At 69.0% G+C, this 111,594-nt stretch carries 103 protein-coding genes and 1 pseudogene; 51 read left to right on the forward strand and 53 right to left on the reverse strand.

Features of this window, described 5'->3' with window-relative positions:
• From C1I89_RS13700 to C1I89_RS13740, 9 genes are all read right to left on the reverse strand, one after another.
• On the reverse strand, positions 1-513 hold a 513-nt coding region (locus C1I89_RS13700; RefSeq protein WP_146196914.1), incomplete at its 3' end, for an E3 binding domain-containing protein.
• Positions 514-535: 22 nt separating this feature from the next.
• Positions 536-1,027 (reverse strand): VOC family protein, encoded by a 492-nt coding sequence (locus C1I89_RS13705; RefSeq protein ID WP_102773315.1) that lies wholly within the window; start codon positions 1,025-1,027, stop codon positions 536-538.
• Positions 1,024-3,207: an alpha-ketoacid dehydrogenase subunit alpha/beta gene (locus C1I89_RS13710; protein WP_102773316.1), complete on the reverse strand. Its 2,184-nt coding sequence runs from the start codon at positions 3,205-3,207 to the stop codon at positions 1,024-1,026. Before C1I89_RS13710 ends, C1I89_RS13705 begins: the two co-directional genes overlap by 4 nt.
• A 36-nt stretch (positions 3,208-3,243) precedes the next feature.
• Positions 3,244-4,032 (reverse strand): SDR family NAD(P)-dependent oxidoreductase, encoded by a 789-nt coding sequence (locus tag C1I89_RS13715; protein ID WP_102773535.1) that lies wholly within the window; start codon positions 4,030-4,032, stop codon positions 3,244-3,246.
• A 35-nt stretch (positions 4,033-4,067) separates the two neighbouring features.
• Positions 4,068-4,787 carry an ABC transporter ATP-binding protein gene (locus C1I89_RS13720; RefSeq protein WP_102773317.1) on the reverse strand — a complete coding sequence of 240 codons (720 nt, stop codon included), beginning with the start codon at positions 4,785-4,787 and terminating at the stop codon, positions 4,068-4,070.
• The gene (locus C1I89_RS13725) at positions 4,784-5,536 is read right to left on the reverse strand and encodes an ABC transporter ATP-binding protein (protein ID WP_102773318.1); all 753 of its coding nucleotides are present in this window, start codon (positions 5,534-5,536) and stop codon (positions 4,784-4,786) included. The genes C1I89_RS13720 and C1I89_RS13725 overlap by 4 nt, the downstream gene beginning before the upstream one ends.
• Complete coding sequence (locus C1I89_RS13730; RefSeq protein WP_102773319.1) at positions 5,533-6,801, reverse strand: branched-chain amino acid ABC transporter permease; 1,269 nt, start codon at positions 6,799-6,801, stop codon at positions 5,533-5,535. The genes C1I89_RS13725 and C1I89_RS13730 overlap by 4 nt, the downstream gene beginning before the upstream one ends.
• Positions 6,798-7,739, reverse strand: coding sequence for a branched-chain amino acid ABC transporter permease (locus tag C1I89_RS13735; RefSeq protein ID WP_102773320.1), 942 nt, complete (start codon positions 7,737-7,739; stop codon positions 6,798-6,800). Before C1I89_RS13735 ends, C1I89_RS13730 begins: the two co-directional genes overlap by 4 nt.
• Positions 7,740-7,852: 113 nt before the next feature.
• On the reverse strand, positions 7,853-9,088 hold the full coding sequence (locus tag C1I89_RS13740; protein ID WP_102773321.1) for a branched-chain amino acid ABC transporter substrate-binding protein: 1,236 nt from the start codon (positions 9,086-9,088) through the stop codon (positions 7,853-7,855).
• Between the two features lie 242 nt (positions 9,089-9,330).
• On the opposite strand from C1I89_RS13740, the gene C1I89_RS13745 reads away from it, so the two are divergent.
• Together C1I89_RS13745 and C1I89_RS13750 are read left to right on the forward strand one after the other, a co-directional pair.
• On the forward strand, positions 9,331-10,068 hold the full coding sequence (locus C1I89_RS13745; RefSeq protein WP_102773322.1) for an SDR family NAD(P)-dependent oxidoreductase: 738 nt from the start codon (positions 9,331-9,333) through the stop codon (positions 10,066-10,068).
• A gap of 34 nt (positions 10,069-10,102) precedes the next feature.
• Positions 10,103-10,849 carry a FadR/GntR family transcriptional regulator gene (locus C1I89_RS13750; RefSeq protein WP_102773323.1) on the forward strand — a complete coding sequence of 249 codons (747 nt, stop codon included), beginning with the start codon at positions 10,103-10,105 and terminating at the stop codon, positions 10,847-10,849.
• Between the two features lie 6 nt (positions 10,850-10,855).
• Here the strand turns inward: C1I89_RS13750 and C1I89_RS13755 are convergent, their stop codons facing one another.
• From C1I89_RS13755 to C1I89_RS13780, 6 genes are all read right to left on the reverse strand, one after another.
• The gene (locus C1I89_RS13755; RefSeq protein WP_102773324.1) at positions 10,856-12,193 is read right to left on the reverse strand and encodes an NAD(P)H-dependent oxidoreductase; all 1,338 of its coding nucleotides are present in this window, start codon (positions 12,191-12,193) and stop codon (positions 10,856-10,858) included.
• Between the two features lie 82 nt (positions 12,194-12,275).
• Positions 12,276-12,836 (reverse strand): 5'-3'-deoxyribonucleotidase, encoded by a 561-nt coding sequence (locus C1I89_RS13760; protein ID WP_102773325.1) that lies wholly within the window; start codon positions 12,834-12,836, stop codon positions 12,276-12,278.
• Between the two features lie 36 nt (positions 12,837-12,872).
• Complete coding sequence (gene thpR, locus C1I89_RS13765; protein WP_102773326.1) at positions 12,873-13,403, reverse strand: RNA 2',3'-cyclic phosphodiesterase; 531 nt, start codon at positions 13,401-13,403, stop codon at positions 12,873-12,875.
• Between the two features lie 30 nt (positions 13,404-13,433).
• Positions 13,434-14,147, reverse strand: a complete 714-nt coding sequence (gene cheD, locus C1I89_RS13770) for a chemoreceptor glutamine deamidase CheD (RefSeq protein ID WP_102773327.1) — start codon at positions 14,145-14,147, stop codon at positions 13,434-13,436.
• A 252-nt stretch (positions 14,148-14,399) separates the two neighbouring features.
• Positions 14,400-15,308, reverse strand: a complete 909-nt coding sequence (locus C1I89_RS13775) for a cell division protein FtsX (protein WP_102773328.1) — start codon at positions 15,306-15,308, stop codon at positions 14,400-14,402.
• Positions 15,305-15,991, reverse strand: a complete 687-nt coding sequence (locus C1I89_RS13780) for a cell division ATP-binding protein FtsE (RefSeq protein WP_102773329.1) — start codon at positions 15,989-15,991, stop codon at positions 15,305-15,307. The genes C1I89_RS13775 and C1I89_RS13780 overlap by 4 nt, the downstream gene beginning before the upstream one ends.
• A gap of 265 nt (positions 15,992-16,256) precedes the next feature.
• Here C1I89_RS13780 and C1I89_RS13785 point away from each other — a divergent pair, with 265 nt between their 5' ends.
• The 9 genes from C1I89_RS13785 to C1I89_RS13825 all read left to right on the forward strand — a co-directional run bounded on the left by C1I89_RS13785 (position 16,257) and on the right by C1I89_RS13825 (position 28,328).
• The gene (locus C1I89_RS13785) at positions 16,257-17,273 is read left to right on the forward strand and encodes an amino acid ABC transporter substrate-binding protein (protein ID WP_102773330.1); all 1,017 of its coding nucleotides are present in this window, start codon (positions 16,257-16,259) and stop codon (positions 17,271-17,273) included.
• Between the two features lie 162 nt (positions 17,274-17,435).
• Positions 17,436-18,626: an amino acid ABC transporter permease gene (locus C1I89_RS13790; protein WP_102773331.1), complete on the forward strand. Its 1,191-nt coding sequence runs from the start codon at positions 17,436-17,438 to the stop codon at positions 18,624-18,626.
• A 1-nt stretch (position 18,627) separates the two neighbouring features.
• Complete coding sequence (locus tag C1I89_RS13795; protein WP_102773332.1) at positions 18,628-19,728, forward strand: amino acid ABC transporter permease; 1,101 nt, start codon at positions 18,628-18,630, stop codon at positions 19,726-19,728.
• A gap of 60 nt (positions 19,729-19,788) precedes the next feature.
• Entirely contained in the window at positions 19,789-20,529 is a 741-nt protein-coding gene (locus tag C1I89_RS13800; protein ID WP_102773333.1) for an amino acid ABC transporter ATP-binding protein, read from the forward strand.
• Between the two features lie 204 nt (positions 20,530-20,733).
• Positions 20,734-22,350, forward strand: coding sequence for an acyl-CoA carboxylase subunit beta (locus C1I89_RS13805; protein WP_102773334.1), 1,617 nt, complete (start codon positions 20,734-20,736; stop codon positions 22,348-22,350).
• Between the two features lie 12 nt (positions 22,351-22,362).
• Entirely contained in the window at positions 22,363-23,532 is a 1,170-nt protein-coding gene (locus tag C1I89_RS13810) for an acyl-CoA dehydrogenase family protein (protein ID WP_102773335.1), read from the forward strand.
• A gap of 18 nt (positions 23,533-23,550) precedes the next feature.
• Entirely contained in the window at positions 23,551-25,515 is a 1,965-nt protein-coding gene (locus C1I89_RS13815) for an acetyl/propionyl/methylcrotonyl-CoA carboxylase subunit alpha (protein WP_102773336.1), read from the forward strand.
• A complete protein-coding gene (locus C1I89_RS13820; RefSeq protein WP_102773337.1) occupies positions 25,512-27,323 on the forward strand; it encodes an acyclic terpene utilization AtuA family protein in 1,812 nt (603 codons plus the stop codon). The genes C1I89_RS13815 and C1I89_RS13820 overlap by 4 nt, the downstream gene beginning before the upstream one ends.
• Positions 27,324-27,353: 30 nt before the next feature.
• A complete protein-coding gene (locus C1I89_RS13825; RefSeq protein ID WP_102773338.1) occupies positions 27,354-28,328 on the forward strand; it encodes a Bug family tripartite tricarboxylate transporter substrate binding protein in 975 nt (324 codons plus the stop codon).
• An 8-nt stretch (positions 28,329-28,336) separates the two neighbouring features.
• Here the strand turns inward: C1I89_RS13825 and C1I89_RS13830 are convergent, their stop codons facing one another.
• Positions 28,337-29,185, reverse strand: coding sequence for a LysR family transcriptional regulator (locus C1I89_RS13830; protein WP_181390947.1), 849 nt, complete (start codon positions 29,183-29,185; stop codon positions 28,337-28,339).
• 95 nt (positions 29,186-29,280) lie between these two features.
• On the opposite strand from C1I89_RS13830, the gene C1I89_RS13835 reads away from it, so the two are divergent.
• The 3 genes from C1I89_RS13835 (at position 29,281) to C1I89_RS13845 (ending at position 32,470) form a co-directional block, all read left to right on the forward strand.
• Positions 29,281-30,501 (forward strand): CaiB/BaiF CoA transferase family protein, encoded by a 1,221-nt coding sequence (locus C1I89_RS13835; RefSeq protein WP_102773339.1) that lies wholly within the window; start codon positions 29,281-29,283, stop codon positions 30,499-30,501.
• A gap of 13 nt (positions 30,502-30,514) precedes the next feature.
• Entirely contained in the window at positions 30,515-31,369 is an 855-nt protein-coding gene (locus C1I89_RS13840; protein WP_102773340.1) for an enoyl-CoA hydratase/isomerase family protein, read from the forward strand.
• Positions 31,370-31,456: 87 nt separating this feature from the next.
• Entirely contained in the window at positions 31,457-32,470 is a 1,014-nt protein-coding gene (locus tag C1I89_RS13845) for a Bug family tripartite tricarboxylate transporter substrate binding protein (protein WP_102773341.1), read from the forward strand.
• Between the two features lie 16 nt (positions 32,471-32,486).
• Here C1I89_RS13845 and C1I89_RS13850 read toward each other — a convergent pair whose 3' ends face one another.
• The 14 genes from C1I89_RS13850 to gtdA all read right to left on the reverse strand — a co-directional run bounded on the left by C1I89_RS13850 (position 32,487) and on the right by gtdA (position 45,895).
• Positions 32,487-33,179 carry an ABC transporter ATP-binding protein gene (locus C1I89_RS13850; protein WP_102773342.1) on the reverse strand — a complete coding sequence of 231 codons (693 nt, stop codon included), beginning with the start codon at positions 33,177-33,179 and terminating at the stop codon, positions 32,487-32,489.
• Positions 33,179-33,931: an ABC transporter ATP-binding protein gene (locus tag C1I89_RS13855; protein WP_102773343.1), complete on the reverse strand. Its 753-nt coding sequence runs from the start codon at positions 33,929-33,931 to the stop codon at positions 33,179-33,181. The genes C1I89_RS13850 and C1I89_RS13855 overlap by 1 nt, the downstream gene beginning before the upstream one ends.
• On the reverse strand, positions 33,924-34,892 hold the full coding sequence (locus C1I89_RS13860) for a branched-chain amino acid ABC transporter permease (protein ID WP_102773344.1): 969 nt from the start codon (positions 34,890-34,892) through the stop codon (positions 33,924-33,926). The genes C1I89_RS13855 and C1I89_RS13860 overlap by 8 nt, the downstream gene beginning before the upstream one ends.
• 11 nt (positions 34,893-34,903) lie before the next feature.
• Positions 34,904-35,818 (reverse strand): branched-chain amino acid ABC transporter permease, encoded by a 915-nt coding sequence (locus C1I89_RS13865; RefSeq protein ID WP_102773345.1) that lies wholly within the window; start codon positions 35,816-35,818, stop codon positions 34,904-34,906.
• Between the two features lie 55 nt (positions 35,819-35,873).
• Positions 35,874-37,049: an ABC transporter substrate-binding protein gene (locus C1I89_RS13870; protein ID WP_102773346.1), complete on the reverse strand. Its 1,176-nt coding sequence runs from the start codon at positions 37,047-37,049 to the stop codon at positions 35,874-35,876.
• Between the two features lie 27 nt (positions 37,050-37,076).
• Positions 37,077-38,300, reverse strand: coding sequence for a 3-hydroxybenzoate 6-monooxygenase (locus tag C1I89_RS13875; protein ID WP_102773347.1), 1,224 nt, complete (start codon positions 38,298-38,300; stop codon positions 37,077-37,079).
• An 18-nt stretch (positions 38,301-38,318) separates the two neighbouring features.
• On the reverse strand, positions 38,319-39,671 hold the full coding sequence (locus C1I89_RS13880; protein WP_102773348.1) for an FAD-dependent oxidoreductase: 1,353 nt from the start codon (positions 39,669-39,671) through the stop codon (positions 38,319-38,321).
• Between the two features lie 39 nt (positions 39,672-39,710).
• Positions 39,711-40,724, reverse strand: a complete 1,014-nt coding sequence (locus tag C1I89_RS13885; RefSeq protein WP_102773349.1) for a Bug family tripartite tricarboxylate transporter substrate binding protein — start codon at positions 40,722-40,724, stop codon at positions 39,711-39,713.
• The gene (locus tag C1I89_RS13890; protein ID WP_102773350.1) at positions 40,717-41,103 is read right to left on the reverse strand and encodes a chorismate mutase; all 387 of its coding nucleotides are present in this window, start codon (positions 41,101-41,103) and stop codon (positions 40,717-40,719) included. The genes C1I89_RS13885 and C1I89_RS13890 overlap by 8 nt, the downstream gene beginning before the upstream one ends.
• Complete coding sequence (maiA, locus tag C1I89_RS13895) at positions 41,100-41,738, reverse strand: maleylacetoacetate isomerase (RefSeq protein ID WP_102773351.1); 639 nt, start codon at positions 41,736-41,738, stop codon at positions 41,100-41,102. Before maiA ends, C1I89_RS13890 begins: the two co-directional genes overlap by 4 nt.
• Positions 41,739-41,790: 52 nt before the next feature.
• On the reverse strand, positions 41,791-42,759 hold the full coding sequence (locus C1I89_RS13900; protein WP_102773352.1) for a tripartite tricarboxylate transporter substrate binding protein: 969 nt from the start codon (positions 42,757-42,759) through the stop codon (positions 41,791-41,793).
• A gap of 49 nt (positions 42,760-42,808) precedes the next feature.
• Positions 42,809-44,068 (reverse strand): flavin-dependent oxidoreductase, encoded by a 1,260-nt coding sequence (locus C1I89_RS13905; protein ID WP_102773353.1) that lies wholly within the window; start codon positions 44,066-44,068, stop codon positions 42,809-42,811.
• A gap of 2 nt (positions 44,069-44,070) precedes the next feature.
• Complete coding sequence (locus tag C1I89_RS13910) at positions 44,071-44,769, reverse strand: fumarylacetoacetate hydrolase family protein (protein WP_102773354.1); 699 nt, start codon at positions 44,767-44,769, stop codon at positions 44,071-44,073.
• A gap of 73 nt (positions 44,770-44,842) precedes the next feature.
• Positions 44,843-45,895 (reverse strand): gentisate 1,2-dioxygenase, encoded by a 1,053-nt coding sequence (gene gtdA / locus C1I89_RS13915; protein ID WP_102773355.1) that lies wholly within the window; start codon positions 45,893-45,895, stop codon positions 44,843-44,845.
• Positions 45,896-46,056: 161 nt separating this feature from the next.
• Between gtdA and C1I89_RS13920 the strand changes: the two genes are divergently transcribed.
• Positions 46,057-46,992, forward strand: coding sequence for a LysR substrate-binding domain-containing protein (locus tag C1I89_RS13920; protein ID WP_102773356.1), 936 nt, complete (start codon positions 46,057-46,059; stop codon positions 46,990-46,992).
• A complete protein-coding gene (locus C1I89_RS13925; RefSeq protein ID WP_102773357.1) occupies positions 46,992-47,537 on the forward strand; it encodes a hypothetical protein in 546 nt (181 codons plus the stop codon). The genes C1I89_RS13920 and C1I89_RS13925 overlap by 1 nt, the downstream gene beginning before the upstream one ends.
• A 243-nt stretch (positions 47,538-47,780) precedes the next feature.
• Here the strand turns inward: C1I89_RS13925 and C1I89_RS13930 are convergent, their stop codons facing one another.
• The 4 genes from C1I89_RS13930 to C1I89_RS13945 form a co-directional block, all read right to left on the reverse strand.
• A complete protein-coding gene (locus tag C1I89_RS13930) occupies positions 47,781-47,936 on the reverse strand; it encodes a helix-turn-helix domain-containing transcriptional regulator (protein WP_210405797.1) in 156 nt (51 codons plus the stop codon).
• 184 nt (positions 47,937-48,120) lie between these two features.
• On the reverse strand, positions 48,121-49,599 hold the full coding sequence (locus tag C1I89_RS13935; RefSeq protein ID WP_102773358.1) for an efflux transporter outer membrane subunit: 1,479 nt from the start codon (positions 49,597-49,599) through the stop codon (positions 48,121-48,123).
• Between the two features lie 21 nt (positions 49,600-49,620).
• Positions 49,621-52,836, reverse strand: coding sequence for an efflux RND transporter permease subunit (locus C1I89_RS13940; RefSeq protein ID WP_102773359.1), 3,216 nt, complete (start codon positions 52,834-52,836; stop codon positions 49,621-49,623).
• Between the two features lie 34 nt (positions 52,837-52,870).
• Positions 52,871-54,070 (reverse strand): efflux RND transporter periplasmic adaptor subunit, encoded by a 1,200-nt coding sequence (locus tag C1I89_RS13945; protein ID WP_102773360.1) that lies wholly within the window; start codon positions 54,068-54,070, stop codon positions 52,871-52,873.
• A 396-nt stretch (positions 54,071-54,466) separates the two neighbouring features.
• On the opposite strand from C1I89_RS13945, the gene C1I89_RS13950 reads away from it, so the two are divergent.
• From C1I89_RS13950 to C1I89_RS13965, 4 genes are all read left to right on the forward strand, one after another.
• A complete protein-coding gene (locus tag C1I89_RS13950) occupies positions 54,467-55,522 on the forward strand; it encodes a LysR family transcriptional regulator (RefSeq protein WP_102773537.1) in 1,056 nt (351 codons plus the stop codon).
• Positions 55,523-55,672: 150 nt separating this feature from the next.
• Complete coding sequence (locus tag C1I89_RS13955) at positions 55,673-56,761, forward strand: AI-2E family transporter (RefSeq protein WP_102773361.1); 1,089 nt, start codon at positions 55,673-55,675, stop codon at positions 56,759-56,761.
• A 94-nt stretch (positions 56,762-56,855) separates the two neighbouring features.
• Positions 56,856-57,632, forward strand: coding sequence for a phytanoyl-CoA dioxygenase family protein (locus C1I89_RS13960; protein ID WP_102773362.1), 777 nt, complete (start codon positions 56,856-56,858; stop codon positions 57,630-57,632).
• Positions 57,633-57,757: 125 nt separating this feature from the next.
• Entirely contained in the window at positions 57,758-58,585 is an 828-nt protein-coding gene (locus C1I89_RS13965; protein ID WP_102773363.1) for an IclR family transcriptional regulator, read from the forward strand.
• A gap of 343 nt (positions 58,586-58,928) precedes the next feature.
• On the opposite strand, the gene dapA is transcribed toward C1I89_RS13965, so the two are convergent.
• The 5 genes from dapA to C1I89_RS13990 are packed head-to-tail and all read right to left on the reverse strand — an operon-like array spanning position 58,929 to position 65,297.
• Positions 58,929-59,837 carry a 4-hydroxy-tetrahydrodipicolinate synthase gene (gene dapA, locus C1I89_RS13970; RefSeq protein WP_102773364.1) on the reverse strand — a complete coding sequence of 303 codons (909 nt, stop codon included), beginning with the start codon at positions 59,835-59,837 and terminating at the stop codon, positions 58,929-58,931.
• 33 nt (positions 59,838-59,870) lie between these two features.
• Entirely contained in the window at positions 59,871-61,646 is a 1,776-nt protein-coding gene (locus C1I89_RS13975) for an ABC transporter permease subunit (protein WP_102773365.1), read from the reverse strand.
• 4 nt (positions 61,647-61,650) lie between these two features.
• Entirely contained in the window at positions 61,651-62,739 is a 1,089-nt protein-coding gene (locus tag C1I89_RS13980; protein ID WP_102773366.1) for an ABC transporter ATP-binding protein, read from the reverse strand.
• A 20-nt stretch (positions 62,740-62,759) separates the two neighbouring features.
• Positions 62,760-63,842, reverse strand: a complete 1,083-nt coding sequence (locus C1I89_RS13985; protein WP_102773367.1) for an ABC transporter substrate-binding protein — start codon at positions 63,840-63,842, stop codon at positions 62,760-62,762.
• Between the two features lie 27 nt (positions 63,843-63,869).
• Entirely contained in the window at positions 63,870-65,297 is a 1,428-nt protein-coding gene (locus C1I89_RS13990; RefSeq protein ID WP_102773368.1) for an FAD-binding oxidoreductase, read from the reverse strand.
• A 271-nt stretch (positions 65,298-65,568) separates the two neighbouring features.
• Between C1I89_RS13990 and C1I89_RS13995 the strand changes: the two genes are divergently transcribed.
• The 4 genes from C1I89_RS13995 (at position 65,569) to C1I89_RS14010 (ending at position 69,191) form a co-directional block, all read left to right on the forward strand.
• On the forward strand, positions 65,569-66,702 hold the full coding sequence (locus C1I89_RS13995) for an alpha-hydroxy acid oxidase (RefSeq protein ID WP_102773369.1): 1,134 nt from the start codon (positions 65,569-65,571) through the stop codon (positions 66,700-66,702).
• A gap of 32 nt (positions 66,703-66,734) precedes the next feature.
• Positions 66,735-67,541 carry a pyrroline-5-carboxylate reductase gene (gene proC / locus C1I89_RS14000; RefSeq protein WP_102773370.1) on the forward strand — a complete coding sequence of 269 codons (807 nt, stop codon included), beginning with the start codon at positions 66,735-66,737 and terminating at the stop codon, positions 67,539-67,541.
• 85 nt (positions 67,542-67,626) lie between these two features.
• A complete protein-coding gene (locus C1I89_RS14005) occupies positions 67,627-68,352 on the forward strand; it encodes a PadR family transcriptional regulator (protein WP_102773371.1) in 726 nt (241 codons plus the stop codon).
• A gap of 23 nt (positions 68,353-68,375) precedes the next feature.
• Positions 68,376-69,191 carry a siderophore-interacting protein gene (locus tag C1I89_RS14010; RefSeq protein WP_102773372.1) on the forward strand — a complete coding sequence of 272 codons (816 nt, stop codon included), beginning with the start codon at positions 68,376-68,378 and terminating at the stop codon, positions 69,189-69,191.
• A 9-nt stretch (positions 69,192-69,200) separates the two neighbouring features.
• Here the strand turns inward: C1I89_RS14010 and C1I89_RS14015 are convergent, their stop codons facing one another.
• Positions 69,201-70,079, reverse strand: a complete 879-nt coding sequence (locus C1I89_RS14015) for a LysR family transcriptional regulator (protein WP_102773373.1) — start codon at positions 70,077-70,079, stop codon at positions 69,201-69,203.
• Between the two features lie 103 nt (positions 70,080-70,182).
• Here C1I89_RS14015 and C1I89_RS14020 point away from each other — a divergent pair, with 103 nt between their 5' ends.
• On the forward strand, positions 70,183-71,043 hold the full coding sequence (locus tag C1I89_RS14020) for an isocitrate lyase/PEP mutase family protein (RefSeq protein WP_102773374.1): 861 nt from the start codon (positions 70,183-70,185) through the stop codon (positions 71,041-71,043).
• 12 nt (positions 71,044-71,055) lie between these two features.
• Here C1I89_RS14020 and C1I89_RS14025 read toward each other — a convergent pair whose 3' ends face one another.
• From C1I89_RS14025 to C1I89_RS14035, 3 genes are all read right to left on the reverse strand, one after another.
• Entirely contained in the window at positions 71,056-73,932 is a 2,877-nt protein-coding gene (locus C1I89_RS14025) for a WG repeat-containing protein (RefSeq protein WP_102773375.1), read from the reverse strand.
• On the reverse strand, positions 73,929-77,096 hold the full coding sequence (locus C1I89_RS14030) for a WG repeat-containing protein (protein ID WP_102773376.1): 3,168 nt from the start codon (positions 77,094-77,096) through the stop codon (positions 73,929-73,931). The genes C1I89_RS14025 and C1I89_RS14030 overlap by 4 nt, the downstream gene beginning before the upstream one ends.
• Positions 77,097-77,223: 127 nt before the next feature.
• Positions 77,224-77,604 carry a cupin domain-containing protein gene (locus C1I89_RS14035; protein WP_102773377.1) on the reverse strand — a complete coding sequence of 127 codons (381 nt, stop codon included), beginning with the start codon at positions 77,602-77,604 and terminating at the stop codon, positions 77,224-77,226.
• A gap of 74 nt (positions 77,605-77,678) precedes the next feature.
• On the opposite strand from C1I89_RS14035, the gene C1I89_RS14040 reads away from it, so the two are divergent.
• From C1I89_RS14040 to C1I89_RS14055, 4 genes are all read left to right on the forward strand, one after another.
• On the forward strand, positions 77,679-77,933 hold the full coding sequence (locus C1I89_RS14040; protein WP_102773378.1) for an Arm DNA-binding domain-containing protein: 255 nt from the start codon (positions 77,679-77,681) through the stop codon (positions 77,931-77,933).
• Positions 77,930-78,478, forward strand: a complete 549-nt coding sequence (locus C1I89_RS14045) for an ureidoglycolate lyase (protein ID WP_102773379.1) — start codon at positions 77,930-77,932, stop codon at positions 78,476-78,478. Before C1I89_RS14040 ends, C1I89_RS14045 begins: the two co-directional genes overlap by 4 nt.
• Before the next feature lie 62 nt (positions 78,479-78,540).
• On the forward strand, positions 78,541-80,007 hold the full coding sequence (locus C1I89_RS14050) for a DUF1254 domain-containing protein (RefSeq protein WP_102773380.1): 1,467 nt from the start codon (positions 78,541-78,543) through the stop codon (positions 80,005-80,007).
• A 4-nt stretch (positions 80,008-80,011) separates the two neighbouring features.
• The gene (locus C1I89_RS14055; RefSeq protein ID WP_102773381.1) at positions 80,012-80,941 is read left to right on the forward strand and encodes a LysR family transcriptional regulator; all 930 of its coding nucleotides are present in this window, start codon (positions 80,012-80,014) and stop codon (positions 80,939-80,941) included.
• A gap of 10 nt (positions 80,942-80,951) precedes the next feature.
• Here the strand turns inward: C1I89_RS14055 and C1I89_RS14060 are convergent, their stop codons facing one another.
• The 5 genes from C1I89_RS14060 to C1I89_RS14080 all read right to left on the reverse strand — a co-directional run bounded on the left by C1I89_RS14060 (position 80,952) and on the right by C1I89_RS14080 (position 85,622).
• On the reverse strand, positions 80,952-81,767 hold the full coding sequence (locus C1I89_RS14060; RefSeq protein WP_102773382.1) for an SDR family oxidoreductase: 816 nt from the start codon (positions 81,765-81,767) through the stop codon (positions 80,952-80,954).
• 20 nt (positions 81,768-81,787) lie between these two features.
• A complete protein-coding gene (locus tag C1I89_RS14065) occupies positions 81,788-82,987 on the reverse strand; it encodes an ABC transporter substrate-binding protein (RefSeq protein ID WP_102773383.1) in 1,200 nt (399 codons plus the stop codon).
• 25 nt (positions 82,988-83,012) lie between these two features.
• The gene (locus tag C1I89_RS14070; protein WP_102773384.1) at positions 83,013-83,948 is read right to left on the reverse strand and encodes a 3-keto-5-aminohexanoate cleavage protein; all 936 of its coding nucleotides are present in this window, start codon (positions 83,946-83,948) and stop codon (positions 83,013-83,015) included.
• 239 nt (positions 83,949-84,187) lie between these two features.
• Positions 84,188-84,469: a peptidylprolyl isomerase gene (locus C1I89_RS14075; protein WP_102773385.1), complete on the reverse strand. Its 282-nt coding sequence runs from the start codon at positions 84,467-84,469 to the stop codon at positions 84,188-84,190.
• 136 nt (positions 84,470-84,605) lie between these two features.
• Positions 84,606-85,622, reverse strand: coding sequence for an amino acid ABC transporter substrate-binding protein (locus C1I89_RS14080; RefSeq protein ID WP_102773386.1), 1,017 nt, complete (start codon positions 85,620-85,622; stop codon positions 84,606-84,608).
• 130 nt (positions 85,623-85,752) lie between these two features.
• Between C1I89_RS14080 and C1I89_RS14085 the strand changes: the two genes are divergently transcribed.
• The gene (locus C1I89_RS14085; protein WP_102773387.1) at positions 85,753-86,595 is read left to right on the forward strand and encodes an AraC family transcriptional regulator; all 843 of its coding nucleotides are present in this window, start codon (positions 85,753-85,755) and stop codon (positions 86,593-86,595) included.
• Positions 86,596-86,670: 75 nt separating this feature from the next.
• The gene (locus C1I89_RS14090) at positions 86,671-87,057 is read left to right on the forward strand and encodes a cupin domain-containing protein (protein ID WP_102773388.1); all 387 of its coding nucleotides are present in this window, start codon (positions 86,671-86,673) and stop codon (positions 87,055-87,057) included.
• 20 nt (positions 87,058-87,077) lie between these two features.
• On the opposite strand, the gene C1I89_RS14095 is transcribed toward C1I89_RS14090, so the two are convergent.
• Positions 87,078-87,962, reverse strand: a complete 885-nt coding sequence (locus C1I89_RS14095) for a LysR family transcriptional regulator (protein WP_102773389.1) — start codon at positions 87,960-87,962, stop codon at positions 87,078-87,080.
• Between the two features lie 103 nt (positions 87,963-88,065).
• Here C1I89_RS14095 and gstA point away from each other — a divergent pair, with 103 nt between their 5' ends.
• Positions 88,066-88,668, forward strand: a complete 603-nt coding sequence (gstA, locus tag C1I89_RS14100) for a glutathione transferase GstA (protein WP_102773390.1) — start codon at positions 88,066-88,068, stop codon at positions 88,666-88,668.
• 1 nt (position 88,669) lies between these two features.
• On the opposite strand, the gene C1I89_RS14105 is transcribed toward gstA, so the two are convergent.
• Positions 88,670-89,287 (reverse strand): ABC transporter ATP-binding protein, encoded by a 618-nt coding sequence (locus tag C1I89_RS14105; protein ID WP_102773391.1) that lies wholly within the window; start codon positions 89,285-89,287, stop codon positions 88,670-88,672.
• A 69-nt stretch (positions 89,288-89,356) separates the two neighbouring features.
• Here C1I89_RS14105 and C1I89_RS14110 point away from each other — a divergent pair, with 69 nt between their 5' ends.
• The 11 genes from C1I89_RS14110 to C1I89_RS14160 all read left to right on the forward strand — a co-directional run bounded on the left by C1I89_RS14110 (position 89,357) and on the right by C1I89_RS14160 (position 101,224).
• On the forward strand, positions 89,357-90,130 hold the full coding sequence (locus C1I89_RS14110; RefSeq protein ID WP_102773392.1) for an aminoglycoside adenylyltransferase family protein: 774 nt from the start codon (positions 89,357-89,359) through the stop codon (positions 90,128-90,130).
• 116 nt (positions 90,131-90,246) lie between these two features.
• Positions 90,247-91,188, forward strand: a complete 942-nt coding sequence (locus C1I89_RS14115; protein WP_102773393.1) for a LysR substrate-binding domain-containing protein — start codon at positions 90,247-90,249, stop codon at positions 91,186-91,188.
• 94 nt (positions 91,189-91,282) lie between these two features.
• Complete coding sequence (locus tag C1I89_RS14120) at positions 91,283-92,449, forward strand: acyl-CoA dehydrogenase family protein (RefSeq protein ID WP_102773394.1); 1,167 nt, start codon at positions 91,283-91,285, stop codon at positions 92,447-92,449.
• Positions 92,450-92,482: 33 nt separating this feature from the next.
• Complete coding sequence (locus C1I89_RS14125; RefSeq protein ID WP_102773395.1) at positions 92,483-93,916, forward strand: aldehyde dehydrogenase family protein; 1,434 nt, start codon at positions 92,483-92,485, stop codon at positions 93,914-93,916.
• Between the two features lie 15 nt (positions 93,917-93,931).
• Entirely contained in the window at positions 93,932-95,104 is a 1,173-nt protein-coding gene (locus C1I89_RS14130; protein WP_102773396.1) for an ATP-grasp domain-containing protein, read from the forward strand.
• A complete protein-coding gene (locus tag C1I89_RS14135) occupies positions 95,094-95,981 on the forward strand; it encodes a succinate--CoA ligase subunit alpha (RefSeq protein ID WP_102773397.1) in 888 nt (295 codons plus the stop codon). Before C1I89_RS14130 ends, C1I89_RS14135 begins: the two co-directional genes overlap by 11 nt.
• Before the next feature lie 21 nt (positions 95,982-96,002).
• The gene (locus C1I89_RS14140; RefSeq protein ID WP_102773398.1) at positions 96,003-97,790 is read left to right on the forward strand and encodes a thiamine pyrophosphate-binding protein; all 1,788 of its coding nucleotides are present in this window, start codon (positions 96,003-96,005) and stop codon (positions 97,788-97,790) included.
• Between the two features lie 112 nt (positions 97,791-97,902).
• Entirely contained in the window at positions 97,903-98,871 is a 969-nt protein-coding gene (locus tag C1I89_RS14145; protein ID WP_168202191.1) for a Bug family tripartite tricarboxylate transporter substrate binding protein, read from the forward strand.
• A 4-nt stretch (positions 98,872-98,875) separates the two neighbouring features.
• A complete protein-coding gene (locus C1I89_RS14150; RefSeq protein WP_108627533.1) occupies positions 98,876-99,949 on the forward strand; it encodes an NAD-dependent epimerase/dehydratase family protein in 1,074 nt (357 codons plus the stop codon).
• Positions 99,946-100,788: a sugar phosphate isomerase/epimerase family protein gene (locus C1I89_RS14155; protein WP_181390948.1), complete on the forward strand. Its 843-nt coding sequence runs from the start codon at positions 99,946-99,948 to the stop codon at positions 100,786-100,788. The genes C1I89_RS14150 and C1I89_RS14155 overlap by 4 nt, the downstream gene beginning before the upstream one ends.
• Positions 100,772-101,224: a carboxymuconolactone decarboxylase family protein gene (locus C1I89_RS14160; RefSeq protein ID WP_102773400.1), complete on the forward strand. Its 453-nt coding sequence runs from the start codon at positions 100,772-100,774 to the stop codon at positions 101,222-101,224. Before C1I89_RS14155 ends, C1I89_RS14160 begins: the two co-directional genes overlap by 17 nt.
• A 16-nt stretch (positions 101,225-101,240) precedes the next feature.
• On the opposite strand, the gene C1I89_RS14165 is transcribed toward C1I89_RS14160, so the two are convergent.
• Positions 101,241-102,140 carry a LysR family transcriptional regulator gene (locus tag C1I89_RS14165; protein ID WP_102773401.1) on the reverse strand — a complete coding sequence of 300 codons (900 nt, stop codon included), beginning with the start codon at positions 102,138-102,140 and terminating at the stop codon, positions 101,241-101,243.
• A 110-nt stretch (positions 102,141-102,250) separates the two neighbouring features.
• Between C1I89_RS14165 and C1I89_RS14170 the strand changes: the two genes are divergently transcribed.
• The 7 genes and pseudogenes from C1I89_RS14170 to C1I89_RS14200 all read left to right on the forward strand — a co-directional run bounded on the left by C1I89_RS14170 (position 102,251) and on the right by C1I89_RS14200 (position 108,167).
• The gene (locus C1I89_RS14170; protein WP_102773402.1) at positions 102,251-103,024 is read left to right on the forward strand and encodes an SDR family oxidoreductase; all 774 of its coding nucleotides are present in this window, start codon (positions 102,251-102,253) and stop codon (positions 103,022-103,024) included.
• 11 nt (positions 103,025-103,035) lie between these two features.
• A complete protein-coding gene (locus C1I89_RS14175; RefSeq protein ID WP_102773403.1) occupies positions 103,036-103,305 on the forward strand; it encodes a hypothetical protein in 270 nt (89 codons plus the stop codon).
• A 3-nt stretch (positions 103,306-103,308) separates the two neighbouring features.
• Positions 103,309-103,863, forward strand: a complete 555-nt coding sequence (locus C1I89_RS14180; protein WP_102773404.1) for a DUF924 family protein — start codon at positions 103,309-103,311, stop codon at positions 103,861-103,863.
• A 43-nt stretch (positions 103,864-103,906) separates the two neighbouring features.
• Complete coding sequence (locus tag C1I89_RS14185; RefSeq protein ID WP_102773405.1) at positions 103,907-104,806, forward strand: LysR substrate-binding domain-containing protein; 900 nt, start codon at positions 103,907-103,909, stop codon at positions 104,804-104,806.
• 114 nt (positions 104,807-104,920) lie between these two features.
• Positions 104,921-106,114 carry a CaiB/BaiF CoA transferase family protein gene (locus tag C1I89_RS14190; RefSeq protein WP_181390949.1) on the forward strand — a complete coding sequence of 398 codons (1,194 nt, stop codon included), beginning with the start codon at positions 104,921-104,923 and terminating at the stop codon, positions 106,112-106,114.
• Positions 106,111-107,058, forward strand: coding sequence for a hydroxymethylglutaryl-CoA lyase (locus C1I89_RS14195; protein ID WP_102773407.1), 948 nt, complete (start codon positions 106,111-106,113; stop codon positions 107,056-107,058). Before C1I89_RS14190 ends, C1I89_RS14195 begins: the two co-directional genes overlap by 4 nt.
• A gap of 43 nt (positions 107,059-107,101) precedes the next feature.
• Positions 107,102-108,167 (forward strand): annotated as a pseudogene (locus tag C1I89_RS14200) (Bug family tripartite tricarboxylate transporter substrate binding protein).
• 555 nt (positions 108,168-108,722) lie between these two features.
• Here the strand turns inward: C1I89_RS14200 and C1I89_RS34490 are convergent.
• Both C1I89_RS34490 and C1I89_RS14210 read right to left on the reverse strand, forming a co-directional pair.
• Positions 108,723-109,319 carry a hypothetical protein gene (locus C1I89_RS34490; protein ID WP_258231426.1) on the reverse strand — a complete coding sequence of 199 codons (597 nt, stop codon included), beginning with the start codon at positions 109,317-109,319 and terminating at the stop codon, positions 108,723-108,725.
• A 188-nt stretch (positions 109,320-109,507) separates the two neighbouring features.
• On the reverse strand, positions 109,508-110,407 hold the full coding sequence (locus C1I89_RS14210; RefSeq protein WP_102773408.1) for an MBL fold metallo-hydrolase: 900 nt from the start codon (positions 110,405-110,407) through the stop codon (positions 109,508-109,510).
• Positions 110,408-110,627: 220 nt separating this feature from the next.
• Here C1I89_RS14210 and C1I89_RS14215 point away from each other — a divergent pair, with 220 nt between their 5' ends.
• Positions 110,628-111,506 carry an RNA polymerase sigma-70 factor gene (locus C1I89_RS14215; RefSeq protein WP_102773409.1) on the forward strand — a complete coding sequence of 293 codons (879 nt, stop codon included), beginning with the start codon at positions 110,628-110,630 and terminating at the stop codon, positions 111,504-111,506.
• Positions 111,507-111,594: the final 88 nt, after the last annotated feature.

Consider the following 111,594-nt stretch of genomic DNA (forward strand, 5'->3'; position numbering starts at 1 on the left):
GGGCGCGGCGGCGGGGGCGCGCTCGCGCGCCGCCTCCACGTCGCGGCGCACGATGCGCCCGCGCGGGCCGGTGCCGGCCACGCTTTGCAGATCGATCCGCCATTGCGCGGCCAGGCGGCGCGCCAGCGGGCTGGCGAACAGGCGCGCGGCCGGGGCCGGCGTTTCGGCGGCAGGCGCGGGCGCCGGCGCCGCGGTGGGGGCGGGCGCGGCGCTGGGGGTCGCCGCCGCACCGGCTTCGGCCAGGACGCGGTCTATGCCCGATGCGTCCTCGCCCTGCGCTAGCAGCACGCCGATCACGGTATTGACCGGCACCGAGGCCGCGCCGGCCTGCACCACGATGCGGCCGAGCACGCCGGCATGCTCGGCGTTGATCTCGACGATGGCCTTCTCGGTTTCGATTTCCGCCAGCGCATCGCCCACGGCGACCGTGTCGCCTTCCTGCTTGAGCCACTGGTGCAGCGTGCCGCCCGAGGTGTCGGCCGCGACGGAGGGGAGTTTGATGAGGTGTGCCACGTTGTTCGTCCCGTTGTTCGTTCTATCGTTCGGCGCCGGCCAGATCGGGCCGGTAGGCGGCCGGATCGTCGTACTCCACCAGCTCCAGCACATTGCCTTCGGGATCGCGGAAGAACGCCAGCCAGGTGCCGGGGCGCACTTCCATCGGCGCCGGCGCGCTGTCGAAGGCCACGCCCCTGGCCTGCAGGTCGCGCACCACGCCGGGCAGGTCGCGCACGATGAAGGTCAGGTAGGTCGCGCCCTGGCGGTCCAGGATGGCGCCGCCGCGCGCGGCGGCTTGCGGCGCGGCGGCCGGCTGCAGCAGCTTGATGCGTTCGCCGTAGGAAGTCTGCAGGCGCGCCACCCCGTAGCCGTGCCGCGTCAGGCCGGTGGCCTGGGCCTTGTCGGCCGGCACGCTCACGCGGTTGACGAGCGTCAGCCCCATGATGTCGGTGTAGAAGGCCTGCAGCGCGTCCAGGTCGGCGCAGCAGATGCCGACTTCCATCGGCACGGTCATGCGCAGGGCGGCGCTCATGCTTTTTCTCCCAGGTCGGCCAGCACGTCCTGCAGGCCGGCCACGACTTCCTCGGTGTCGGCGAACGCCGCGCGTTCGAGCACCTTGGAGATGCTGGGCGAGGCCTCGCCGCCGGTCACGCGCTTGACCGGCTGGTCCAGCCAGTCGAAGTAGCGGCGCTGGATCTCGTCGGCCAGCATGGCGCCGTAGGAGGTGCCGCGGGCGCCCTGCTCCACGATCAGCACGTTGTTGGTTTTCCGGATGCTGGCGCCGATGGTGTCCCAGTCCAGGCTGGCGCGGTCCAGGGTGCGCAGGTCGATGACTTCGGCGTCCACGCCGGCGGCTTCGGCGGCCTTGAGCGCGCGGCCGACCATGGACAGATAGCTCAGGATGGTGACCTTGCCGCCGGCGCGGCGCACGCACGCCTTGCCGAACGGAATCGCGTAGTCCAGGTCGTCGGCCGGCACTTCGCCCGACGAGGCGTAGAGATCCACGTGCTCGATCACCAGCACCGGATCCTTGGAGGCCAGCGCGGTGTTCATCAGGCCGATGTAGTCGAAGGGCGTGGACGGCGCGACGATGCGCCAGCCCGGCGCGGTGGCGAAGATGCCGGCCGGGTCCATCGAGTGCTGCGAGCCGTAGCCCGTGCCCATCGCGACCTTGGTGCGCAGCACGAAGGGCACGTCGATGTCGCCGCCGAACATATGGCGGGCCTTGCCGATCTGGTTGAAGATCTGGTCGGCCGCGACCCACATGAAGTCCGGGTACATGAATTCCACGACGGGCCGGTAGCGGCCGTCCATGGCCAGGCCGCCGCCCAGGCCGGCGAAGGCGTTTTCAGAAATGGGCGTGCCCAGCACGCGGTCGGGGTACTTGTCCTTCAGGCCGCGCGTGGCGCCGTTGGTGCCGCCCTTCAGGCGGTGCACGTCCTCGCCCAGCACCACCACGCCGCCGTCGGTCTCCATGCGGCGATCCAGCACGTCGGCCACGGCGTCGACGAATTTGCGCTCGACGCGCCGGCCGGCGTGGTCGGCGGCTTCCTGGTAGCGCAGGCCGGCCAGCTCGGAGCCATCGCCGCGCAGGCCCACGTCGCGGAAATCCGGGCTGGGCCAGAGGTCGGCGCGCACGCGGCGCTTGCCGCCCTCGGCGGCTTCGGTCAGGCGGCCGGCCACCGCTTTCATGGTGTCCTTGCAGCGCTGGCGCAGCGCGTCGACCTCGGCCTGCGAAATCAGGCCGCGGCCGATCATCTCGGCGGCGACGCGGTCCAGCGGATCGCGGCCGCGCCATTGCGCTTCCTCGTCCTTGCTGCGATAGCCGAAGGCGCTGCCGGGGAAGGGGCCGTTCTGGTGGAAGTAGCGGTACACGTCCACTTCGACGATGGTGGGGCCGTTGCCGGCGCGCATGTGGGCCACGGCTTCGGACATGGCCAGGTACACCGCCAGCGGGTCCATGCCGTCGACCTGCCACGACGGAATGTTGAAGGCCTGGCCGCGCGCCGACAGCCGCGGCTCGGCGGTGGATTCCTCCACCGTGGTGGAGACGGCGTAGCGGTTGTTCTCGATGAAGAAGCACAGCGGCGTCTTCCAGGCCGCGGTCAGGTTCATGGTTTCCAGCACAGAGCCGATGTTGACCGCGCCATCGCCGAAATACGTCACCGCCACCCGGTCGGTGCCCGCGTGCTTGTGGGCCCAGCCCGCGCCGGCGGCCAGGGGCACGCCGCCGCCGACGATGGCGTTGGTGCCCAGCGCGCCGGCTTCCAGCCAGCGCAGGTGCATGCTGCCGCCGCGTCCGCGGCAATAGCCCTGGGCCAGGCCCATGATCTCGGCCAGCGTCTTCTGCAGCACTTCGTCGATGGCGGGCGTGAGCGGATCGCGCGGGTCCAGGCCTTGCGGCGCGACGTGCTGCAGTGCCTTGGCCAGGAACTGGTGGTGGCCGCGGTGCGAGCCGTTGATCTGGTCGCCGGCGCCCAGCGCCAGCACCGAACCGACCGCGCCGCCTTCCTGGCCCACGGACGAGTGCGCGGGACCGTGCACCAGGCCTTCGGCGGCCAGTTCCAGCACGGCCTCTTCGAAGGCGCGGATCCAGTGCAGCTGGGTCAGCATGGTGCCCAGCAGGGCGGGGTCCGCCTGTTGCCAGTCCTTGGCTTCGACCGTCAGTTGCCGCCAGGGCGCTTGCGAGGCAAGCGGTTGGTAGGTGGCCATGAATGAATCTCCAGAATAGGGGTAGGCGTCTTGCGGTTAGAGGTAGCAGTAGCGGCTCCAGCCGCCGTCGGCCACCAGGGTGTGTCCGGTGATGTAGGCGGCCTGGCGCGAGGCCAGGAACACCGCCAGGTCGGCCATCTCGGCCGGCTGCGCCAGGCGCCGCAGCGGCGTGCGCTGCCTGAGGCGCTCGGGGTCCAGGCGGCCGCGCGCGGCCAGGTCGCGCACCAGGTCCGTCTCCACGTAGCCCGGCGCCAGCGCGTTCACGCGCACGCCGGACGGTCCCCATTCCACGGCCAGGGTCTCGGTCAGCAGCACCACCGCGCCCTTGGTGGCGCAATAGGCCGCGCGGTCGGGCGCGGCCACCACGCCGTACATGGAGGCCAGGTTGACGATGGAACCCGAGCCGGCGGGCACCATGCGCCGCCCGGCGGCCTGGGCGCACAGGAACACGCCGGTCAGGTTGATGTCCACGGCGCGGCGCCATTCGTCCACGCTGACTTCCAGCGTGGGCTTGTTGGCCGACACGCCGGCGTTGTTGACCAGCACGTCGATGCGGCCGTAGGCCGCTTCGACCTGCGCGAAAGCGCGTTCGACGGCGTCGGCGTCGGTGACCGAGGCCTGGCAGGCCAGCGCCTGGACGCCCTGCGCCGAAAGGCCGGCGACGGCCTCGTCCAGCGCGGCGGCGTCCATGTCCAGCAGCGCGAGGCGCGCGCCCTGGCGGGCGAAGGCCTGCGCCGTGGCCAGGCCGATGCCCCGGGCGCCGCCGGTGATCACCACGGCCTGGCCGCGCAGTTCGGGATGGAGGGTGTCGTTGGGATAGTCCACGATAGATGCCTGATAGAAAGAGGGGGCGCCGGCGCTCACACCGCCAGCCATTCCTGGACCACGTCCTGGCGCTCATGCAGCTGCGCGGGCGGTCCTTCGAAAACGATGCGGCCGTGGCCCATCACGCTGACGCGGGTGGAGACCTTGAGGGCGATGGTCAGCTTCTGCTCCACCAGCAGCACGGACACGCCGCGCTTGTGGATGTCGCGGATCACGTCGGCGATCACCTCCACGATCTTCGGCGCCAGCCCTTCGGTGGGCTCGTCGATCAGCATGACCTTGGGGTTGCCCAGCAGCGAGCGGCACATGGTCAGCATCTGCTGCTCGCCGCCCGACAGGTTGCCGGCGCGGGTGGCGCGGCGCTCCTTCAGGCGCGGGAAGTAATCGAACATCTGGTCCGCCGTCCAGAAGGGCGCGTCGGCGCGCCTGGGCTGTTCGCCCATGCGCAGGTTCTCGTCCACCGTCAGGTTGGCGAACACCTCGCGTTCTTCCGGCACGAAGCCCAGGCCGGCGCGGGCGATCTCGAAGGGCCGCTTGTTGGTGATGTCGCGGCCTTCGATGGCGATGCGCCCGCCGGTCACGTCCACCAGCCCCATGATGCTTTTCATGGTGGTGGAGCGCCCGGCGCCGTTGCGGCCCAGCAGACTCACCACTTCGCCGCGGCCGATGCCCAGGTCGATGCCGTGCAGGATGTGGCTCTTGCCGTAATGCGCATGCACGCCCTGCAGGCTCAGCAAGGGGGATTGCGTCGTCATACCGTCTCCTCTCCGAGATAGGCTTCGCGCACGCGGGCGTCGCCGCGGATCTCGGCCGGGGTGCCGGTGGCCAGGATCTCGCCGTACACCAGCACGCTGATGCGGTCGGCCAGCGAGAACACCACCTGCATGTCGTGTTCCACGATCAGCAGGGTGCAGTCGCGGGTGACTTCCTTGATCAGCTCGACCGTGTAGTCGACTTCATGCTGCGACATGCCCGCCATCGGTTCGTCCAGCAGGATGACCTCGGGACGCGAGGCCAGCGTCATGCCGATCTCCAGCGAGCGCTGCTCCGAATAATTGAGGTCGCCGGCGGCGGTGTCCTGCTTGGCCGCCAGCCGCACCTTCTCCAGCAGGCGGTCCACGTCTTCGTTGACCTTGCGGTTGCGCGCGATCGGACGCCAGAAGTTGTAGACCAGGCCGTGCATGCGCAGCACCGCGAGCCGCAGGTTTTCGCGCACCGACAGGCGCGGGAACACGTTGGTGATCTGGAACGACCGCGCCAGCCCCAGGCGGTTGATGCGCTCGGGAGGCAGGCCGCCGATGGGGCGCGCGCGCAGGCTGATGTCGCCCGAGGTCGGCGCGAACGAGCCCGACATCAGGTGAAACAGCGTGGACTTGCCCGCGCCGTTGGGGCCGATGACGGCGTGGCGCTCGCCGGTCCGCACTTTCAGGTTCACGCCGCGGATGATCTGCGCTTCGCCGAAAGACTTGCGCACGTCGGTCAGGGTCAGGATGTCGTGGCTCATTGGGCGGCCTCCAGCACGGGCGGGGCATCGGCGTCGTCGCGCCACAGGGCCAGCGCCCAGCGGCAGGCGGCCAGGCCCGCGGCAAACATCGCCAGCGGGATCAGCCAGGTGAGCGGCGCCAGCGGCGCCCATTCATGGCCGAACAGCGCGATGGGCGGCCAGCCGGCCTCGGGGTTCATCTCCAGCAGGGCGCGGTAGTCGCGCGCGAACATGCGCTGCAGCAGCTCCACCGTGAATACGGTGGCGCCGGTCAGCAGCAGGCCGGCGGCGGCCGACACCGCGGCCCGCGGCAGCCAGCTGGCCGGGCCGCGTTCGCGCAGCGAGCGGGCCGCGCGCTGCACCAGTCCCACCAGGCCGTCGGGCACGAACAGCATCACCAGCACGAACAGAATGCCCTGGTACAGCAGCCAGGAACGCGTGATGTCGGCCAGCGTCTGCGACAGGAAGGTCAGGATGGCGGCGCCCAGCACCGGGCCCAGGAAGGCGTTGACGCCGCCGATGTAGGCGAACAGCACCGCGTCGGTGGACAGCTTGACCTCGAACAGCACGTAGTTGCCGGCCTCGATGTTCAGGGCCTGCAGGCCGCCGGCGATGCCGGCGAACATGGCCGACAGCGCGAACACCAGGGTCTTGAGCGTGTGCGGGCGGTAGCCCAGGTAGCGCAGGCGGTGGGCGTTTTCGCGCAGGCCCAGCGTCAGCCGGCCCAGCGGCGTGCGGGTCAGGCCGTACAGCGCCGCCAGCGACGCCAGCACCCAGGCCAGCACCAGGAAGTACACCTCGACGTCCGAGCCGAAGGTGAAGCCCCAGGCCGGCATGCGCATGGCGGACAGGCCCGCCTCGCCGCCGAACACGCCTTTCAGGTGCGGCGCCAGCGCGTGCAGCAGCTCGGCCAGCGCCAGCGTGATCATCGAGAAATACACGCCGGCCCGCATGGTGGCGAACCAGCCCGCGACCAGGCCGAACAGCAGGCCGGCCACGCCGCCGGCCAGCGGCATCAGGGGCGTGGGCAACAGCCCCGCGCCGCCCAGCGCGTTCATGGCATGGATGGTGGCGAAGGTGCCCACGCCGAAGTAGGCGGCGTGGCCGAAGGACAGCATGCCGCCCTGGCCGGCCAGCAGATTGAAGGCGCAGGCGAACAGCGCGGCGATCAGCATCTGCACCGCCGCCACCAGCTGGCCGGCGGGCAGCAGCCAGGGCAGCGCGCACAGCGCGGCCACGCAGAGGATCAACAGCAGCAGCCCGGAAGCGCGGCGGGTTTGGCTCATGGCTGTTCTCCCTTGAGGCCCGAGGGCTTGACCAGCAGCACCACCAGCATCAGCAGGAAGGGCAGGGTGGCCGCCAGGCTGGAAATCTTCACGGTCATCAGGCCGCCCACGCGCTCGGCCCATTCGCCGGCGCCGAACAGGCCGAACAGGGTCGCCAGGCTGGCGTCGACGCCGACCGAAAACGAGCTGATCAGGCCGATCAGCAGCGACGCGATCATCGCGCCTTCGAGCGAGCCCAGCCCGCCCACCACGACCACCACGAACACCAGCACGCCGAGTTCCAGCGCCATGTTCGGGTTGGTGGTGTAGAACGCGCCAGCGACCGCGCCGGCCAGGCCGGCCATGGCCGCGCCCACGCCGAACACGCTCATGAACACCAGCGGCACGTTGTGGCCCAGCGCTTCGGCCATGCGCGGACGGTAGATCGCCGAGCGCACCACGATGCCCACGCGGGTGCGCGACAGCAGCAGGTAGATGACGGCGAACATCGCCAGCGACACGCCGCCCATCAGCAGGCGGTAGAACGGATAGTCGGCGTCGAACACGCGGAACGCGGCGAAGTTCAGGAACGGCGGCACGCGGTAGTCGACGGGAAAATCGCCGTAGAACAGCTTGATGAGCTCGGCCACGATGAAGGCCAGGCCGAAGGTCACCAGCAGCTCCTGCGCATGGCCGAACTTGTGGACGCGGCGCAGGAAATAGCGCTCCACGCCCATGCCCAGCACGCCGGCGATGACGGTGGCCAGCACCAGGGCCGCCCAGAAGCCGGTGACCGGCGTCAGGGTATAGGCGGCGTACGCGCCTATCATGTAGAACGAGGCGTGCGCGAAGTTCAGCACGCCCATCATCCCGAAAATCAGTGTCAGGCCTGCCGACACCATGAACAGCAGCAGGCCGTAGATCACGCCGTTCAACAGCGAGACGGTAAAGTATTCCATGTCCGCTCCAGGTTTTCGAACCGGGTCGAGTTGCGCGGGACGGACGCGCGCCGGGAGCCCGGGCTTGGGACCGGGAACTCGCGCGCCGCGTCCGTCTTACGTAAACGCCTGCCTCAGTCCGGCCGCTGCATCTTGCAGGTGGACTGCACCGGCGCGGACACGTCTGCCGCGGCCAGCACCTTGACCGGCTCGAAGCCCATGTCGGTGCCGTCGGCCTTGTACTTGGCGTTCTTGCTCACCTTGGACACCACCATGGGCAGCTGCACCTGGTGGTCTTCGGCGCGCATGGTGTAGGCGCCCAGCGGCGAGGTGTAGGTGACCTTCTCCAATGCCTTGGCCAGCGCCGGCACCGACAGCTTGCCGTCCTGCGGCTGGACCTGCTTGAGCGCTTCGCCCAGGAACTTGATGCCGATGACGGTCTGCGGCTCGGTGTAGCTGGGGTAATGGCCGGTCTTGGCCTTGTAGTCCTCGGCGAACTTCGCGCCTTCCTCGCCCGCGGCCTCGATGTTGTACGGATGGGCGATGTAATGGCCCAGCGCCACGTCGCCGGCGTTGGCGAGGTTGCCGACCTGGTCCAGGAACACGGTGGCGAAGCGGACCTTCAGGCCGGCGGCCTGCGTGGCCTTCATCAACAGCAGCAGGTCGTTGGACCAGTTGCCGGTGATCACGGTGTCGGGATCGGCCGAGCGGATGCGCGCCACGTAGGGCGCGAAGTCCTGGATCTTGTTGACTTCGTGCAGGGTCTTGCCCACCACCTCATAGCCGTACTGCTTGGCGAAGCGCTCGGTGGCGCCTTCCATGTCCTGGCCCCAGGAGTAGTTCTGGTTGATGGCGTAGACGCGCTTGCCCAGCGTGCCGTCGGCCGACATGACCGAGGTCAGCGCCTTGACGCGCAGGTCGGCGTTGGTGGTGAAGCGGAAGTGATAGAAGTGGCATTTCTGCCCGGTCAGTTCCAGGGCTTCGCCGCCCACGTTCAGGAACACGACTTCCTTGCCCGGATTGCGCAGGTTGTGCTTGCGCACGTCCTCGGTCAGCTGGCCGGAGATGGCCGACGAGGAACCCTGCACCAGGATCTGCACGCCCGCGGCGGCGGCCGCGCGGAAGCGGTCGGAGGCGCCCACCGGGCCGCCCTGGTTGTCGAACTCGACCAGTTCCAGCGGCTGGCCGTTCCAGCCGCCGGCGGCGTTGATGCGGTCCAGCTCGTACTTGACCGCGGCGCGGAACATCAGGCCGGTCGAGGCCTGCGGGCCGGAAAGCGTTTCGATCAGGCCGATCTTGACGGGGGCGGCCTGCGCCGATGCGGCGATGCCGGCCAGGCAAAGCAGGCCGGAAGTGAAAACCAACTTCATGTGTGTCTCCTCCGTGGAATGGGAGCGTGGGCGGCGAGGCCCTGTTCTGCTGACGCGCTTGCCTGAAAGCGGCGCTTGATTTACGCTTTCACGATAGTTGTCAGGCAACTTTAATAAGTTGTCAGATAAATCATAGGGCAAGCAATTTTTCCGTGTCAAGCGGCCGCGCCGGCAGTCAAATCGAAGCGGCGGCCGCCGCCGGCAGGCCTGCTCGCCTCTCGAAAAGCGTTTCAGGAGACACCATGATTTCGTTCGAAGGAAAGGTTGCCGTCATCACCGGGGCGGGCAACGGGATCGGCCTGGCCACGGCCCGGCTGATGGCCGCGCACGGCGCGCGGCTGGTGCTGACCGACATCGACGGGGCGCGGCTGGAGGAAGTCGCCGCGGAGCTGGACCCCAGCGGCCAGCGCGTCTACACGCGGGCGCTGGACGTGTCCGCCGCGGCCGAATGCGAGCGCGCGTTCGAGGCCGCCGCCAAGCATTTCGGCGGCCTGGACCACCTAGTGCATTGCGCCGGCATCTATCCGGAAGGCCTGGTCAAGGACACCAGCGACGAGGCCTGGCGCACCCTGATGCGCGTGAACCTGGACGGCACGTTCTACGTGTGCCGCGCGGCCCAGCGCCACCTGCGCCACGAAGGGTCTATCGTGCTGCTCACCTCGCTGGCGGCCCAGCGCGGCAGCTACGCGCACGCCGCCTACGCCGCGTCCAAGGGCGCGGTGCAGAGCTTCACCCGCAGCCTGGCGCTGGAGCTGGCGCCGCAGATCCGCGTCAATGCGGTGGCGCCCGGCATCATCGCCACCTCCATGACGCACGATCTGATCGGACAGAAAGGCGCACAATTGCTGGAAAGCACGCCGCTGCGCCGTTTCGGCACGGCCGAGGAGATCGCCGGTTCGATCGCGTTCCTGTGCTCGCCGCTGGCCGGCTTCGTCACCGGCGAGGTCATGCAGGTCAACGGCGGCATCCATATCGCGTAAAGTCGAAGCATCCCGACAGTCACCCACCATTCCAATGCAGCCCACCCAAGAACAGGACCCGCCGCGCGCCGCGCCCAAGAGTTCGCTTTCCGCGGCGCTGAGCGACACGCTGGCCGAACAGATACGCCAGGGCGTGCTTGCGCCCGGCGACCGCCTGCCCACGGAAAAGCAGCTGACCGAAACCTATTCGGTCAGCCGCGCCGTGGTGCGCGAGGCGCTGGCGCGCCTGAAGTCCGAAGGCCTGGTCACCTCGCAGCAGGGCAGCGGGGTCTTCGTCGATCCGAATTTCCAGAAGAACGCGTTCCGCATCGCCGCGCCCACGCCCGGCGACAACCAGGACCTGGAGCACATCCTGGAGCTGATGCTGTCCATCGAGGTTACGGCGGCCCGCTACGCGGCCCAGCGCCGCACCGACGCGGACCTGAAGAAGATGCGCCAGGCGCTGGTGGGCATGGAGTACGCCCTGATCAACGACAAGCTGGGCGACGAAGAGGACTACCAGTTCCACCATGCCATCGTGCAGGCCACGCACAATCCGCACCTGGTGGCGCTGAACGACTACCTGGAAGCCAACGTGCGGCGCGTGATCCGCAGCGCGCGCCACAACACGGCGCGCATGTACGCCGAACGCATGGCCGCGGTGCAGAGCGAGCACCAGGCCATCTTCGCCGCCATCGACGGCGGCGATCCGGACGCCGCCGGACGGGCCGCCGAACAGCACCTGCGCAACGCCGCCGACCGCCTGCGGCTGTTCCAGGCCGAACGTCCGGCGCCCGTGTAGCCGCGTTCAGGCGAAGGTCTGCTCCATCTCGCGGCGGAACTGCACGGCCGGCGAGCGCTCGTCGTATTCCACGTCGCTCCAGCGCACCGGCTGCGACTGGCGCACGGGGTTCTTGAGCCTGACCTTGTGCGCCAGGCCCAGCGGCAGATAGCCGTCGGCCACCGAATCGCGCGCCGGCATCAGCCGGCCGTACACGGTGTAGCCGCCTTCGCCGTCCAGGACCTGGCCGGCCGGCAGGTCGCGCTTGGCGGTGGCCACGACGTCGCCGTGCCAGCCGGCCGGCGCGCCGGTGGGCTCGCGCCGCAGGCCCACGCTGGCCACGCTGATGCCCAGCTCCAGCCCGATCAGGTGATAGGGCTTGTACATGGCCGTGAAATTGCCGCTGGGGTCGGTGACCAGGCCGTATTCCTGGAAGCAGCGGCGCACGTAGTCGCTGTCGGCCGCGATGGTGACGTAGACGCCCCAGCGCAGGTCGCGGAACACCGGCCGGCCGTCGCGCTCCAGCGAGGAAATCACCTCCACCTGGCCGCGGTGGTGCAGCATGCCGCCGTTCTCGCGCGGGCGCAGCACGCGCGCCAGGTCGTCCACGCCGCAAGGCGGGAAGTGCAGGCCGGAAGGCGAGGGCAGCAAGCCGGTGGCGTTGGACACCGCGGCCATTTCGATGGCGCTCTTGGTGCCGTCCAGGAAGCTGTTGAACATCTGCGCGTTGAAGTCGCCGGCGGCGACCATCTCGGCGGTGAAGCCGTAGTACGGCCACACGGTGTCGGGGGTGGAGGTATGGAATTCGGGCAGGTACTTGGTGCCCTTGCCCGCGGCCATGACTTCGAAGCCGCTGGCGCGCGCCCAGTCCACCATCTCGCAGATCAGGGCCGGCTGGTCGCCGTAGGCCAGCGAATAGACGATGCCGGCCTCGCGCGCGCGGCGCGCCAGCAGCGGGCCGGCCAGCGCGTCGGCCTCGACGTTGACCATGATGATGTGCTTGCCGTGTTCGCAGCAGGCCAGCACGTGGCTGATGCCCGCGGCCGCCTGCCCGGTGGCGTCGATCACGATGTCGATGTCGGGGCTGGCGATGATGGCCTGGACGTCGTCGCTGAAATAGACCTTGCCGGTCTTGAGCGCGTCGGCGGTGCTGGCGGCGTTGAGCGAGCTGGCCGGCCAGCCCACCCGGGTAAGCGCCGCCCGGGCCCGGTCGGGCGCCAGGTCCGCCACCGCCACCAGCCGGATGCCCGGCGTGCGCGGGGCCTGGCTGAGGAACATGGCGCCAAACTTCCCGGCGCCGATCAATGCGACACGCAAAGGCTTGTTATCGGCTTCTCGCTGCTTGAGCAGGCGGTGCAGATTCATGACGCGAACTCCTCCAGATTGATGTCAACAGGCGGAAACGGCAACACAGAATAGCCTTAAACCGCGCCTGCCGATACGGGAGTCATTCGTCTGCCGTGTACAGCTCTCCGGCCAGCACGTTGCGCCAGTTCCGCCAGGTGATCCGGGGCCGGTCGGCGACCTCCCGGTTGTAGGGCGCGTCGAACAGAATGTGCTTCCAGCGCGGCTTGACCGCGCCCTCGATGGCGGGCTTGTCGTCGATCAGCAGGCTGCCGTGCACCAGCGTCTTGTCCTTGGTCAGGATGAGGCGGTTGGTGGCCTCGCGTCCCAGGTGCTTTTCCACCCACAGGTACTTTTCCGCCACGCAGTTTTCGAACTGCGACAGCGGCGAGGTGCAGATGCGCACGTCCATGCCCAGGGCAAGCAGTTCCTTGACCGCCTCCAGCGCGCCGGGCACCGGCGGCAGGTTGCGGATGAAGCCCGGCGCGGTGTAGATGGCTTCGGCCATGCCGCGCAGCTCGGGCGCGTAGTCCTGGCGGATGTAGAACGATTTGCGGTCCTCGAGCGCCACCGGCGGAATCTGGGGATGGCGTTCGCGCCAGGCGTCGATGAAGGCGTGTTCGAAATCGGCGAGCACGCCGTCTTGGTCCAGCAGGATGATCATGGCGATCCGCGGTGATTGCAACGTGCCGATTGTGCCTCAATCGGCCTGCGGACGGGATTGCGCCACGATGCGGTAGCGGCTGCCGCCGGTCAGCGATTCGGAGGCGACCAGCACCATGCGGTCATAGCGCCAGCGCAGCGGCGCGGGCGCTTCGGCCGGCGGCTGCGGATGCTCGATATTGCGCAGCAGGGTGACGTGGGGGCGGAACGGGTGCTGCGGCGCGCCCAGGCCGAAGCCGGCCAGCCACTGCCACAGCCCGTCGTGCGCGGCCTGCAGCGCGGGCGGCGTGTCGCCGGGGCCGGCCCACAGGATGCGCTGGCGGGCGAATACACCGTAGCGGTCGAGTTCGATCGCGGCCGGCGCCAGCCGCCGTTCGGGCGTGGCCGCGATCAGCTCGTCGGCCAGCGCGGCGTCCACCGGCCCCAGGAAGGCCAGGGTCAGGTGCAGGGTTTCCGTGCGCATGAGGCGTCCGCCGCAGTGCGGCCGGGCATGCTCGGCCCAGGCGGCGAGCGATCCCGCCAGCGGGGGCGACGGCCATAGCGCGTAGAAGAGACGGACGGTCGACATGCCGTGATTGTAGGGGCGCGACCGCCGGCTTCAACCGCCCGTGGTGCCGCTGCCGCGCCGCCGCGTCAGGCCGGTGTCGAAGCGCTCCACGCCCGGGCGGGCGGGGCGGTCGAAGCGTTCCACGCCAGGCCGCGTGAACCGCTCCACCCGGGGCGGGCTTGCGGTCTTGGCCTGCACGCTCTGGGCGGCGGCCTGTTCGCGCCGGGCGATGATTTCCTCGGCGCGCTGGTGGTGCGGCGCCATCTTGCGCACCATCACGCGGCCGTCGCGCGGGAAGTAATTGATGCGGCGCGCATGCACGTCGCCCAGGTCCTGCGCCTTGACCGGGATGCCTTCGGTCTGCAGGTAGGAAAGCACGAACTGGCCGTTGCGTTCGCCGATGTTCATCTGCTGCATGGCCGACAGCACCGCCCCGCCGCCGAACACCTTGGCCTCGAGCCGGTCGCGCGCGGCGCCGGCCTTGAGCAGTTCGTTGATCAGCACTTCCATCGCGAAGGCGCCGTAGCGCATGGTGGCCGAGGCGGGCGACTGCATGTCGCCTTCCGGCAACATGAAGTGGTTCATGCCGCCCACGCCGGTCACGGGATCGTGGATGCACGCAGCCACGCACGACCCCAGCACGGTCGAGATCATCAGGTCTTCGTCGGTGACGTAGTACTCGTTGGGCAGTACTTTCACCGCCTGACACTGGAACGCGCTATCGAAATAGTGGCGCGTCGCACGGGCTTCAAGACGGGCGGCCATGGGAGGGGATAGGGAGCAAGGGCAACGAGAGGGACACCAAGACGTTCGGCGGGGAAACGGCGGTTATGTCAAAAAATGTAAAAAAATGACGATTTATTCTTGCACATCCGGGCGTGCGATGGGAGAAATCTCATGTAACGGCGGCGCGCGGACGCCGGCCGTGGGGGATGCCTGGCATCCTACACAGGCCGGCGCGGGCCGTTCCCCGGATCACGGGGAGGAAGGGGGGCTAGTCGGAGCCTTTGGGCGCCGTCAGAAGCGGGTGCTGCGGGTGACCGACCAGCGGGCGGACAGGGCGCCCAGGGCGGCCGCGGCGACCACCGCGCCGATCAGCACCGCGGGGCCGGGCAAATGCAGGGCGAATTCCGCGCCGTAGCTGCGGGCCAGCCCGACCAGGGCGTCGTTCAGCGGGGCCAGGGCCACCGCCGCCACGCCGATGGACAGCAGCGCCGCCACCGCGCCCGACAGCGCGCCCAGGTACAGGAAGGGACGGCGCACGAAGGATTCGGTGGCGCCGACCAGCCGCGCCACGCCGATTTCCTCGCGCTGCGACAGCGCCTGCATGCGCACGGTGTTGAACACGGTGGCCAGCACCACCACCGCCACGCAGGCGGCCAGGAACCCCAGGCCGATGCGGGCGAAGCGCAGGATGGCCTCTAGCCGCTGGACCCAGGCGCTGTCGAGCTGCACCAGGTCGACGTGGTTCCATTGCTTCCAGGACGCCGCCAGCTTGTCGGCCCGTCCCGCCAGGTCCTCGCCGTCGGCCAGCGTGACCACCACGGCGTCGGGCAGCGGGTTGCCCGGCAGCACGGCCAGCGCCTGCTGCCAGGCCGGGTTGGCGCGCAGGTCGGCCAGGGCGTCCTCGCGCCCGACCACGCGCACGGCGCGCACCTCATGGGCGTATTCGCCCTGGATGCGCCTGGCCACGTCGGCGGCCGCGCCGGCCGGCGCGTCCACCCGCATGAAAACGGTGACCTCGGGGGTGACGGAGATCTGGCGCGCCACCGGCTGCGCCGACACCAAAATGGCGCTGCCCAACAGCGGCAGGGCCAGGGCCAGCGCCATGACCAGCAGGTTGGCCAGCGACGAGAACGGCTGCTTGACCAGCCGGCGCAGGGTCACCATCAGGGCGTAGCGGTGTTGCCGCAGCCAGGCGTTCATGCCGTCGCTCCCGGTTGGGCGCCGCCCTGGGAGTCGGCGAACTTGCCCGGCTCGATGCGCAGCGTGCGGGTGGCGTAGCGGGCCATGAGTTCCTGGTCGTGCGAGGCGATCAGCGTGGTGACGCCGACCCGGTTGAAATCGCGGAAAACGTTCATGATGCGTTGCGCGGTGTCATGGTCGAGGTTGGCCGTGGGCTCGTCCGCGATCAGGATGGCCGGCCGGTTGACGATGGCCCGCGCGATCGCCAGGCGCTGCTGTTCGCCGCCGGACAGCTCGATCGGATTGAGCTCTTCCTTGCCCGACAGGCCCACCTTGTCCAGCGCGGCGCGGGCGCGCGCGGCGGCCGAATTCCAGGCGTGGCCGGTGACGGCCAGCGGCAGCATCACGTTTTCGAACGCGCTGCGGTCGAACAGCAGGTGCGTGTCCTGCAGGATGACGCCCACCGCGCGCCGCAGGTAGGGCCGGGCGCGCGCGGGCAGCTTGTCCAGGCGCTGGCCGTTGACCTGAATGGAGCCCCGGCTGGCGGGCTCCAGCCCGCCGATCAGCTTGAGCAGCGTGGACTTGCCGGCGCCCGATGGCCCCGACACGAAAACGAACTCTCCCGCGTCCACGCGGAAGTTGATGTCGGCCAGGATATTGCGGCCGCGACCATATGATTTGAATACGTGCTGGAATTCGATCATGGCGGCTGTCAGATGAAGCCGCAATAGTAACTCGGGGACAGTAAGGTGGCCTAAGCCAGGCGGGGGAGCGGATGCGAAAAATTCCTCCGCCGCCCTATGTAGACGTCCCTTTTTACGGCCCGTACAGCGTTTCATTTCATCCCGTGTCCCTATATTTCAAGGGAATTCCCGGATGCGCCGCCCGCGGCGCGGACGCTACCATCCGCCCCATGCGTAGGCCCAAACGGCTGCGCGCGAATTCGCCTTATCCCACACGGAGAACACGATGAAAGTATTGAAACTCGCTGCTGTCGGCGCCGCCCTGTTTGCTGCTTCCGCCGCAGCCAACGCAGGCGCGACCTTCGACAACGTCAAGAAGAAAGGGTTTGTCCAGTGCGGGGTTTCGACCGGCATTCCGGGGTTCTCCATCGCCGACAGCAAGGGCGAATACAAGGGCATCGACGTCGACCTGTGCCGCGCCATCGCCACCACCATGTTCGGCGATTCCACCAAGGTCAAGTTCACGCCCCTGAACACGCAGCAGCGCTTCACCGCGCTGCAGTCGGGCGAAATCGACGTGCTGACCCGCAACACCACCGTCACGCTGACGCGCGACACCACCCTGGGCCTGATCGGCGTGGGCGTGAACTACTACGACTCGCAGGGCGTCATGGTGTCCAAGGAGCTGGGCGTCAAGAGCGCCAAGGAACTCAACGGCGCCACCATCTGCGTGCAGCCCGGCACCACCACCGAACTGAACCTGGCCGACTGGTTCCGCGGCCAGAAGATCGAATTCAAGCCGGTCGTGATCGACAAGTACGACGAAATCATCCGCGCCTTCTCGGCCGGCCGCTGCGACGCCTTCACCACTGACAAGTCGCAGCTGGCCTCGACCCGCACCACGCTGGAAAAGCCCGACAACTTCATCATCCTGCCGGAAGACTTCTCCAAGGAGCCGCTGGGCCCCATGGTGCGCCAGGGCGACGAGCAATGGTTCAACATCGTGCGCTGGTCGCTCAACGCCATGCTGGAAGCCGAGGAATACGGCATCACCAAGGCCAACGTCGATGAAATGACCAAGAGCACCAACCCCAACATCCAGCGCATCCTGGGCGTGACCCCGGGCATGGGCAAGAACCTGGGCGTTGATGACAAGTGGGCCTACAACATCATCAAGCAGGTGGGCAACTACGGCGAAAGCTTCGAAAGCACGCTGGGCAAGAGCAGCGCGATGAAGCTGGACCGCGGTCTGAACGCCTCCTACAAGCAAGGGGGCCTGATGTACGGCTGGCCGGTGCGCTGACGCGCGGCTGCCTGTTAAAACGGAGCCTGGCGCTCCGTTTTGCCTGGGGCCCGTTGACACCGGATGGAGCGTCGCACGGGCCCTGGCCCGCCTAGGGCGGGTGGCAGGAGTGGGTGGCGGGGTCTGGCCCCGCCGCCAGTTGTTCGACTTCTGTAGATGCATATGACGACTCCCGAAAAAAACGCCTCGCTGGCGGCTCCGCCGCGGCGCCTGAACTGGAACGACCCCGGCGTGCGCTCCGTGGTCTATCAGGTGGTGGCGCTGGCCGCGGTCGCCTGGGCCGTGTGGTTCCTGGTTTCAAACACGCTTCACAACCTGTCGGTGCGCAACATCGCCACGGGTTTCGGCTTCCTGGGCCGCGAAGCCGGCTTCGCCATCGGCGAAACCCCCATCAACTACAGCCCCGCCGACACCTATGGCCGCGCCATCCTGGTCGGCCTGCTCAACACGCTGCGCGTGGCCGTCATCGGCATCGTGCTGGCGACCATACTCGGCACCCTGATCGGCATCGGCCGCCTGTCCAAGAACTGGCTGGTCTCCAAGGTCACCTCGGTCTACGTCGAGGTGATGCGCAACATTCCGCTGCTGCTGCAGCTGTTCTTCTGGTACGCGCTCATCACGGAAAACATGCCGGGTCCGCGCCAGGCGCACAGCCCGCTGCCGGGCGTGTTCATCTCCAACCGCGGCCTGAAAGTGCCGGCGCTGGAAGGCAACTCGCTGGACTGGATGCTGGGCGGACTGGGCCTGGCCATCATCGCCATCATCGTGCTGGGCCACTGGGGCAGAAAGCGCCAGGAGGCCACCGGCCACGTGTTTCCGCTGGGCCGCGCCGCCATCGGCCTGCTGATCGGCCTGCCCATCGTCGGCTGGCTGGTCAGCGGCGCGTCGCTGACGCTGGACATGCCGGAGCTCAAGGGCTTTAACTTCTCGGGCGGCCTGACGCTGTCGCCGGAATTCGCCGCGCTGCTGGCCGGCCTGGTGATCTACACCTCGGCCTTCATCGCCGAAGTGGTGCGCTCCGGCATCCAGGCGGTGAGCAACGGCCAGTGGGAAGCCGCGGGTTCGCTGGGGCTGCGCCGCAAGCAGGTGCTGCGCCTGGTGGTGCTGCCGCAGGCGCTGCGCGTCATCATTCCGCCGATGACCAGCCAGTACCTGAACCTGACCAAGAACAGCTCGCTGGCGGTGGCCATCGGCTACCCGGACATCGTGTCGGTGGTCAACACCACGCTGAACCAGACCGGGCAGGCCATCGAGGGCATCCTGATCATCATGGCCGCGTACCTCACGGTCAGCCTGTCGATCTCGATATTCATGAACTGGTACAACAAGCGCATCGCGCTGGTGGAGCGTTGATATGAGCAGCACTACGCATACCCCCAGCGACGCCCTGTCGCCGCCCAGCTCGCACGTGGGCCCCTGGGCCTGGCTCAAGACGCGGCTGTTCTCGTCGCCGCTGAACATCCTCATCACGGTGCTGCTGGCGTGGTTCCTGCTGATGGCGGTGCCGGCGCTGGTCGAGTGGGCCTTCATCAAGGCCGACTTCAACGCCGCCACCGCCCAGGAATGCCGTGCCTCGGGCGGCGCATGCTGGGCCTTCATCGTCGAGAAGCACCGGCTGATCCTGTTCGGCACCTATCCGTTCGACGAACAGTGGCGTCCGCTGATCGCGACCATCATCCTGGTGGCGGTGATCGTCTGCAGCGGCATGCGCCGCTTCTGGAACTGGACGCTCGCCGTCATCTGGGTGGTGGGCCTGACGGCCGTGGCCATTCTGATGTGGGGCGGGGTGCTGGGCCTGACCTACGTGGAGAACGCGCGCTGGGGCGGCCTGCCGCTCACGCTGATCCTGTCCACGTTCGGCATCGCCTTCGCGTTTCCCATCGGCGTGCTGCTGGCCCTGGGCCGGCGCTCGAAGATGCCGGCCATCAAGGCGCTGTGCGTCGTGTACATCGAGCTGATCCGCGGCGTGCCGCTGATCAGCCTGCTGTTCATGTCCTCGGTGATGCTGCCGCTGTTCCTGCCGGAAGGCTTTTCCATCGACAAGCTGCTGCGCGCCCAGATCGCCATCATCATGTTCGCCGCCGCCTACATCGCGGAGACCGTGCGCGGCGGCCTGCAGGCGATTCCGAAAGGGCAGTACGAAGGCGCCGACTCGCTGGGCCTGAGCTACTGGCAGCAGATGCGCAAGATCATCCTGCCGCAGGCGCTGAAGATCGTGATCCCCCCGCTGGTCAGTATCTTCATCGCGCTGTTCAAGGATACGTCGCTGGTGGTGATCATCGGCATCTTCGACCTGACGCTGGCGGCCAAGGCGGCCCTGTCGGACGCGGCATGGCGCGGTTTCGGGGTAGAGGCGTACCTGTTCATTTCGCTCATCTACTTCGTATTCTGCTTTTCCATGTCCAAATACAGCCAAGCGCTGGAGAAACGCCTGGCCACCGGCCACGCACGCTAGCAACTTGCCGCGCGTCCGCCGCAGGCGGGCGCGCCCAGCGATATCTACGGGAGTACAGGCATGTCCAATGCCATCATCAGCCTGCAGGACGTGAACAAGTGGTACGGCCAGTTCCACGTGCTGCGCAACATCAACCTGGAAGTGGCGCCAGGAGAACGCATCGTGGTCTGCGGGCCGTCCGGCTCGGGCAAGTCCACCATGATCCGTTGCATCAATCGCCTGGAAGAGCACCAGAAGGGCCACATCATCGTGGACGGCACGGAGCTCACCAACGACCTCAAGCACATCGAGACCATCCGCAAGGACGTCGGCATGGTGTTCCAGCACTTCAACCTGTTCCCGCACCTGACGGTGCTGGAGAACCTGACGCTGGGACCCATGTGGGTGCTGAAAAAGCCGCGCGCCGAGGCCGAGGCCACGGCCATGAAGTACCTGGAGCGCGTGCGCATCCCGGAACAGGCCACCAAGTTTCCCGGCCAGCTCTCGGGCGGCCAGCAGCAGCGCGTGGCGATCGCGCGCTCGCTGTGCATGAACCCCAAGATCATGCTGTTCGACGAGCCCACCTCGGCGCTGGACCCGGAAATGGTCAAGGAAGTGCTGGACGTGATGGTCAGCCTGGCCCAGGAAAGCGGCATGACCATGATCTGCGTGACCCACGAAATGGGCTTCGCGCGCAAGGTCGCCAACCGCGTCATCTTCATGGACCGCGGCGAAATCATCGAGCAGAACAGCCCCGACGAGTTCTTCGACAACCCGCAGAACGAACGGACCAAGCTGTTCCTGAGCCAGATTCTGCACTGACTGTCTTTCCGGACGTCCACCGACCCGCCGCCAGGCGGGTTTTTCTTTGCCTGACCCCTATTCCCCGGCCTGGATCACATAAGCGATTCTTAAGTGTCGGCGGACGAGTTCTTGATTGTGCGCGCCGCGCGTGTAGCCCATCATAGGTTCACGCTGCCGGTCCGCCCGCAGCCTCCCGGAACTCGACATAAGGTGTCTGCAACCATGGCCGATCTGGAATCCCGACTCGACAGGCAGTCCCCCGCCTACCAGCGCAATCGCGAGCAGATGCTGGCGCTGCTGTCGGAACTGGCGCAACTGGAGCAGCGGGCGGTGGAGCGGTCGGCGCAGGCCGCGCCGGCGTTCCGCAAGCGCGGCAAGCTGCTGCCGCGGGAGCGCCTGGCGGCGTTGCTCGACGCCGGCCGCCCGTTCCTGGAACTGATGAAGCTGGCGGGCTATTGCGGGATCGAGAATCCGGACCCCGCCACCAGCGTGCCGGGCGCCGCCATCATCGCCGGCGTGGGCGAGGTCTGCGGCGTGCGGTGCATGATCGTGGTCAACGACTCCGGCATCAGCGCCGGCGCCATGCAGGCCATGACGGCCCAGAAGGTGATGCGCTGCCAGGAGATCGCGCTGGCCAACCGGCTGCCCTTCATCCAGCTGGTCGAGAGCGCCGGCGGCAACCTGAAGAAGTACCGGGCCGAGCGCTTCGTCCACGGCGGCGGCATGTTCTACAACCTGGCGAAGCTGTCGGCCGCCGGGATTCCGGTGATCTCGCTGGTGCACGGTTCTTCGACCGCGGGCGGCGCCTATCTGCCCGGCCTGTCCGACTACGTCGTCATGGTGCGCAACCAGGCCCATGCCTTCCTGGCCGGCCCGGCCTTGCTGCAGGCCGCGACCGGAGAGGTCGCCACGGAGGAAGAGCTGGGCGGGGCGGCGATGCATGCGTCGGTGTCGGGCCTGGCCGATTATGTGGCCGAGAACGACCGCGAGGCCATACTGCAGGTGCGGGACATCGTGCGCGCCTTCGGTTGGGCGGAAAAGGAGCAGGACCGCCCCGAGGTTCCGCCCCGGCACGACGTCCAGGACCTGCTGGGCATCATGCCGGCCGACTACCGGGTGCCGGTGGAGATGCGCGAAGTGATCGCGCGCCTGACAGACGGCTCGGACTTCCACGAGTTCAAGCGCGACTACGGGCCGGCCACGGTGTGCGGCTATGGCGTGCTGCACGGCACGCCCATCGGGCTGCTGACCAACAACGGTCCGCTCGACACGGCGGGTTCGGCCAAGGCCGCGCAGTTCATACAACTGTGCTCGCAGCTGGGCAGGCCCATCGTGTTCCTGCAGAACATCACGGGGTTCGTGGTGGGGCGCGCGCACGAAGAGGCGGGCATGATCAAGCACGGCGCCAAGCTCATCCAGGCGCTGTCCAACGCCGGCGTGCCCCGTCTGACCGTGCTCTGCGGCGCCTCGTTCGGCGCCGGCAACTATGGCATGTGCGGGCGCGCATTCAAGCCGGACTTCCTGTTTTCGTGGCCGAACGCGCGCACCGCCGTCATGGGCGGCGAGCAGGCGGCGATGACCATGCGGCGGGTGGCCGAGAACAGCGCCAGGCGCGCCGGCGCCGAGCCGGACCTTGCCGCGCTGGAAGCGGAAAGCCGGGAAATCGTGCAGACCTTCGATTTGCAGTCCAGCGCCGTGCACACCAGCAGCCTGCTGCTGGACGACGGCGTGATCGACCCGCGCGCCACCCGGGACGTACTGGGAGTGGCGCTGGCCGCATGCACGCGGTCGGCAAAACGCGACGTTCATTCGATCCAGTTCGGCGTCGCCAGATTCTAACGAGGAGATTCCATGTTTACCCACGAGCACATCGCGTTGCAGGACGGCGTACGCCAGTTGATCGACAAAGAGATCAATCCCTATCTGGACCAGTGGGAAGAAGCGGAGATTTTTCCTGCCCATGAAGTGTTCAAGAAGCTGGGCAAGGCGGGATACCTGGGCGTGAACAAGCCCGTCGAATTCGGCGGGATGGGGCTGGACTACTCCTATGAGATCGCGTTCTGCGAGGCGATAGGCTCGGTGCGCGCCGGCGGCGTCGGCATGGCGATCGCCGTGCAGACCGACATGGCCACGCCCGCGCTTGCGCGCTTCGGCAACGACGCGGTGCGCGAGCAGTTCCTGCAGCCGTCCATCGCGGGAGATTACGTGGCCTGCCTGGGCGTGTCCGAAACCGGGGCGGGCTCGGACGTCGCGTCGCTGAAGACCACCGCGCGCAAGGACGGCGACGACTACGTCATCAGCGGCTCCAAGATGTGGATAACCAACGCCACGCAGGCGGACTGGATGTGCCTGCTCGCCAATACCAGCGACGACAAGCCGCACCGGAACAAATCGCTGATCTGCCTGCCGCTCAAGCAGGACAACGGCAAGCCCGTGCCCGGCGTCACCATGAACAAGATCAAGAAGGTGGGCATGTGGTCCTCGGACACCGCGCAGGTGTTCTTCGATGAAGTGCGCGTGCCGCAGCGCTACCGCATCGGCGAAGAGGGCATGGGCTTCACCTACCAGATGCGCCAGTTCCAGGAAGAGCGCCTGAGCGGCGCGACGCGGCGCGTGACCGCCCTGACCGACGTGATCAACGACACGATCGACTACACGCGCCAGCGCCAGGTCTTCGGCAAGCCGCTGCTGGACAACCAGGCCGTGCATTTCCGGCTGGCGGAGCTGAAGACCGAGGTCGAAATGCTGCGCGCCATGGTTTACCGCGCGGCGCGCGTGCACATGGAAGGCGGCGACATGACGGAGCTGGCGTCGATGGCCAAGCTCAAGGCGGGCCGCCTGTGCCGCGAGGTCACGGACTCCTGCCTGCAGTACTGGGGCGGCATGGGCTTCACCTGGGAGAACGCGGTCTCGCGCGCCTGGCGCGACCTGCGCCTGATCTCCATCGGCGGCGGCGCCGACGAGATCATGCTCACCATCATTTGCAAGCACATGGGCATCCTGCCCGCGCGCGCGGCCTGAGGCCGCAGGGGTGGACAGATGAGATTCGATACCTTGCTCGTCGCCAACCGGGGCGAAATCGCGCTGCGGGTGATCCGGGCGGCGCGCGCCCAGGGCCTGCGCACGGTCGCGGTGTACTCGGACGCGGACGCGGAATCGCGCCACGTGCGCGAGGCCGACATGGCGGTGCACATCGGCGCGGCGCCGGCCCACGCCAGCTATCGCAACGTGGAGGCCCTGCTGCGCGCCTGCGCGCTGAGCGGCGCGCAGGCGGTGCATCCCGGCTATGGTTTTCTGTCCGAGAACGCGGCGTTCGCCCGCGCCGTGACGCAAGCCGGCCTGACCTTCGTGGGGCCGTCCGCCGAGGTCATCGACCTGATGGGCAACAAGGCGCGCGCCAAGGAGGCGCTGAGGCATGCCGACGTGCCGACCGTGCCCGGCGCGCAAGGCCTGAGCGACGACAGGGAGCTGGCGGCGCGCGCCCGCGCCATAGGCTATCCGGTGCTGCTGAAGGCGGCCGCCGGCGGCGGCGGACGCGGCATGCGGCTGGCCCGGGACGAAGCAGAACTGGCGCAGGCGCTGCCGCTGGCCCGCTCCGAAGCGCTGGGGGCGTTCGGCTCGGACGAGCTGATCCTGGAGAAGGCCATTCTCGGGGCGCGCCACGTCGAGATCCAGGTGCTGTGCGACGAACACGGCAATGCCCTGCATCTGGGCGAACGGGATTGCTCGCTGCAGCGGCGCTACCAGAAGCTGGTGGAGGAAAGCCCGTCGCCGGCCGTGTCGCCGGCGCTGCGCGAGCGCATGGGCGCGGTGGCGGTGCGCGCATGCCAGGCGATCGGCTATGTGGGCGCGGGCACGCTGGAATTCCTGGTGGACGCGGCGGGCGACTTCCACTTCATGGAGATGAACACCCGGCTGCAGGTCGAGCATGGCGTGACCGAACTGGTCACCGGCATAGACCTGGTGCAATGGCAGCTCAGGGTGGCCCAGGGCGAGCCGCTGGGCCTGCGGCAGGAGGACGTGCGCAGCCGCGGCCACGCGATGGAGCTGCGCGTCTGCGCGGAAGACCCGGCCGCGGGCTTCGTGCCGCAGGTCGGCACGGTGCTCAGGTGGGTGGAACCTCCCGGCCTGCGCGTCGATACCGCGCTGGAGGACGGGCTGGAGATCACGCCGCACTATGACTCGATGCTGGCCAAGTACCTGGCATGGGGCGAAACGCGGGAGGAATGCATCCGCAAGCTGATGCGGGCCTGCGAGGCCGGCGGCCTGCTGGGGGTCCGGTCGAACCTGCATTTCCTGGCGCGCGCCATCGATCATCCGGAATTCCGCGACGGCGGCGTGACGACAGGTTTTCTGGCCGGCCAGGACATGACGTCCGGGCATTGGCGCGCGCAGCCTTCCGAGCATGCGCTGGCCGCCGCGGCGCTGGCGCTGGCCGGATGGCCGGCGGCGCACGCCCGTCCCTGTCTTGCGGCGCAGGGCGAGGTGGCGCTGGACGACGCCTCGGACGGGGCGTCGAGGCTGCTGCGCATTTCGCAGCAGGCCGATGGCGGCCTGTCGGTGGATGCGTGGGAGGGGCACGTCGCCGAAGGCGAATGCAGGCGGGTCCGGATCGAGGCCGCGCATCGGCGCGGCGACGATCTTGCCCTGGTCGTGGGCGGTCTGCGACGCAGCCTGCGCGTGGCCATGGAAGGGGCGAACGCCGCCTGGGTGCAGGACGGCGCAAGCGTCTGGCGCTTCCTGCGGGCCACGCGCTTCGCCGGCCGCGACGACGGGCAGGCCGGGCAGGCGCGGACGCTGCGCGCGCCGATGAGCGGAAGGGTGATCGGCGTCGAGGTCCGCGACGGCGACAGCGTGACGGCGCAGCAGACCGTGCTGGTGCTGGAGTCCATGAAGATGGAAATGTCGATCGCCGCGGGGGCGGCGGGCATCGTGGCAAGGGTGGCCGTCGCCGCGGGCGACCAGGTCAGCACCGGACAGGTATTGATGGAGGTGCAGCAATGAGCGCGAACCACAACCCGGCCGGCCAGCGCCGGCCCAAGGGCCCCGTGCACGTCGGATGCGCATCGGGATTCTGGGGCGACTCCCAGATCGCGATTCCGCAACTGCTCACCGCTGAAAAGCTGGACTACATCGTCTTCGACTATCTGGCGGAAACGACCATGTCCCTGCTGCAGCGGGCGCGCATGCGCAGTCCCGAGCTGGGTTATGCGACCGACTTCGTCAGCGTGCTGCGCCCGCACCTGAAAACACTGCTGGAGCGCGGCGTGCGGCTGGTGTCGAACGCCGGCGGCCTGAACCCTGAGGCATGCCGCGACGCCATCCTGGCCTATGCCCGGGAACAAGGCCTGGCGCCGCGCATCGCCGTCGTCACCGGCGACGACGTGACCGCGCTGCAGGCCGAATTCACCGATGCGCAGGGCCGCCACCTGCCCGACCTGGACGGCTTCGGGCCGCTGCTGTCGGCCAACGCCTATCTGGGCGCCTATCCCATCGTCCAGGCGCTGGCCCTGGACGCGGACATCGTGATCACGGGCCGCGCCGTGGACAGCGCCTGCGCGCTGGCCGTGGCGATACACGAGTTCGACTGGACCGCTTCGGACTACGACAAGCTGGCGCAGGCCAGCCTGGCGGGCCACCTGATCGAATGCGGTCCGCAGGCGACCGGCGGACTCTTCACCGACTGGGAGACGGTGCCGGACTGGGCCAATATCGGCTATCCGATAGTGGTGCTGGACCGGGACGGCGGGTTCGACCTGACCAAGCCGCCGGCGACCGGCGGCCTCGTGAGCCGGGCCACGGTCGCCGAGCAGCTGCTGTACGAGATCGGCGATCCGTCCGCGTACGAGCTGCCCGACGTGATCTGCGACCTGCGGCAGGTTTGCATCCGCGAGACGGGGCCGGACCGCGTGCGCGTCGAGGGCGCGCGCGGGCGGGCGCCGTCCACCCGGTACAAGATCACCGCGACGGGCCACGCCGGCTACCAGATCGGCATCATGATGGCGATCCGCGGGCAGCGGGCGCGCGCGAAAGCGCTGCGCACGGCCGACGAGCTGCTGCGGCGCACGCGCAGGCTGCTCGCGGCCAACGGCATGCCCGACTACATCTCGACCGTGGTGGAGCTGCTGGGGGCGGAAGCCATGTACGGCGGCAATGCGCGCGAGAACGACAGCCGCGAGGTGATCTTGCGCATCGCCGCGTCGCACGCCGAGCGCAGAGGCCTGGAATTCCTGCAGAAGGAGTCCGCGTCGGCCGGCACCTCGATGGGGCCGGGCACGCGCAGCCACTTCGGCGGCCGCGCCGATATCCAGGCCATCATCAAGACGGGATCGTTCTACATCGCCAAGCAGTGCGTGCCGATCTGGCTGGACTGCGGCGACGTGCATGCCGAGGTCGCCGTGCCGGACAACGGCGAGGACCGTCCCGTCGCCGCGCCCGGTACGCAGCCGGCGGCCGCGCCGGCGCCGGCAGGCGCGAACAGCGTGCGGGTGCCGCTGGCCCGGCTCGCCTACGCCCGCAGCGGCGACAAGGGCGACGATTCGAACATCGGCGTGATCGCGCGCCGCGAGGCTTACTGGCCCGTGCTGCTGCGCGAGCTGACCGCCGAACGGGTGCGCGAGTACTTCAGCCATCTGGTCCAGGGCGAAGTGTCGCGCTTCGAGCTTCCGGGAACGGGGGCGGTGAACTTCGTGCTGCGGCGCGCGCTGGGAGGCGGCGGTTCGTCCAGCCTGCGCTCGGACCCCTTGGGCAAGTCGTACGCCCAGATGCTGCTGGACCTGGAGATTCCTTGTCCCGGCGAAATCCTGCAATAGCGGGAGCCAGAGAGTGGGAGGAGACTACAAATGGAACAGACCCGCAGGGCATTCATCCAACTGGCCGGAGCCGGCGCGCTGCTGGCGGTTTGCGGCGGCGCGCGTGCGCAGGCGCTGGACCGGACCGTTCACGTGACCGTGGCCTACGGCGCGGGCGGCGCCACCGACACCATCATCCGCTACGTCGCGGACAGGATACGGGACCAGGTGGGCAGCCCCATCATCATCGAGAACCGGCCCGGGGCCGACGGCAATATCGCGGCCGAGTATGTATTGCGGCAGGGCGGCGACGGCTACAACCTGCTGGTGTCCGGGCCGTCCACGCACGCGGCCAACGCCAGCATCTACAAGTCCCTGGCCTACGACCCCGAGCGCGACTTCACGCCGCTGACGACGCTGGCCACCACGCCGTACTTCCTGGTGGTGAACCCGCAGCGCGTCAAGGCGCAGACCCTGCAGGCCTTCATCGCGGACGCGCGGGCTTCCAAGGGCAGCCTGAGCTTCGCCAGCGCCAACGTCGGCGGCCGCATCGCCGGCGAGCGCTTTCGCGCGATGGCCGGCCTCAATGCGGTGAACATTCCGTATCGCGCCAGCACGCAGGCCATGACCGACCTGCTGGGCGGCCAGTACGACTTCTATTTTTGCGACGCCGTGACCGCCAGCCCGCAGTTGCGCGCCGGCAAGATCCGCGCCCTGGCGGTGTCTACCGCCGAGCGCGTGCCCGCCTTTCCGGACGTGCCGACCGTGGCGGAGCTCGGCTACCCGGGCTTCGACGTGTCGTCGTGGATCGCGATCTGGGCCGCCGCCTCCACGCCGCCGGCGGTCGCGCAGCGCCTGGCGGCCTGGATCAACGGCGCGCTCGACAACCCGGAAGGCCGCCGCTTCCTGACCGACCGCGCGCTGGTCCCGCAGCCGGGATCGCCCGAGGATCTGCGCGCGATCCAGCGGCGGGACACGGTGGAGTGGGGCAAGGTGATCGTGGCCGCCGGCATGCAGCAGCGCTAGGCAACCGGTCAGGACGGGACGAAGAGTTCGCTGAGCTTGCGGGCGCCGTCGGAGGTGTCCCCCGCGCGCATGTAGAGGTGGTAGCTGGCCGAAGGCAGGGTGGGCAGGCCGAGCTCTTCACCCACCACTTTGAGGCCGGGCGTGAGCATCTCGATAGTGCGCGGCGTGATGCCCAGGCCGGCCCGCAAGGCGGCGCGCACGCCGGCCAGCGTGGGCGTCTGGAAGGCATTGCGCCAGGGGCGGTTCTCCTGTTCCAGGCGGTTGAGCGCCATGCGACGGAAGACGCAGGGCGCGTCCACCAGCACCAGAGGCAAGGGGAGGTTTTGTTGATGATGGAAATGCGTGCCCGAAATCCAGACGACGGGCGAGGTCCGAAACGTAATGCGAGGGAACTCGTCGAACTGTTCGAGTTCCAGCAGCAGGTCGATGTCGCCGCGGCGCAGCGCCGAGGCCAGCCAGCGACTGCGATTGACCTGAATCTCGATGCGCATGCCGGGGTAGGTGCGCGCGCACAGCGCCAGATAGTCGGGCAGGATCGTGTCCACGGCGTCGGCGCAGACGCCGATGCGCGTGGGCGCGGCGAAGACGCTCTGGTTCATCGCGCGGCAGGTCTCGTCGTTCAGCGCCAGCATGCGCCGCGCGTACTCGCGCAGGCGCACGCCCTGTTCGGTGAGGCGCTTGTGCCGTCCCACGCGCACCAGCAGCTTGCAGTCCAGCAGCCGTTCGAGCCGCTGCATCTGTTGCGAGACGGCGGCCTGGGTGCGGAATACCTGGTCGGCCGCGCCCGCGAAATTCTCGCGGTCGGCCACCGCCAGGAAGGTCCTGAGCAAGCCTATGTCCAGATCGCGCACCGCCATGAGATTTCCTTATGTGCCAGTGTACGCAGACGATTATCCGGGGCGCCGGGCGTCGGGCACAAGCCCAGCCTTTCCCCCAATCCAGGGAGACTGCCGTGAATGCCTTCATCGATCCGAATCCTTTGCACGAGGTCTATGAGGGCCTGCACGTGCTCGACCTGTCGCAGGGCATCGCAGGCCCTTATTGCGCGCAGATCCTGGGCCAGATGGGCGCGCAGGTGACGAAAGTGGAGCCCTTGCACGGAGACTGGGGACGCAGCATGGGCGTGCCGCGCGGCGGCTTCAGCGCCATTGCGCTGGCTTTCAACCGGGGCAAGCGCAGCCTGGCGCTGGACGCGCAAACCGATGCCGGGCGCGAGGTGCTGCACAGGCTGGCGGCGCGCGCCGACGTCGTGGTGCAGAGCTTCCGTCCCGGCGTGGCGGACCGGCTGGGCCTGGGCTATGCGACGCTGCGCGACCTCAATCCGCGCCTGGTCTATGCCTCGATCTCGGGATTCGGCCTGTCGGGACCGTATGCCGACCGCCCGGGCACCGATTCCGTCGTGCAGGCGCTGACCGGCCTGACCACGGCGAACTGCGACGGCACGGGGCTGCCGCAGCGAGTCAAGCCGTTCATCGGCGACCTGTCCTGCGGCGTCTACACCGCCAATGCGATCGGGGGCGCCTTGTTCGCGCGCGAGCGCGGACAATCCGGCCGGCACATCGACGTCAGCCTGCTGGCCACCATGGCGGCGCTGCAGAACAGCTCGCTCATCGACCACGCATTGCGCCGCGGCGAGCCGGCCACCAGCGTCACCTATCCCCAGGGGATCTTCAGCACGCAGGACGGCTATGTGCTGGTGTTCGCCATGAACAACGCCATGTTCGCGGCCATCTGCCGGGTGATCGGGCGCGACGACTGGCTGACGGACCCGCGCATGGACACGCCGCAGCGCCGCATACAGGTCGGCGACGAGATCAATGCGGGGGTGGCGCAGATCCTGCGCACGCGTTCCACCGCCTACTGGACCCAGTGCTTCCGCGACAACGACATCCTGTATGGCGAGGTCAAGGACTACGACCAGTTCCAGGAGGACGAGCAGGTGCGGCACCTGGGCCTGGTGCAGACCCTGAGCCAGCCCGGCCTGGGCGACGTGCCCTTCGTCGGCCTGCCGGGCGTGCATCCCGCGAGCGGTTCGGCCGGCGGGCGCGTGCCGGCGGTGGGCGAGGACACGCAGGCCGTGCTGCGGGAACTGGATTACTCGCCGGCCGACATCCGCGCGCTGGCGCAGCAGGGGATCATTCAACCGGCGGCGCAGGCCGCCGCAGCGCACTGAAGGAGCCGTACACATGAACCTGGCGCAATCTAACGGGGCGGCCGACGCGCCGCTGCTTACCCGGCGCGACGGCGCGGTTTTCCACCTGACCCTGAACCGGCCCGAGACGCGCAATCCGCTGGGCGGCGAAATGGTCGAGCGGCTGGAGGACGCGCTCGGCCAGGCCGAAGCCGACCCGGCCGTGAGGGTCGTGGCGATCGGCGCGGCGGGGCCGGCGTTCAGCGCCGGCGGCAACCTGGGCAACGTCGCGGACCGGATCGCCGCGCGTCCCGACGCCGACGGACAGGACCCGGTGGCGCTGGGCAACCGGCGCTATGGACGCTTCCTGGAACGCTTCGCCGGCTGCTCCAAGATCACCGTGGTGCTGGCGCAGGGGGCGGCCATGGGCGGCGGCGCGGGCCTGGTCTGCGCCGCCGATATCGCCGCCGGCTTGCGCGGGGCGCGCTTCGGCTTTCCCGAAGTCTCGATCGGCCTGGTGCCGGCGCAGATCCTGCCGTTCGTCGCGGCCCGCATCGGCGTGCAGGCGGCCCGCCGGATGATGCTGACCGGCGAGCGCATCGACGCCGATGCGGCGCGCGCCATCGGCCTGCTCGACTACGTTTTCGATGCCGGGCAGGACTGGGAGGAGGGCGTGGCCGGCATGCTGCGGCGCTGCGTGGACGCCGCGCCCCGCGCCGCCGGGCAGACCAAGCGGATGCTGCGGGGACTGTTCGGCCAGCAGCGCTGGCACGAGGAAGAACTGGGCGCCTATCTGGATTCGGCGTCGCGGTGTTTCGCCAGCCAGCTGCGCAGCGAGGCGATCGAGGGAATCGCGGCGGCCAAGGCCAGGCGGCGGCCGGATTGGGACGCGGCGCCGTCGGTTTCCTGACGCTTTCGACGGTATTGCTTTGTTACCATCTCCGCGGCCTGGAGTATGCTACTGACCGCAATCATTCCAGAGCGAGGAGAACAATCAATGAAGCCCACCCCCCGCAGCGCGATGCGCCGCGCCCTGCTGCAAGGCGCCGTGGCGCTGGCCGCGACCCTGCCTTTCTGCGCGCCCGCCGGCGCCGCCGCCGACTTCCCGACCAAGCCGCTGCGCTTCGTCGTGCCCTATCCGCCCGGAGGTCCGCTGGACACCATGGCCCGCATGCTGGCCGAGAAGGTGCGCGGCTCGCTGGGCCAGCCCGTCATCGTCGAGAACCGCTCGGGCGCGGGCGGCAATATCGGCGCCGACCTGGTGGCCAAGGCGCCGGCCGACGGCTACACGCTGGTAATGGGCGCGGTCGCGACCCACGCGATCAACCCCTGGCTGTTCGCCAACCTGCCGTACGACCCGGTGAAGGACTTCGCGCCTGTCACCATCGTGGCCTCGGTGCCCAACGTGCTGGTGATGAACCTGGAGTTCGCCCAGAAGAACAAGATCGAAAAACTGTCCGACCTGATCGCCTACGCCAAGCAGAATCCCGGCAAGCTGAACTACGGCTCGGGCGGCAACGGCAGCGCCGGCCACCTGTCGGGCGAGCTGCTGAAGGCGCGCGCCGGCATCAAGGTCGAGCACATTCCCTACCAGGGCGCGGCCCCGGCCCAGCTGGCGCTGCTGTCGGGCCAGTCGGACTTCATGTTCGACAACCTGGCGGCCTCGGCGCCGCTGATCAAGGACGGCAAGGTCAAGGCGCTGGCCGTCACCACGGCCCAGCGTTCCTCGCTGCTGGCCGACGTGCCGACGGTGGAGGAATCGGGCGTCAAGGGCTTCGACCTGGGCACCTGGTTCGGCGTGTTCACCACGGGCGGCACGCCCGCCCCGGTGGTCGCCAAGCTGAACCAGGCCTACGCCGAAGCGATGCAGCAGCCCGACGTCAAGCAGCGCCTGCTGACGATGGGCTCTGAAGCCGGCCCGATGACGCCCGAGGCGTTCGCCGCCTTCGTCAAGAGCGAGAAGGCGAAGTACCAGGAGATCGTGAAGATCTCGGGCGCCAGCCTGAACTGAGCGCGCCGCACCGCCACTACACCCCCAGATACCGCTGCGCCAGCTCCGGCTGCGCGGCGAGTTCCGCGGGGCTGCCCTGCCAGACCACGCGGCCTTTTTCCAGCACGTGGTGGCGGTCGACCAGCGTGGCCATTTCCTTCAGGTTCTTGTCGATCACCAGGATGGTCTGGCCTTCCTCTTTCAGGCGGCGCAGGCAGTTCCAGATTTCCTGGCGGATCAGCGGCGCCAGCCCCTCGGTGGCTTCGTCCAGCACCAGCAGGCGCGGGTTGATGAGCAGCGCGCGGCCCACGGCCAGCATCTGCTGTTCGCCGCCGGACAGCGTGCGAGCCGACTGCGCGCGGCGCTCCTTCAGGCGCGGGAACAGCTCGAATACGCGCTCCACGTGCCAGCCCGCGCGGGTATTGCGGGCGGTGGCGAGCAGGTTTTCCTCCACCGACAACGAACCGAAAACGCGGCGGCCTTCGGGCACCAGGCCGATGCCCAGCTGCGCGATGCGGTGCGGGGGCAGGCCGGCGATGGGCTTGCCGTCGAGCAGGATGGCGCCGTCCTGGGCCGGCAGCATGCCCATGAGGGTCTTGACCGTGGTGGTCTTGCCCATGCCGTTGCGGCCGATCAGGGACACGACCTGGCGCGGCGCGATCTCGAGGTCCACGCCGAACAGCACTTTGCTTGCGCCGTAGCCGGCCTGCAATGCCTGGATTTGCAGCATCATTCCTCCTCGCCCAGATAGGCGGCGCGCACGTCGGGGTGGCGGCGCACCTCGTCCGGCGTGCCGGTGAAGATCGTCTTGCCGTAGACCAGCACGGTGATGCGGTCGGCCAGCGCGAAGACCGCGTCCATGTCGTGCTCCACCAGCAGGATGGCGTAGCGGCCCTTGAGTTCCCGCAGCAGCGCGGTCATGCGCTGCGATTCCTCCGCGCCCATGCCGGCCATGGGCTCGTCCAGGAGCAGCACCGACGCGTTCAGTGACAGCGCCATCGCCAGCTCCAGCTGGCGTTTCTCGCCGTGGGCCAGCGCCGAGACGCGCACGTCGCCGCGTCCGCCCAGGCCGACGCGTTCCAGCGCCTGGCGCGCGGGCTCGCGCAGCGGCGGCAGGCGGCGCGCGTTCTTCCAAAGATTGAAGCCGCCCGGGCTGTGCGCCTGCACCGCCATGGCGACGTTGTCCTCGGCGCTGAAGTCGGGATAGAGCTGGCTGATCTGGAAGGAACGGGCCAGCCCGGCGGCCGGCCGCTTGTGCGCCGGCATGCGGGTGATGTCGTGGCCGTCGAGCAGGATGCTGCCGGCGTCGGGCAGGATCTCGCCGCTGATCTGCGACAGCAGCGTGGTCTTGCCCGCGCCGTTGGGGCCGATCAGCGCATGCAGTTCGCCCGGCCGCACGGCCAGGTTGACGCCCTGCGTGGCGTGCACGGCGCCGAAGCGCTTCTGCAGGTCGCGGATCTCGAGTTTGGGTTGCTCAGCCATGATGCTTGCCTCCCGCCAGCCAGCCGTACACGCCGCGCTTGCCGAACAGCACCACCAGCACCAGCACCGGGCCCAGGATCAGCATCCAGTGCTCGGTCCAGGCCGTGGCGACCTGCTCCAGCCCCAGGTATACGGCCACGCCCAGCACCGGCCCGAAGATCGAGCCCATGCCGCCCAGGATGACCATGGCCATCAGTTCGCCGGATTTCTGCCAGGCGGCCATGTCCGGGCTGACGAAGAGCGCGTAGTTGGCCCACAGCGCGCCGGCCAGGCCGGTGCCGGCGGCCGACAGCACGAAGGCGGTGAGGCGGTAGCGCAGCGGCGCCAGGCCCAGGCCGACGCTGCGCCGCGGGTTCTGCCTGATGCTCTGCAGCGCCATGCCGAAAGGCGAATCGACGATGCGCCGGCAGGCCAGCACCCAGGCCGTCAGGAGCGCCAGGCAGACGTAGTAGAAGGTGGCGGGATGGTTCATGTCCAGCCCGGGCAGGGTGTTGCGCGCGTCGATCGACAGGCCGTCGTCGCCGCCGTAGACCATCAGGCCCACGAGGATGAAATACAGCATCTGCCCGAACGCCAGCGTGATCATGATGAACTGCACGCCCGAGGTGCGCAGCGACAGGAATCCCACCACCAGCCCGGCCAGCGCCGCGGCCGCGACGGCCAGCGGCCACATCACCAGCGCGGCTTCGCTGCCGCTCCAGCCGAAGAGCGTATCGCCCTGGCTCATGTGAAAGCCGACGATGCCGATCACGTAGCCGCCCAGGCCGAAGAAGGCGGCGTGGCCGAAGCTGACCATGGCGCCGTAGCCCAGGATCAGGTCCAGGCTGACCGCGGCGATGGCGTAGATGAGAAAGCGGGTCATCAGGTTGACCAGGAAGGTCTCGCCCGTGGCCGACGCGATGGCCGGCACCAGGGCGAACAGCAGGAACCCGATCGTGTTGACGATCATTTTTCGAGTCATGGGTATCGTTCCTAACGCTGGGCGGGCACCAGCCCGCGCGGCTTGAACAGCAGCACGATGGCCATCAGGATGTAGATGCTGGCCGACACCAGGCTGGAGCTGGCGGAATCGGACAGCTCGGGCGGCAGCAGCCGCGACATCCAGAACGGGATGTAGGCGCGTCCCAGCGCGTCGGTCATGCCGATCATGAGCGAGCCCGCCAGCGCGCCGCGCACCGAGCCCACGCCGCCCACCACGATGACCACGAAGGTCGTGATCAGGATGCGTTCGCCCATGCCGATCTCCACCGCCAGCAGGGGCGCGGCCATGACGCCGGCGAAGCCGCACAGCAGGGCGCCCAGCGTGAAGATCAGCGTGAACAGGCGCTGGATGTTCACGCCCAGCGCGTCGACCATCTCGCCGTCGTCGGCGCCGGCGCGCACCAGCATGCCGACGCGGGTGCGCGAGATCAGCAGCCACAGCCCGATCGCCACCAGCACGCCGGCGCCGATGAAGGCCAGCCGCATCACCGGATAGTTCAGGCCCGGCAGCAGCGCCACCGACCCCGACAGGAACGGCGGGATGTCCATGAAGGGCGGGCTGCGGCCGAACAGCACCGTGACCAGCTCGTTGGTGAACAGCGTCAGGCCCAGCGTGGCCAGCACCTGGTCCAGGTGGTCGCGGCGGTACAGGTGGCGGATCACCAGCAGCTCGACCACCAGGCCGTACAGGGCCGCGCCGGCGAGCGCGGCCAGCAGCGCCGCGGCGAACGAGCCGGTGGCGGCCGCGGCGCTGGCCGCGCAGAACGCGCCCACCATGTAGAACGAGCCGTGCGTGAGGTTGATGACGTTCATGATGCCGAACACCAGCGTCAAGCCCGCCGACAACAGGAACAGCAAGGCGCTGTATTGCAGGCCGTTCAAGACCTGCTCCAGGAACATCAGCATGGAAACTCCTTGTGGAGCGGGGCGGGGGCCGGCCGCGGCCGGCCCCCGTCCTGGCCTACATCTTGCATTGCGCCGCGTGCACGTCGGTGTGGTCGCGGGCGATGACCTTGAGGTTCTTGTAGGTCAGCTTGCCGTCCGGCCCGGCTTCGATGTGCAGCAGATACCAGTCCTGGACCGGATGCTGGTTGGGCCCGAACTTGAACTTGCCGCGCACGCTGGGGAAGTCGGCGCGGCGCAGCGCGGCGCGGAAGTCGTCGGCGCGGCCGGCGACGTCGCCGTCCACGGCCTTCAGCGCCGAGCCGATCAGGTTGGCGGTGTCGTAGGCCTGCGCGGCGTAGGCCGTGGGTGCGCGGTTGTAGGCCTTGGTGAAGGCTTCGACGAAGTGCTTGTTCTGCGGATTGTCCAGGTCGGCGCTCCACAGCGAGCTGAGGTAGAAGCCCGCGCCGGCGTTGCCGGTGGCGGCCAGCATGCGGTCGTCCATGGAGTAGATCGGCGTGATCATTTTGATCTGGCCGGCCAGTCCGGAATTGGCGAACTGCTTGGTCAGGTTGATGCCCGCGCCGCCCGGATGGAACTGGAAGATGGCGTCGGGCTTGAGCGAGCGGATGCGCGCCAGCTCCACCGAGAAGTCGGCCTGTTCCAGCTTGGTGTAGATCTCGTCGGCGATCTCGCCCTTGTAGGTGCGCTTGAAGCCGGCTACCGCGTCGCGTCCGGCCTGGTAGTTGGGCGCCATGATGACCACCCGCTTGGCGCCCAGCTCATTGGCCGCGATGCCCGCGGTGTCGGCGTAGGAGTCGTTCTGGAAGGCCACCGAGAAGTAGTTCGGGTTGCAGGCCTTGCCGGCGTAGTTCGACGGGCCGGCGTTGAGGCTGACGTAGAAGGCGCCGGCGTTCAGCACGGTGGGGCCGACCGCCGCCATCACGTTCGAGAAATTGATGCCGGTGAACAGGCGCACGCCGCTTTGCACCATCTTGTCGGCGATCTGCTTGGCGTTGGCGGGCTTGAGCGCATCGTCCTCCACGCGCAGGTTGACCGGCACGCCGCCCAGCTTGCCGCCGCCTTCCTTGATGGCCAGCATGAAGGCGTCGCGCTCGTCCTCGCCGATGTAGCCGGCCGGCGTGGACAGCGTGCCAATGAAGCCGATCTCCACCGGCTTGGTCTGCGCGGAGGCGGCGAACGAGGACAGCGCCAGCGCGAGGACGGCGGCCGCGCCGCCTAAGGTCTTTTTCATGGTTGTCTCCTGAGTCTGTTTTTGTGTTTACTGCGCCGTATTCCCCGCGAGGCAGTTTTCCACTTTCCAGCCGTACAGCCACTGCAACGCGTCGTAGAACTGGGACTGGCTGCGGCCGGTCCACAGCATGTTGCGCACGGTGCGTTCGACGCCCCGCGCGTGATAGAGCCTGCCCATCTCGCGGGTGGACCACACCACGCGCGCGCTGCGCGGGATGCGGACCGACTCGTAGAGGCGGAAGGCGGCTTGCAGGTCGTGGCCACATCGGCGCACGGCCTCGCCCAGCGTCACCGCGTCCTCCAGCGCCATGCAGGCGCCCTGGGCCATGTACTGGGTCATGGGGTGGGCGGCGTCGCCCAGCAGCGTGGCGCGTCCCTGGCCCCAGCGTTCCACGGGCTCGCGGTCGGCGGTGGCCCAGCGTTTCCAGGAGGTGGGGCGGTCCAGCATCTGGCGCGGGCGCGGATGGATGCCCTCGAAGTAGGACAGCACCTCTTCCTTGCTGCCCTCGCGCACGCCCCATTGCTCCTGTTCGCGGCTGTGGAAGGTGACCACCAGGTTGTATTGCAGCCCGCCGCGCAAGGGGTAGTGCACCAGGTGGCAGTGCGGGCCGGCCCACAGCACCGGCGCGTTGATGCGCAGCTCTTCGGGCATGTTCTCGCGCTCGACCACGGCGCGGTAGACGACGTGGCCGGTCACGCGGGCCGGGTCGCCCACCATGTGTTCGCGGATCACGGACTTCACGCCGTCGGCGCCCACCAGCGCGTCGGCGCGGTAGCGGTTGCCTTCGGTGTCCGTCACTTCCACGCCCTTGCCGTCCTGCGACATCGCGGCGATCTGGGTGGAGGTGCGAAAGCGGATGAGCGGATTCTGCTGCACCGCCTCCAGTATCGACAGATGGATGTCGGCGCGGTGGATGACGGCGTAGGGGCCGCCGAAGCGCTCGCGGAACGCCTCGCCGGTGTCGATGCGCACCACTTCGTGGGCATCGACCGCGTCCATCATGATGATGTGGTCGGTGAACACGGCGCGTCCGCGCGCCGCCGCGCCCACGCCCAGCGCGTCCAGCGCCGCGAAGGCATTGGGGCCGAGCTGGATGCCGGCGCCGATCTCGCCGATATGGGCGGCCTGCTCCAGCAGCTGCACCGCGACGCCCTGGCGGGTCAGCGCCAGCGCGGCGGCCAGGCCGCCGATGCCGCCGCCGACGACGATGACGGATTGTCCGGTGGCTTGAGGGTTATTGCTTGCGTTCATGTTCGGCTTGCGCTCCGTTCAGTCCTGGCCGCCCAGGAAGGCGCCTTGCTGCCGCAGCTGGGCCTGCAGGGCGGAAATGGATATATCGGCCGGCGCGACGCCGGCGCGCAGCGCCATCGCCGCGGCGGTGCCCGCCGCTTCGCCCATCACGAAACAGCTGCCGCTCACGCGCGCGGCGGATTGGCCTTCGTGCGTCATGGACGCGCAGCGCCCGGCCACCAGCACGTTGTCCGCCACGTCCGGGCCGGGGCGCGGCACCAGCATGCGAAACGGCAGCTGGTTGTAGCCGCGCGATTGCGGAATGGGCGGCCACAGCCACTGCACGTCGCCGGCGGTATGCATTTCCAGCGGCCAGCCGTTGACGCCGATGCTGTCCTCGAAGTCGGCGCAGCCCAGCACGTCGTCCTTGCTCAGCACCGCGGCGCCCACGAGCCGGCGCGTTTCGCGGATGCCGAGCTGGGGCGCGATGTCCAGCACATAGGCCTGCTCGAAGCCGGGCACTTTGGCGCGCAGGAACGCGAGGTACTGCACGATCTGGCGACGGCCTTCCAGCTCGCCGGCCGACAGCGAGTCGGCGTCGGTGCCGTCGGCCGCGCTGCCGTCGGCGTTGGCCAGCTGGGTGACGTTGACGCGCCATTCGTAGTCGTGCTTTTGCGGCCGCACGATGGCGCCGCGGCGCGGAAACGTGAACTCGCCGCTGGCGGCGGCCTGGTCCATCAGCTGCGGAATGGTTTTCCACGCCTCCTGGGCGCGCGCGCCGTCCACGTTGCCGACCTTGAACATCAGCGTGGGATAAAGCATGCGGCCGCGCTCATCGCCCTTTTCGAGAGGCAGGCCGGCCCAGCGCGCGATCTCGGCGTCGCCGGAGCAATCGATGAAGATGCGGGCCCGTACCGCGCAGCGCCCCGACTTGGTTTCCAGGAACAGCGCATTGGCCCGCCCGTCCTCGCCGCGCGACAGCCCCGTGGCCAGGGCATGGAACAGCACCTGCGCGCCGCTGGCCTGGACCATGTCGTCGGCGGCGCATTTGAAGGCCGAGATGTCGTAGGCCTGGGCGTGGATCTTGCCGAGGATGAGATGCGGGTGGTTCAGGCCGTCCATGGCGCGCATGCGGTCGAGCAGCTCGTCGGTCATGCCGTGCACGACCTGGCGGATGTCGCCGCGGACATTGGCGTGCAGCCCGCAGAAATTCGACACGCCGGCGGCCGTACCCATGCCGCCGAGAAATCCGTAGCGCTCCGCCAGCAGCACGCGGGCGCCGTTGCGCGCCGCGCTGGCGGCGGCCAGCAGGCCGGCCGGTCCGCCGCCCAGCACGACGACGTCGAATTCGCCGTACAGCGGGGTCTGGCGGGCGGGTTCGGTGATGACCATCTGGTTCTCCTTGCGGGGGCCGGCGGCGCGTCCGTCGCCTTACTGCGCCTTGATGCCGAGCTTGCGGATCAGCGGCGCCCAGCGATTGAGCTCATCGTCCATATAGGCGCGGAATTCGGCCGGCGTGTCGCCCACCGGGTCCATGAACTGGGCCTGCAGCCGCTTGGCGACTTCGGGGTCGCGCACTGCCTGGATCAGGGCGTCGGACAGCTTCTTGCGCACGTCGGCGGGCGCCCTGGACGAGATCACGAAACCGATCCACGCCGAGCCTTCGATGTCCGGCACGCCGGCCTCGGCCAGCGTCGGGATGTCGGGCAGCAGGGCCGAGCGTTTGGAGGAGGTGACGGCCAGCGCCTTCAGGCGGCCGTCCTTCACCATGGGCATGACGGCGATGGGCGGCAGCGCGGCGAATTGCGTATCGCCCGACAGCAGCGAACTGAGCGCGGCCGGCGAGGACGGATAGGGAACGTGGGTGGCGCGCGCGCCGATTTGCTGCAGCATCAGCTCCACGGCCAGGTGCGAAACCGTGCCCGCGCCCGGCGACGGAAAGTTGTACTTGTCGGGGTTCTGCTTGAGCGCCTGCAGCAGCTGGCCCACGCTGCCGATGCCGGCCGCGGCGGGCACCACCAGCACGTTGGGCTGGTGCACCGCCAGCGTGAGCGGCGACAGGTCGGTGGCCGGCGCGTAGGGCAGCTTGTCGAAAAGCAGCGTGTTGTTGACCAGCGGCCCCGTGATGGACACGCCGAAGGTGTAGCCGTCGGGCTTGGCGTTGGCGATGGCGTAGGTGCCGATGTTGCCGCTGGCGCCCGGCTTGTTCTCGATGACGATGGCCTGGCCCAGAATGGCGCCGGCCTTCTCGCCGACGATGCGGGCCACCTGGTCGGGGCTGGAGCCCGGGCCGAACGGCACGATGGCCTTGAGCGGCTGGGCCGGCCAGGTTTGCGCATGCGCCGCGGCCAGCGGCGCCAGGGCGGCAAGCGCCAGCGCCAGCGCGCGGCGGGCGATGCGGCGCACGGGCAGGGCGGGGGCGGCCGGCGTCGAGAACTCAGGCATGGGTGTCTCCTCCCAGGTCTTGCATGGTGTCGAAGTACGTCTGCTCGTTGGCGATGAAGGCGGCGACCATCGCGCGGTAGGTGGCGTCGACCACCTGTTCCAGATTGGCGAAGCCCCGGTTGTGCGTCACGGCCAGCCGCCGCGCCTTGTCGTAGACCTGGGCCTGGCGGGCTGGCGCGCTGACCTGGAAGGCGTCGCGCTTGAAGCGCGCGGCGTCCTTGACGTACATGGCGCGTTCGGCGATCAGCTTCACGATCTCCTCGTCCAGCCGGTCGATGTTGGCGCGCACCTCGGCCAGCGTGGCGCACAGCGGCCGGTAGGCGGGATCGGTGTAGGCGCGCAGCGGCACGCCCTGGGCGTCGGGTTCCCGGTTCGTCACTGGATGTAGTCCGGTTGGCGCGCCGGCGCGGCCTGCTGGAAGGCCGGGTGCGCGTTGCAGTGTTCGTGGACGCGCAGCACGCGCGGGTAGGGCGACAGGTCGCAGCCCATGCGCTGGGCGTTCGCCACCTGCGGCACCAGGCAGCAGTCGGCCAGCGTCGGCGCGTCGCCGAAGCAGTACGCGCCGTGGCCGTGGCGGGCCAGAAGCGCCTCCACGGCGCCCAGGCCTTCGGCGATCCAGTGCCGGTACCAGTCGTTCCTCTGCTCCTCGGTTGCGCCCAGCACGTCCTTCAGATAGCGCAGGATGCGCATATTGTTGACTGGATGGATGTCGCAGGAGATGGCGTCGGACAGCTCCAGCACGCGCGCGCGCTGCACGGTGTCGGCCGGGATCAGGCGCGGCTCGGGATGCGTGGCGTCCAGGTAGTCGATGATGGCCAGCGACTGCGACAGCCGGAACTCGCCGTCGACCAGCAGCGGCACGCCGGCCGAAGGATTCAGGGCCACGTAGTCGGCGCCGCGCTGTTCCAGCTTGCGCAGGTTCACGGCCAGGTAGTCATAGGGCAGCCCCTTGAGCGCCAGCGCGATGCGCACGCGGTAGGAGGTGGAGCTGTTGAAGAAGCTGTGGAGTTGCATGGGATGGGTAGGGTCGAGTGGGTGGTCCGTGGAGGGATAGGGGCCGGCGCCGCTATTGCGCGGTGATTCCGGTTCGGGCGACGACGTCGTCCCAGCGTTTGGCGTCGCGGGCGATCAGGGCGCCGAACTCGGCCGGGGTCGAGGTGGCGGGGACCATGCCCTGCGCATCGAATGCGGCGGCGGTGGCCGGTGTCTTGAGGATGCCGTTGATCTCGCGGTTCATGCGGTCGAGGATGGCCGCCGGCGTGCCCCGGGGCGCCAGCACGCCGTACCACATGTCCACGTCCGCGCCTTGCAGGCCGGCCTCGGTCAGGGTGGGCGTGTCGGGCAGCTGCGGCAGGCGCCTGGGGCTGCCGGTGGCGATCACTTTGAGCTTCCCGGCCTGTACCTGCGGCAGCGCCACGTGCACCGGCAGGAACATATAGTCCAGCCGGCCGCCGAGCATGTCGGTGACCGCGCCCGAGGTGCCTTTGTAGGGGACGTGCAGCATGGCGGCGCCGGTGCGGTCCAGGAACAGCGCCATCGACAGGTGATGGGGCGTGCCCACGCCCGGCGTTCCGTAGCTGAGCTTGCCGGGCGCGGCCTTGGCTGCCTGGACCACGTCGGCAACCGTGTTGGCGGGATTGGAAGGATGCGTCACCAGCAGCAGGGAGCCCCAGGATGTCAGGCCCACGGGCGCGAAATCCTTCAGCGGGTCGAACCGCAGCTTGCCCTTGTAGAGGCTGCTGTTCATGACGAACGTGTTCACCGTCACCAGGAAGGTGTAGCCGTCGGGGGCGGCGCGCGCCGCTTTTTCGGTGCCGATGTTGCCGCTGGCGCCCGCCAGGTTTTCGACCACGACCGGCTGGCCCAGCGTCCGCGGCAGGCTGGCGGCCAGCTGGCGGGCGATCAGGTCGATGCCGGTGCCCGGCGTGAAGGGCACGATCAGCGTGACCGGGCGCTCAGGCCAGGATGCGGCGTGGCCGGCGGCGCAGCCGAAAGCGAATGCCGCCGTGGCCAGGATGCGTATGAGCTTGCGCATGGTTCGTCTCCATTCTTTCGGCCGGTCGGGCGCCGGCTTGGGGCGCGTACTACACGTAGGGAGGCCGCGCTTTCAGCGCGGCCGGGTCGAAGCCCGCCACCTCCTTGTAGCGGCGCGATATTCCTTCCAGTTCTTCGCGGCCGATGACGTCTTCGATCCTGGCGTAGGGCCGGTCCGCCGAACGCAGGTGGACTTCGCGCAGGATCGCGTCGGGCGGGTTGCTGCGGTTGGTCAGCACGACCCGGGTGGTGGCCTCGACGCGGACGCGGTCGTAGTGCTGCAAGGCTTCGGGCTCCAGGCCGACGCGCTTGAGCTGGCCGGTCAGGTAGCGGGCGTCGACCACGGCCTGGCCGGCGCCGTTGGAGCCGCGCGGCACCATGGGGTGGGCGGCGTCGCCGAGCAGGGTCATGCGGCCGCGCGTCCAGGTGGGCAGCGGGTCCTGGTCCACCATCGGATATTCCAGGATCGAGTCGGCGTCCTGGATCAGGCGCGCGACGTCCAGCCAGTCGAAATGCCAGTCGGCGAAAGCCGGGAAAAAATCTTCCAGCCGGCCGCTGCGGTTCCAGTCGCGCACGGCGGGTTCGGCAGCCTCGATCTCGGCCACCCAGTTCACCAGCTGGTTGCCCGCCGCGTCGATGTTGTCGCGGATCGGATAGATCACCATCTTGCCGGTGGACAGCCAGCCGGCGCGCACCATGCTGGCGCCGGACAGAAAGGGCTTGCAGCGGGTGGTGCCGCGCCACATGTTCACGCCGGAATAGCGCGGGGCGCCTTCCTGCGGATAAAGCTGCTTGCGCAGGGCCGAGTGGATGCCGTCGCAACCCACTGCGATGCGGCCGCGCACCGGGGGCAGGGCATTGCCGTCGTTGTCCTGGAAGCGCGCCGTGACGGAATCGGCGTCCTGTTCCACGCCGGTGCAGCGCGCATCGACGACCACGCTATCGTGGCCCAGGCGCTCGCGCACGGCGCCCAGCAGCGCCATTTGCAGATCGCCGCGGTGGATGGAATATTGCGGCCAGTCGTAGCCGGCGTCGATGCCGGCGGGCTCGCTGTAGATGAATTGCCCGTGCCGCGTGTAGAACACCGATTCGCGCGTGCGCACGGCGATGCGGTCCAGCACGGGCAGCAGGCCCAGTTCGTCCAGCTCGCGCGTGGCGTGGGGCAGCAGATTGATGCCCACGCCCAAGGGCCTGATTTCGCGCACCGCCTCATAGACGCGGCAGGCGATGCCGGCCTGGTGCAGGCTCAGCGCCAGGACCAGGCCGCCGACCCCGGCACCGATGATGACCACATCGGTATCTGTTTTCATGGCTACGCCACCTGCACGCTGAGCGTGCCCAGGCCGTCGACGCCGCCGACCATGCGGTCGCCGCGCACCACCGGGCCCACGCCCTCGGGCGTGCCCGTGTAGATCAGGTCGCCGGGCTCCAGGCGGAAGTAGCGGGAAAGATAGGAGACCGTCTCGGCGACCGACCAGATCAGCTTGCCGATGTCGCTGCGCTGCTTGTCGGCGCCGTTGACCTGCAGCCAGATGGCGGCGCGGCCGATGTCGGGCACCGAGGCGGCGGGGTGCAGCGGGCCGATGGGGCCGCTCTGGTCGAAGGCCTTGCCCAGTTCCCAGGGGCGGCCGGCTTCGCGCATTTTCATCTGCAGGTCGCGGCGCGTCATGTCCAGGCCCACGGCATAGCCCCAGACGTGTTCGAGCGCCTGTTCGACCGGGATGTCCGCGCCGCCGCGGCCGATGGCCGCCACCAGTTCGATCTCATAGTGGAAGTTGGCGGTCTCGGGCGGGTAGGGCAGCGTGAGCGTGCTGCCTTCGGCCACCGGCACCACGGCGTCGGCCGGCTTGCAGAAGAAGAACGGCGGTTCGCGGTCGGGATCGAAGCCCATTTCGCGGGCGTGGGCGGCGTAGTTGCGGCCCACGCAATAGACGCGGCGCACCGGGAAGCGCTGGTCGCTGCCGGCCACGGGCACGGCGACGGGAGCGGCGGGATCGAAGACGTAAGACATGGATCACCCAAGGAATGGATACGGATACGGGAAGGCCGCCGCCGGCGCGCCGGGCGCGGCGGCGAGGAAAATCTCAGCCGTTGCGGGCTTCGCGCCAGACGCCCAGCGCGTCCTGCACCGGACGGTCGGAGTAGCTGAAGAGCGTGGCGTCTTCCAGCGCGGCCAGCTCCACCGGCGCCCACGACGGCGCGACGAACACGTCGCGCGGACCGAAGTGGAACTCCTGCTCGCCGATGCGGGCGGTGCCGCGGCCCTCGACCACGCTATAGACGGTGGAATCGGTGCTGCGGTAGGGCTTGCCCTGGAAGCCGGCCGGCAGCAGCTGCATGAAGGTCGCCATCGTCGGCATCGGATAGCCGCCGGTGGCCGGGTTCAGGTAGCGCAGCTTCACGCCGTCCCAGGGGTCGAGCTCGCCGTGGCGGTAGAGCTGGTCCAGCGCCTCGCGGCTGCGCTCGTAGGGATAGTTGAAGATGGGCGAGGTGCCGCCGGCGGCCTGGTGGCGCACCGGCATCATGTTGTGGCCGTAGCGCGCCATGCTGTCGCCTTCGGGGCGGGTCACGGGCTGGGTGGCGGCGGGATAGTTCTCGGCGAAGCCCGCGTCCAGGAAGCGCAGCAGCGGGATGTCCAGGCCGTCGAGCCACACCACCGGCTCGCCGCCCTCGGCGGTCTCGGTGTTGCCGTGGTCGTGCCAGGTCCAGGACGGCGTGATGATGAAGTCGCCCGGGTGCATGGTGGTGCGTTCGCCATTGACGGCCGTGTAGGCCCCGCGGCCTTCGACGATGAAGCGCAGCGCCGATTGCGTGTGGCGGTGGCTGGGCGCGATTTCGCCGGGCAGGATCAGCTGCAGGCCGGCATACAGGCTTTGCGTGATGCTGGCCTGGCCGGGCAGGCCGGGGTTTTCCAGGATCAGCACGCGCCGCACCGCTTCCTCGGCGCTGATGAGCGAGCCCGAGGCCATGACGTCGTCGCGCACTTCATCGTATTTCCAGATCGCCGGCACGCAGCGCGGCGCAGGTTCGCGCGGCACCAGGTTGTGCAGCGACTCCCACAGGGGAGCCATGTTCTTCTTGGCGATGCGCGCGTAATACGCGGCGCGATCGGCGGCGGGAAGGCGGCCGTCTTGCATGTCTCGTCTCCGGAATATCCGGCTGGCGCCGGGCCGCTCGTGTGGCGGCTGTGTCCTTATATGGAAACGATTATGCGCAAGGCAGCTATGTGTTTTGAAATGAATTTATCTTATTATCCATACAAAGAAGAATATACATACCGAGACAAACGAGGGCCTGTATGGACTGGACCCATCGATTGCGCCTGCGCAATCTGAAAATGCTGCTCAGCCTGGCCCAGACCCGCAACATCAGCCACTCGGCCGCGATGCTCAACACCACGCAGCCGGGCCTGTCCAAGTGGCTGAAGGATCTGGAAGACGACATCGGGTTGCCGCTGTTCGAACGCCACGCCCGCGGCCTGCGGCCGACGCCGCACGGCGACGTGCTGATCGCGCACGCGCAGCGGGTCGAGGCCCAGCTCGACCGCGCCAGCGCGGACATGGCGGCGCTGCGCGAAGGCGGCGGCGGCCGCGTGGTGATCGGCGCGTCCGGCGCATCGGCCTCGGACACCGTGCCGCTGGCGGTCCTGAAACTGCTGGAGCGCATGCCGCAGGCGCGCGTCAAACTGGTCGAGGGCACCACCGACCTGCTGCTGGGCCAGCTGGCGCAGGGCGACCTGGACATCGTGGTGGGCCGCTCCGCGCCCGAACACCACGACCCCGCCATCCGCTTCGAGGCCCTGTACCTGGAGCCCATCCACCTGGTGGCGCGGCCGCGCCATCCGCTGTTCTCGATCGAGCAGCCGTCCTGGCAGGACCTGCTTTCGTATCGCTGGATACTCTGGCCCAAGGGCACGCCGATCCGCAACGCCGTGGACGCGGCGCTGGCGGCGGCGGGGCAGGCGCCGCCGCCCGATCACGTGGAATCCAATTCGGTGACCGTCAACCTCACCCTCATCAACAACAGCGACATGATAGGCGTGGCCTCGCATCGCGCCGCGCTGCGGTTCACGCAGATGCGGGCCATGCGCGTCATTCCGGTGCGGCTGTCCGGCTTCGGCTCGGTGGCGATGTACTGGCGCGAGGACCAGTTCCGCCCGCTCGCGGTGCAGCAGGCCATGGCCGCGCTGCGCAATACCGTCGCGGAACACGCTTCGGGCGCGGCGAGGGTGTGATGGACCGCCCGGCCGCGGGCCTGAACGCGCTGATCGCGCAATGCCGCAGGCTGGAGGCTGCCTTGTCCGGACGCGAAGACCCGGCCGCCTCGGCCGCGATGCACCGCTTCGTCGAGGCCATGGACGCCTACCGCGCGCCGCCGGGCATGTGGTCGCCGCTGGCGCTGGCGGTGCTGGTGATGACCGGCGGGCTGGGCGTGGGGATCGGGCTGCTGGACCTGCTGCTGCATGGCGCAGGATCGGCGCTGGCGGCCTTCGCGCTGGTGCTGGTCTGTGCCTGTATGGCGCTGGCCCTGGCGATCGGCGTGGTCTCGTTCATGGGCGGCTACGCATACGGCCTGGTGCTGCTCAGGCGGCTGGCCCTGGGCCTGATCGTCGTCGGTCTGCTGGGCGTGATCGCCTGGATGCAGGGCGACATGCACGCGGTCGGCCCGGTGGTGGCGCTGCTGGGCGGACTGGGCGCGTGGCTGGTGCTGAACTGCAACGGCTTTTATGTGTTCGTCGGGTACCAGATGGCGCGGCGTTATCTGGAGCGGCGGCGGTAAGGGTAGTGCGGGAACGTGTCGGGCGGTCAGGCGAGCCATCGCTACATCATGGTCAGGCTCGACCCGGTCAGCTTTCTCAGCCGCGCTTTTTGGCCGCTTTGCCGGCGGTCTCGGCTCGGCGGTGCTGAAGGCGAGCTATGGCCTTTGCTGCGGTAAACCCGTCTCGTCGCCGTCCGCGTAACCCTGACTGCGCTTCAAATGACATGGACTGCGGGCGCACGGCCATGTCGATTCCCAGCGCCTTCATGACGGCAAGCCTTGGGCGCGCGCGACCACACCGATGGCCTTGTCGATATAGCCGGCGTCGCCTGTTTCCAGGGCGTCCGTTAGGAATTCCACGATGGCCTCCGGACTGGCGAGGTAGTCGGCGGGATCGAATTCAGTGAATGTCTCAGTCATGCTGCGCTCTCCATGTCTGCAAAATCCGATGTTGCCTCAACCGGGCAGTGTTTGGCGGTCATATTTAGCCGGGTCACAGCCAGGCGATGACGAATCGGTCGGATAAAGGTGCTTGCTAAAAAAGACCTGGATCGTCTTGCCAAAAAGGGACTGCTGGTTTTCGACCCGGACCGACCGCTCGCGCCTACTTCGCCGCCACCTGGTCCGGCGGCACGGGGTTGTCCCAGCCGCCGCCGATGGCGCGGATCAGGCCTACCGCCGAGCGCGCCTGTTCGCCGCTGAGCTGCACCGCCACGCGCTGTTGCAGCAGCACGCTGCGGTCGGCTTCGATCACGTCGAGGTAGCTGATGGAGCCTTCGCGGTACTGGGTGTGCGAGAGCCGGGCGGCGCGCGCGGCGGATTCGACGGCGGCGTCCTGGGCGCGGGTCTGGTCGGCCAGGATGCGCAGGTTGGCCAGGTTGTCTTCCACTTCGCGGAAGGCGTTGAGCACGGTCTGGCGATAGCTGGCGACGTCTTCCTCGTAGACGGCGCGGGCGCGGTCCAGGCCGGCCTGGCGGCGTCCGCCGTCGAAGATCGGCATGGACAGCGCGGCGCCGACCAGCGGGCCGAGCAGGAAGGTGCGGCTGGACCACTGGAAGAGGTTGCCCAGTTCCGAGGACTCATAGCCGAAGGCGCCGGTGATGTCCAGGCGCGGGAAGAACGCCGACTTGGCCGCGCCGACGCGGGCGTTGGCGGCCGCCATCGCGCGTTCGGCGGCGGCGATGTCGGGGCGCCGCTCAAGCAGGGCCGACGGCAGGCCGGCCGGGATGGAAAGCGCCACTTTCTGGATCGGCTGCGGCGGCATGGTGAATTCCGACGGCGCGCGGCCCAGCAGCACCGCCAGCGCATGCTCGGACGCGGCGCGGCGGCGTTCGATGCCGAGCGCTTCCGATTGCGCGCTGGCCAGTTCGGTCTTGGCGCGGGCCAGGTCCAGTTCGCTGATGTCGCCGGCGTCGTAGCGGCGCTGGATCAGTTGCAGCGTGTCCATGCGCAGCTTGACGGTCTGGCGGTAGAGCTGCGATTCGGCGTCCTGTTCGCGCACCAGGAAGTAGGTGGTGGCGACGTCGGCCTGCAGCGCCAGCAGCACCGAGCGGTACAGCGCTTCGCTTTGCTGGGCGTCGGCGCTGGCGGCGTCGTAGGTCGAGGCCACGCGGCCGAACAGGTCGGCCTCGTAAGAGACCATGCCCTGGGCGCGCCAGGTGGTCACCGGACTGGTGTCGGCGCCGTCGGGCAGGCCTTGCGAGACGGCCGAGGGGCGCTGGCGGTTGGGGCCGAAGGCGGCGTCCAGCGTGGGGAAAAAGCCCGAGCGGGCTTCGCGCTGCAGCGCGCGCGCCTGGGTCAGGCGCGCGGCGGCGGCCTGCAGGTTCTGGTTGGCGCGCTGGGCTTCTTCTTCCAGCTGGTTCAGGCCTTCGTCGTTGAATACCTTCCACCAGGCGCCGCGCAGCGCCTCTTCCGAGGGCTCGGCGGGTTTCCAGGTGCCGGCCTCGGAGGCGGGCAGGGCGGCTTCCTTGTAGGCCGCGGGCACGGCGGCCGAGGGCCGCTCGTAGGTCGGGCCCACCGCGCAGCCGGCCAGCGCGAGCAGGAGGGCAAGCAGGGCGGAACCGCGGGTCAGTCTTTGGATCATGATGGCTAATCTCTTGAGAACTCAGGCGTGGGGCTGCGGAGCGGGCGGCGCTTGCGGGTCCAGGTGCGGCACGCAGACGGGGGCCTCGTGCGGCGCGGCCGAGTGCAGCGGCTTGCCGCCCAGCGTGCGCAGCAGCACGTAGAACACCGGCGTCAGGAACAGGCCGAACAGCGTCACGCCCAGCATGCCGAAGAACACCGCGACGCCCATGGCGTGGCGCATCTCCGAGCCGGCGCCGGAGGACAGCACCAGCGGCACCACGCCCATGATGAACGCGATGGAGGTCATCAGGATGGGGCGCAGGCGCAGCCGGCTGGCCTCGATGGCGGCTTCCAGCGGACCGCGGCCGTTCATCTCCAGTTCGCGCGCGAATTCCACGATCAGGATCGCGTTCTTGGCCGACAGCCCCACCAGCACCATCAGGCCGATCTGCGTGAAGATGTTGTTGTCGTTGCCGGTCAGGTAGACGCCGGTCAGCGCGGCCAGGATGCTCATGGGCACGATCAGGATCACGGCCAGCGGCAGCGTCAGGCTTTCGTACAGCGCGGCCAGCACCAGGAACACCAGCAGCACGCTGATCGGGAACACCCACAGGCCGGCGTTGCCCGCCAGGATCTGCTGGTAGGTCAGGTCGGTCCATTCCATCTTCATGCCGCGCGGCAGGGTCTCGGCGGCCACGCGCTCGGCCGCGGCCTGCGCCTGGTCGGACGAGTAGCCGGGCGCCGGGCCGCCGTTGATGTCGGCGGCGGTGTAGCCGTTGTAGCGCACCACCATTTCGGGGCCGAAGGTCTGCTTGACCGTGACCAGCGACGAGAGCGGCACCATGTCGCCGGCGTTGTTGCGGGTCTTGAGCTGCAGGATGTCGTCGGCGTGCGCGCGGAACGGCGCGTCGGCCTGCGCGCGCACCTGGAACACGCGCCCGAAGCGGTTGAAGTCGTTGACGTACATCGAGCCCAGGTAGATCTGCATGGTGTCGAACACTTCGGTCACGGGCACGCCCAGTTGCTTGGCCTTGACGCGGTCCAGGTCCACGTCGAGCTGCGGCACGTTGATCTCGTAGCTGGAGAAGGCCGGGCCGAGCTCGGGCGTCTGGCGCGCCTTGGCCAGGAAGGCGGCCTTGGCGCGGTCCAATTCGGCGTAGCCGGCGGCGCCGCGGTCCTCGATCTGGAACTTGAAGCCGCCCAGCGTGCCCAGGCCCATCACCGGCGGCGGCGGGAACACCGCGATGAAGGAATCCTGGATGGCCGCGAACTTCTGGTTCAGCGAGGCCGCGATCGCGTCGCCCGACAGCGCGGCGCTCTTGCGCTCGTTGAAGGGCTTGAGCATCACGAACACGATGCCGGCGCTGGAGCTGTTGGTGAAGCCGTTGATCGACAGGCCGGGAAAGGCGATCGCGCTCTGTACGCCGGGCTCTTTCAGGGCGATGTCGCTCATGCGCCGGATCACCGCGTCGGTGCGGTCCAGCGAGGCGCCGTTGGGCAGCTGCGTGAAGCCGATCAGGTACTGCTTGTCCTGCGCTGGCACGAAGCCGCCCGGCACCAGGTACGAGACGCCGATGGTGGCGGCCACCAGCACGGCGTACACGCCCATCGCGCCGGCCTTGCGCCGGATCACGCCGGCCACGCCGGTGCCGTAGGATTCGGAGGCGCGGCCGAACATGCGGTTGAACCAGTCGAAGAAGCGGCCGAACACGCGGTTCATGCCGCGGGTCAGCCAGTCGGGTTTCTCGTGGTGGCCCTTGAGCAGGATGGCCGACAGCGCCGGCGACAGGGTCAGCGAGTTGAAGGCCGAGATCACCGTCGAGATGGCGATGGTCATGGCGAACTGCTTGTAGAACTGCCCGGTCAGGCCGGTCATGAAGGCCAGCGGCACGAACACCGCGCACAGCGTCAGCGCGATGGCGATGATGGGCCCGCTGACTTCGCGCATGGCGCGGTAGGTCGCCTCGCGCGGCGTGAGCCCGGCCGCGATGTTGCGCTCCACGTTCTCAACCACCACGATGGCGTCGTCGACCACGATGCCGATGGCCAGCACCATGCCGAACAGCGACAGCGCGTTGATCGAGTAGCCGAAGATCAGCAGCAGCGCGAAGGTGCCGACGATGGAGACCGGCACGGCCAGCAGCGGGATGATGGAGGCGCGCCAGGTCTGCAGGAACAGGATCACAACCAGCACCACCAGCGCGATGGCTTCGAGCAGGGTGTGCACCACCGCCTCGATGCTGGCGCTGACGAACTGGGTGGGGTCGTATTCGATGCGGTATTCCACGCCCGGCGGGAAGTCCTGGGCCAGCTCGGCCATGGCCGCGCGCACCTTGGTGGAGACGTCCAGCGCGTTGGCGCCGGGCGACTGCATGATGCCCATGCCGACGGCCTGCTTGTTGTCCAGCAGCGAGCGCAGGCCGTATTCCTGGGCGTCCAGCTCCACGCGGGCGACGTCGGACAGGTAGGTCACGGCGCCGTCCGGCGAGGTCTTCAGGATGATGTCGCGGAATTCGTCCTCGGTCTGCAGGCGGCCGCGCGCATTAACGTTGAGCTGCAGCGGCACGTCGCCCAGCGTGGGCGAGGCGCCGATCACGCCGGCGGCGACCTGCACGTTCTGTTCGCGGATGGCGGCCACCACCTCGCCGGCGGTCATGCCGCGCTGGGCAACCTTCTGCGGGTCCAGCCAGACGCGCATGGAGTAATTGCCCGAGCCCCACACCGTCACTTCGCCCACGCCCGAGATGCGGGCCAGGCGGTCCTTGACGTTCAGGATCGCGTAGTTGCGCAGATAGGTGATGTCATAGCGGTCGTTGGGCGAGATCAGGTGCACCACCAGCGTCAGCGTGGGCGAGCTCTTGGCCGTGGTGACGCCCAGGCGCTGCACGTCCGGCGGCAGGCGCGGCAGCGCCTGCGACACGCGGTTCTGCACCAGTTGCTGGGCCTTGTCGGGATCGACGCCCAGCTTGAAGTTGACCGTCAGCGTCAGATTGCCGTCGCTGTTGGCCTGCGACTGCATGTACAGCATGTCCTCGACGCCGTTGATGGATTCCTCCAGCGGCGAGGCGACGGTCTCGGCGATGACCTTGGGGTTGGCGCCGGGGTACTGCGCGCGCACCACGACCGACGGCGGCACCACTTCCGGATACTCGGAGATGGGCAGCTGGAACATGGCCAGCAGGCCCGCCAGCAGCACCAGGACGGACAGCACGCCGGCGAAGATCGGCCGGTCGATGAAGAATTTCGAGATATTCATGGACGTTCTCGTTGCGCCTGATGGTTCGGGCCGCTTACTGGCGGGCGGCCGAGGCGGTGGCGACCGGCTTGCGCTGGGCCACGTTCATGGGGACGACGGTGGGGGTGACGGCGTCGCCCGGGCGGATGCGCTGCAGGCCGTTGACGACGATGCGCTCGCCGGCGGCCAGGCCGGAATCGACCACGCGCAGGCCGTCCTGGTTGGCGCCCAGCCTGACCTGGCGGTAGACGGCGTGGTTCTTGTCGTCGAGCACCAGCACGTAGCGCTTGTCCTGGTCGGTGCCGATGGCGCGTTCGTCGATCAGCACGGCCTCGCGCGGTTCGCTGCCGCCCAGGCGCACGCGGGCGTACAGCCCCGGCAGCAGCGAGCCGTCGGCGTTGTCGAACTCGGCGCGCACGCGGATGGTGCCGGAGGTGGCGTCCAGGCGGTTGTCCACCGAATGCACCACGCCGCTGCGCGAATAGCCTTCCTCGTTGGCCAGGCCCAGCTCCACGGGCACGGCGCCGCCGCCGCCGCCGTTGCGCACCGGGTTCACGTAGCGCAGGAAGGTCTGCTCGTCCACGTCGAAGGAGGCGTACATCTTGGACACCGACACCAGCGTGGTCAGCGGCACCGAGGCGGCGCCGGCCGCCACCACGTTGCCCACCGTCACTTCGGCGCGCGACACGCGCCCGTCGACCGGCGCCTCGATGCGGGTGTAGCCCAGGTTCAGCCTGGCGTAGTCCAAAGCCGCCTGCGCGCCCTGCAGATTGGCCGCGGCTTCGCGCGCGGCGTTCTGCTTTTCCTCGAAGTCGCGGCGGGCGATGGCGTTGTCGGCCAGCAGCCGCTGGCCGCGCGCCAGTTCGCTGGCCGTGTAGGAGACGCGGGCCTTGGCGGCGGTCAGGGCGGCGGCGGCGCGGTTGACTTCGGCCTCGTAGGGGCGCGGGTCGATCGTGAACAGCACGTCGCCCTTCTTGACGATGCTGCCGTCCTGGAAGTGCACGGCGGTCAGCGTGCCGGACACCAGCGGGCGGATGTCGACGCGGTCGATGGCTTCGAGCCGGCCGGAATAGCGCTGCCAGTCCACGATGGTCTTGTTGACGACCTCGGCCACCTCCACCGGCGTGGCCGTGGGAGCGGCCTGGGCCTGGGCGGCGTTGGCCCCCGCGGGGGCGCGGAACAGGGCATAACCGCCGCCGGCCGCGATGACGGCTGCGAAAACGGCGAGCACAGCAATACGATGACGCGAAAGCATGGTGTTTCCTCAAGTGGTATCGGGGCGGAGTGCCTGCCGGGCGCCTGCGGAACGGGAGGCGGCTTGCGGCGTTCCCTGGGCAATGCCGCCCCTCGGGAGCCGGTAGCCATGCTGCGGTGCAGCACGAGACGCTGTCGCGTCTTCCAGGCAGTGGCGCCCGGGGAAGGGCGGTCATTGCGATGGCCGGAAACTGAGGAGCGACATGCCCTTACGGGGTGCCGGGCGGGGGAGCCGGGCGGCAAGGGCACTTCAAGATGGTTTGCATTCTGAGTGTTTTGCGACAGCGGATAAACCCGTATGTTTCGGCAACACTAGTCGGCATAAACGACTAATCGGCGGCGAAATCGGGTTATGCTGCACGCACCCCCTTTTGTCTATCCCAAGGACACCGCCGCCATGGATCGCTTTCAGGCTATGCAGGTGTTTGTGCGCGTCGTGGACGCCAACAGCTTCACCCGGGCGGCCGACAGCCTCTCGCTCCCGCGCACCACCGTCACCACCATCATCCAGAACCTCGAACGCCTGCTGGGCGTGCGCCTGCTCAACCGCACCACGCGCCGTATCGGCCTGACGCCGGACGGCGCCGGCTATTACCAGCATTGCGTGCGCATCCTGGCCGACGTGGAAGAAACCGAGGCCTGTTTCCAGGAAGCGGCGCTGCGCCTGAAGGGCCGGCTGCGCATCGACGTGCCCACGGCCATCGGGCGGCTCATCCTGATTCCCGCATTGTGCGATTTCCACGACAAGTACCCCGACGTGGAGCTGGTGCTGGGCCTGAGCGACCGTCCGGTCGACATGGTGCAGGAGGCCGTGGACTGCGTGATCCGCGGCGGCGAGCTGGAAGACTCCAGCCTGGTGGCGCGCCGCATCGGTTCGCTGCAGACCGTCACCTGCGCCGCGCCCGCCTACGTGGCGCGCCACGGCCTGCCGCAGACCATCGAAGCCCTGCGCGATCACCAGGCGGTGCACTACTTCTCCAGCCGCACCGGACGCAACTGCGCCTGGGACTTCAACGTGGACGGCAAGCACCAGGAAGTCGACATGAAGGGCGTGGTGGCCGTGAACGAATCCGGCGCCTACCTGGATTGCGGGCTCAAGGGCTTCGGCCTGATCCAGGTGCCGCGCTTCATGGCGCTGCCGCACCTGCAGGCGGGCGAACTGATCGAGGTGCTGCCCCAATGGAAACCCAGCGCCACGGCGATTTCGGTGCTGTATCCGCAAAGCCGCCAGCTCTCGCCCAAGGTGCGCGCGTTTTCCGACTGGGTGGCGGAACTGTTCGCCGGCTGCCCGCTGCTGAGCGGCCGCGACGAAAACGATCCCGCCGCCGCCCACTGCGGCATCTATGCGCGCGGCCAGGCCTCGCAGGCCATCGCCGCCATGGGCGCGCCCCTGCCGGCCACGCCGGCGCGCCGGCGCAGCGCGCGCGAGGAAGCGGCGGAATACGCCCTGTAAACGCGGGCGCGGGGCGGCGCCGCAGGCCGGTTCCGCCCCGGTATGCACGGGTAACCCCGTAGTAAATACAGGCCTTGTGTCCCTCGTATCGCACGAAACGTCTGTATAGTCCGACAGTCTGAGCCTTACAACTTACTGTCGATCCGCTCCATGCAGCCCGTACTTCCCGCCTACCTGATCGCCCGTTGGCTTTTGCTGCTCGTGTTGTTGGCGGGGGTGTATTTCCTTAGCGGCTTCCTGGTGCCGGCGCTGGCGGCGCTGATCATAGGCCTGGCCAGCTGGCCGCTGTACCAGCGGCTGGTGGCGCGCTGCGGCGGACGCACCACGCTGGCCGCCTCGCTGGCGCTGCTGATGGTGGTGGTGGTGCTGATCGTGCCGATGTCGCTGGCGCTGTCCTACGCCATCAAGGAAGCCAGCGCCTTCTTCGCCTGGGCCATCGCGGCCAACCGGCATGGCGTGGCGGTGCCCGCCTGGATCACTTCGATGCCGGTGGTGGGCGAACGCCTGGGCCAGTACTGGACGACCTATATCGGCGAGCCCCACGCGCTGGGCGCGCTGGTCGAGGCCGTCAGCGGCGAGCACCTGGGCAACATCTACCGCATGATCCTGGCGGCCACGGGCAACGTGTTCCAGCTGCTGCTGACCGTGCTGTTCATGCTGATCACGCTGTTCTTCGTCTACAAGGACGGCGCCCGCATGGTGGCGCAGCTCGACGTGCTGGGCGAGCGCATCCTGCCGGCGCGCTGGCTGCGCTTTTCGCGCGTGGTGCCGGCCACCATCAACTCCACCGTCACCGGCATGGGCCTGATCGCGCTGGGCGAGGGCGTGGTGCTGGGCATCGCCTACTGGATCGCGGGCGTGCCCTCGCCGGTGCTGCTGGGCGTGGTCACCGGGTTCATGGCCCTGATTCCGGGCGGCGCGCCGCTGTCGTTCACGCTGGTGTCGCTGTACCTGGTCGGCTCGGGCCACGTGGTGGCGGGCATCGCGCTGATGGTGTGGGGCAGCGTGGAACTCTTCATCGTCGACAAGACCCTGCGTCCGCGCCTGGTGGGCGGGCCGGTCAAGCTGCCGTTCCTGCCGACCTTCTTCGGCCTGGTGGGGGGCGTGAAGACCATGGGCATCGTCGGCCTGTTCGTCGGCCCGGTGCTGATGGCCCTGCTGGTGGCCGTATGGCGCGAATGGGTGCACCATGAGGTGCAGGAGCGCGACGCGGCCCGGGTGAATCCGCCGGCGGCCTAGGACGCGGTTTTGGTAATCTAGCCGTCCCCGCGCATGCCGGCGCCTGTCCGGTACGCAGACGCCTTGCGGCTCGTGATGCGGGTTGAGGATCGACATGTCTGGATTACTGATTGATGATCAGATCGCCGTCCTGCGCGAGCAGGGCTTCGTGGTGCTGCGCGGGTTCGCCAGTCCCGAACAGGTGGCGGCGCTGCGCGCCGTGGCCGAACGCCATTTGCGCGACCACGTCGCGCCCATCGAATACGAGGCCGACCTGCGCTATCCGGGCGCGCCCGAATCGCGCGCCGCCGAGGGCGGGCTGACCGTCAGGCGGCTGCTGGGCGCCTACGCGCGCGATCCGCTGTTCGCGCGCTGGGCCACCGATCCGCGCATCGGACGATGGCTGGGGCGCTATTTCGGCGAAACGCCGGTGCTGTCCACCGTGCACCACAATTGCGTGATGACCAAGCATCCGGCCTATGGCAGCCTGACGGGCTGGCACCAGGACATCCGCTACTGGTCGTTCTCGGACACCGACCTGGTGTCCTGCTGGCTGGCGCTGGGGCCGGAAACCCGCGACAACGGCGGGCTTTCCTTCATTCCCGGATCGCACGCGGCTTCGTATGCGCCGGAGCAGTTCGACGCCCAGAAATTCTTCCGCGACGACGAGCCGCGCAACGCCGAGTGGATCGCGCGCGCGGTCTGTCCGGCGCTGCAGGCCGGCGACGTGGTGTTCTTCCATTGCCGCACGCTGCACGCCGCCCAGGGCAACCGCAGCGAGCAAGTGAAGCTGTCGGTGGTGCACACCTACCATCCGCAGTCCTGTCATCCGGTGGCCGGCACGCGTTCGGCGTCGCAGCCGGGCGTGCCCTTGGAGGACCCGGCCGGATAGGGAAACTGATTGGAATCAGCTATTAATAATTGAATTACAATTAATATTAGCGCACTGCGCATGGCCCGATCGGCCGTGCGTGATTTCTCGCGCCGCATCCCTAGAACTCGAATAGGCTGTTTCCTGTGCGCAATCAACCCCCTGCCGATACGGAAAAAACGCGGGCGGCGACCGAGACCCGGTCGTCGCTCTTCGTGGGCTCCACCGAAAAGGCCTTCCAGGTCCTGCATGCGTTCGACGGTCCGAAGCGCCATATGACGCTGGCCGACATCGCCCGCGCGTCGGGCCTGGACCGCAGCGCGACGCAGCGCCTGGTCTATACGCTGGAGACGCTGGGCTATCTGCGCCGGATTCCCGACACGCGCAATTACGGGCTGACGCCGAAGGTGCTGCAGTTTTCGTACAACTATGTGCGCGCCAACGAGCTGATCGACAAGGCCTCGCCGTATCTGCTGGACATCAGCCGCACGCTGGGCGAGACCACCAATCTGCAGGAGCTCGACGGGCACGAGATCGTGTTCGTGGCGCGGTTTCCGGGGCACCACCTGGTGAATGTGGATATCGCGGTGGGGAGCCGGCTGCCGGCCTATTTCACGGCGTCGGGGACGGCGATCCTGTCACGGCTGTCGGAAGAGCAGCGGCGGGAGATCCTGGCGCAGACCAGGCTGGAGCCGATTACGCCTTATACCGAGGTGGACCCGGAGAAGCTGCTGGAGCGGGTGCGGCGCGTGGCCGAGAAGGGGTACGCGATCATCGTGAACGAGACGGTGCTGGGGGATATTTCGGTGGCGGCGCCGGTGATCGATCATCGGGGGTTGGCGGTGGCTGCGATCAATATTGCCGTGCCTACGACCCGGTGGACGGTTGCACGGGTGGAGGCCGAGTTGGCGCCTCATGTGCAGGTGGCGGCGACTTCCATTTCCAAGTCCAAGTTTTCGGCTTATTCGAGGTAGGTCGTTGTTGTACGGCCTTGCTGTCGGGCTTCGTAGGTCGCCCGGCGGCGCGGACGGCGTGGCTGTTCGCGCCCGCGATTGCGGTCCGGAGCGTTCGCTCCGGACTGCCCCTTCGTCATCCTCGTCCGCCTTCGGCTCCCTACGGATTCCCTCGGGCGCAATCGAGGTTGCTCACAGCCACGCCGCCCACACCGCCGGGCTGCCGGCGTCTTGGGTCCGGCGTTTGGACCTGTGGTCGGGGGAAGAGCTTGCGGGGCCGCCCATGGCAGCCGCGCGGGCGGCTGCCATGGGCATCCGTTGGGCGGGTGGTCGCGGCGCGGTGGGGTGGGGGTGACGATGGGCGTTAGGGGTTGATGCCCTCGAATTCCTGCAGCAGCGGAATCAGTTCCTTGCGCAGCGCGGCCTGCAGGCCGTCGGCGGGGGGGACCAGGGGGTCCAGGACTTCGGGGGCGTTTACGCCGATCAGGTCCATGACCGACTTCATGGGGCCGGGGTTGGTTTCGGCGAAGGCCAGGTTCATCAGGGGGATCAGGCGGCGGTGCAGTGCCATCGATTCGCGGGTGTGGCCCTGGGAGGCGAGTTCGTAGACCTTGCGCCAGGCGGTGGGCAGCAGGCTGGCGGTGACGACGATGCCGCCTTTTGCGCCGGCGGCCAGGTGGACGGGAAGCAGGGTGTCTTCGCCGCTGAAGACGGCGAAGGAGTCGTCCACGCCGGCCACGGTGCGCAGGAAGTGGTACATGTCGGTGTTGCAGGCCTTCATGCCGATGATGTTCTCGTGGCGTGAAAGTTCGTGCAGCACTTCGGGGGCGATGGCGATGCGGGTGCGGTAGGGGATCTCGTAGATCATCACCGGCAGCGGCGAGGCGTCGGCGTAGCGCAGGAAGTACTCGCGGATGCCGGCCTGGGTGGGGGTGGTGTAGTAGGGAGTCAGCACCATCAGCGCGTCGGCGCCGGCGTCGGCGAATTCCTGGCCGGCCTGCAGCGCGTCGTGAAAGCCCGGGTCCAGCACCCCGGGGATCACCGGAATCCGGCCTTGTACGGCGTCCACGGTCAGCTTGCACATGCGGATGCGTTCGGCGCGGGCCAGCGCGCCGTATTCGCCGGTGCCGCCCAGCGGCACGATGCCGTCTATGCCCTGCTTGAGCAGGTAGGCGATCAGGGCCTGCGCGGCGGCGGCGTTGATGGTGTCGTCGGCGTTGACGGGGGTGGGGATGGCGGGGAAGACTCCGCGCAGTCGGGTTGCGTTCAGCATGAAACCTATCCAGTTAGGTGAAACGGGCGCGGATCAGTTGGCCAGGCTGCGGCGGCGCAGCCGGTCGGCCAGCCAGATCAGCACGGCAATGAAGATGAAAAGGCAGGTCGAGACCGCGGCGATCACGGGCGAGATCTGCAGGGTCACTTCGTCCCAGAACTGTTTGGGCAGCGTGGCGTTCAGGCCGCCGGACGCGAACAGGGCGATGGTCAGTTCGTCGAACGAGGTGGCGAAGGCGAACAGGAACGACGACATCAGGCCCGCGCCCAGGATCGGGAAGGTGACGAAGCGCAGCGTGGCCCAGGGGCTGGCGCCCAGGCTTTGCGCCGCCAGGTCCAGCCGCGTGTCGTAGTTGCGCAGCACGGCCATCATGGTGATCACCACGTAGGGCACGGCGACGACGGTGTGCGCCAGGATCAGGCCGACGGCCGACCCCACCAGGCCGACGCGGGCGAAGAAATAGAACATGCCCACGGCGATGATCATGCGCGGCACCACGATGGGCGACAGCACGAAGGCCAGCATGGCCGACTTGCCGCGCATGTTGGCGCGCACCAGCAGGAACGCGGCCGGGGTGCCGATCAGCATGGCCAGCAGGCCGGTGCCCACGCCGACGATGAGCGAACGGGTGATCGCCTGCATCCACACGGGCGAGGTGAACATCTGTTCGTACCATTGCAGCGAGAAGCCCTTGGGCGGCCAGGTCAGGCCCGAGCCGGCATCGAACGACAGCGGGATCATCAGGAAGGCCGGCGCCGACAGGAAGGCCAGCACCAGCAGCACGATCCACCACAGCGTGCGCGACTGGCCGGTGCCCGACACCGAGCGCCGCAGGCGTCCGGGCAGGAGGCCGAACAGGCGGTCCGAGACGTCGGCCAGCAGCGTCAGCGCCGCGTCGCCGGCGCGCCGGCCCAGGCCCGCCCGGCCCGAGGCGCGCACGCGGGTCGAGGCGGCGCCGGTCATGGTCGACAGGCCCAGCACCTTGTCGTAGATGGCGAACACCACCAGCACGACCACCAGCAGCAGCACCGACACCGCGCCGGCGAATTCCCAGTTCATGGTCTGCTGGACCTGGTCGATGATGATCTGGGTGATCATCGTTTCCTTGCGCCCGCCCAGCAGGGCCGGCGTAATGAAGAAGCCGATGGCGGTCACGAACACCATGATGGCGGCGGCGGCCACGCCGGGCATGGACAAGGGGAAGTAGATCTTCCAGAACGCCGTGCCGGGACGCGCGCCCAGCGTGGAAGCGGCGCGCGGCAGGTTGCGGTCGATGTTTTCCATGACGGACAGCATCGTCAGCACCGCCAGCGGCATCAGCGCGTGCACCATGCCCACCAGCACGCTGCCGAAGTTGTAGAGCAGGTTGGCCGGCGCATCCAGGATGCCCAGCGCCTGCAGCAGCTGGTTGACCACGCCGTTACGGCCCAGCAGCACCACCCAGGCGAAGGTGCGCACCAGGAAGCTGGTCCAGAAGGACAGCAGCACCCAGAACAGCAGCGAGGTCTTGCGCCGCGCCGACAGGCTGGAGATCAGGTAGGCCACGGGGTAGCCCGCGACCACCGAGAAGAACGTGGTCCACAGCGAGATCTTCAGCGTGATCAGCAGCACGTTCACGTACACGGATGAGTCGAAGAGCCGCTGGTACTGCGTCAGCGAAAAGCCCTGGTCGCCGTAGACGCTCAACAGCAGCAGCTGGCCCACCGGGTAGATGAGCAGCACCAGCAGCAGCACGACCAGCGGCGCCGCCATCAGGAAGTGGCGGCGGCCCTGGCCCATGCGCTTGCGGGGAGTGGCGAGGGTCGTCATGGGCTTACTCCGGGATGGCGACGGCGTCGGCGGCCTGCCAGCTGACCGACAACGGCTGGCCGATGGCGTACTGCTCGGCCTGCCGCTGCGTCGGATGGGCGGCGACGATGGGCGCCGCGTCGGCCACGCCCGTGTCCAGGTAGAGCTTGGTCAGGCTGCCGGTGACCATGACGTCCAGCAGCTTGCCGCCCAGGGCCGGGCCCTGGGCGCCGGCCCCGCTCACGCGCAGGTTCTGCGGGCGCAGCATCACGGTGACCTTCTGGCCGGCGCGCAGCGGCGCGCCATTGGACAGCGCGGGGCCGGTCACGCCTTGGTGTTCCAGCCTGACCGAGACGGTGTCGCCATCCGCCGATTCGACCACGCCCCGCAGCAGATTGGATTCGCCCAGGAAGTCGGCCACGAACAGGGTGCGCGGGCGGAAGTACAGGTCGGCCGGCGTGCCCAGCTGTTCGATCGCGCCGCCGTTCATCAGGCAGATGCGGTCGGACATGGTCATCGCCTCTTCCTGGTCGTGCGTCACGTAGACGATGGTCGTGCCCAGTTCGCGGTGGATGCGCTTGATCTCCAGCTGCATCTGGTCGCGCAGCTTCTTGTCCAGCGCGCCCAGCGGTTCGTCCATCAGGATGATGGCGGGGCGGTAGACCATGCAGCGCGCCAGCGCGATGCGCTGCTGCTGGCCGCCGGACAGTTCGCGCGGCAGGCGCGCCGCGACGTGCGGCAGGCGCACCATCTCCAGCGCCTCCATCGCGCGGCGGCGCGCTTCGGCCGCCGGCACCTTGCGCATCTTCAGCGGGAACGCGATGTTCTCTTCGATGCTCATGTGCGGGAACAGCGCGTAGTTCTGGAACACCATGCCGATGTCGCGTTCGTACGGCGCGCCGTAGGTCACGTCGACGCCGTCGATCAGCACCTGGCCCTCGTCGGGCTGGGCCAGGCCCGCGATCAGGCTCAGCAGGGTGGTCTTGCCGGAGCCGGACGGCCCCAGCAGCGTCAGGAATTCGCCGCGCGCGACGTCCAGGTGGGTGGGGGCCAGGGCGACGAAGTCGCCATAGCGTTTGCCCAGGCCCGAGATTTGCAGATTGGAGGAGGACATGATGTTCGACGAGGTAGGGATTACTTCAGGACCCAGCCGTTGAAGCGCTCGATGACGTCGCGCTGCTTCTCCAGCCAGTAGGCGGCGTTGATGTGCAGGCCCGTCTTGATGTTGTCGGGGTGGGTCGGGCAATTGCGCGCCACCTCGGGCTTGATGTGGTCGAAGGCGGCGGGCTGCGTGACGCCGGCCGCGAAATACTCGACCAGCGCGGCCTGGCGCTTGGGGTCCGAGGCGAACTTGATGAATTCGCGGCAGGCGTCGGCGTTGGGCGTGCCCTTGAGGATCGACCAGTTGTCGCAACCCCAGATGTTCTGGTCCCACACGATCTCCACCGGCGCGCCGTTGGCGATGGCCGATTGCGCGCGCGACACCCAGGTGGCGATCATGTCGACCTCGCCGGAGCCCAGCATCTGCTCGACCTGGGCGCCGGTGTTCCACCACACCTCCACCGCGGGCTTGATCTTGTCCAGGCTGGCCAGGGCGCGGTCGATGTCGCAGGGGTAGACCTTGTCGGTCGGCACGCCGTCGGCCATCAGCGCTTCCTCGATGGTGTCGAACGGATGCTTGCGCAGGCCGCGGCGGCCCGGGATGTTCTTCACGTCCCAGAAGTCGGCCCACGACGCCGGCGCACGGCGGCCCTGGAACGCATCCTTGCGGTAGGCCAGCACGGTGGAATAGACGTTGTTGCCGACGCCATACGGCGACATGTACTGCTTGGGAATGCTGGCCACCACCGGGTCGGATTCCAGGCCGTGCTTTTCCAGGTAGACCTTGCCGCCTTCGGTCAGCATCAGGATGGCGGGCTGGCTGATCTTGGCCATGTCCCAGGTGTAGTTGCCGGTCTCCACCATGCTGCGGATCTGGGCGGTGGGCTCGGCGTTGGCCTGCACGCCCACCACCTGGATGCCGGTGGCCTCGGTGAACGGGCGGTAGAACACGGCGCCGTAGGCCTTGCTGTAGATGCCGCCGTCGTCGCGCACGACGATGCGCTTGGAGGCCGCGCGCGACGGCGTCCAGATCATGGGCATGGCCAGGGCGGCGGCGCCGGCGGCCACGGTCTTGAGCGCGTTGCGGCGCGAGGCGTTATGGGAGATCGGTTTCATGGAAGGCTCCTACGGATTGAGAACGGCTCAAGGCAGCAAGCGGCCGGGGTTGAAAAGCTGGGCGGGATCGAAAGCCTGTTTCACCGCGCGCATCATCGCCAGCTCCACCGGCGACTTGTAGTGCGCCATTTCGGCGAGCGAGCTGCGGCCCACGCCGTGTTCGGCGCTGAAGGTGCCGCCCAGCGCCGCGGCCACGTCGTTGACCGCGCGCCGGATGGCGGCGGCCATCGCGTCGCGGTCGGGCAGCGCGTTCCAGGCATCGAAGGTGAAAAACGGAATGAAGTGCACGTTGCCGTCGCCCAGGTGCGCCACGATCAGCACCGGCAGACCCGGCGCCAGTTCGCGCACGGCCCGGGTGGCTTCGTCGATGAAGCGCGGCACGGCGGATACGGGCACGGCGGTGTCGGTGGTCAGGCCCACGCCGGCCTTCTTGTTGCCTTCCGACACGCTGTGGCGCACTTCCCAGAGGGCGGCGCGCTGCGCGCCGTTGGCGGCCAGCACGGCGTCGTGCAACAGGCCCTGGGACGCGGCCTGCTCCAGGATCTGCTGCAGCAGTTCCTGCAATCCGGCGTCGTCGCCGGTGTCGGACAGTTCCACCAGCACGTGCCAGGGATGGGCGCCGGGCAGCGGATTCTTGCGGCCCGGCACGTGCGCCATCACCACGTCCAGCTGGTTGCTGTCGATCATTTCGAAGGCCGACAGGCGCGAGCCGCAGGCCCGCTGGAACAGGCCCAGGATGTCCAGCGCGGCCTGCGGGCTGTCCGGCGCCAGCCAGGCCACGGCGTGCGCGCTGGGCAGGGGATGCAGCTTCAGCACGGCGGCGGTGACGATGCCCATCGTGCCTTCGGCGCCGATGAACAGGTGCTTGAGGTCATAGCCCGTGTTGTTCTTGCGCAGCGCGGTCAGGCCGTCCCAGATGGAGCCGTCGGGCAGCACCACTTCCAGCCCCAGGATGTTGTCGCGCGTGTTGCCGTAGCGCAGCACGCCGGTGCCGCCCGCGTTGGTGGCGATGGTGCCGCCGATCTGGCACGAGCCTTCCGCGCCCAGGCTGATCGGGTACAGCCGGCCTTGCGCGGCCGCCGCTTCCTGCACCGTGGCCAGCACGCAGCCGGCCTCGACTTCCATGGAATTGTTGGCCGCGTCCACGCGGCGCACGCGGCGCATGCGCGCCAGGTTCACGATCACGGGCGGGCGGCCTCCGGCGGCGGGCACGGCGCCGCCGCACAGGCTGGTGTTGCCGCCCTGGGGCAGCACCGGCGCGCCGTGCGCGTGGCACAGGCGCACCACCTCGGACACCTGCTGCGTGTTGCCGGGCAGCGCCACGCACAGCGCCGGGCCCTTGTAGCGGCCGCGCCAGTCTTCGGTGTAGCCGGCCATGTCGGCTTCGCTGTGGAGGATGGCGTCCGCGCCCAGGGCCTGGGTCAGCGCGTCTAGCAGGGTGTTGCCGTTGGTCATGTCTGTGGTCCCGATGGGCGCTGGAGTCCCAGCGCGTTCGGGCACAGCATACGATTACTTAAATTGCTTTTCGATTTAAGTAATCGAATTGCAATTGACTTTAGGGTATGTCCTAGGCTAGCGCGTCGCTCGCCCAGGCCCGTGCGCCGGGCGTAACCGCGGATTAGTGGCGATCCGGATTGCGGCGCTCAAAATGATCGAAATACAATTATATTATTCTGTATTCGATTTATTTTAAACACCGCCAGGCCATGGAAAACAAGGAACTGCAATGCTGCCGTGCGTGATGGACTACCGGCGCCACGCGCAAAAACGCCTGCCCCGGCTGGCGTTCGATTACCTCGAAGGCGGGGCGGAGGACGGCCTGACGATGGCGCGCAACGCATCGGCCTACGCCGCGCTGGAATTCCGCCCGGACGTGCTGGTCGACGTCTCCGAATGCCGGCTGGAAACGCCGCTGCTGGGCGCCACCGCCGCCATGCCGGCCGCCGTCGGCCCCACCGGCCTGAACGGGCTGTTCTGGCCCGACGCCGACGTCCACCTGGCGCGCGCCGCGCACCGGGCCGGCCTGCCTTTCGTGCTGTCGACCGCGTCCACTTCCCTGCTGGAAGACGTGCGCGCGGCGACCTCCGGCGAGCTCTGGCTGCAGCTCTACGTGCAGCGCGACCGCCGCATCGCCGAGCACCTGATGGACCGCGCCTGGCAGAACGGCTATACCGTGCTGTTCCTGACCGTGGACGTGCCGGTCCACGGCAACCGCGACCACGACAAGCGCAACGGCTTCAAGCTGCCGCTGCGGCCGTCGCCGCGCCTGCTGCTGGACCTGGCCGCGCATCCGGGCTGGTGCTGGCGCATGCTGCGCCACGGCGGCCCGCAGTTGAAGAACCTGGCCGTCAGCTCCAACGCGCGCGAGAACATCACCGAACAGGCCTCGGCGCTCAGCCGCCAGATGGACCTGGCGCTGAGCTGGGACGACGTCGCCTGGCTGCGCCGCGTCTGGCGCGGGCGCATCGTCATCAAGGGCATCCAGGGGCTGGCCGACGCGCGCCGCGCCCGGGCGCGCGGCGTCGACGGCATCGTCCTGTCCAACCACGGCGGCCGCCAGCTCGAAAGCGCGCCATGCCCGCTGGAAATCCTGCCGGAGGTGGCGGCCGAACTGGGACGCTCGCTGGAAATCATGGTCGACGGCGGCGTGCGCCGCGGCAGCGATATCGCCAAGGCGGTGGCGCTGGGCGCGCGCGCCGTGCTGCTGGGCCGCGCGCCGCTGTACGGCCTGGCGGGCCGCGGGCCGGCCGGCGTGCACGAGGTGCTGGCGATTCTGCGCACCGAACTCGAAAACACCCTCAGGCTGCTGGGCCGCAGCCGCATCGACGCCCTGAACGCGGGCGCGGTGCGGCGGCGCTGAGCTCCAGGCTTGCAACCTTCATCGGAACATCCATGCGCGAAAAAATCGTTTTCATCGGCGGCGGCAACATGGCCTCGGCCATCATCGACGGCCTGCTCGGCCAGGGCAGGGCGTTGGAAGACTTCCTGGTGGTGGAGCCCTACGCGCCCACGCGCGAGGCCCTGGCCGCGCGCGGCCTGGCCTGCGTGGAGCTGCCCGGTCCCGGCCTGGGCGACGCCGCGCTGTGCGTGCTGGCCACCAAGCCGCAGGTGCTGCGCGAGGCCTGCGCGCAGGTGCGGCGCCATCTGCCGGCCGAGGCCGTCGTGGTCAGCATCGCGGCCGGCGTCGAACTGGCCGCGCTGTCGGACTGGCTGGGCGGCCACGCGCGCATCGTGCGCGCCATGCCGAACACGCCGGCCAAGGTGGGCCTGGGCATGACGGGCCTGTACGCCACGCCGGCCTGCGGGCCGCGCGAACGCGCGCTGGCCGACGCCCTGTTCGCGGCGGTGGGCGAACGCATCTGGACCGCCAGCGAAGCCATGATCGACGCCGTCACCGCGGTGACCGGCAGCGGGCCGGGCTACGTCTTCCATTTCATGGCCGCGCTGGAGCAGGGCGCGGTCGAACTGGGCTTCGCGCCCGCCGAAGCGCGCCGGCTGGCGGTATCGGCGTTTCGCGGCGCGGCCGCGTTGGCCGCCGCCGAAGACGCCGCCTTGTCCGAGCTGCAGGACCGCGTCACCTCCAAGGGCGGCACCACCCACGCGGCCCTGTCGCACATGCGCGAAGCCGGCGTGGCCGAGGCGATCGCCCGGGCCGTGCATTGCGCCCGGCGGCGCGCGCGGGAACTGGCCGCGGGATAGGGCGTCCGCGCCCCGGGCTTGACGGAAGGCCTATCGGAACTATATCGTACGATATATATCGTAAGATACGTTCCGAGGAGGTCCCATGCGTCAACCCCAATTCCTGACCGCGTTCCCGCGCGGCCCGCGCCGCGCGCGGAACAAGCCTCACGAGGCCGTGCGGCCGCAAGACCACGACGGCCGCCACGCCCATCACCAGCGCCATGCCGGCGCGGGCAGCGACTGGTTCTCCGGCCCGCCCGGCGGGCGCGGCGAGCCGGACGGCCTGGGCGGCGACGGCGGCGGCTGGAACCGCAGCCGCAAGGTCTCGGGCGACGACCTGCAGCTGATGCTGCTGGGCCTGCTGGAACAGAACCCCAGCCACGGCTATGAACTCATCAAGGCGCTGGGCGCGCTCAGCAACGGCTTCTACACGCCCAGCCCCGGCATGGTCTATCCGGCGCTGACCTATCTGGAAGAGCTGGGCTACGCCACGGTCGAGCAGGCCGGCGCCAAGAAGCGCTACCACTTGGCGCCGGCGGGGCGCGAGCGCCTGGACGCCAACCGCGAGCGCCTGTCGCTCATGTTCAACAAGTTCAAGCACGTGGCGCGCAAGATGGACTGGATGCGCCAGGCCTGGAGCGGCCAGCCGCGCAGTACCGGCCCGGAGGGCGAGGACGCCGCCACCGGCTGGCTGCCGGAATTCGTCGAGGCCCGCCAGGCGCTCAAGCGCGCGCTGCTCGAACGTACCGACGCCGGGCCCAAGGAACAGCGGCGCATCGCGGCCATCCTGGCGCGCGCAACGGCGGAAATCACGGGCTCCTGTTCCTGATTCCGTACCTTCCTGGAGTATCCATGACCCGCACCGACCTCAATGTCGAACGCGTCCGCCACGAACTAAAGGCACGCGTGCTGACCGTGGCGCACGTCGAGCGCATCGCCGGCCTGCTGGCCCGCGTCACCTTCACCGGCGACGACCTGCATGACTTCGTCTCCGCCTCGTTCGACGACCACGTGAAGCTTTTCTTTTCGCCCGACCCTTCGCTGCCGCCGGTCCTGCCCAGCTTCGGCTCGGACGGCATCACGTTCCCCGAAGGCGCGCCCCGTCCAGCCGCGCGCGACTACACCCCGCGCCGTTATGACGCGGCGCGCAGGGAACTCGTGATCGACTTCGTGCTGCACGGCGACGGCCCCGCCTCGACCTGGGCCGAGCAGGCCGCGCCCGGCCAGCGGCTGGGCATAGCCGGGCCGCGCGGTTCCTTCGTGGTGCCCACGGGCTTTGACTGGCACCTGCTGATCGGCGACGAAACCGCCTTGCCCGCCATCGCGCGCCGCCTGGAAGAGCTGCCCGAGACCGCGCAGGCGCTGGCCCTGATCGAAGTGCCGCATGCCGCCAACGAGATCGCGCTGGCCAGCCCCGCGCGCGCGACGGTCCGCTGGCTGCACCGCGACGGCGCGGCGTCCGGCGACGGCGCCGCGCTGCTGGACGCGGCGCGCGAACTGCGTTTGCCGCCGGGCGAAGGCTATGTGTGGATCGCGGCCGAGTCCGCCGTGGCCAGGGCGCTGCGCGAAGTCATGGTGGCGGGCCATGGCGTGGACAAGCGCCGCATCCGCGCCGCCAGCTACTGGAAGCGCGGCGCGGCCGCCGTGCACGAGTCGCACGAAGACTGAACGGCGGCCTCAGGCCGCGGCCAGCGCCAGCAGGTTGCGCACGCGCGCGCCCGCGCCGGGCTGGCGCACCGCCAGGCCCAGCACGGCGCGCGGCCAGTCCAGCGCGAACGGACGGTACACCACGCCGTCGGGGCGCAGATGGCGCAGCGAATCCGGCACGATCGCCACGCCCATGCCCGCCGCCACCAGGTTCACCGCCGAAGACAGCTGCGGCGCGCGCTGGCCGATGCTGGGGTTGAGCCCCTGCTGCCGGCAGGCCGCCATGATGTCCGCGCTCAGCCCGTAACCTGACTTGCGCGAATACAGAATGAAGCGCTCGCGCGCCAGGTCGGCGGGCGCCAGTTGCGCCGCGCCGGCCAGGCGATGGCCCAGCGGCAGCGCCACCACCAGCGGCTCCTGCGCCAGCTGCGTGAAGGCCAGTCCGCCGTCCAGCGCGAAGGGCGGCCGCACGAAGGCCGCGTCTATCGCGCCGCTGCGCAGCTGCGCCACCAGCGTTTCGCTATCGCCTTGCGACAGCGTCATCTCCACTTCCGGATAGCGTTGGCGGTATTGCCGGATCAGCCCGGTCACCACGCCGTTGAACGAAGCCGATTCCGTGAACCCCAACGTCAGCTCGCCGACCTCGCCGCGCGCCGCCCGCTGCGCGGTCAGCACGGCCGCCTGGGCGCGCTGCAGGATGTCCTGCGCGCAGGCCAGGAAGGCGCGGCCCGCGTCGTTCAGCGCCACGCCCCGGCCGTTGCGGTCGAACAGCGGCGTGCCGACTTCCTGCTCCAGCTGGCGGATCTGCTGCGACAGCGGCGGCTGCGCCATGCCCAGTTGTTCGGCGGCGCGGGTGAAGTGTTCGGCCTCGGCGGTGGCGACGAAATAACGCAGGTGGCGCAGTTCCATATCGGTATCTAGAAAGTATTAATTATCAATTTTCCATATATTGGACATTCTAGTGTCGCGGAACGATCATGGACGCATCCGATACGTCCTTCAAGGAATCCGCATGAACGCCCCAGTCAAACCCAGCACCCTGTTGCGCCAGCGCCTGGCCGCCGACGTCGTCGTGGCGCCCGGCGCCTATGACGGCATGTCGGCCCGCCTGGTGGCCGCGGCCGGCTTTCCGGCGGTCTACGCCAGCGGCGGCGCCATCGCGCGCGCCGCGGGCTACCCCGACATCGGCCTGCTGAGCTTTACCGAAGTGATGGACCGCGTGGAAAAAATCGTCGACGCCAGCGGGCTGCCGGTGGTGGCCGATGCCGACACCGGCTTCGGCGGGTCGGCCAACGTCGAGCGCACCGTGCGCATCATGGAGCGCGCCGGCGTGGCCGCCTTCCACATCGAGGACCAGTCGTTTCCCAAGCGCTGCGGCCACCTGGACGACAAGAGCCTGGTCGACGTGGAGGAAATGTGCCGCAAGGTGCACATCGCGCGCCAGACCCTGAGCGACCCCGACGCGCTGGTGATCGCGCGCACCGACGCCATCGCGGTCGAGGGCTTCGACGCCGCGCTGGCGCGCGCGCAGCGCTACGTGGAAGCGGGCGCCGACATGCTGTTCGTGGAAGCGCCCGAGACGCGGGAGCAGATCCAGGCCATCGCCGAGCGCCTGCCCGGCCTGAAGCTCATCAACATGTTCTACGGCGGCAAGACGCCGCTGGTGCCGCTGCCCGAACTGGCGGCGATGGGCTATCGCCTGGTCATCATTCCGTCGGACCTACAGCGCGCCGCCATCCATGCCATGCAGGCCACGCTGGCGGCCATCCGCCAGACCGGCGACAGCAGCGCCCTGGCCGAGCGCCTCACCAGTTTCAAGGAGCGCGAGGAGATCGTGCAGACCCGCCGCTACCTGGCGCTGGACGCGCAATAGCGGCGGGGGGCGCTATCCGGGGCAGCGCCGCGGCAGGGTCAGCGGCCACAGCCGCTGGCCGTACGAGCCGTACAGCGTGCGCACGCCGCATTCCATCGCCACGCGCGCCACCGGCCTGCCGGTGCGGTCGATGATGGAAGACCATTCCATGGTCGAGACCACGGCGCGCCCGTCCCGGAACGGCGAGACGGTTTCGTAGGCGGGCAGCAGCGCCATCTCGCCGGCGGCGTTGACGTAGCCATAGGCGCTGTCGGCGTAGACCGGCGCCAGGCCCTCGCTCAGGCGGCCCAGCGCATCGAACGCGGGTCCGGTGAGCGCGCCGCGGGCGTCGACCGCGCGCATCGCGCGGCTCGACAGCTGCGACACGGCATAGCCTTCCGAGTAGGCCGACGCAAGGCCCTCGGCGCTCACGCGGACCTTGCCGTCCAGGCCGACGTAGTCGGTCTTCTGCCTGCCCTGGTCGATGTAGCGCCGCAGCAGCGTGGGCGAGCCGGCCGGCCAGTTCCAGTCGCCATCGGGCAGGGCAGCGACGGTCTTGCCCTGCGCGTCGATCACGCGGTCGCCGTCGTCGTCGCTCACCAGGGCGCGGGCCGGCGCGCCGCGGAAGGTGCCGCCGATCACGGCGGCGGGTGCGATCTGCCACCGGCCCTGCGCGTCCAGATAGCCGCTGCGCGGGGCGCGGCGGATCTCCATCCAGTCGCCCAGGCGGGTGTAGCGCGCATCCTCCATGTCCAGCGCGTCGGCGCCGTCGGGCGAGATGATCCAGCGGCGCTTGCCGTCGTCGGCGGTAATGGCGCCGGTCTCGTCGGCGTGGGCCTGCAGGTTGGGCAGGAAGGCGGTCAGCGCGCGGCCCTCGGCGTTGAACAGGGCGGAGGGGCGTTTGTATTCCTCCTGCTGCGGGCCGGCCTGCTGCACCTGCCACAGCTGCGCGTTGACGCGCCTGGCGGCATGGTGGCTGGCCGGCACGATCCAGCGGCCCTGCAGGTCGATGACGCCGCTGCGGTCCGGCCCCAGCGAGGCCACGGCCTGGCCGTGCTCGAATTCGCCGATGCTGCGATAGCGCGCCTCGGCGATGACCTTGCCGGCCACGAAGTCGTACAGGCCCCAGGGCGCGTCCTCGGCCGCGGTCTCCACGAAACGCACCACGCCGGGCGCGACGATTTCCGTGTCGAAGTAACCCGCCGGCAGCGCGTAGGCCTTGCCGTCGCGGTCGATCATGCGGCTTGCGCCGCCGCCGTAGGCCAGCGCATAGCCGTGGCGGAATTCCCCGATGTATTGCTGCGCGGGCAGGTCGATGGGCTTGCCGGCCGCGTCCAGCAGGCGCATGCCGTCGGCCGTGTGGGCGGCGTAGCGCAGGTGCCGCGCCTCCAGTCCTGCGGGCGGCTCGCCGTCGTACCGGTCGACGACGTCCAGCGGGGTCACCTCGGTCCAGGCGGCGTCGCTCACGATGCTGCCGTCGGCCAGCACCAGGCCGGCGCCGGTCTCGGTGTTGCAGTGGCAGTAGCCGTGGCTGAGCAGGCCCAGCGGGCCGCCGGGCATGTCCAGCGCCAGCGGCCGCAGCGCCATCTGCTGCGCGGCCTCGACCGTCTCGGGCTTGAGCAGCGCGCGGCCTTCGGCGTCGATCACGTTGAGCAGGCGGGTGTCCTGGAACAGCCACAGCCTGCCCTGGCGCACCTCCATGCGGCTGAACTCGCCCAGCCAGGCCGGCGCGCGGTCGCCGTACAGCCAGGCGCCGGAGGGCGTCAGCAGCCCGGCCGACGTGTTTTGCGCGTCGGTGAAACGCACATAGCCGTCCAGATCGCCGACGACGGCCAGGTCCGCGCCCAGCTCCACCGGTTCGCCGCGGCCCGGAATCAAGGCCATCACCTTGTTGCCGGAGGGATAGAGCAGCGTGTCGCCAAAGCGCTGCGAACCATAGGCCTGATCGCCCTTGAGCCTGGCCACGGGCTTGCCCGCGGCGTCCAGCACCGCATAGCTGCCGCGCTCCAGCTCGGCGCTCCAGAATGCATTGCCCAGTTGCCTCAGTTCGCGGTAGCGCTGGCCCTCGTCCAGCACCGACCGGCCCTGCGGGTCCAGCAATTCCGCGCCGCGCGGCCCGTAGGCCAGGGCCAGCGCGCCTTCCTCGGACGGCTCCAGGATGTCGTCGTAGACCGGCTCCAGCGCCCAGTTCCACTGGCCGTCCACCAGGCCGTAGCGGCCCTCGTCGTTGCGCGCCACGTACAGCTGCTTGCCATAGGCGCGGATCAGATGGATGCCGGCGTCGCTGTAGCGGCGCTCGCCGCTGGCGGAGCGGTACTCCAGCTTGTATTCCAGCGTGGCCAGGGCCGGCACGCCATCCTGCAGGCGCAGCGAGGCCACGCTTTCGTCCAGCGGCTCGCCCACGTAATTGCCCTGGCGGTCGATCAGATGGTGGCGGCCGTCCAGCGTGGCCACGGCCAGGCCGGCCTGCGTGAAGTTCTGCACGGCGTCGAACTGCGGGCGCACCGCCATGCGGCCGCGCGTGTCGATGAAACCCCAGCGGCCCTGCCACTTGACGGCGGCCAGGCCGTGGCGGAAGTCGCCCACGGCCTCGAATATCGGGTCGATCGCCAGCCTGCCGTTCTGGTCCAGGAAGCCCCAGGCATGGCGGCGCAGCGACCGGTCGCCGGGCGCCGGGCCGGCGCTTTTCAGTGCGCTGGGCAGCAGCACCGCCGCGCGCTTGTCCGACAGCGTGCGGATGCAGCCGTTGGCGTAGGGGCTGCCGGCGCTCGTGTCCAGTTCGGCGTAGCTGTCGTACGGGGCGTTCTCCAGGCAGCCGGCGTCTCCGTACTGCGCGTGGGCGGACAGGGACGCGCCCAGCGCGGCCAGCGCGCAGGCGAGACGGGTGATGCTGAATGCGCGTGACTTCATTGTTGTTCCGCTTTGGCGTTGTCGGGGGCGAGCTCGAACTTCCCGGCCGCGGGGCAGCTCATCTTCTGCTGCGGCCAGCTGATGCGGCCGAGGCGGTCCAGGATGGTCAGCGTGTCGCAGACCATGACGAAGGTCGCCAGCGGTTCTCCCTTTGTGTCGATGAACTGCGTGTATCCGTCCTGGCGCACCAGCGCGCGTTCCTCGTGGAAGTCGCCGGCCCACGAGAACAGCGGCGGGATCGCATAGCGCCCGCTCAGGTCGATGTAGCCGAACTGCTTGCCGGTGCGCTGCTTGCGCTGCGCCACGGCCAGGCCGTTCCTGAGCGGTCCCAGCCAGTCGAAGTGCGGCCCCACGATGCGCTTGCCGGCGGCGTCGACGAAGCCGTAGCGGTCGTTGCCGCCGTCGCCGCTGTAGGGCACCACGCCTTCGCTGGCGAAGCGATAGCGCACGCTGTAGCTGCCGGGCACGCGCGCGACCTCGTTGCCGCGCAGGTCCGTCATGACGCTGCCGCCGTCGTCCTGGTACACGATGCGCTGCATGCCGGCCAGCGGCGTGCCGTCGCCGCGGCCATCCAGCAGCGTCTTGCCGTTCTGGTCGATCAGGCGGTAGCCGGCGCCGTCGTAGGCGCGCGCCAGGCCTTCCGGCTGCACGAAGAAGGGATTGAATTCGCCATACAGGGCGGGCACCTTCAGCTCGCCGCGGGCGTCGATGGCGCCTTCGCGCTCGTCGCCCTCCATGTAGATCCAGTCGCCGTACACCTCGTTGCGGCGCTGCCGGCTGTCGGCCAGGCGCAGGCCCGCGCCGTCCGCGTCGAACAGCATCAGGCCGGCGTCCTCCAGCTCGGCGATGTAGCGTCCGTCCTTCAGGGCGGTGGGCTTATTGGCCAGCGCCGGGCTGGACTTGCCGCTGCGCAGGTTGACGAGCCGGTAGCCGCGCGACGAGTCGGAAGCGCGCGGGCCGGTGTCGGGAACCAGCATGAGGCCATTGCCCAGGTATTCCAGTTCGTACGCGCTCTGGTAGGCGGGGCGCAGCGCCCATCGCCCCTTGCTGTCGATCACGCCCCACTGGCCCCGTTCCTGCACCAGGGCCCAGCCGTCGCGGAACGCTTCGATGCCGTCGTACACCGGCTTGAGCACCGGCGCGCCGGCGCGCAGGTTCCAGACGCCCCAGCGGCGTTCGCGGTTCTCGTCCGGCGCGCGGTAGTGGAGCATGTCGCCGTCCAGGCCCTCGGCGCCGTCGAGCACCGCGTCGGGCACGGCCACGGTCTTGCCCCGGGCGTCGATCAGCACCTCCTCGCCGCGCTGCGAGCCCGCTGGCCGCGCCCAGGCGTAACCGCCGCGGAACGGGCGCAGATTGCCGAAGCGCGGCGGGACCGCCCACTTGCCCGCCGCGTCGATCGCGCCGGCCTTGCCTTCGCGGGTGCGCACCGGCAAGGGCATGGACACGTCATAGGCCGAGATGTCGTCCCAGTCCGCGTTGGTCACGATCTTGCCGGCCGGCGTCAGGATGCCGATGGGCTGCCCATAGGCATGCGGACGCAGCAGCGCCAACGGCATCGGGGCCGTGCCGGCGGCGCCGCGCCTGCTTTCGTCGCGGCGGCTGAAGGCGGTGACGTCGTAGGCCCGCAGCCGCGCGACGGTGGCGTCGTCCAGCAGCGGCCTGCCGTCGGCGGCGTAGATCTGCACCAGCCCGCCCTGGCTGATTTCCGCGCCGCTGGCCGCGGCGGCGGCCGCGGCTTCGGCGGCTGCCGCCGCCGCATCGGCCGCGTCGGCGGCATCGGCGGCCGCACCCGCCTCGGACGCCGCCGAGACCGGCGGCATGGGAATCATCGGCGGCGGCGGCGCGTCGGCCGGCGCCGCCGCCGGGATGGCGGCGTCGCTTGCGATCATCGCGCCCGCGTCGTCGGCTGCCGGTTCGCCGCCGATGTCCTCGGCGGCTTCGGCTTCGACCGGGGCGGAGGCGTCCTCGGCCCGGGCCACCGCGTCCTGGCCCGGCTGTTCGGCGGCCTGGGCCTGCGGGGCGTTGCCGGGCTGGGCGCCGGAGATCCAGGCCTGGCCCTCGCGCACGTCCACGCGGCCCTGGCCGACCGGCACCCGGATCAGCCTGTCGGCGGCGTCGACCAGCAGCACGAGGTCGTCGTCGACCATGAAGCGCCAGCCTTCGCGATCCTGCACGCCGGCGTAAGGAGATTTGAAGCGATGCAGCACCTGGCGCTGGCCGTCCAGCAGCTGGGCCGGCCCGCCGTCGTCGGGACGGGCCAGCCACAGGCCCGGCGCCACAGACTGCAATTGCCGGTAGCGCTCGGAAGAAAGCGCCTGGCCGGCCGCGTCCACGAACAGCCAGCGCTCGTCGCGGCGCACCGCCAGAAGCGCGCCGTCGCGCAACGGCGGCTCCTGCGACTGCAGGGCCTGCGGCGTCACGGCCCAGCCGCCCGCCTGGTCCAGCAGCCCCCACCAGCCGCCATAGCGCGTGTCGCGCAACTGGGCCGGCAGATAGCCGCCGGTCGGCGCCGCCAGCCGCATCACGCCTTCGGGCAGCGTGGCCGCCTTGCCGGTCGCGACGTTGAACAGCCGCGGCGGCTGCGGGATTTCCATCGCCGCCAGCTTCTGGCCCGGCCGGAAACCCCAGCTGCGCGCGCCCAGCGCAAAGGTCTTGAGCGTCTTGCCCTGGCGGTCGATCAGCACGTCGCGGCCGTCCGCTTCCACCACCGCGCTGCCTTCGGCGTTGAAGCCGCTGGCGCGCGCGTAACGGGGTTCGATGGCCCAGCGGCCGCCGCGGTCGATATAGCCCCAGCGCCCGTCCTTGTTCACCGCGGCCAGGCCGTTCTGGAACGGCTCGGCCTCGTCATAGGCGGGCGCGATGGCCATGCGGCCCTGCTTGTCGAGGTAGCCCCAGCGGCCCGCGGCGTCGCCGGCCGAGCCGGTCAGCACCGCGGCCAGGCCTTCGCTGTAGGGCTGGTGGCATTCCGGACGCGCGCCCGGTTCGAAGAAGTCGCCGAGGCAGCGCGCGATCCAGCTGGATTGCGCCTGGGCCGGCGCCTGCACCGCGGCCAGGCTGGCCAGCGCCAGGGCGAGCGCCAGCGGCTTGAAGTCGAACGAGGCCCTCGCCGCGGGGCGGGGCGGGACGCAACCGCCGGAACGTAAGGGCCGGGCGCAATGCCGCATGGTCGTATGCCTGCCAAGAAGATGGGAAGGCAGCACTGTAACCACCCGTAGCAGGCAATAACTCGGGAAATGTAACCATCGAAAACCAAGCGTTAACAAGCGCCCGGTCTGCGCGGCGGCCGGCGCGCTACAGCGGGCGGTGCTGGGTGCCCCCGCCCATGGTCACGTGCAGCATGCGACAGGGCTCCAGCACCTTGACCGTGTGCCACGCGCCCTTGGGTATCACGTAGGCGTCGCCCGCCTGCATGCGGATTTTCTGGATGCCGGTGGGCCACTCCAGCTGCAGCTCGGCCGCGCCCGACAGCAAGCGCACGACCTCGTCGGCCTGCGGGTGCATTTCCCATTGCGGCCAGTCCGAGGCGAAGCTGAACTCCGACAGCAGCCAGCCACGGCCGTAGCGGTCGAGTTCCTCGGGCGGCTGCGACCAGAACGCGTCGCCGCCTTCGACGGTGGTGCTGGCGCCCGAGGCGTCCAGCAGGACATAGTGCGATGACAGATCCGTGGTCATAATGCGCTTCCTGAGAGGGGCGTCGGAACAGTGTAAAGCGATATCATGTCGCTCATCGGCAATGGGAGAGGACGATGCGGGAGACGGCGGCGCGCCAGGGATTCGACGGGGTCAGGCCCGCCTCGGAGTCTTCCATCGAGATCGGTTTCTTCCACCAGGGCCGGCATTGCGTCGAGCGCATCCGCGCCAAGCCCACCGCCGCCAATCTCAAGCGCGCCGCCGAACGGCGCGCGGCCATACTCGAGGCCATCGCGCGCGGCGAATTCGACTACGATGCCGAATTCCCGAAGCGCGCCCGCGCGGCCAAGCCAACACAGGGTTCCGCATGACGAGCAACGAGCAACTGGAAATCAATGTTCTGACGCCCGAGGCCTTCCGCCCCTACGGCTGGATGCTGGGCAAGCCCATCCCGGACGGCAACGGCGTGCCGCTGTACTCCAACGCGGCCACCGATTTCTGGCAGGAGCACCTGTTCAACACCGGCGCGGGCGGCGACGCCGAGCTGCTGTGGGTCAACTACCGCAGCCGCTCGCTTGAAATCGACAGCCTCGAAAAACACCTGCTGACCCAGCAGGCCATCGTCCCGCTGACCGGCGAGATCATCCAGGTCGTGGCGCCCAGCGCCGCCGACGGCAGCCCGGACCTGTCCCAGGTCGCGGCTTTCCGGGTGCCGCAGGGGCAGGGCGTGTGCATGCGGCCCGGCTGCTGGCACGCCACGCGCGTGGCCGAGGCCGAAGTCACCTGCCTGATGCTGACCCGCCGTTCCACCACGCTGGACCTGATCCAGCACCTGACCACGGACGCCAGCGCCAGCGAAAGCGCGATCCAGGCCATTCCGGTCTTGCGGCTGGAAAGCCAGGTCCAGGAGGCCTGAGCAGCCGCGCGCGGCGATACGCGGGCCGGCCCGGCCCATCCCTCGAAATGTTGGAGCACTGAATGCGCAACCGTCAGATATGCACCGGCTTTTTCCTGGCAACCCGCCGCGGCCTGCGCCTGGCGGCCGCGGCTCTCCTGGCGGGCGCGCTGGCCGGCTGCAGTTTCCATTCGCCCGACGCCGCCAGCGGTTCGCGTTCGGTCGGGATAGACGGCGTCACGGCGCAGCAGGCGCGCAGCATCGCGCGCGAGGCCTATCTGTACGGCACGCCCATGGTCGCCAGCTACCAGACCATGTACGCCTTCAGCATCGACAGGAACGGCCCGCAGTACAAGGGCCCGTTTAACACCATCAGCAGCATGGCGCGCGTCTATGCGCCCGAGGACAAGGCCTATGCGCCCAGCTCCGACACCGGCTACTCGTACGCGGCGCTGGACCTGCGCGCCGAGCCCGTGGTCGTCACCGTGCCGCCGATTGGCGGCGGGCGCTATTACGCGCTGCAGCTGATGGACCTGTATACGCACAATTTCGGCTATATCGGCAGCCGCAGCACCGGCAACGGCGGCGGGCGCTTCCTGGTGGCCGGTCCCGGCTGGAACGGCAAGACGCCGGCCGGCATCACCAAGGTGTTCCGGTCGGAAACCGAACTGGCCAACCTGGTGGGACGCACGCGGATCTACAGCGCCGCCGACGTGCCCAACGTCAAGCGCATCCAGTCCCGCTACAAGGTGCAGACGCTGTCTGCGTACCGCCGCCAGCGCGCGCCCGCCCCGGCGCCGGCGGTGGACTGGATCGCCGCCGAATCGCCGGCGCAGCTGCGCAGCTCGCTGGAGTTCTACAACCAGTTCGCCTTCCTGTTGCAGTTCGCGCCCGAGCATGCCTCGGAGCGCTCGCTGCGCGCGCGTTTCGCCAGCATCGGCCTCGCGGCCGGCGAGCCGTTCGACGTCGGCAAGCTCAACCCGGCGCTGCGACGCGCCCTGCAGGAAGGCATGCACGACGGCCAGAACGACATCGACAAAAAGCGCGAAGCCCTGCAGGGCAGGACCGACGGGCTTTACGGCGACCGCAAGTCGCTGGGCAATGACTACCTGGCGCGCGCCACCGGCGCGCAGGTCGGCCTGGGCGGCAGCGGACGCGAGGAGGCCATGTCCCCGGCGCTGGAAAAAGACAGCTACGGCCAGCAGCTCGACGGCCGCAACAAATACACGCTGCGCTTTCCGCCTCGCGGCCTGCCGCCGGTGCGCGCCTTCTGGTCCATGACCCTGTACCGGCTGCCCGACCAGCAGCTGGTGGCCAACCCCATCGGCCGCTACCAGATCAACGCGTCCATGTTGAGCCGACTCAAGCGCGACGCCGACGGCGGCATCACCCTCTACATCCAGCCGGAATCGCCGGGCAAGTCCCGGGAATCCAACTGGCTGCCGGCGCCGCAGGGACCGTTCATGCTGGCCTTCCGGTACTACTGGCCCAGGCCGGCGATGCTGGACGGCAAGTGGACCCAGCCGGAGATCCAGCGGGCGCCGGGATAACGGCATGAAGCGCAACTTCAACATCCACGATCTGCGCATCTTCTATACGGTGGTCATGGCCGGCTCGACCCGGCAGGCCGCGCAGATCATGCACCTGACGCAGCCGGCCGTCAGCCACGCCATCTCGCGCCTGGAGAGCGCCACCGGCGTGCAGCTCTTCGACCGTTCGTACAAGACCTTGCGGCCCACGGAGGCCGGGCAATACCTGTACAGCGAAGCCAAGTTCGTGCTGGACGAGCTGGTGCGCATCGACGAGGCCCTGCACAGCATCGAGCAGTTCGGCGGGCGCGGGCTGCGGATCGCGGCGTCGCCGGCGCTGGCATTGGGCTACGCGCCCGACGCGGTGCGGCGCTATCTGGACGCCAACGGCACGCGGCCGTTTTCCATCGACATCGAATCCTCGGTGCAGGCGATCAGCGCGGTCGAGACCATGCGCGCCGATTTCGGCCTGGGCGCCGTCCACCGCGACAGCGCGCGGCTGCGCTTCACGCCGTTTCTGCGCGCCGACGTCGTCGCCATCGTGCACCGCGACCATGCGCTGGCGCAGCGCGAAACCATCGCGGTGGCGGACATTCCGGCCGAGACCTACGTCAAGCCGCTGTGGTCCGACTACGTGGTGGCGCAGGGCGATATCGCGGATTCGCTGATCCTGCGCTCGGGCATGCGCGCGCACATGTCGCTGCTGCCGGGCACGGTGCGGGCCATGAAGGGCATCAGCCTGGTGAACGCGCTGTCGGCCTGGGACATCGCGGCCGCCTATCCCGACCTGGTGGTGCGCCCGCTGGCGTCGCGGCAGTGGTTCGAGTTCCTGCTCATCACGCGCAAGGAGGCGCAGAACCAGGAACTGGCCGAGCGGCTGCTGGACGCCCTGCGCGCCGCCGCCCAGGAGCGCCGCACCGGCGTCTACGCGCAGGCCATCGAGCTGGCGGGTTGAGCCGCCGGCCTTATTGCGGCGGCTGCCACGGCAGCGACTGCAGGTCGCCGTCGATGCTGATGGCCTGGCCGCTGATCATCGCGCCATAGGGGCTGGCCAGAAACAGCGCCATGTTGGCGATGTCGGCGGCGCGCACGAACTGGCCCAGGCTGACGCCGGCCAGTTCGAGCCGGGTTTCCTCCTCGACCGTCAGGCCCATGTTCCTGGCGCGCGCCTCGATCACCCGCTCGATGCGCGGGCCGGCCACCAGGCCCGGCAGCAGCGCGTTGACGCGGATGCCGTAGCCGCCCAGTTCCATGGCGAGCGAACGGGTCAGCCCCACCACGCCCCATTTGGTCGCCGCGTAGGGCGTGCGCATCGGCACGCCCATGCGGCCGGCCACCGAGCTGACGTTGATGATGCTGCCGCCGCCGGCCGAACGCAGCGCCGGCAGCGCATGGCGCACGGTGTGGAACTGCGAGGCCAGGTTGATGCCCAGCGTCGCGTCCAGTTCCTGCGGCGCGATGTCGGCGATGCCTGCCGTGGGGCCGGCGATTCCGGCATTGTTGACCAGCACGTCCAGGCCGCCGAGCTGCGCCAGCGCGTCCTGCATGTAGCGGTCGATTTCCTCGCGCCGGCCGACGTCGGCGCGCGCGTTGGGGTGAGGGCAGGCGGCCAGCGCCTGCGCGTCCACGTCGCACACGTGCACGCGGGCGCCGCGTTCGGCGAACGCGGCGGCGATGGCCGCGCCGATGCCCGCGGCGCCCGCGGTCACGATGACGCGCCGGCCGGAAAGGTCGACCGGCAACGCGGAAATATCGCCGGGAACGGAGTTCTTCATGCTCATGCCGCTTTCCTCGTACGGGTTCAGGGTTTCATCAGGCGGCAGGTGGATTCCTGCGGCGACGTGTAGACCTGGTCGCCCGGCACGCGCGCCACCAGCTTGTAATAGTCCCACGGCCCCTTGGATTCCGACGGCTTCTTCACCTGCATCAGGAACATGTCGTGCACCATCAGCCCGTCGGCGCGGATCTTGCCCTCCTTGGCGAAGAAATCGTTCACCGGATTGGCCCTGAGCCACTTCATGACGGTGTCGCCGTCGGTGCTGTTGGTGGCCGCGACCGCCTTCAGGTAGGTCGTGGCCGCGGAATAGTCGCCGGCCTGCAGCATCGTGGGCTTTTTCTTCATGCGCTCCTCGAAGCGCGCCGCCCACTGCCGCGAAGGTTCGTCCTGGTCCCAGTACCAGGCGGTGGTCAGGTACATGTCCTGGGCGGCCTGCAGGCCCAGCGCATGGACGTCGGAAATCAGCACCAGCAGCCCGGCCAGCTTCATCGCCGGCGTCAGGCCGAATTCGGCGGCGGCCTTGACCGCATTGCTGGTGTCGCTGGCCGAATTCGCCAGCCCCAGCACCGTCGCGCCGGACGCCTGCGCCTGCAGGATGAAGGACGAGAAATCGGCCGCGTTCAGCGGATGGCGCACGCGGCCCTTGACCGAGCCGCCGTCGGCCTGCACCACCGCCGAGGCGTCGCGCTCCAGCGCATGGCCGAAAGCATGGTCCACCGTCAGGAAGTACCAGTCCTTGTTGCCTTCCTTCATCATGGCGCGGGCGGTGCCGCGCGCCAGCGACACCGTGTCGTAGGCGTAGTGCACGGTATAGGGCGTGCACTGCGCGTTGGTCAGCTCCGAGGCGCCCGCGCTCACCACGAAGAACGGCGTCTTCTTTTCCTCGGCCACTTTCGCCATGGCCAGCGCCGCCGCCGAATTGGCGCCGGCGACCAGCATGTTCACGCCCTTCTGGTCCAGCCATTCGCGGGCGCGCGACGACGCGATGTCGGCGCGGTTCTGGTGGTCGGCCACCAGCACTTCCACCTTCTTGCCGGCCACCGTGCCGCCCATGTCGGCTACCGCCATCTTGATGGCCTCGGCGCCGCCCGGACCGTCGGCGTCCGCCGACAGTCCCGACATGTCGGTGATGAATCCGATGCGGATCACGCCGTCGTCGGCCTGGGCCGCGCCGGCCGTCGCAAACAGCGCCGCCAGGGCGGCCGCGCACAGGGTTTTTTTCATGGTTGTCTCCTCGGGGTGTCGTTATTCAGAACGCGACGTTGTCGCGTCCTTTGAGCTGCAGCGTCTCACGCGCTTCGTCGGGCGTCGCCACTTGCAGCGACAGGTCCTCCAGAATCCGACGGATTCTTCGCACCTGGTCCGCGTTCGAACGCGCCAGCTCGCCCGGGCCGTCCCACAGGGAGTCCTCCAGCCCCACGCGCACGTTGCCGCCCATCGTCGCGGCCATGGTCGCCAGCGGCGTCTGCTTGCGGCCGGCGGCCAGCACCGACCAGATGTAGTCGCCGCCGAACAGGCGGTCGGCGGTGCGCTTCATCATCATCACGTCTTCGGGATGCGTGCCGATGCCGCCACGTATGCCGAACACCGACTGGATCAGGAACGGCGGCTTGAGCAGCTTGCGGTCCACGAAATGCGCCGCCGTGTACAGATGGCCGATGTCGTAGCACTCGATCTCGAAGCGCGTGCCGTTGTCGCCGCAGGAGGTCAGGATGTGCTCGATGTCCTTGAACGTGTTCTTGAAGATCAGGTCGCTGCTGCCTTCGAGATAGGGGCGTTCCCAGGCGTGCTTGAATTCGCGGAACCGCTCCAGCAGCTCGTACATGCCGAAGTTCATGGAGCCCATGTTCAGCGACGCGACCTCGGGCTTGAACTGCAGCGCCGGCGCCATGCGGTCGGCCAGCGGCAGCACCGGCGAGCCGCCCGTGGTGATGTTGATCACCACGTCCGAGGCCTGCTTGATCCGCGGCAGGAACTGGGCGTAGAGCGCGGGGTCCTGGGTGGGCTGCCCGGTGTCGGGCCGGCGCGCATGCAGGTGCACGATGGCCGCGCCCGCGGCCGCGGCGTCCAGTGCGGAATGAGCGATCTCGTCGGGCGTGACGGGCAGGTGCGGCGACATCGACGGCGTATGGACCGAGCCGGTGATGGCGCAGGTGATGATGACCTTGTTCGGGGATTTTTTCATGGGTCCGGAGCGGTTCGGGGTTGTGGCTTTCCGGCAGTCTCCTTGCCGGGCTGACCCATTCTGTCGCGGGCCCGGGCCCCTGTCACCTGAACAGAAATAATCATTTGATAGGTTTTCCGGTGCTGCGCCGCGCCATCCCCCCGAGGGGGCGTTTTTGTCTGGGAGCGGTCCGGCGACAAAAAAAACCGCCGCCGGAAACCCGGCGGCGGCTTGCGTATCTACTGCGGACCGGCTGCGGCTCAGTCGTTGCGGCTGGTCACTTCCACGAGGTGGTAGCCGAACTGGGTCTTGACCGGACCCTGGACCACGCCGACCGGGGCGCTGAACACCACGGTGTCGAATTCCTTGACCATCTGGCCCGGGCCGAAGGTGCCCAGGTTGCCGCCGTCGCGGCTGGACGGGCAGCTGGAGTTTTCCTTGGCCAGCTGGGCGAAGTCGGCGCCGTTCTCGATGGCGGTCTTGAGTTCGTTGGCCTTGGCCTCGGTGGAGACCAGGATGTGACGGGCGGAGGCTTGTGCCATGTTGAGCTCCTTGCTGACTCGTTTTTTGGGAGGGGGAGAGTAACGCATTCAGCGGACGGGCGCTGTAACCCTAGGGTAACCCGCCAGGGCCCGCGCGCCCGCCACGAATACGTATCCCTTCAATACAGGCCCGTCGTCAGCGCACCGGCCAGCCGTACATCAGCCCGCCGTCCCGGTACGAGGCATTCAGGCCGCGCGGCAGCTTCAGCGGGCTGCTCGGTCCCAGGTTCTTCTCGAAGCTCTCGCCATAGTTGCCGATGGTCTTGATGACGTTGTAGGCCCACTTGTCGTCCACGCCCAGGTGCTTGCCCATGCCCGGCGTCACGCCCAGCAGGCGCTGCACGTTGGGATTGGTGCTCTTGAGCATGTCGTCCACGTTCTTGGAGGTGATGCCGTACTCTTCCGCTTCCAGCATGGCGTTCAGGGTCCAGCGCACCACGTTGAACCACTGCTCGTCGCCCTGGCGCACCATGGGGCCGAGCGGCTCCTTGGAGAAGTTCTCCGGCAGGATGTCGTACTTTTCCGGGTTCTCCAGATTGCTGCGCGCGGCCGCCAGCTGCGACTTGTCGCCGGTGAAGGCGTCACAGCGGCCCACGGCGAAGGCGCGGATGATTTCGTCCAGGCGTTCGACCACCACCGGCTTGAACACGATGTTCTGGGAGCGGAACCAGTCGGCCAGGTTCAGCTCCGTGGTGGTGCCGGGCTGCACGCAGACCGTGGCGCCGTCGAGCTCCTTGGCGCTTTTCACGTTCAGCGACTTGTTCACCATGATGCCCTGGCTGTCGTAGTAGTTCACGCCCACGCCGATCAGGCCCAGCGTGGTGTCGCGCGTCAGCGAGAGCGTGGTGTTGCGCGGCAGCACGTCGACTTCGCCCGACTGCAGCGCGGTGAATCGCTGCAGCGCGCTGACGGCCATGATCTTGGCCTTGGAGGCGTCGCCGAACATGGTGACGGCCAGCGCGCGGCACAGGTCCACGTCCAGGCCGATCCAGCCGCCCTTGCTGTCGTTCACCGAAAAGCCCGCCACGCCGGTGGACACGCCGCACTGGACGAAGCCCTTGCTCTTGACGCTGTCGAAGGTCGCGCCGGCATGGGCGGCCCACGACGAGAGGAACAGGGCGGAGCCCGCCGCGATCAGTTTCAGTGCTTTCATGATGTCTCCGCGCAAGAAAATACCGCCGGGCGGCGGCTTAGCGTGCGCGCAATGGTAGCCAGCGGCCCGGGGTGGGAATATCAGGGAATTCCCGTTAAATTCGCAGATCGGAATTTTCCCGGCGCCGAACATGAAAAAGCCAGAGGATCGCGCAGGCGGCCCGGCGGCGTCCGGGCGCGACTGGATGCAGCGCGCCCCGGGCGCGCGCAAGGTCGAGCGCATCGAAGCCTATTTCGGCGGGCATGGCTACGACATGCACCGCCATGACACCTATGCCATCGGCCGCACCCTGGCCGGGGTGCAGAGCTTTCACTACCGCAGCGGCATGGCGCACAGCCTGCCCGGCGGCACCATCGTCCTGCACCCCGACGAGCCGCACGACGGGCAGGCCGGCACCGAAGAGGGCTTTCGCTACCGCATGGCCTATATCGAGCCGGCGCTGATCCAGGAAGTTTTGGGCGGCAGGCCGCTGCCCTTCATCGCCGGCGGCCTGTCGTCCGACCCGCGCTTGTACGCGGCTTCCGACGCGCTGCTGCGCTCGCTGGACTGCCCCGACCCGCTGGAAGAGGACGACGCGATCTACGAACTGGCCAGCGCGCTGGACGCCGCGGCCGGCGCGCGGCGCGGACGGCAGGCGGTGGACTATCGCGCCGCCGAATTGGCGCGGACCTATCTGCTGGACCGGCTGGCGCATCCCGTCACGCTGGACGAACTGGAACAGGCCAGCGGGCGGGACCGCTGGAGCCTGTCGCGCGACTTCCGGGCGCTATACGGCACCAGCCCCTACCGCTACCTGACGATGCGGCGGCTGGAGCTGGCGCGCCGCCTGGCCGCCGCCGGCCAGTCGCTGGCCCAGGCCGCCGTCTGGGCCGGCTTCACCGACCAGAGCCACATGACCCGGCATTTCCGCCAGGCCTACGGCATGGCGCCGGGCCGCTGGTTGCGCGGGCTGCGCGGCCGGCGGCCCGCCTGAGCCTGCACGATCGTACAAGACCGCAGCCGCGCCGGCCGGCACACTGCCGTATCCCGCAAACACCAGGAGCCGATCATGCAAGCATCCCAGGCGCAGCGTCCCGCGCAATCCATCAACTTCGAGCAGAAACTCGCGCTCATCGCCGACCGCTGGCAGCCGCGCGTCGTCGCGGAGATGAACGACTACCAGTTCAAGCTGGTCAGGATCGAAGGCGAATTCATCATGCACGCGCATCCCGACACCGACGAAACCTTCATCGTGCTGCACGGCCAGCTGCGCATCGACTTCCGCGACGGCCACGTACTGGTCAATCCGGGCGAAATGTACGTCGTGCCCAGGGGCGTGGAACACAAACCCTATGCGCGCGAAGAAGTGCGGATGCTGCTGATCGAGCCGCGCGGCGTGGCCAACACCGGCGACCAGGGCGGCGAACGGACCGCGCCGAACGACGTCTGGATCTGAGCGGCGGCCGGGCGGACGCTTCAGCCGCCCGCCGCGCCGCCGGCGATGTGCTTCCACAGCGCGCCGGCCGCCGCGGATTGCCGGCCGGTCGCCGAGCGGACCAGGCCGAACTCGCGGCGCGCCGCCGGCGTCAGGGGCAGGGCGCGCAGTTGCCGCAGGTCCGCTGGCAGGGTGGACTCCGGCACCACCGCCACCCCCATGCCTTCGCGCACCAGCGCGCAGGCGCTGGCCCAGTCGCGCACCGTGACGCGCACGTCGCTCAGCGTCAGGCCGGCTTCGCGCGCCAGGCTGGCGCCGTTCACGCGGCAGCCTCCGGTCGCCAGGATGAACGGCTGCGCGGCCAGCTCGGCCAGCGTCACGCCGGCGGCCGACGAGCGCCGGGCGAGGGCATGCGCGCCGGGCAGCAGCGCCATCCAGCGGTCGCGGCCCAGGATCAGCGCTTTCCGGCCAGCCGCCGGATTGAGCGTCACGCCCAGGTCGATGGCGTCCTGCGCCAGCCAGTCCTCGACCTCTTCGTCCGTGCCTTCCAGCGCCACCACTTCTATGCCGGGATGACGCTGGCCGAAGCTGCGCAACAGCGGCGGCAGCAGCGTCGAAATCACCGACGGAAAACTGCCCAGGCGCACACGGCCCCGGCTCAGGCCGCGGCTGGCGTCGGCCAGTGCGCGGATCGACTCCAGGTGCGACAGCATGGCGCGGGCGTGCTCGATCACCTCGGCCCCCAGCGCCGTCGCCTTCACCTCTTTGCGCGAGCGCGTGAAGACCTGGATGCCCAGCGATGCCTCCAGTTGCGCGATGGCCTGACTGGCGCCGGATTGCGTCATGCCCACGCGCTCGGCGGCGCGCGAGATATTGCCGGTGTCGGCGGTGGCGGCCAGCAGACGCCAGTGGCCCAGGTTCAACATGATTAATTAGCTGAGCTAATGATAGAAAAATGAATCATTGATTTTACATATGCCATGCGCCGCCGCAGACTGCTTCTCCATCACAACCCTTGCCGGAGACTTCATGAGGCTTTATTACGCACCGCATACCTGTTCGCTGGCGCCGCACATCGTGCTGCGAGAGCTGGAGCTGCCGTTCGAACTGATCCGGGTGGACAACCGGACCAAGCAGACTGCGGACGGACGCGACTTCCGGACCATCAACCCCAAAGGCTATGTGGCGGCGCTGGAACTGGACGACGGCGACGTGCTGACCGAAGGGCCGGCCATCCTGCAGCACCTGGCCGATCTGCGCCCGGACCGCAAGCTCGCCCCGCCTTGCGGCACGCGCGAGCGCACGCGCCTGCATGAATGGCTCAACTTCGTGACCAGCGAAATCCACGCCGGCTCGGCGCCGCTGTTCCAGGCGAGCCTGCCCGCCGCCGCCCTGGCGCATTTCCGCGAGCGGCTTTTCAAGCGCTTCGATTACCTGGACGGCATCCTCGCGGATCGCGCCCACCTGATGGGCGACCCGTATTGCGTGGCCGACGCCTATCTGTACACCGTGCTGGGCTGGCGCCGCTTCTTCGCCTTCGACCTGCAGCGCTGGCCCGGCTTGCGCGCCTACGAGGCGCGCATCGCGGCGCGGCCCGCGGTGCAGGCGGCGCTGGCCGCCGAAGCGCAATGAGCTACGCGCGCAGCGCCGCGATCTCCAGCGGGCGTGCCCCGCAGGCCTGCACCAGTTCCTCATCGTGGCTGGCGAACAGCACCACGCGGTCGCGCGACCAGATCCTGAACTGCTCGGCCAGCGCCGACCGGGCCTGGGCGTCCAGCCCGTTGCTGGGCCCGTCGGCGACGACCACGGCGGGATCGCCCAGCGCGGCCGCGGCCAGGTAGACCTTGCGGCGCGAGCCGGTCGACATCTGCTCGAAACGCTTGTCCAGATGCGGCTCCAGCCCCAGCCGGCAGGCCAGGTCCAGCGCCCCGGCATCGACCGCCACCCGCTTGCCGGCGGAGACCCGTTCGAGCAGCGCGCGCCCGGTCATCTCGGGAAACGCGAGGCAATTGTCGGGCGCGAAGGCCAGCCGGGCGCGGGCCGCTTCGGGCGAACCCGACAGCGAATGCCCGTCGATCCAGACCTCTCCGCCGTCGGGCGCGATGACGCCGGCGATGATGTTCAGCAAGCTGGACTTGCCGGTGTTGTCTTCTTCGCACAGCGCGTAGCAGCCAGGCCCGAACGTATAAGTCAGGCCCTGGAACACGGAATAGTCGCCGTAGCGTTTGCTGAGATTGTCGATGCGTAGCATGCCGCAAGTGTACGCACGAACGCGGCGCGCAGCCACAACCGGCCTGCGCGCCCGCGCTAACATCGGCCCATGAGCGCGACTCCCGACATTCCCCGCCAGGCCGGTCAGGCCCTGGCCGTCCTGCAACGCCGTCTCGGCCCCGCGCTGCTGGCCGTATACCTGCATGGCTCCGCGCGCGGCGGCGGCCTGCGGCCGCAAAGCGACGTGGACCTGCTGGCCGTGACCGACGGGCCGCTGTCCGCCGACGCGCGCGGCCCGCTCACGCGCGACCTGATGGCGCTGTCGGCCTATCCGGCGCGCTCCGAATCGATGAGGCCGCTGGAAATCCTGGTGTTCGACCGGCACGATCTCGACCCGCTGCCGTATCCGGCGCGCAGCGAATTCGTGTACGGCGAATGGCTGCGGCCCGGGTTCGAGGCCGGCGGCGTGCCGCTGCCGCTCGCGGACCCCGAGCTCACCATCGTGCTGGCCCAGGCGCGCCAGACCGCGCTGCCGCTTTTCGGTCCCGCGCCGCGGCAGCTGCTTCCCGAGGTGCCGCAACACGACCTGCGGCGCGCCATGGCCGACGCGCTGCCGGCGCTCATGGCCGGGCTCGAAGGCGACGAGCGCAACGTGCTGCTGACCCTGGCCCGCATGTGGCGCACGGCGGTCAGCGGCGACATCGTCGCCAAGGACGCGGCCGCCGCCTGGGCCGCCGACCGCCTGCCGACGCAAACCGCGCAGGTGCTGGCGCTGGCGCGCGCCGCTTATCTGGATGGCGCGGAAACGGACTGGACCGCGCGCCGCCGGCAGGTCGGCGAAGCCGCGCGCGTGTTGCGCGCGCGGGTGGAATCAGCCTTGTGAGGCGGGGCGGCGGCGTCGGTACAGACCTTGATTGACAATCGCAGGGGGGCCATTGAAACTGTGCGCTTCCCGGGCCTCGCGGGCCTCAATGCTCTGGCTTGCAGCAGATCGACGCAATGGCGCGCAGCATTCCCCCCTTGAATCCCTTGCTTGCCTTCGAGGCCGCCGCCCGGCATGGCAGCTTCGCGCGCGCGGCGGCCGAACTCTCCGTCACGCCCACCGCCATCAGCCGCCAGGTGAAGATGCTGGAGAACTATTTCGGCACCGAATTCTTCGACCGCGAGCCGGGCGGCGTGCAGTTGACGCCGGAGGCGCGCGAGTATGCCGCGCACCTGTCGCGGGCGTTTCGCCAGATCGCGACGGCGACCGACGATTTCCGCGCCAATCACGCTTCCAGCATCCTGACGATCAGCGGCTACACCACGTTCCTGGTCAAGTGGCTCGTCCCCAAGCTGCCGGCCTTCCAGAAGCGCTTTCCGCACATCAAGGTGCGGCTGGTCACCAGTTCGGCCGCCGGCGCGGCGCGCACCGACGCCGACATCGCCATCCTGTATGGCGAGAACGACTGGCCGGGCCTGCAGGCGATGCTGTTGTTCAACGATGAGCTGGTGCCCGTGGGCAGCCCGGCCCTGCTGGCCGAGCAGCCTGCCGGCCGCGGCCGCGCGCAGGGCGGAGCATCGCCGGCCGACATCGCGCAGCGGGTCGCCGCCATGCCCTTGCTGCAGCTCGAAGCGCGCCGCAACGACTGGCTGGACTGGTTCGAACTGGCCAAAGTGGCGCCGCCCAAGAACGGTTTCCAGTCTTTCGAGGACCTGGGCGTGGTGCTGGAATCGGCGCGCAGCGGCCTGGGCGTGGCGCTGGTGCAGCGCGCATACGTGGAAGAGAACCTGGCGCACGGAGACCTGGCGATCGCGGCGCCCATCACGCTGCGGCGCAGCCGTGGCTACTATGCGCTGGCGGGCCAGGGCAGCGCCGCCAAATCCAAAGTGAAGTCTTTCTTCGACTGGCTCGCCGCGTACCAGGCAAGGCCGGCGGACGAACCGGACGGCGCGCCCTAACCAAAAGTCAGCCTGCGGCCGAGATATTGTCGTTTGAGGCGCCTGTGGCGCGCAGATAGACTTTCCTCACACTTTCACCGATGAGGAAGGCAGCGTGGATCTCCAATTGAACGAACAACGCAGGCTGATGCTCGCCTCGGTGCGCGAGCTGGCGCAGCAGGAATTCAAGCCTCGCGGGCTGGAGTACCTGGACGGGACTTTTCCCTGGGAGAACATCCGTCAGCTGGCCGATATCGGCGTATTGGGCATGGCGGTGCCCGAGGAATACGGCGGGCTGGGCCTGCCGGTGTTCGACACCGCGCTGATCCTGGAAGAGATTTCCAAGGTCTGCTATGTGACGGCGATGGCCGCGCTGGGCGAGGCCGGCGTCCAGACCCGCGTGATTTCCACCTATGCCCCGCGCGAGATCCGCGAGCGGATACTGCCCAAGGTCTGCAGCGGGGAATGCATCCTGGCCATCTGCATGACCGAGCCCCATGCCGGCACGGACGTGGCCAACTATCGGACCAACGTCGTCGTCAAGGATGACCGCCTGATCTTGAACGGAACCAAGACGCTCATCAGCCGGGCGCCGGAAGCCGGCATGTTCGTGGTGTTCACCCGCGTCAACGGCCAGCCCGGCCGCGAAGGCATAGGCTGTGTGCTGGTCGAGCCCAGCACCCCCGGCTTTGCGGTGACCGGCACCTATCACACCATGGGCGGCGAGAACCTGCACGAGGTCCAGTTCAACGATTGCGAGCTGCCGCTGGAAAACCTGGTGATCCGGGAAGACGGCTTTCGCAAGCTGCTGACGGCCTTCAACACGCAGCGCTGCCTGAACCCCAGCATTTCGCTGGGGCTGGCCGAAGGCGCGTTCGACGAGGCGGTGAAATACACGAAGGGCCGCACGATCTTCGGCAAGCCCATCGCAGATTCCCAAGGCGTGCGCTGGAAGCTGGCGGACATGTACCGCAATATCGAGGCGGCGCGCGGCATGCTGTACAAGGCCTGTCTTTCGGCCAATCCGTTTCCCGATCCCTTCCTCAGCGCCACGGCCAAGATCACCTGCAACGAGACCGCGATCAACGTCACCAGCGACGCGGTGCAGCTGCACGGCGGCTACGGTTTTACCGACGAATACCTGGTTTCGCGGCTGTTTCGCGGCGCCAGATACGGCACGCTGGGCGGCGGCGCGAGCGAGACCCTCAAGGACCTCATCGCCAAGCGCATTCTCAAGGACGGGGATTCGCCCGATGGCATCCTGTCCTTGATAGGCGTGTAGCCCCCATCCGAAACCAAGCAGCCCAGGCGTCCCATGCTCAATCCGACTCTGCCGCAGGTGGCTTCTCTCTTCATCGACAATCAATGGATTTCATCCGATGTGTCGAAGCCGGCGTTCAATCCGTTCAACGGCGAATCGATCGGCCGCGTGTTCGAGTGCTCGCCCGAGCTGCTCGACCTGGCCCTGGCCGCGGCCAGGCGGGGCGCGGAACTGGCGGCCGCCATGCCGGCGCGCGAAAGAGCCGGCAAACTGCACCGGGCGGCGGACAACGTGCGCGCCCATGCGCAGGAGCTGGCGCTGGTGATGGCCGTGGAGACCGGCAAGCCGGTGCGCGATGGCCGCACCGAGGTGCTGCGCAGCGCCGACACACTGGACCTGGCCGCGCAGGAAGGCCTGCGCATCGAAGGCCGGCACATACCGATGGACAGCAGCGCGATCGGGGCCGGCAAGCTGGGCGTGAGCCTGCGGTTTCCGGTGGGCGTGGTGGCCGCCATCACGCCGTTCAACGCGCCGGTGAACCTGACCGCCCACAAGCTGGGCCCGGCCTGGGCGGCGGGCAATTCGGTCATCCTCAAGCCTTCGGCGCAGGCCGCGCTGACGCTGCAGAAGTACGTCGAAATCCTGCTCGAAGGCGGCATTCCGCCCGAATGGCTGCAACTGGTGCAGGGCGACCAGGCCGCGGCGGCGTTGGTGCGCGCGCCGCAGGTCGACTTCATCTCCTTTACCGGATCGAGCGGCGTGGGCGAGCTCATCAAGGCCGGCAGCGGCCTGAAGCGGGTCGCGCTGGAGCTGGGCGGCGTCGGCCATACCATCGTCGCGCAGGACGCCGTGCTGGAAGACTGCGCGCCGGTGTGCGCGATAAACGGCATGCGCCTGGCCGGGCAAAGCTGCATATCGGTACAGAACGTATGCGTGCACCGCTCCCTCTATGACGGCTTCCTGGAACGGATCGCCGCCTCGGTCGGCGCGCTGAAGACGGGTAATCCGCTGGACGAAGCCACCGATGTCGGTCCCGTGATTTCCGAGCATTCCGCCGCGCGCATCCTGACGCTGGTGGACGAAGCCCGCCGCGACGGCGCGCAGCGGGTTTGCGGCGGCGCGCGGGCCGGAGCGCTGGTGCAGCCCACGCTGCTGGCCGGCGTGCCGGCCGATGCGCGCGTCGTGCGGCAGGAAGTGTTCGGGCCGGTGGTCAACGTGATGCCTTACGACGATATCGAGGCGGTGTTCCGCCAGATAAACGCCGGTCCGTTCGGCCTGCAGGCCGGTATTTTCACGCAGTCCATCGGGCTTGCAATGACGGCGATGCGCAGGCTGCGCATGGGCGGGGTCATCGTCAACGGCTCGTCGACCTGGCGTTCGGACCAGGCGCCCTATGGCGGCGTCAAGGACAGCGGCATGGGCCGCGAAGGCCCGAAGTTCGCCATCCGCGAGATGACCGAAGAGCGGTTCGTCGTATTCAACGCATGAAAACCGGAGACACCTATGTTGTTGCTTGAGGTCGATGGCAAGGCGCTGCTGGCGCGGGCGGGCATCGCCGTGCCGGCCGGCGTGCTGGACGAAGGCGGCGCCGCGCCGGACCTGCCCGGCGCGGGGCCGTGGATCGCCAAGGCCCAGGTCCCCGTGGGCGGGCGCGGCAAGGCCGGCGGCGTCTTGCCGGTGGCGTCGGCCGGCGATCTGCCGCCGGTGCGAGCCGCCTTGCTCGGCAAGCGGATCAAGGGCTTCGAGACTCCCGAGATCCTGATCGAGCAGGCGTGCGCGGGCGAGGAACATTATCTTGCGCTCATGCTGGACGCGGCGGCCGGCGGCGCCCGCTTGATCTATTCGCCGTTCGGCGGAATCGACATCGAATCGCGGCAGGCCGGCGCCGACGGCTACAACGCCGTGACGCCGCTGGAGGCGCCGGCCTTGGCGCGCGCCGTGCACGAGATGGCCGCGACGGCTCCGGCCAGCCACCGCGCCGCGATCCTGGCGGCCGGCCTGGCGCTGGCCGAGCTGTTCCTGGCCAGGCAACTGCTGCTCGCCGAGATCAACCCGCTGTTCGCGCTGCCCGACGGCAGCGTGCTGGCCGGCGACGCCAAGGTCGTCATCGACATGAACACCCTGGCGCAGCAGCCCGAGATCGTGGCGCTGCTGCGCGCCCGGCAACACCGTTATCCGGACGGCTGGCGCAAGCACTCGGAGGACTTCGATTTCGTCGAGATCGATCCCGCCGGGCAGATCGGCCTGGTGACCACCGGGGCCGGGCTTTCCATGATGCTGATAGATGAAATGGTGCGGCGCGGACTGGCGCCCTACAACTTCTGCGACGTCCGCACGGGGCAGATGCGCGGCAGCCCCGAACGCCTGCTGCGCATTTTCGACTGGCTGCGGGCGGCGGGCAGCGTGCGCGTGCTGCTGGTCAACGTATTCGCGGGCATCACCGACCTGGCCGAGTTCACGCAATTGCTCGTGACCGCGCTGCGGGCGCGCCCGGACTGGCGCGTGCCGATAGTCGCCCGGCTGGTGGGCAACGGCGAAGCGGCCGCGCGGCGCATCATCGACGCCAACCCGGATCTCGCGCTGTGCTTCGAGCCCGACCTCGAACGCGCGCTGGACCAGGTGCAGGTCCTGTTGGCCCGGCAGGCCGCCGGCAAGGAGAGCGCTCATGCTGTTTGACATGGATCGCAGGACGCCGGTCATCGTGCAGGGCATCACGGGCCGCATGGGCCGGATGCATGCCGACCTGATGCGCCGATACGGCACGAACATCGTTGGCGGCACGGGTTCCGTCGAGAAGGGCGAGGAAGACGCCCTGCCGGTCTCGCAGCGCTGCGCCGAGATCGTCGAAAGAACCGGGGCCCAGGCAAGCATCGCCATCGTGCCGCCCGCCGCGGTGCCGGCCGCGGTGCAGGAGGCGGTGGCGGCCGGCATCAAACTGATCGTGACGGTCGCCGAAGGCATCCCCGTGCACGAAGCCGTCAGGCTGAGGGCGCTGACACGCGATGCCGGCGTGACATGGATCGGCCCTTCGACGCCGGGCCTGTGCGTGCCGGGCGAGATAAAGCTGGGATTCCTGCCGGACGCCGCGTTGGCGCCGGGATGCTTCGGCGTCATGTCCAAGAGCGGCACGCTGTCGTACGAGGTGGGACGGCGCATGCGGGAAAAAGGGCTGGGCCAGAGCCTGTGGATCGGCGTGGGCGGCGATCCCGTGAAGGGCACGCGTTTCGGCGATCTGGCCCAGGGGCTGCTGCATCACGGCAAGACGCAAGCCATCGTGCTCATCGGCGAAATCGGCGGCAACGAGGAAGAGGAGTTCGCCGGCGTCTGGCAGGCGTTGGGCGGCGGCAAGCCGGTGTACGCGCTGATTGCCGGCGCCCAGGCCAAGGAAGGCATTCCCATGGGACACGCCGGCGCCCTGGTGATGGGCCAGAGCGGGTCCCTGGAGTCCAAGCGGGCCAGCCTGCAGCAGGCCGGCGCCCAGGTGTTCGACACCATACAGGCGATGCTGGACGCGATGGCGCGGGATTTCGCGCCGGCCGCCAGCCGCCTCTAGAAAACCAGAGGGGAGGATGGAATGAGTCAGTTGAAAGGGTCGGAGATCATCGTCGAGCACCTGATCGCCGAGCGGGTTCCTTATCTGTTCGGCCTGTGCGGCCACGGCATCATCGGGCTGATGGACGCCGCGTACGATCGCCGCGACCGCATCGGGACCGTTTCGGTCCACAACGAGCAGATCGCCGGCTTCGCGGCCGACGCGTTCTATCGGGTCAGCGGCCAGCCCGCCGCGACGTTCACTTCCTGCGGACCGGGCTCCATCAACATCCAGATGGCGATCGCCAATGCGATGTTCGATTCCTCGGCCGTGTACGCCATCACCGGCAATATTCCCACGCAGCAGTTCAACAAGGCGCCGTTCCAGGAACTGGGCCATCACTACCAGGCCGACTTCGTCACGGCCATGCGCCCATACGTCAAGCGCAGCTACCAGGCGACGCGCGCCGACATGCTGCCCGCGCTGATGCAGCAGTCCTACACCGAGATGATGTCGGGCCGCCGCGGGCCGGTGCATCTGGACGTTCCGTTCAACGTCTTCGACGAAACCGCGATCGCCCAGCCGGGCCGCGCCTCCTGGCGCGCGGGCGTGGACTGCCGCAGCGCGGCGCCGGCCGATGGCGTGGCGCGCGCGCTGAGCCTGCTGCGCGGCGCGCGCCGCCCGCTGATACTCGCGGGCCACGGCGCGCTGATCGGCGGCGCGGCTGCCGTGCTGGCCGAAGTGGCCCGGACCCTGCAGATCCCGGTGGCCACAACGCCGCAGGGCAAGGGAATCCTGGACGAGAACGAACCCTTGTACCTGGGGCCCACGGGCCGCGATGGCGGCTACCCCGGAAACCGCGCGGCGCGCGGCTGCGACGTGCTGCTGGCGCTGGGGACCCGCTTCGGCGACCGCGGCACGAGCAGCTGGATAGAAGGCGTGACCCACAGCGCGTCGACCCGCATCATCCACGTGGATCTCGACCCCGCCGCGCTGGCGCGCAATTTCGATACGGAGCTGGGGCTGGTCGCCGACGCCGCGACGTTCCTTGCGCAACTGCTGGAAGCGGCGCGCGCCGATGCGCAGGGCGGCAAAGCGCGCTACGGCGAATGGATCGCCGCCACCGGCCAATGGAAGGCCTCGTGGCGCGAGGCGCTGGAAGAAGGGCGCAGCAGCGGCCAGGTGCCGATCCATCCCGGCCGGGTGGTGCGCGAGCTGGCGCGCGCCGTGCCCGAAGACGCGATCGTGCTTTCGGACATAGGCCAGCATCACAGCTGGATGGTGCAGCAGTGGCCGGTGCACGGGCAGGGCCGGTTCCTGCAGTCGGGCGGCTCGGCCACCATGGGGTTCGGCGTGGGCGGGGCCATCGGCGCGCAGTTCGCCGCGCCGCAGCGGCCGGTCGTCGCGGTGGTCGGCGACGGCGGCATGCTGATGCACGCCAGCGCGGTGGCGACCGCGGTGGAGTATCGCCTGCCCATCGTATGGCTGGTGTGGAACAACTGCGGCTATGTCTCCATCCGCGACTTGCAGCGGGGCTTCTACAACGGGCGCGAGTTCGGCACGCGGTTTCGCGATGCCGGCATGGAAGGCGAACTCAAGAGCACCGACTTCGCCATGCTGGCGCGCAGCATGGGCGCGCAGGGGTTCCTGGTCGAACGGCCCGGCGACCTGGCGGCGCAGCTGCAGGCGGCCCTGGCCTGCGGAGGGCCGGCGGTGCTGGACGTGCGCGTCGACGCGGATTCCAGGCGCCATACGGCCGGCGCGTGGCACATGCCGCCGCTGGGCGGCGTCGCGCCCAGCTTCGACCCCGATCCCATGAATCCCGGCTGAGGCGGCGTATCCCGTATCCACCCACATCCGGGCGCAGACCCGGTGGGCAGTTCACCAACGATGCCGTCGCCACCGGCGCGCGCGTCGTTCGCACACCAGAAAGGAGACAGCCGTGGGTATCACCAGAAGACAATTCGTGCAGGGACTGGCGCTGACCGCCTGCGCATCCAGAGTGTCCTTTGCCGCGTTTCCGGAGCGGCCCGTCACCATCGTGGTGCCGCTGGCCGCCGGAGGCGTGACCGACATCGTCGCCCGCTACGTGGCGAACCAGCTGGGGCAGGTCTGGAAAGCGCCCATCGTCGTGGAGAACCGTCCCGGCGCGGGCGGCAGCGTGGGCGCGGAATACGTGGCCAAGGCCAGGCCCGACGGCTACACCCTGGTCATGGGCACGGTCAGTTCGCACGCCATCAACGCATCGCTCTATCAGGGCCTGCGCTACGACAACATCCGCGACTTCGACCCGGTTTCGCTGGTCGCGTCCGGGCCCAACCTGCTGGTGGTCCATCCCAGCGTGCCGGTCTCCACGCTGGCCGAATTGATCGCCTACCTGAAGGCGAATCCCGGCCGGCTCAGCTATGGCTCGGCGGGCGTGGGGACCTCCACGCACGTGCTGGCCGAGCTGTTCAAGATGAAGACCGGAACCGAAATGACCCACGTGCCCTACAAGGGCAGCAGCGCCATGATGACCGACCTGGTCGCCGGCCGCGTGCAACTGGCCTTCGACAACATGCCTACCGCGCTGGCGCAGGTGCGTTCCGGCACCCTGAAGCCCATCGCCGTCAGTTCGGCCGACCGCTGGGCCGAAGAGCCCGGCATACCCACCATGTCCGAAACCGTGCCGGGCCTGGTGGCGACGTCGTGGCAAGGCCTGTTCGCGCCCGCCGGAACGCCGCCGCAGACGCTCGACGCCTACGCCGCCGCGCTCCAGAAGATACTCAGCGCGCAGGCCACGACCGCGCGGTTCCGCGACCTGGGCACCAACGCGGCCAGCCTGTCCCGCGGCGAGTTCGCCAAGTACGTGCAAAGCGAGACGCTGCGATGGGCCGAGGTGGTGAAGGCTTCCGGCGCCAGGGCGGGCTGACGCCATGAAGACGGCTTTGATCGTGGGCGGTTCGGGGCTGGTGGGCGGGCATCTGCGGCAACGCCTGTTGCGCGACGGGGACTGGCGCGTGATCTCGACCCAGCGCCGCCTGCCGGCATCGCCGCAGCCCGGCGTCACGCCGCTGGCGCTGGACGTCTGCGACCCGGCTTCGGTCGCGGCGCTGGCGGACCTGCGCGAGGTGACCCACGTGTTCTTCCTGGCCAGGGTGTGGCAGGACGGCTATGTGATCGGGCGCGAGCAGAACGTGGCGGCGCTGGCGCGCGTGCTGGACGGCATCCAGGACTGGCCTTCGCTGCGGCACGTGCAGCTGGTGCACGGCCTGAAGTGGTACGGCTCGGTGGACGGGCCTTTTCCGACCCCGGCCCGCGAGAGCGATCCGCGGCCGGACAAGCCGCATTTCTATTACGAACAGCGCGATCTGCTGGCGCAGCGCCAGCGTGGGCGGGCCTGGGGTTGGGCGACCCTGCGGCCGCATTGCGTGACGGGCCTGGCGGTGGGCAGCCCCAGCAACCTCATGCTGGGCATCGGCGTCTACGCCGCCGCGATGCAGGCTTCGGGGCGGCGCGCGCTGCCCTTTCCGGCCAGCCGCGAGGCCAGCATGGCGCGCATCGATTGCACCGATGCCGGCCTGCTGAGCGACGCGATGGTCTGGGCCGCGACCACGCCGGCGGCCCAGGGCTGCGACTTCAACGTCGCCAACGGCGATACGTTTTCCTGGGAGAGCGTCTGGCCCGCCATCGCCGCATGCTTCGGCATGACGGCCGGGCCGCCCGAACCGCTCGGGCTGGCGCAGCGGATGCCGGAATTCCAGCCGGCCTGGGCCCGGCTCGCGCAATCGCAGCAGCTTGCGCAGCCGGACATCGTCAAGCTGGTGGACTGGAACTTCATGGACGCCACCCTGGCGCTGCAGTGGGACCAGACCATGTCCCTGGAAAAACTGCGCGGCCACGGTTTCGTCGAGCGGGTCGATACCCGTGCGAAGATGCTGGAAATACTGCGGGACTACCGCCGGCTGCGCGTGCTGCCGGCCGGACCCGGGGAGGGCGCAACGGCATGAACCGGCTCGCATTCACCACGGCCACGCTGGCGGGCAGTTTTGCTGACAAGGCCGCGGCCATCCGGCAGGCGGGCTTCGAGGCCACCGAGCTGTGGGCCAGGGATTTGTTCGACCACCTGGAAGGCCCGGAGGTGGCCTTGCGCGTGCTGCGCGACCAGGGCCTGGCCGTGTCGGCCTTTCAAGCCATCCGCAATCTCGAAGGCTACCGCGGGCCGGTCCGCCAGCTGAAGTTCGACATCGCCTGCCGCATGATGGACCTCGCTTGCCTGGCGGGCAGCCCCATCGTGACGCTGGCCGCCAATGTCGACGCGCAAGCCTCCGGCGATCGCGGCAGGCTGGCGGACGACCTGGGGCAGGCGGCGGAATTGGCGGCGCAGCGCGGCCTGCGCCTGGCCTACGAACCTATCTGCTGGGCGCCGCACGTGTCGTCCTGGCGGCAGGCGCTGGCGCTGATCGCGGCCGTGGACCACGGCGCGCTGGGATTGCAGCTGGACGTTTTTCATCCGCTTATCCAGGGCGAGATCCCCGACGTGTTCGAGATTCCGTTGGACAAGCTGTTTTTGGTCGAGATCAGCGACTTCGTCGCCGGCGGCATGACGCCGCGCGAAGTCAGCCGGGGCCATCGCCTGTTTCCGGGCGAAGGAAGCGCGCCGTTGGAACCGGTGCTGCGGGGGCTGGCGGCGCGCGGCTATGCCGGCGACATCGCCGTCGAAGTTTTCAATGCCGAATACGGCGCGCAGCCGCCGGCGGCAGTCGCCGCGCGCGGCTGGCGCTGCGTGAACCAACTATTGGACAGGACGGCGCAACGCCGGAGGAACCGCAATGAAATCCGATTTTGACCCGACCGGCTGCGCGGCGCGCCGCGCCGTCCTGGGCGACGAGCACGTGGAAACGCTGGCCACCCGGATGAGCGAACTCGACCGTGCGTGGAATATGTACGTGACCAACGCCAGCTGGGCGGGGACCTGGTCGCGCGGCGTCATCGACCGCCCCACGCTCAGCCTGATCAGCCTGGGCATGCTTGCGGGCGCCGGCCAGATGGAGGAATTCGAGCGCCACGTGCGCAACGCGCTGCTGCGCACCGGCGTACCGCTGGCGCAACTGCGCGAAGTGCTGCTGCATATCGGCCATTACTGCGGCATTCCCACGGGCGCGGCGTGCTTCGCCATCGTCCGCCGGGTGCTGCGGGAAGAGGGCATTTCCGTCGACGAGGCGGATCTTTGCGACGTGACGGAGGTCTACCGCACGGCCGGCGCCAGCGCCGAGCGCTTCTGAAACGCGGCGCGCCCGGCTACGCCAGGCAAGGCGCCAGCACCTGCGCCAGCCATCCGTTGAACGCGCGCACGCGGCGCGACAGATGGCGCCGGTGCGGGTAGACGATCTGCACCGGCATGGCCGGCGCGGCCCAGCCGGGCAGGACTTCCACCAGCTCGCCGGCTTCGAGATGCTCGCGCACGTCGAAGGCGGGGATCTGGATCAGGCCCAGGCCGGCCAGGCAGCAGGCGATATAGGTTTCGGCGTTGTTGACCGAGACCTGGGCGCGCATGGTCAGCGTCTGCAGCCTGCCATGCTCCTCCCATTCCCAGGCGGCGGCGCGGCCATAGTTCGGCGTGGCGTAATTGACCGCCAGGTGCCGCGGCAGGTCGGCGGGGGTGCGCGGCACGCCGTGGCGCGCCAGGTAGGCGGGGCTGGCGCAATTGATCAGCCGGAACGTGCCCAGCGGCTGCGCCACCAGGCTGCTGGAGGGCAGCTCGCCCACGCGCAGCGCGCAGTCTATGCCTTCATGCACCAGATCGATGGCCCGGTCGCTGGAACCCAGGTCCAGCTCGATGCCCGGGTGCTGCTCGAAAAACGTCGGCAGCGCCGGCGCCACCTGGCGGCGCGCGATGCGGCTGGGCAGGTCCACCCGCAGGCGGCCGCTCAGGGCCTGGGCCTGCGGCCGGAAGCGCTGTTCCAGTTCCTCGGTGTCGGCCACCAGCGCGACGGCGCGCTCCAGCAGGGCCTCGCCGTCCTGCGTCAGGCCGACTCGGCGCGTGGTGCGGTTGAACAGCCGCGTGCCCAGCCTGGCCTCCAGCTGCTGGATCGCCAGCGATACCGTGGGCCGGGGCAGGCCGAGCTGGTCGGCGGCCAGGGTGAACCCGCCGCTGTCGGCGACCCGGATGAAGATGCGGAGCTGGTCGATGCGGTCCATGGGCTTGATTGGTAATGAATCCTGGATAGTGTAGACATAACTACCGTATTTATTGGGATAAATCCAGCGAATAAAGTGGCTGCACTCCCTCACCACGACAAGGAAATCCCATGTCCAAGCACAGCATCCAAGGCAAAGTGGTCCTGATCGCCGGCGGCGCCAAGAACCTGGGCGGCCTGATCGCCCGCGACCTGGCCGCGCAGGGCGCCAAGGCCATCGCCATCCACTACAACAGCGCCGCGAGCAAGGCCGAGGCCGACGCCACCGTGGCGGCGGTGGAACAGGCCGGCGCCAAGGCCGTGGCGCTGCAGGGCGACCTGACCTCGGCCGGCGCGATGGAAAAGCTGTTCGCCGACGCCGTGGCCGCGGTGGGCCGTCCGGACATCGCCATCAACACGGTCGGCAAGGTGCTCAAGAAGCCGTTCTCGGAGATCTCCGAGGCCGAGTACGACGAGATGGCGGCGGTCAACGGCAAGTCGGCCTTTTTCTTCCTGAAAGAGGCGGGCAAGCACGTCAACGACGGCGGCAAGATCTGCACGCTGGTGACTTCGCTGCTGGGCGCGTTCACGCCGTTCTATTCGGCCTACGCGGGCACCAAGGCCCCGGTCGAGCACTTCACGCGCGCGGCGGCCAAGGAATTCGGCGCGCGCGGCATTTCGGTCACCGCGGTCGGCCCCGGCCCGATGGACACGCCGTTCTTCTACGGCCAGGAAGGCGCCGACGCGGTGGCCTATCACCAGTCGGCCGCCGCGCTGTCGCCCTTCAGCAAGACCGGCCTGACCGACATCGAGGACGTGGTGCCCTTCATCCGCCACCTGGTCAGCGACGGCTGGTGGATCACCGGCCAGACCATCCTGATCAACGGCGGCTACACGACCAAGTAAGGAGAGCGTCCATGCACATGGCAGCGGTCATCCTGGGCGGCGTAGCGCTGCTTGCCGTCTTCGTGCTGTTCGGCTGGCTCTGGGGCGCCAGCGCCGCCGGGATGGCGCTGGCCGCCAAGGCCTTCGTGCCGGCCTGGCTGGCGGTGGCGCTGGTCAACATGTGGGTGGGCGTGGCGCACGCCGGCTATAGCGTGCGCCAGGAGCTGCCCATCCTGCTGATCGTGTTCGCGGTGCCCGCCGCGCTGGCCGTCGCCGCGGCGTGGCAGTTGTCGCGGGGCTGAACCATGAAAGACGCCGACAGCCGGCGAATCCGCGAGGTGGTGGATTTCTGGCGCGAAGCAGGGCGCGCGGGCCACTGGTTCGACAAGAATCCCGAATTCGACCGGACCTTCCGCGCGCGTTTCCTGGACCTGCACCTGGCCGCCGCGCGCGGCCAATGCGAACACTGGAGCCGCGACGCCCACGGCTCGCTGGCGCTGCTGATCCTGCTGGACCAGTTCCCGCGCAATGCGTTTCGCGGCACCGCCCACATGTACGCCACCGACGGCCTGGCGCTGCGCGTCGCGCGCCAGGCCATCGCCCGCGGCCACATGGAACAGGCCGAGCCGGCCCTGCAACTGTTCTTCTGCCTGCCGTTCGCGCATTCGGAAAACCTGGCCGACCAGGAACTGTCGGTCGAGCTCAACGCCCGGCTGGGCGCGGCCGCCCGGTCCCATGCGGAAGGACACCGCGAGATCATCCGGCGCTTCGGCAAGTTTCCCCATCGCAACCCGCTGCTGCTGCGCGAAACCACCGCGCCCGAGCGCGCCTTTCTAGCCGCCGGAGGCTTTGCCGGCTAGTTTTCTATAAAATCGGGCCGCCTGACTCTCAACGGCCCACACCATGAATCCAGCCCGCTTCGACCTGGTCACGCTGGCCCTGTTCGTCGCCGTGGCGCGCCAGGGCAGCATCTCGGCCGGCGCGCGCCAGTCGCACCTGGCGGTGGGCGCGGCCAGTAAGCGCATTTCCGACCTGGAAAACGCCCTTGGCACGCCGCTGCTGTACCGCACCGCGGCCGGCGTCGAACTGACCGACGCCGGCCAGACCTGCCTGGCGCACGCGCAGCGCGTGCTGCAGGAAGTCGAGCAGATGGCCGGCGTGCTGTCCGACTTCGCCCAGGGCGTGCGCGGCCAGGTACGAATCGCCGCCAACACCTCCTCGCTGACCCAGTTCCTGCCCGAAGACCTGGCCGCCTTCATGCAGCGCCATCCGGCCGTGCGCATCCAGCTCGAAGAGCAGAACAGCAGCGACATCGTCACCGCCGTGGCCGAGAACCGCGCCGACGTCGGCATCTTCGCCGACCGCACGCCCGCCGCCGGCCTGACCACCGTGCCGTACCGGCTGGACGAACTCGTCCTCATCACGCCGCCGCGCCACCCGCTGGCCGCGCACGCCCAGGTGGCGTTCGCCGACACCCTGGACTACGACTACGTCGGGCTGCCGCCGGCCACCTCGCTGGCCACCCGCCTGGCCGACGAAAGCGCACGCCTCGAAAAAACCATCCGCCTCCGCATCCAGGTGCGCAGCTTCGACGCCATCTGCCGCATGGTGGCGGCCACCGGCGGCATCGGTATCCTGCCGCGCATCGCCGCCGAACCGCATGCGCGCTCCATGCAGCTGCACCTCATCGCGCTGACCGACGAATGGTCGCGCCGCCGCCTGCTGCTGGGCGTGCGCGACCCGGACAGCCTGCCCGTGGCCGCGCGCCTGCTGGTCGCCAGCCTGGCCCGGCAGACGGGCTGAGGCCGCGGCCCTTTCTCCATCCGCGAAAACCCCCTTGCCCATTCGCCCATACCCGCCTGGCGGCGATTGCCCGCAAACTGCCTCTCCACATCAAGCCACAGACACGGAGACGACATGGCGGGGCAGATACTGGCCGGCATACGGGTGCTGGAACTCGGGCAACTGATCGCGGGGCCTTTCGCCGCCAAGACCCTGGCCGACTTCGGCGCGCAGGTCATCAAGATCGAGCCGCCGGGGCAGGGCGATCCGCTGCGCAAATGGCGCCTGCTGCATGAGGGCACCTCGGTCTGGTGGGAAGCGCAGTCGCGCAACAAGCAATCGGTCTGCGTCGACCTGCGCCAGCCCGAAGGCCAGGACCTGGTGCGCCAGCTGGCCGCCCAGGCCGACGTGCTGATCGAGAACTTCCGCCCCGGCACCATGGAGAAATGGGGCCTGTCGTGGGAGACGCTGCACGCGCTCAATCCGCGCCTCATCATGCTGCGCATCTCCGGCTACGGCCAGACCGGCCCCAAGGCCCAGGAGCCGGGCTTCGCCGCCATCGGCGAGGCCATGGCCGGACTGCGCTACCTCAACGGCGAGCCGGGCCGCGCCCCGGTGCGCGCCGGCCTCTCGCTGGGCGACACCATCGCCGGCCTGCACGGCGCCATGGGCGTGCTGCTGGCGCTGTACCAGCGCGACGCGCGCGGCGGCCAGGGCCAGGTCATCGACGCGGCCCTCTACGAGAGCATCTTCAACCTCAGCGAAAGCCTGCTGCCGGAGTACTCCGTCTTCGGCGCGGTGCGCGAACCCGCCGGCGCCGCGCTGCCCGGCATCGCGCCGTCCAACGCCTATCCCTGCCGCGACGGCTACGTGCTCATCGCCGGTAACGGCGACGCCATCTTCCAGCGCCTCATGCAGCGCATCGGGCGCGCCGACCTCGGCGCCGACCCGGACCTCGCCCACAACGACGGACGCGCGCGCCGCGCCCACGAACTGGACGCCGTCATCGGCGCCTGGACCGCCCAGCGCGACATCGACGGCGTGCTCGACGCCATGCGCGAGGCCGGCGTGCCGGCGGGGCGCATCTACAGCGTCGCCGACATCGCGCAAGACCCGCACTACCGCGCCCGCGGCGCCATCGCCAGCCTGCGCGCCGCCAGCGGCATCGACGTCGAAATGCCCGCCGTCTTCCCTTGCCTGTCGGACAACCCCGGCGCCATCCGCGAACGCGCCCCGCAGCTGGGCGAACACACCGACGCCGTGCTGCAGGCCGCCGGCCTCGACGAGCAGCAGCGCGCCGGCCTGCGCGCCCGGGGAGTGATCGCATGAACGGCCCGCAACGCATCGAAATCAACGAAGTCGGCCCGCGCGACGGCCTGCAGATCGAACGCGCCCTGGTTGCCACCGACGACAAGGTCGCCTTCGTCGACGCCCTGTCCGCCTGCGGTTTCGCCCGCATCGAAGTCACCAGCTTCACCTCGCCCAAGGCCATCCCGGCCCTGGCCGACGCCCAGGACGTCATGCGCCGCATCGCGCGCCGGCCCGGCGTCGTCTACACCGCGCTCATCCCCAACATCCGCGGCCTGGAACGCGCGCTGGAATGCGGCACCGACGAAATGAACCTCGTCATGTCCTGCAGCGAAACCCACAACCGCGCCAACCTGCGCATGACGCGCGCCCAGTCCTTCGACGAACTGGCCGCCATCCTGCGCCGCGCCGGCGACGCCGGCGTGCCCTGCAACGTATCGCTGTCCACCGCCTTCGGCTGCCCCTTCGACGGCGACGTGCCCGCCGCCGACGTCATGCGGCTTGCGCGGCAATTGGCCGACGCCGGCGCCCAGGGCATCACCCTGTGCGACACCACCGGCATGGCCTACCCGACCCAGGTCGCGCAGCTGTGCGAGACCTTCCAGCGCGAACTGCCGCGCACCGCGCTCACCGTCCACCTGCACAACACCCGCGGCATGGCCCTGGCCAACGCCATCGCCGCCTGGCAGACCGGCGTCACCCGCTACGACGCCGCCGCCGGCGGCCTGGGCGGCTGTCCCTACGCGCCCGGCGCCAGCGGCAACGTCAACACCGAAGAGCTCGTGCACATGTTCGACTGCATGGGCGTGGCCACCGGCGTCGAGCTGGCCCCGCTGCTCGACATCGTGCGCGGCCTGCCCGGCCTGGTGCAGCGCGCCCTGACCAACCCCTTGCTCACGGCCGGCCCGCGCCTGGCCACCCATCAGCCGCCGGCCTGGCTGGCCGAACGCTTCCCCGCCGCCTGAGCCCGCGGCCATCCACACATCCATAACAAACAGGAGACTCACCATGCACCTTGCCAAGCACCGTCTGCTAAGCGCCGCGCTAGCCACCGCCGCCGTCCTCGGCGCCACCGCCGCTTACGCCGCCGGCTATCCCGAGCGCCCCATCTCGCTCATCGTCTCCGCCGCGCCCGGCGGCACCACCGACATCGCCGCCCGCCTCATCGCCCAGCCGCTGGGCCAGGCCCTGGGCCAGACCGTCGTCGTCGACAACAAGCCCGGGGCCTCCGGCGGCATCGCCGGCCAGATGGTCGCCCGCGCCCAGCCCGACGGCTACACCCTGCTGCTGCAATACTCGGGCTTCCAGGCCATCACCCCGCACGTCTCGCCCAACGTGGGCTGGGACCCCATCAAGGACTTCGCGCCTGTCGCCAACGTGCTCTCGGCCCCGCAGGTCATCGTCGTGCGCCCCGACCTGCCCATCAAGACCCTGAAGGACCTGGTCGACTACGCCAAGGCCAACCCCGGCAAACTCAACTACGCCTCCTCGGGCAACGGCTCGCTGCAGCAGGTCGCGACCGAACTGCTCAACCAGATGGCCGGCATCCAGATCACCCACATCCCCTACAAGGGAACCGGCCCGGCCCTGAACGACCTGCTCGGCGGCGCCGTCGACCTCACCATCACCACGCCGCCGCCGCTGCTGGGCCACATCGCCGCCGGCAAGCTGCGCGCCCTGGCCGTCACCGGCGACAAGCGCCTGCCCGGCCTGCCCGACGTGCCCACCGCCGNGCCACATCGCCGCCGGCAAGCTGCGCGCCCTGGCCGTCACCGGCGACAAGCGCCTGCCCGGCCTGCCCGACGTGCCCACCGCCGCCGAAGCCGGCTATCCCGACCTCATCGTCTCCTCCTGGTTCGCCATGTACGCGCCGGCCGGCACCCCGCCCGCCGTCGTCGACAAACTGTCCGGCGAAATCAAGAAAATCATGGCCACCGAGGCCTTCCGCCAAAAGGCCGCCGAGCAGGGCGCCGAAGCCCGCTACATGGACCCGAAGGAACTGGGCGCCTACACCAAGGAAGAACTGGACCGCTGGGGCAAGGTGGTGAAGGCGGCGAATATCAGCGCTAATTAATCTCTGCGCAGAAACGATAGAGCCACCTGGAGGTGGCTCTGTTCGAGGGCAAGCGCGTCGTCAGTGCGATGGCGTGCAGCGCCGGCCTAGATGCCGAAGGCCTCTCCGACTCCGTCCGGGGCATCCATGGCGATCGCCTATCCTCGGCGGCGCACATAAGCGCAGCCGCTTATGTCTGACTCTCCGGCAATACTCGCGACGCTTTCTTCTGCACACAAACCGGCAACCGCCGCAGGCTGGGCGGCGCCCGGGCGAACGAATATCGGACACTTGAACTGCTCCTGTCGCTGACCGCCATAGCGGTTCAGGCCGCACCCGATATGAGTGTTCGCGCCTGCCATTCGCGGTACGTGGGGTTAGATTGGTCAACCGCCACCTGATGGCCGGCAACTCTGCAAAGTTCGTTGCCGGCCAGGTGGGCGTGGCGCCAATGTATGTCCCCCGCGAACGGGCAATGGGCCTGGCCGGTTTTTTTCAGACCGGTTCCAGGCCGGAGACGGCGTGCAAAAGGATGGGCCTCATCGAAAGAGATGCGGCGCACGCCGATTCAACGCTTCAACCCTTGAACAACCGCTCGTGCATCCAACCGTCATTGGTCAGGACGAGAGCGGCCTTGCCCTCGATATCGCCTTGCGTTTGATCCGCAATATTCTTGTAGGCCGCGCGCACGCTTTCCGTCTTGGTCCAGTCGGCCGCGTCCTTCACCTTGTAGCGGAAATTCACGCGCGACACCTTCATGCCCATCATGTCGCTCGGCTCGGTGAAGTTCTGGATCTCCACGTCCGAGTACTTGCCGGTGCAGAACGCATCGTGCCGCCCCATGGTGTTGGCGCCTTCGGCCACCAGGTACTTCTTGCCCATGTCGGTGATCTGATATTCCGTGGCCGGCTCCATCTTGTTGCCGAACATCGCCTTGACCTCGGTGTCGCGCTTGGTCAGCAACCCGGCATCGACCAGCGCGTCGGCGCGCACCAGGTTCTGCTGGCCGAACAGTTCCTGCTTGCTCACGGTGAACGGCATGCCCTTGCCGGGGATGGCGGCGCACAGGCCCTTCTGCGTATCCAGATAGGCCTGAACGGCCTTGCCAAAGTTGCTCTTGTTGGCGTCCTTGGCGCTACCGCACGCCGCGAGGGCAAGTGCAAGACCGCTCATGGCAACGATTTTCATGGCGCTAGGCAAAGTGAGGTTCCTCCGTAAATGAGTGAATAAGCGTTTGCAGCCCCGCCTCGGTAATGTGGCGGGGTGCGTATTATCCCCTCATCGCGGAGTATGGGCGGCGAACCCCGGTCCCTCGGGCCAGCACGATGCCGGCCGCGTCGCGCGCACCTGATTAAACGCGGTCAGAAATCCCAGATAACCGGCACCCAGCGAAACGCATCGCCGTCGACCGCGACCCGGCCCACGGAGGGGAACGGCAGATGCGCGGCGACCAGCAGCCCGCGGTTCTGCGCCAGCTCCTGGAACAGGCCGATGCGCACGCGCGCCGATTCCTCGGGGTCGTGTTCGAAGCCGTTGTGCCATTCGGGATGGTCGAACCCGACGGGGAAGATGGCGTCGCCGGCAAAGGTCAGCCGTTCGCCGCCGGAGATCAGGTCCACCACGCTATGCCCCGGCGTGTGTCCGCCGGTGAGGCGGACGATGACGCCCGGCGCGACCTCATGCCGGTCTTCGAAAAGGCGCAGTCGATCGCGGTACTCGTTGTAGAAGCTGGTGGCGGTGGACTTGAGCACCGCGGGCACCGGCTTGGGCATGACGGTGTGCGAGAAGTCCGGCGAGGTCCAGAATGCCACTTCGGTGGCGGACACGTGGATGCGCACGTCCGGACGCAGCCGCTCCTTGACGCCGGGCACCAGCAGTCCGCCCACGTGGTCCATATGCATGTGCGTGACGATCACGTCGGTCACGGATTCCAGCGCGATGCCGGCGGATTCCAGCCGCTGCGGAAACTGCCCGGCGCGCGGAAAGCCTGCAAATTGTCCGCCCAGCCCCGCATCGATAAGAATGGTTTGATCGCCGCTGCGGGCCGCCATCACGTTCAGCGGCCAGTCGAAGGCATCGGGAGGCATGAACATATGCTCCAGCCAGGCCGCCAGGTCGGAAGGGGCGGCATTGGTGGCCATCGTCGCGGTCGGCAGCGGCAGCACGCCGTCGCTGACGACCAGCGCGTCGATGTCGCCGATCTGCAGCGCGTAGCGCGAAGGAACCAGATCGATGGATTCGGTGTTTTCTATGGCGAACATGGCGATATCTCCAGGAAGAGGGTGCTGCGTGGGGAAGCGGTGAGGGCATGGTAGGTGCGGGGTTTCCCGCGCGGTAGGCACGCAGCCGGAAGCACGTTGTTGTGCGACGCGCACCAATGTGCGTCAAAGCGCCAACTGGGGAATGATCTTGTCGCGCCCGGACCGCTGCGGCAAAATAGCCTGCTTCCCGCTCCCTAGCCTGCTGGCGTTGGCCCATTCCATGACCGGCTCCGTGACCCTGTTCGACCGCCATCGTCCGCGCCTGTATGCGATCGCCTATCGCATGCTGGGCTCGGTGGCCGAAGCCGAAGACGTGGTGCAGGACGCATGGCTGCGCTGGCATGGCGCCGACCACGCCGCGTTGGACAACCCCGAGGCCTGGCTCGTCACCGTCACGACGCGCTTGTCCATCGACCGCCTGCGCGCCGCCAAGGCCGAACGCGAGAACTACGTCGGCGTCTGGCTGCCGGAACCGATGCTGATGGCGGCTCCGTCCACGCCCGAACAGATCCACGAACTTGCCGACGACGTGTCCGTGGCCTTTCTGTTCATGCTGGAGCGCCTGACGCCCGACGCCCGCGCGGCCTTCCTGATGCGCGAGGTGTTCGACGCGGAATACGAGGACATCGCCGAAACCCTGGGCAAATCCCAGGCCGCGGTCCGCCAGCTGGTGAGGCGGGCCAGGCTGCAGTTGCGCCAGGGCGCCCCGCGCGAGGCCGTGCTGCGCGCTACGCTGCAACGGCTGCTGCTGGCCTTCGCCGACGCGATGCAGCGCAGCGATTTCCACGGCCTGCACGCGCTATTGAGCGACGACGCCGAACTCATCGGCGACGGCGGCGGCAAGGCCACGAGTTTCGCCAGCCTGGTGGGCGGCAAGCGGCTGGCCCAGCTGTTCTACGCCGGCAAACGCCGCTACCGCGACGCCCTCAGCACCGAGGTGGTTCAGGTCAACGGGCAATGGACGCTGCTGCGTTTCATCGACGGCGAACTCGAATCCGTGCAGTCCTACGAAACAGACGGCAGGCGCCTGACCCGGGTACTGGTGCAGCGCAATCCGGACAAGCTCGCCCGCATCGCGGCGGCCCTGGCGCAGCGCTGACGCGTTCCCCGTACCGGTTTTGGTGCGCGGCAGGCAACATGGTGATCCCTCGCGCGCGCCTACCGCGCCGCCGCGGCCGCTCCTAACA

It is taken from the genome of Achromobacter pulmonis, from assembly GCF_002885955.2.
Lineage (GTDB): Bacteria > Pseudomonadota > Gammaproteobacteria > Burkholderiales > Burkholderiaceae_B > Achromobacter > Achromobacter pulmonis_A.

What these genes read in the sequence shown, in the direction of transcription:
- C1I89_RS14175 (WP_102773403.1), top strand. Translation starts at nt 103,036, where the DNA reads ATGCACATGGCAGCGGTCATCCTGGGCGGCGTAGCGCTGCTTGCCGTC.
- C1I89_RS14215 (WP_102773409.1), top strand. Translation starts at nt 110,628, where the DNA reads ATGACCGGCTCCGTGACCCTGTTCGACCGCCATCGTCCGCGCCTGTAT.
- C1I89_RS13755 (WP_102773324.1), bottom strand. Translation starts at nt 12,193, where the DNA reads ATGAATCTGCACCGCCTGCTCAAGCAGCGAGAAGCCGATAACAAGCCT.
- C1I89_RS13935 (WP_102773358.1), bottom strand. Translation starts at nt 49,599, where the DNA reads ATGATCCAAAGACTGACCCGCGGTTCCGCCCTGCTTGCCCTCCTGCTC.
- C1I89_RS13985 (WP_102773367.1), bottom strand. Translation starts at nt 63,842, where the DNA reads ATGAAACCGATCTCCCATAACGCCTCGCGCCGCAACGCGCTCAAGACC.
- C1I89_RS13740 (WP_102773321.1), bottom strand. Translation starts at nt 9,088, where the DNA reads ATGAAGTTGGTTTTCACTTCCGGCCTGCTTTGCCTGGCCGGCATCGCC.
- C1I89_RS14180 (WP_102773404.1), top strand. Translation starts at nt 103,309, where the DNA reads ATGAAAGACGCCGACAGCCGGCGAATCCGCGAGGTGGTGGATTTCTGG.
- C1I89_RS13860 (WP_102773344.1), bottom strand. Translation starts at nt 34,892, where the DNA reads ATGACTCGAAAAATGATCGTCAACACGATCGGGTTCCTGCTGTTCGCC.
- C1I89_RS13745 (WP_102773322.1), top strand. Translation starts at nt 9,331, where the DNA reads ATGATTTCGTTCGAAGGAAAGGTTGCCGTCATCACCGGGGCGGGCAAC.
- C1I89_RS14155 (WP_181390948.1), top strand. Translation starts at nt 99,946, where the DNA reads ATGAACCGGCTCGCATTCACCACGGCCACGCTGGCGGGCAGTTTTGCT.
- C1I89_RS13800 (WP_102773333.1), top strand. Translation starts at nt 19,789, where the DNA reads ATGTCCAATGCCATCATCAGCCTGCAGGACGTGAACAAGTGGTACGGC.
- C1I89_RS13855 (WP_102773343.1), bottom strand. Translation starts at nt 33,931, where the DNA reads ATGGCTGAGCAACCCAAACTCGAGATCCGCGACCTGCAGAAGCGCTTC.
- C1I89_RS13955 (WP_102773361.1), top strand. Translation starts at nt 55,673, where the DNA reads ATGCAGCCCGTACTTCCCGCCTACCTGATCGCCCGTTGGCTTTTGCTG.
- C1I89_RS13815 (WP_102773336.1), top strand. Translation starts at nt 23,551, where the DNA reads ATGAGATTCGATACCTTGCTCGTCGCCAACCGGGGCGAAATCGCGCTG.
- C1I89_RS14055 (WP_102773381.1), top strand. Translation starts at nt 80,012, where the DNA reads ATGAAGCGCAACTTCAACATCCACGATCTGCGCATCTTCTATACGGTG.
- C1I89_RS13925 (WP_102773357.1), top strand. Translation starts at nt 46,992, where the DNA reads ATGGACCGCCCGGCCGCGGGCCTGAACGCGCTGATCGCGCAATGCCGC.
- C1I89_RS13960 (WP_102773362.1), top strand. Translation starts at nt 56,856, where the DNA reads ATGTCTGGATTACTGATTGATGATCAGATCGCCGTCCTGCGCGAGCAG.
- C1I89_RS13785 (WP_102773330.1), top strand. Translation starts at nt 16,257, where the DNA reads ATGAAAGTATTGAAACTCGCTGCTGTCGGCGCCGCCCTGTTTGCTGCT.
- C1I89_RS13820 (WP_102773337.1), top strand. Translation starts at nt 25,512, where the DNA reads ATGAGCGCGAACCACAACCCGGCCGGCCAGCGCCGGCCCAAGGGCCCC.
- cheD (WP_102773327.1), bottom strand. Translation starts at nt 14,147, where the DNA reads ATGGCCGCCCGTCTTGAAGCCCGTGCGACGCGCCACTATTTCGATAGC.
- proC (WP_102773370.1), top strand. Translation starts at nt 66,735, where the DNA reads ATGCGCGAAAAAATCGTTTTCATCGGCGGCGGCAACATGGCCTCGGCC.
- C1I89_RS13795 (WP_102773332.1), top strand. Translation starts at nt 18,628, where the DNA reads ATGAGCAGCACTACGCATACCCCCAGCGACGCCCTGTCGCCGCCCAGC.
- C1I89_RS14190 (WP_181390949.1), top strand. Translation starts at nt 104,921, where the DNA reads ATGGCGGGGCAGATACTGGCCGGCATACGGGTGCTGGAACTCGGGCAA.
- gtdA (WP_102773355.1), bottom strand. Translation starts at nt 45,895, where the DNA reads ATGCAAGACGGCCGCCTTCCCGCCGCCGATCGCGCCGCGTATTACGCG.
- C1I89_RS14030 (WP_102773376.1), bottom strand. Translation starts at nt 77,096, where the DNA reads ATGCGGCATTGCGCCCGGCCCTTACGTTCCGGCGGTTGCGTCCCGCCC.
- C1I89_RS13710 (WP_102773316.1), bottom strand. Translation starts at nt 3,207, where the DNA reads ATGGCCACCTACCAACCGCTTGCCTCGCAAGCGCCCTGGCGGCAACTG.
- C1I89_RS13930 (WP_210405797.1), bottom strand. Translation starts at nt 47,936, where the DNA reads ATGACTGAGACATTCACTGAATTCGATCCCGCCGACTACCTCGCCAGT.
- C1I89_RS14210 (WP_102773408.1), bottom strand. Translation starts at nt 110,407, where the DNA reads ATGTTCGCCATAGAAAACACCGAATCCATCGATCTGGTTCCTTCGCGC.
- C1I89_RS13880 (WP_102773348.1), bottom strand. Translation starts at nt 39,671, where the DNA reads ATGGTCATCACCGAACCCGCCCGCCAGACCCCGCTGTACGGCGAATTC.
- C1I89_RS14110 (WP_102773392.1), top strand. Translation starts at nt 89,357, where the DNA reads ATGAGCGCGACTCCCGACATTCCCCGCCAGGCCGGTCAGGCCCTGGCC.
- C1I89_RS14065 (WP_102773383.1), bottom strand. Translation starts at nt 82,987, where the DNA reads ATGAAAAAAACCCTGTGCGCGGCCGCCCTGGCGGCGCTGTTTGCGACG.
- C1I89_RS13850 (WP_102773342.1), bottom strand. Translation starts at nt 33,179, where the DNA reads ATGCTGCAAATCCAGGCATTGCAGGCCGGCTACGGCGCAAGCAAAGTG.
- C1I89_RS13725 (WP_102773318.1), bottom strand. Translation starts at nt 5,536, where the DNA reads ATGAGCCACGACATCCTGACCCTGACCGACGTGCGCAAGTCTTTCGGC.
- C1I89_RS13990 (WP_102773368.1), bottom strand. Translation starts at nt 65,297, where the DNA reads ATGACCAACGGCAACACCCTGCTAGACGCGCTGACCCAGGCCCTGGGC.
- C1I89_RS14035 (WP_102773377.1), bottom strand. Translation starts at nt 77,604, where the DNA reads ATGACCACGGATCTGTCATCGCACTATGTCCTGCTGGACGCCTCGGGC.
- C1I89_RS13825 (WP_102773338.1), top strand. Translation starts at nt 27,354, where the DNA reads ATGGAACAGACCCGCAGGGCATTCATCCAACTGGCCGGAGCCGGCGCG.
- C1I89_RS14125 (WP_102773395.1), top strand. Translation starts at nt 92,483, where the DNA reads ATGCTCAATCCGACTCTGCCGCAGGTGGCTTCTCTCTTCATCGACAAT.
- C1I89_RS14135 (WP_102773397.1), top strand. Translation starts at nt 95,094, where the DNA reads ATGCTGTTTGACATGGATCGCAGGACGCCGGTCATCGTGCAGGGCATC.
- C1I89_RS13760 (WP_102773325.1), bottom strand. Translation starts at nt 12,836, where the DNA reads ATGATCATCCTGCTGGACCAAGACGGCGTGCTCGCCGATTTCGAACAC.
- maiA (WP_102773351.1), bottom strand. Translation starts at nt 41,738, where the DNA reads ATGCAACTCCACAGCTTCTTCAACAGCTCCACCTCCTACCGCGTGCGC.
- C1I89_RS13790 (WP_102773331.1), top strand. Translation starts at nt 17,436, where the DNA reads ATGACGACTCCCGAAAAAAACGCCTCGCTGGCGGCTCCGCCGCGGCGC.
- C1I89_RS13920 (WP_102773356.1), top strand. Translation starts at nt 46,057, where the DNA reads ATGGACTGGACCCATCGATTGCGCCTGCGCAATCTGAAAATGCTGCTC.
- C1I89_RS14095 (WP_102773389.1), bottom strand. Translation starts at nt 87,962, where the DNA reads ATGTTGAACCTGGGCCACTGGCGTCTGCTGGCCGCCACCGCCGACACC.
- gstA (WP_102773390.1), top strand. Translation starts at nt 88,066, where the DNA reads ATGAGGCTTTATTACGCACCGCATACCTGTTCGCTGGCGCCGCACATC.
- C1I89_RS14195 (WP_102773407.1), top strand. Translation starts at nt 106,111, where the DNA reads ATGAACGGCCCGCAACGCATCGAAATCAACGAAGTCGGCCCGCGCGAC.
- C1I89_RS13975 (WP_102773365.1), bottom strand. Translation starts at nt 61,646, where the DNA reads ATGACGACCCTCGCCACTCCCCGCAAGCGCATGGGCCAGGGCCGCCGC.
- C1I89_RS14130 (WP_102773396.1), top strand. Translation starts at nt 93,932, where the DNA reads ATGTTGTTGCTTGAGGTCGATGGCAAGGCGCTGCTGGCGCGGGCGGGC.
- C1I89_RS14015 (WP_102773373.1), bottom strand. Translation starts at nt 70,079, where the DNA reads ATGGAACTGCGCCACCTGCGTTATTTCGTCGCCACCGCCGAGGCCGAA.
- dapA (WP_102773364.1), bottom strand. Translation starts at nt 59,837, where the DNA reads ATGCTGAACGCAACCCGACTGCGCGGAGTCTTCCCCGCCATCCCCACC.
- C1I89_RS13865 (WP_102773345.1), bottom strand. Translation starts at nt 35,818, where the DNA reads ATGCTGATGTTCCTGGAGCAGGTCTTGAACGGCCTGCAATACAGCGCC.
- C1I89_RS13845 (WP_102773341.1), top strand. Translation starts at nt 31,457, where the DNA reads ATGAAGCCCACCCCCCGCAGCGCGATGCGCCGCGCCCTGCTGCAAGGC.
- C1I89_RS14140 (WP_102773398.1), top strand. Translation starts at nt 96,003, where the DNA reads ATGAGTCAGTTGAAAGGGTCGGAGATCATCGTCGAGCACCTGATCGCC.
- C1I89_RS14070 (WP_102773384.1), bottom strand. Translation starts at nt 83,948, where the DNA reads ATGAAAAAATCCCCGAACAAGGTCATCATCACCTGCGCCATCACCGGC.
- C1I89_RS14185 (WP_102773405.1), top strand. Translation starts at nt 103,907, where the DNA reads ATGAATCCAGCCCGCTTCGACCTGGTCACGCTGGCCCTGTTCGTCGCC.
- thpR (WP_102773326.1), bottom strand. Translation starts at nt 13,403, where the DNA reads ATGTCGACCGTCCGTCTCTTCTACGCGCTATGGCCGTCGCCCCCGCTG.
- C1I89_RS13870 (WP_102773346.1), bottom strand. Translation starts at nt 37,049, where the DNA reads ATGAAAAAGACCTTAGGCGGCGCGGCCGCCGTCCTCGCGCTGGCGCTG.
- C1I89_RS14150 (WP_108627533.1), top strand. Translation starts at nt 98,876, where the DNA reads ATGAAGACGGCTTTGATCGTGGGCGGTTCGGGGCTGGTGGGCGGGCAT.
- C1I89_RS13730 (WP_102773319.1), bottom strand. Translation starts at nt 6,801, where the DNA reads ATGAGCCAAACCCGCCGCGCTTCCGGGCTGCTGCTGTTGATCCTCTGC.
- C1I89_RS13705 (WP_102773315.1), bottom strand. Translation starts at nt 1,027, where the DNA reads ATGAGCGCCGCCCTGCGCATGACCGTGCCGATGGAAGTCGGCATCTGC.
- C1I89_RS13750 (WP_102773323.1), top strand. Translation starts at nt 10,103, where the DNA reads ATGCAGCCCACCCAAGAACAGGACCCGCCGCGCGCCGCGCCCAAGAGT.
- C1I89_RS14160 (WP_102773400.1), top strand. Translation starts at nt 100,772, where the DNA reads ATGAAATCCGATTTTGACCCGACCGGCTGCGCGGCGCGCCGCGCCGTC.
- C1I89_RS14060 (WP_102773382.1), bottom strand. Translation starts at nt 81,767, where the DNA reads ATGAGCATGAAGAACTCCGTTCCCGGCGATATTTCCGCGTTGCCGGTC.
- C1I89_RS13805 (WP_102773334.1), top strand. Translation starts at nt 20,734, where the DNA reads ATGGCCGATCTGGAATCCCGACTCGACAGGCAGTCCCCCGCCTACCAG.
- C1I89_RS14045 (WP_102773379.1), top strand. Translation starts at nt 77,930, where the DNA reads ATGACGAGCAACGAGCAACTGGAAATCAATGTTCTGACGCCCGAGGCC.
- C1I89_RS14080 (WP_102773386.1), bottom strand. Translation starts at nt 85,622, where the DNA reads ATGAAAGCACTGAAACTGATCGCGGCGGGCTCCGCCCTGTTCCTCTCG.
- C1I89_RS13940 (WP_102773359.1), bottom strand. Translation starts at nt 52,836, where the DNA reads ATGAATATCTCGAAATTCTTCATCGACCGGCCGATCTTCGCCGGCGTG.
- C1I89_RS14025 (WP_102773375.1), bottom strand. Translation starts at nt 73,932, where the DNA reads ATGAAGTCACGCGCATTCAGCATCACCCGTCTCGCCTGCGCGCTGGCC.
- C1I89_RS14115 (WP_102773393.1), top strand. Translation starts at nt 90,247, where the DNA reads ATGGCGCGCAGCATTCCCCCCTTGAATCCCTTGCTTGCCTTCGAGGCC.
- C1I89_RS34490 (WP_258231426.1), bottom strand. Translation starts at nt 109,319, where the DNA reads ATGAGCGGTCTTGCACTTGCCCTCGCGGCGTGCGGTAGCGCCAAGGAC.
- C1I89_RS13720 (WP_102773317.1), bottom strand. Translation starts at nt 4,787, where the DNA reads ATGACGACGCAATCCCCCTTGCTGAGCCTGCAGGGCGTGCATGCGCAT.
- C1I89_RS13995 (WP_102773369.1), top strand. Translation starts at nt 65,569, where the DNA reads ATGCTGCCGTGCGTGATGGACTACCGGCGCCACGCGCAAAAACGCCTG.
- C1I89_RS13910 (WP_102773354.1), bottom strand. Translation starts at nt 44,769, where the DNA reads ATGTCTTACGTCTTCGATCCCGCCGCTCCCGTCGCCGTGCCCGTGGCC.
- C1I89_RS14005 (WP_102773371.1), top strand. Translation starts at nt 67,627, where the DNA reads ATGCGTCAACCCCAATTCCTGACCGCGTTCCCGCGCGGCCCGCGCCGC.
- C1I89_RS14075 (WP_102773385.1), bottom strand. Translation starts at nt 84,469, where the DNA reads ATGGCACAAGCCTCCGCCCGTCACATCCTGGTCTCCACCGAGGCCAAG.
- C1I89_RS14090 (WP_102773388.1), top strand. Translation starts at nt 86,671, where the DNA reads ATGCAAGCATCCCAGGCGCAGCGTCCCGCGCAATCCATCAACTTCGAG.
- C1I89_RS14050 (WP_102773380.1), top strand. Translation starts at nt 78,541, where the DNA reads ATGCGCAACCGTCAGATATGCACCGGCTTTTTCCTGGCAACCCGCCGC.
- C1I89_RS13780 (WP_102773329.1), bottom strand. Translation starts at nt 15,991, where the DNA reads ATGATCGAATTCCAGCACGTATTCAAATCATATGGTCGCGGCCGCAAT.
- C1I89_RS13905 (WP_102773353.1), bottom strand. Translation starts at nt 44,068, where the DNA reads ATGAAAACAGATACCGATGTGGTCATCATCGGTGCCGGGGTCGGCGGC.
- C1I89_RS14010 (WP_102773372.1), top strand. Translation starts at nt 68,376, where the DNA reads ATGACCCGCACCGACCTCAATGTCGAACGCGTCCGCCACGAACTAAAG.
- C1I89_RS13980 (WP_102773366.1), bottom strand. Translation starts at nt 62,739, where the DNA reads ATGTCCTCCTCCAATCTGCAAATCTCGGGCCTGGGCAAACGCTATGGC.
- C1I89_RS13885 (WP_102773349.1), bottom strand. Translation starts at nt 40,724, where the DNA reads ATGCCTGAGTTCTCGACGCCGGCCGCCCCCGCCCTGCCCGTGCGCCGC.
- C1I89_RS13950 (WP_102773537.1), top strand. Translation starts at nt 54,467, where the DNA reads ATGGATCGCTTTCAGGCTATGCAGGTGTTTGTGCGCGTCGTGGACGCC.
- C1I89_RS13810 (WP_102773335.1), top strand. Translation starts at nt 22,363, where the DNA reads ATGTTTACCCACGAGCACATCGCGTTGCAGGACGGCGTACGCCAGTTG.
- C1I89_RS14085 (WP_102773387.1), top strand. Translation starts at nt 85,753, where the DNA reads ATGAAAAAGCCAGAGGATCGCGCAGGCGGCCCGGCGGCGTCCGGGCGC.
- C1I89_RS14170 (WP_102773402.1), top strand. Translation starts at nt 102,251, where the DNA reads ATGTCCAAGCACAGCATCCAAGGCAAAGTGGTCCTGATCGCCGGCGGC.
- C1I89_RS14105 (WP_102773391.1), bottom strand. Translation starts at nt 89,287, where the DNA reads ATGCTACGCATCGACAATCTCAGCAAACGCTACGGCGACTATTCCGTG.
- C1I89_RS13735 (WP_102773320.1), bottom strand. Translation starts at nt 7,739, where the DNA reads ATGGAATACTTTACCGTCTCGCTGTTGAACGGCGTGATCTACGGCCTG.
- C1I89_RS13945 (WP_102773360.1), bottom strand. Translation starts at nt 54,070, where the DNA reads ATGCTTTCGCGTCATCGTATTGCTGTGCTCGCCGTTTTCGCAGCCGTC.
- C1I89_RS13900 (WP_102773352.1), bottom strand. Translation starts at nt 42,759, where the DNA reads ATGCGCAAGCTCATACGCATCCTGGCCACGGCGGCATTCGCTTTCGGC.
- C1I89_RS14165 (WP_102773401.1), bottom strand. Translation starts at nt 102,140, where the DNA reads ATGGACCGCATCGACCAGCTCCGCATCTTCATCCGGGTCGCCGACAGC.
- C1I89_RS13875 (WP_102773347.1), bottom strand. Translation starts at nt 38,300, where the DNA reads ATGAACGCAAGCAATAACCCTCAAGCCACCGGACAATCCGTCATCGTC.
- C1I89_RS13775 (WP_102773328.1), bottom strand. Translation starts at nt 15,308, where the DNA reads ATGAACGCCTGGCTGCGGCAACACCGCTACGCCCTGATGGTGACCCTG.
- C1I89_RS14020 (WP_102773374.1), top strand. Translation starts at nt 70,183, where the DNA reads ATGAACGCCCCAGTCAAACCCAGCACCCTGTTGCGCCAGCGCCTGGCC.
- C1I89_RS13840 (WP_102773340.1), top strand. Translation starts at nt 30,515, where the DNA reads ATGAACCTGGCGCAATCTAACGGGGCGGCCGACGCGCCGCTGCTTACC.
- C1I89_RS14040 (WP_102773378.1), top strand. Translation starts at nt 77,679, where the DNA reads ATGCGGGAGACGGCGGCGCGCCAGGGATTCGACGGGGTCAGGCCCGCC.
- C1I89_RS13830 (WP_181390947.1), bottom strand. Translation starts at nt 29,185, where the DNA reads ATGGCGGTGCGCGATCTGGACATAGGCTTGCTCAGGACCTTCCTGGCG.